At 64.5% G+C, this 112341-nt stretch carries 103 protein-coding genes, 1 tRNA gene and 3 riboswitches (2 of these 107 cut by a window edge); of the genes, 28 read left to right on the forward strand and 76 right to left on the reverse strand.

Annotated features, from left to right (window positions below):
* The 6 genes from adk to SDENCHOL_RS12750 all read right to left on the reverse strand — a co-directional run.
* On the reverse strand, window positions 1-166 hold the start of the coding sequence (gene adk, locus SDENCHOL_RS12725) for an adenylate kinase (protein WP_067170356.1). 488 nt of this gene lie to the left of the window's left edge; only the first 166 of its 654 coding nucleotides appear in the window; the start codon lies at window positions 164-166; its stop codon lies off the left edge, out of view.
* A gap of 133 nt (window positions 167-299) precedes the next feature.
* On the reverse strand, window positions 300-1067 hold the full coding sequence (kdsB, locus tag SDENCHOL_RS12730) for a 3-deoxy-manno-octulosonate cytidylyltransferase (RefSeq protein WP_067170758.1): 768 nt from the start codon (window positions 1065-1067) through the stop codon (window positions 300-302).
* A gap of 75 nt (window positions 1068-1142) precedes the next feature.
* Window positions 1143-1328 carry a Trm112 family protein gene (locus tag SDENCHOL_RS12735; protein ID WP_067170358.1) on the reverse strand — a complete coding sequence of 62 codons (186 nt, stop codon included), beginning with the start codon at window positions 1326-1328 and terminating at the stop codon, window positions 1143-1145.
* Entirely contained in the window at window positions 1309-2412 is a 1104-nt protein-coding gene (gene lpxK / locus SDENCHOL_RS12740; protein ID WP_067170361.1) for a tetraacyldisaccharide 4'-kinase, read from the reverse strand. Before lpxK ends, SDENCHOL_RS12735 begins: the two co-directional genes overlap by 20 nt.
* Window positions 2413-2449: 37 nt before the next feature.
* Window positions 2450-2875, reverse strand: coding sequence for an ExbD/TolR family protein (locus tag SDENCHOL_RS12745; RefSeq protein WP_067170364.1), 426 nt, complete (start codon window positions 2873-2875; stop codon window positions 2450-2452).
* An 18-nt stretch (window positions 2876-2893) separates the two neighbouring features.
* Window positions 2894-3499, reverse strand: a complete 606-nt coding sequence (locus SDENCHOL_RS12750; protein WP_067170367.1) for a MotA/TolQ/ExbB proton channel family protein — start codon at window positions 3497-3499, stop codon at window positions 2894-2896.
* A gap of 196 nt (window positions 3500-3695) precedes the next feature.
* Here SDENCHOL_RS12750 and SDENCHOL_RS12755 point away from each other — a divergent pair, with 196 nt between their 5' ends.
* Entirely contained in the window at window positions 3696-4139 is a 444-nt protein-coding gene (locus tag SDENCHOL_RS12755; RefSeq protein ID WP_067170369.1) for a DUF721 domain-containing protein, read from the forward strand.
* Window positions 4140-4208: 69 nt separating this feature from the next.
* Window positions 4209-5225, forward strand: a complete 1017-nt coding sequence (locus tag SDENCHOL_RS12760) for a TIGR03617 family F420-dependent LLM class oxidoreductase (protein WP_067170372.1) — start codon at window positions 4209-4211, stop codon at window positions 5223-5225.
* A gap of 29 nt (window positions 5226-5254) precedes the next feature.
* Here SDENCHOL_RS12760 and SDENCHOL_RS12765 read toward each other — a convergent pair whose 3' ends face one another.
* From SDENCHOL_RS12765 to metE, 8 genes are all read right to left on the reverse strand, one after another.
* A complete protein-coding gene (locus SDENCHOL_RS12765) occupies window positions 5255-6472 on the reverse strand; it encodes an ABC transporter permease (protein ID WP_231912985.1) in 1218 nt (405 codons plus the stop codon).
* A complete protein-coding gene (locus SDENCHOL_RS12770) occupies window positions 6472-7236 on the reverse strand; it encodes an ABC transporter ATP-binding protein (protein ID WP_067170762.1) in 765 nt (254 codons plus the stop codon). Before SDENCHOL_RS12770 ends, SDENCHOL_RS12765 begins: the two co-directional genes overlap by 1 nt.
* Window positions 7237-7238: 2 nt before the next feature.
* On the reverse strand, window positions 7239-8519 hold the full coding sequence (locus SDENCHOL_RS12775) for an efflux RND transporter periplasmic adaptor subunit (RefSeq protein WP_067170374.1): 1281 nt from the start codon (window positions 8517-8519) through the stop codon (window positions 7239-7241).
* Window positions 8520-8551: 32 nt separating this feature from the next.
* Window positions 8552-9991: an efflux transporter outer membrane subunit gene (locus SDENCHOL_RS12780; RefSeq protein WP_083522855.1), complete on the reverse strand. Its 1440-nt coding sequence runs from the start codon at window positions 9989-9991 to the stop codon at window positions 8552-8554.
* A gap of 196 nt (window positions 9992-10187) precedes the next feature.
* Window positions 10188-10784, reverse strand: a complete 597-nt coding sequence (locus SDENCHOL_RS12785; RefSeq protein WP_067170377.1) for an anaerobic ribonucleoside-triphosphate reductase activating protein — start codon at window positions 10782-10784, stop codon at window positions 10188-10190.
* Window positions 10777-10950 carry an anaerobic ribonucleoside-triphosphate reductase gene (gene nrdD, locus SDENCHOL_RS12790; RefSeq protein ID WP_067170379.1) on the reverse strand — a complete coding sequence of 58 codons (174 nt, stop codon included), beginning with the start codon at window positions 10948-10950 and terminating at the stop codon, window positions 10777-10779. The genes SDENCHOL_RS12785 and nrdD overlap by 8 nt, the downstream gene beginning before the upstream one ends.
* Window positions 10951-10978: 28 nt before the next feature.
* Window positions 10979-13054, reverse strand: a complete 2076-nt coding sequence (locus SDENCHOL_RS12795; protein WP_083522856.1) for a ribonucleoside triphosphate reductase — start codon at window positions 13052-13054, stop codon at window positions 10979-10981.
* 118 nt (window positions 13055-13172) lie between these two features.
* Window positions 13173-13372: riboswitch (cobalamin riboswitch) on the reverse strand.
* A 157-nt stretch (window positions 13373-13529) separates the two neighbouring features.
* Complete coding sequence (gene metE / locus SDENCHOL_RS12800; protein WP_154717253.1) at window positions 13530-15815, reverse strand: 5-methyltetrahydropteroyltriglutamate--homocysteine S-methyltransferase; 2286 nt, start codon at window positions 15813-15815, stop codon at window positions 13530-13532.
* A 100-nt stretch (window positions 15816-15915) separates the two neighbouring features.
* On the opposite strand from metE, the gene SDENCHOL_RS12805 reads away from it, so the two are divergent.
* Window positions 15916-16818: a LysR family transcriptional regulator gene (locus tag SDENCHOL_RS12805; RefSeq protein ID WP_067170383.1), complete on the forward strand. Its 903-nt coding sequence runs from the start codon at window positions 15916-15918 to the stop codon at window positions 16816-16818.
* On the opposite strand, the gene SDENCHOL_RS12810 is transcribed toward SDENCHOL_RS12805, so the two are convergent.
* From SDENCHOL_RS12810 to prpC, 8 genes are all read right to left on the reverse strand, one after another.
* Window positions 16800-17492 (reverse strand): GntR family transcriptional regulator, encoded by a 693-nt coding sequence (locus SDENCHOL_RS12810; protein WP_067170386.1) that lies wholly within the window; start codon window positions 17490-17492, stop codon window positions 16800-16802. The genes SDENCHOL_RS12805 and SDENCHOL_RS12810 overlap by 19 nt on opposite strands.
* Window positions 17489-20944 carry a pyruvate carboxylase gene (locus SDENCHOL_RS12815; protein ID WP_231912987.1) on the reverse strand — a complete coding sequence of 1152 codons (3456 nt, stop codon included), beginning with the start codon at window positions 20942-20944 and terminating at the stop codon, window positions 17489-17491. The genes SDENCHOL_RS12810 and SDENCHOL_RS12815 overlap by 4 nt, the downstream gene beginning before the upstream one ends.
* A gap of 202 nt (window positions 20945-21146) precedes the next feature.
* Window positions 21147-22007: an isocitrate lyase/PEP mutase family protein gene (locus SDENCHOL_RS12820; RefSeq protein WP_067170388.1), complete on the reverse strand. Its 861-nt coding sequence runs from the start codon at window positions 22005-22007 to the stop codon at window positions 21147-21149.
* Window positions 22008-22041: 34 nt separating this feature from the next.
* Window positions 22042-22422, reverse strand: coding sequence for an acyl-CoA thioesterase (locus tag SDENCHOL_RS12825; protein ID WP_067170774.1), 381 nt, complete (start codon window positions 22420-22422; stop codon window positions 22042-22044).
* Window positions 22423-22439: 17 nt separating this feature from the next.
* Entirely contained in the window at window positions 22440-23642 is a 1203-nt protein-coding gene (gene prpF, locus SDENCHOL_RS12830; RefSeq protein ID WP_067170390.1) for a 2-methylaconitate cis-trans isomerase PrpF, read from the reverse strand.
* Complete coding sequence (locus SDENCHOL_RS12835) at window positions 23639-24085, reverse strand: endonuclease domain-containing protein (RefSeq protein WP_083522881.1); 447 nt, start codon at window positions 24083-24085, stop codon at window positions 23639-23641. The genes prpF and SDENCHOL_RS12835 overlap by 4 nt, the downstream gene beginning before the upstream one ends.
* Before the next feature lie 164 nt (window positions 24086-24249).
* Entirely contained in the window at window positions 24250-26862 is a 2613-nt protein-coding gene (acnD, locus tag SDENCHOL_RS12840) for a Fe/S-dependent 2-methylisocitrate dehydratase AcnD (protein WP_067170393.1), read from the reverse strand.
* 13 nt (window positions 26863-26875) lie between these two features.
* Window positions 26876-28030 carry a bifunctional 2-methylcitrate synthase/citrate synthase gene (gene prpC / locus SDENCHOL_RS12845; RefSeq protein WP_067170394.1) on the reverse strand — a complete coding sequence of 385 codons (1155 nt, stop codon included), beginning with the start codon at window positions 28028-28030 and terminating at the stop codon, window positions 26876-26878.
* A 189-nt stretch (window positions 28031-28219) separates the two neighbouring features.
* Between prpC and SDENCHOL_RS12850 the strand changes: the two genes are divergently transcribed.
* Complete coding sequence (locus tag SDENCHOL_RS12850) at window positions 28220-29641, forward strand: short-chain fatty acyl-CoA regulator family protein (protein WP_154717254.1); 1422 nt, start codon at window positions 28220-28222, stop codon at window positions 29639-29641.
* Here the strand turns inward: SDENCHOL_RS12850 and SDENCHOL_RS12855 are convergent.
* On the reverse strand, window positions 29626-29967 hold the full coding sequence (locus tag SDENCHOL_RS12855) for a helix-turn-helix domain-containing protein (RefSeq protein WP_154717255.1): 342 nt from the start codon (window positions 29965-29967) through the stop codon (window positions 29626-29628). The two genes, SDENCHOL_RS12850 and SDENCHOL_RS12855, sit on opposite strands and share 16 nt — an antisense overlap.
* Before the next feature lie 193 nt (window positions 29968-30160).
* On the opposite strand from SDENCHOL_RS12855, the gene SDENCHOL_RS12860 reads away from it, so the two are divergent.
* Entirely contained in the window at window positions 30161-31735 is a 1575-nt protein-coding gene (locus SDENCHOL_RS12860) for a methyl-accepting chemotaxis protein (protein ID WP_231912988.1), read from the forward strand.
* A gap of 19 nt (window positions 31736-31754) precedes the next feature.
* On the opposite strand, the gene SDENCHOL_RS12865 is transcribed toward SDENCHOL_RS12860, so the two are convergent.
* From SDENCHOL_RS12865 to secA, 11 genes are all read right to left on the reverse strand, one after another.
* Complete coding sequence (locus tag SDENCHOL_RS12865; RefSeq protein ID WP_067170403.1) at window positions 31755-31994, reverse strand: glutaredoxin domain-containing protein; 240 nt, start codon at window positions 31992-31994, stop codon at window positions 31755-31757.
* Between the two features lie 37 nt (window positions 31995-32031).
* The gene (locus tag SDENCHOL_RS12870; protein WP_197706915.1) at window positions 32032-33138 is read right to left on the reverse strand and encodes a ribonucleotide-diphosphate reductase subunit beta; all 1107 of its coding nucleotides are present in this window, start codon (window positions 33136-33138) and stop codon (window positions 32032-32034) included.
* 19 nt (window positions 33139-33157) lie between these two features.
* Window positions 33158-35605, reverse strand: a complete 2448-nt coding sequence (locus SDENCHOL_RS12875) for a ribonucleoside-diphosphate reductase subunit alpha (protein ID WP_067170406.1) — start codon at window positions 35603-35605, stop codon at window positions 33158-33160.
* Window positions 35606-35800: 195 nt separating this feature from the next.
* Window positions 35801-36023, reverse strand: a riboswitch (cobalamin riboswitch).
* Window positions 36024-36127: 104 nt separating this feature from the next.
* Window positions 36128-36976: a methylenetetrahydrofolate reductase [NAD(P)H] gene (gene metF / locus SDENCHOL_RS12880; RefSeq protein ID WP_067170408.1), complete on the reverse strand. Its 849-nt coding sequence runs from the start codon at window positions 36974-36976 to the stop codon at window positions 36128-36130.
* 18 nt (window positions 36977-36994) lie between these two features.
* Window positions 36995-38401 (reverse strand): adenosylhomocysteinase, encoded by a 1407-nt coding sequence (gene ahcY, locus SDENCHOL_RS12885; RefSeq protein ID WP_197706916.1) that lies wholly within the window; start codon window positions 38399-38401, stop codon window positions 36995-36997.
* Between the two features lie 78 nt (window positions 38402-38479).
* Window positions 38480-38559, reverse strand: a riboswitch (S-adenosyl-L-homocysteine riboswitch).
* Between the two features lie 54 nt (window positions 38560-38613).
* A complete protein-coding gene (locus tag SDENCHOL_RS12890; RefSeq protein ID WP_160329883.1) occupies window positions 38614-39594 on the reverse strand; it encodes an adenylate/guanylate cyclase domain-containing protein in 981 nt (326 codons plus the stop codon).
* Window positions 39595-39622: 28 nt separating this feature from the next.
* Window positions 39623-40609 (reverse strand): tRNA 2-thiocytidine(32) synthetase TtcA, encoded by a 987-nt coding sequence (ttcA, locus tag SDENCHOL_RS12895; protein WP_067170778.1) that lies wholly within the window; start codon window positions 40607-40609, stop codon window positions 39623-39625.
* A 4-nt stretch (window positions 40610-40613) separates the two neighbouring features.
* On the reverse strand, window positions 40614-41366 hold the full coding sequence (locus SDENCHOL_RS12900) for a pteridine reductase (RefSeq protein ID WP_067170416.1): 753 nt from the start codon (window positions 41364-41366) through the stop codon (window positions 40614-40616).
* A gap of 32 nt (window positions 41367-41398) precedes the next feature.
* Entirely contained in the window at window positions 41399-42034 is a 636-nt protein-coding gene (locus tag SDENCHOL_RS12905; RefSeq protein ID WP_269084065.1) for a class II aldolase/adducin family protein, read from the reverse strand.
* The gene (mtnA, locus tag SDENCHOL_RS12910; RefSeq protein WP_067170419.1) at window positions 42031-43062 is read right to left on the reverse strand and encodes an S-methyl-5-thioribose-1-phosphate isomerase; all 1032 of its coding nucleotides are present in this window, start codon (window positions 43060-43062) and stop codon (window positions 42031-42033) included. The genes SDENCHOL_RS12905 and mtnA overlap by 4 nt, the downstream gene beginning before the upstream one ends.
* A gap of 33 nt (window positions 43063-43095) precedes the next feature.
* Complete coding sequence (gene secA, locus SDENCHOL_RS12915) at window positions 43096-45825, reverse strand: preprotein translocase subunit SecA (RefSeq protein ID WP_067170422.1); 2730 nt, start codon at window positions 45823-45825, stop codon at window positions 43096-43098.
* A gap of 127 nt (window positions 45826-45952) precedes the next feature.
* On the opposite strand from secA, the gene SDENCHOL_RS12920 reads away from it, so the two are divergent.
* Window positions 45953-47506 (forward strand): J domain-containing protein, encoded by a 1554-nt coding sequence (locus SDENCHOL_RS12920; RefSeq protein ID WP_067170425.1) that lies wholly within the window; start codon window positions 45953-45955, stop codon window positions 47504-47506.
* On the opposite strand, the gene pyrF is transcribed toward SDENCHOL_RS12920, so the two are convergent.
* The gene (gene pyrF, locus SDENCHOL_RS12925) at window positions 47497-48309 is read right to left on the reverse strand and encodes an orotidine-5'-phosphate decarboxylase (RefSeq protein WP_067170427.1); all 813 of its coding nucleotides are present in this window, start codon (window positions 48307-48309) and stop codon (window positions 47497-47499) included. The two genes, SDENCHOL_RS12920 and pyrF, sit on opposite strands and share 10 nt — an antisense overlap.
* Window positions 48310-48482: 173 nt before the next feature.
* Between pyrF and SDENCHOL_RS12930 the strand changes: the two genes are divergently transcribed.
* From SDENCHOL_RS12930 to SDENCHOL_RS12945, 4 genes are read left to right on the forward strand one after another with little or no spacing between them, the layout of a single operon-like run.
* Complete coding sequence (locus tag SDENCHOL_RS12930) at window positions 48483-49538, forward strand: efflux RND transporter periplasmic adaptor subunit (protein WP_083522882.1); 1056 nt, start codon at window positions 48483-48485, stop codon at window positions 49536-49538.
* 33 nt (window positions 49539-49571) lie between these two features.
* The gene (locus SDENCHOL_RS12935; RefSeq protein WP_154717256.1) at window positions 49572-52820 is read left to right on the forward strand and encodes an efflux RND transporter permease subunit; all 3249 of its coding nucleotides are present in this window, start codon (window positions 49572-49574) and stop codon (window positions 52818-52820) included.
* Window positions 52817-53047 carry a YgaP family membrane protein gene (locus tag SDENCHOL_RS12940; RefSeq protein ID WP_067170431.1) on the forward strand — a complete coding sequence of 77 codons (231 nt, stop codon included), beginning with the start codon at window positions 52817-52819 and terminating at the stop codon, window positions 53045-53047. The genes SDENCHOL_RS12935 and SDENCHOL_RS12940 overlap by 4 nt, the downstream gene beginning before the upstream one ends.
* Window positions 53048-53059: 12 nt before the next feature.
* The gene (locus SDENCHOL_RS12945; protein WP_067170434.1) at window positions 53060-53884 is read left to right on the forward strand and encodes a competence/damage-inducible protein A; all 825 of its coding nucleotides are present in this window, start codon (window positions 53060-53062) and stop codon (window positions 53882-53884) included.
* Between the two features lie 78 nt (window positions 53885-53962).
* Here SDENCHOL_RS12945 and SDENCHOL_RS14655 read toward each other — a convergent pair whose 3' ends face one another.
* Window positions 53963-54529: a phasin family protein gene (locus SDENCHOL_RS14655; protein WP_067170785.1), complete on the reverse strand. Its 567-nt coding sequence runs from the start codon at window positions 54527-54529 to the stop codon at window positions 53963-53965.
* A gap of 55 nt (window positions 54530-54584) precedes the next feature.
* On the opposite strand from SDENCHOL_RS14655, the gene SDENCHOL_RS12955 reads away from it, so the two are divergent.
* Window positions 54585-54989 carry a hypothetical protein gene (locus tag SDENCHOL_RS12955; protein ID WP_153011279.1) on the forward strand — a complete coding sequence of 135 codons (405 nt, stop codon included), beginning with the start codon at window positions 54585-54587 and terminating at the stop codon, window positions 54987-54989.
* A 110-nt stretch (window positions 54990-55099) separates the two neighbouring features.
* Here the strand turns inward: SDENCHOL_RS12955 and SDENCHOL_RS12960 are convergent, their stop codons facing one another.
* The 5 genes from SDENCHOL_RS12960 to SDENCHOL_RS12980 are packed head-to-tail and all read right to left on the reverse strand — an operon-like array spanning window position 55100 to window position 58698.
* Window positions 55100-55882: an enoyl-CoA hydratase gene (locus SDENCHOL_RS12960; protein ID WP_197706917.1), complete on the reverse strand. Its 783-nt coding sequence runs from the start codon at window positions 55880-55882 to the stop codon at window positions 55100-55102.
* Complete coding sequence (gene lptA / locus SDENCHOL_RS12965; protein WP_067170436.1) at window positions 55879-56517, reverse strand: lipopolysaccharide transport periplasmic protein LptA; 639 nt, start codon at window positions 56515-56517, stop codon at window positions 55879-55881. Before lptA ends, SDENCHOL_RS12960 begins: the two co-directional genes overlap by 4 nt.
* Window positions 56518-56531: 14 nt before the next feature.
* On the reverse strand, window positions 56532-57101 hold the full coding sequence (lptC, locus tag SDENCHOL_RS12970; protein ID WP_067170438.1) for an LPS export ABC transporter periplasmic protein LptC: 570 nt from the start codon (window positions 57099-57101) through the stop codon (window positions 56532-56534).
* On the reverse strand, window positions 57098-57652 hold the full coding sequence (locus SDENCHOL_RS12975; protein WP_067170790.1) for a KdsC family phosphatase: 555 nt from the start codon (window positions 57650-57652) through the stop codon (window positions 57098-57100). Before SDENCHOL_RS12975 ends, lptC begins: the two co-directional genes overlap by 4 nt.
* A 38-nt stretch (window positions 57653-57690) precedes the next feature.
* Window positions 57691-58698: a KpsF/GutQ family sugar-phosphate isomerase gene (locus SDENCHOL_RS12980; RefSeq protein WP_067170440.1), complete on the reverse strand. Its 1008-nt coding sequence runs from the start codon at window positions 58696-58698 to the stop codon at window positions 57691-57693.
* A gap of 121 nt (window positions 58699-58819) precedes the next feature.
* Here SDENCHOL_RS12980 and SDENCHOL_RS12985 point away from each other — a divergent pair, with 121 nt between their 5' ends.
* Window positions 58820-60793 carry a monovalent cation:proton antiporter family protein gene (locus SDENCHOL_RS12985; RefSeq protein ID WP_067170443.1) on the forward strand — a complete coding sequence of 658 codons (1974 nt, stop codon included), beginning with the start codon at window positions 58820-58822 and terminating at the stop codon, window positions 60791-60793.
* A 64-nt stretch (window positions 60794-60857) separates the two neighbouring features.
* On the opposite strand, the gene hisI is transcribed toward SDENCHOL_RS12985, so the two are convergent.
* The 5 genes from hisI to hisB all read right to left on the reverse strand — a co-directional run bounded on the left by hisI (window position 60858) and on the right by hisB (window position 64205).
* On the reverse strand, window positions 60858-61262 hold the full coding sequence (hisI, locus tag SDENCHOL_RS12990) for a phosphoribosyl-AMP cyclohydrolase (RefSeq protein WP_067170444.1): 405 nt from the start codon (window positions 61260-61262) through the stop codon (window positions 60858-60860).
* A complete protein-coding gene (gene hisF, locus SDENCHOL_RS12995) occupies window positions 61259-62017 on the reverse strand; it encodes an imidazole glycerol phosphate synthase subunit HisF (protein ID WP_067170454.1) in 759 nt (252 codons plus the stop codon). Before hisF ends, hisI begins: the two co-directional genes overlap by 4 nt.
* A 104-nt stretch (window positions 62018-62121) precedes the next feature.
* Entirely contained in the window at window positions 62122-62874 is a 753-nt protein-coding gene (gene hisA / locus SDENCHOL_RS13000) for a 1-(5-phosphoribosyl)-5-[(5-phosphoribosylamino)methylideneamino]imidazole-4-carboxamide isomerase (protein ID WP_067170456.1), read from the reverse strand.
* An 80-nt stretch (window positions 62875-62954) separates the two neighbouring features.
* Complete coding sequence (gene hisH, locus SDENCHOL_RS13005; protein ID WP_067170459.1) at window positions 62955-63596, reverse strand: imidazole glycerol phosphate synthase subunit HisH; 642 nt, start codon at window positions 63594-63596, stop codon at window positions 62955-62957.
* A gap of 21 nt (window positions 63597-63617) precedes the next feature.
* Window positions 63618-64205 carry an imidazoleglycerol-phosphate dehydratase HisB gene (hisB, locus tag SDENCHOL_RS13010; protein ID WP_067170461.1) on the reverse strand — a complete coding sequence of 196 codons (588 nt, stop codon included), beginning with the start codon at window positions 64203-64205 and terminating at the stop codon, window positions 63618-63620.
* Window positions 64206-64349: 144 nt separating this feature from the next.
* Between hisB and hisC the strand changes: the two genes are divergently transcribed.
* Entirely contained in the window at window positions 64350-65468 is a 1119-nt protein-coding gene (gene hisC, locus SDENCHOL_RS13015) for a histidinol-phosphate transaminase (protein WP_067170464.1), read from the forward strand.
* Window positions 65469-65478: 10 nt separating this feature from the next.
* On the opposite strand, the gene hisD is transcribed toward hisC, so the two are convergent.
* From hisD to SDENCHOL_RS13075, 12 genes are all read right to left on the reverse strand, one after another.
* The gene (hisD, locus tag SDENCHOL_RS13020; protein ID WP_067170792.1) at window positions 65479-66807 is read right to left on the reverse strand and encodes a histidinol dehydrogenase; all 1329 of its coding nucleotides are present in this window, start codon (window positions 66805-66807) and stop codon (window positions 65479-65481) included.
* Between the two features lie 14 nt (window positions 66808-66821).
* Window positions 66822-67475: an ATP phosphoribosyltransferase gene (hisG, locus tag SDENCHOL_RS13025; RefSeq protein WP_231912989.1), complete on the reverse strand. Its 654-nt coding sequence runs from the start codon at window positions 67473-67475 to the stop codon at window positions 66822-66824.
* A 51-nt stretch (window positions 67476-67526) separates the two neighbouring features.
* The gene (murA, locus tag SDENCHOL_RS13030; RefSeq protein ID WP_067170467.1) at window positions 67527-68798 is read right to left on the reverse strand and encodes a UDP-N-acetylglucosamine 1-carboxyvinyltransferase; all 1272 of its coding nucleotides are present in this window, start codon (window positions 68796-68798) and stop codon (window positions 67527-67529) included.
* Window positions 68791-69042, reverse strand: coding sequence for a BolA family protein (locus SDENCHOL_RS13035; RefSeq protein WP_067170469.1), 252 nt, complete (start codon window positions 69040-69042; stop codon window positions 68791-68793). The genes murA and SDENCHOL_RS13035 overlap by 8 nt, the downstream gene beginning before the upstream one ends.
* 26 nt (window positions 69043-69068) lie before the next feature.
* A complete protein-coding gene (locus SDENCHOL_RS13040) occupies window positions 69069-69824 on the reverse strand; it encodes an ABC transporter permease (RefSeq protein WP_231913044.1) in 756 nt (251 codons plus the stop codon).
* A gap of 50 nt (window positions 69825-69874) precedes the next feature.
* Window positions 69875-70813: an ABC transporter ATP-binding protein gene (locus tag SDENCHOL_RS13045; protein WP_067170798.1), complete on the reverse strand. Its 939-nt coding sequence runs from the start codon at window positions 70811-70813 to the stop codon at window positions 69875-69877.
* A gap of 57 nt (window positions 70814-70870) precedes the next feature.
* Window positions 70871-71176: an STAS domain-containing protein gene (locus SDENCHOL_RS13050; RefSeq protein ID WP_067170475.1), complete on the reverse strand. Its 306-nt coding sequence runs from the start codon at window positions 71174-71176 to the stop codon at window positions 70871-70873.
* Between the two features lie 7 nt (window positions 71177-71183).
* Window positions 71184-71822, reverse strand: coding sequence for an MlaC/ttg2D family ABC transporter substrate-binding protein (locus tag SDENCHOL_RS13055; protein ID WP_067170478.1), 639 nt, complete (start codon window positions 71820-71822; stop codon window positions 71184-71186).
* Window positions 71823-71898: 76 nt separating this feature from the next.
* The gene (locus tag SDENCHOL_RS13060) at window positions 71899-72861 is read right to left on the reverse strand and encodes a VacJ family lipoprotein (protein ID WP_172955082.1); all 963 of its coding nucleotides are present in this window, start codon (window positions 72859-72861) and stop codon (window positions 71899-71901) included.
* A 78-nt stretch (window positions 72862-72939) separates the two neighbouring features.
* Window positions 72940-73410, reverse strand: a complete 471-nt coding sequence (gene mlaD / locus SDENCHOL_RS13065; protein ID WP_067170481.1) for an outer membrane lipid asymmetry maintenance protein MlaD — start codon at window positions 73408-73410, stop codon at window positions 72940-72942.
* Window positions 73411-74184 (reverse strand): lipid asymmetry maintenance ABC transporter permease subunit MlaE, encoded by a 774-nt coding sequence (gene mlaE / locus SDENCHOL_RS13070; protein ID WP_231912990.1) that lies wholly within the window; start codon window positions 74182-74184, stop codon window positions 73411-73413. It lies immediately after the preceding gene.
* 13 nt (window positions 74185-74197) lie between these two features.
* Window positions 74198-75046: an ABC transporter ATP-binding protein gene (locus SDENCHOL_RS13075; protein WP_067170486.1), complete on the reverse strand. Its 849-nt coding sequence runs from the start codon at window positions 75044-75046 to the stop codon at window positions 74198-74200.
* Between the two features lie 194 nt (window positions 75047-75240).
* On the opposite strand from SDENCHOL_RS13075, the gene SDENCHOL_RS13080 reads away from it, so the two are divergent.
* The 9 genes from SDENCHOL_RS13080 (at window position 75241) to SDENCHOL_RS13120 (ending at window position 83781) form a co-directional block, all read left to right on the forward strand.
* Window positions 75241-75678, forward strand: a complete 438-nt coding sequence (locus tag SDENCHOL_RS13080) for an acyl-CoA thioesterase (protein ID WP_067170489.1) — start codon at window positions 75241-75243, stop codon at window positions 75676-75678.
* 122 nt (window positions 75679-75800) lie between these two features.
* Window positions 75801-76064 carry a hypothetical protein gene (locus SDENCHOL_RS13085; RefSeq protein WP_067170800.1) on the forward strand — a complete coding sequence of 88 codons (264 nt, stop codon included), beginning with the start codon at window positions 75801-75803 and terminating at the stop codon, window positions 76062-76064.
* A 155-nt stretch (window positions 76065-76219) separates the two neighbouring features.
* Window positions 76220-78856 (forward strand): leucine--tRNA ligase, encoded by a 2637-nt coding sequence (leuS, locus tag SDENCHOL_RS13090; protein WP_067170492.1) that lies wholly within the window; start codon window positions 76220-76222, stop codon window positions 78854-78856.
* Between the two features lie 45 nt (window positions 78857-78901).
* A complete protein-coding gene (gene lptE, locus SDENCHOL_RS13095; RefSeq protein WP_083522863.1) occupies window positions 78902-79459 on the forward strand; it encodes an LPS assembly lipoprotein LptE in 558 nt (185 codons plus the stop codon).
* A gap of 4 nt (window positions 79460-79463) precedes the next feature.
* The gene (gene holA / locus SDENCHOL_RS13100) at window positions 79464-80498 is read left to right on the forward strand and encodes a DNA polymerase III subunit delta (protein ID WP_154717257.1); all 1035 of its coding nucleotides are present in this window, start codon (window positions 79464-79466) and stop codon (window positions 80496-80498) included.
* The gene (locus SDENCHOL_RS13105) at window positions 80495-81763 is read left to right on the forward strand and encodes a glutamate-5-semialdehyde dehydrogenase (protein ID WP_067170494.1); all 1269 of its coding nucleotides are present in this window, start codon (window positions 80495-80497) and stop codon (window positions 81761-81763) included. The genes holA and SDENCHOL_RS13105 overlap by 4 nt, the downstream gene beginning before the upstream one ends.
* 52 nt (window positions 81764-81815) lie before the next feature.
* On the forward strand, window positions 81816-82388 hold the full coding sequence (locus SDENCHOL_RS13110) for a chalcone isomerase family protein (protein ID WP_067170497.1): 573 nt from the start codon (window positions 81816-81818) through the stop codon (window positions 82386-82388).
* Between the two features lie 86 nt (window positions 82389-82474).
* Entirely contained in the window at window positions 82475-82978 is a 504-nt protein-coding gene (locus tag SDENCHOL_RS13115; RefSeq protein ID WP_067170500.1) for a lytic transglycosylase domain-containing protein, read from the forward strand.
* Between the two features lie 104 nt (window positions 82979-83082).
* Entirely contained in the window at window positions 83083-83781 is a 699-nt protein-coding gene (locus SDENCHOL_RS13120; protein WP_067170503.1) for an outer membrane beta-barrel protein, read from the forward strand.
* A gap of 98 nt (window positions 83782-83879) precedes the next feature.
* Here SDENCHOL_RS13120 and SDENCHOL_RS13125 read toward each other — a convergent pair whose 3' ends face one another.
* The 7 genes from SDENCHOL_RS13125 to SDENCHOL_RS13155 form a co-directional block, all read right to left on the reverse strand.
* Window positions 83880-85073: a MalY/PatB family protein gene (locus SDENCHOL_RS13125; RefSeq protein WP_067170505.1), complete on the reverse strand. Its 1194-nt coding sequence runs from the start codon at window positions 85071-85073 to the stop codon at window positions 83880-83882.
* A 43-nt stretch (window positions 85074-85116) separates the two neighbouring features.
* Window positions 85117-86052, reverse strand: a complete 936-nt coding sequence (gene cysK / locus SDENCHOL_RS13130) for a cysteine synthase A (protein ID WP_408022501.1) — start codon at window positions 86050-86052, stop codon at window positions 85117-85119.
* Between the two features lie 139 nt (window positions 86053-86191).
* Window positions 86192-87118, reverse strand: coding sequence for a CysB family HTH-type transcriptional regulator (locus tag SDENCHOL_RS13135; protein ID WP_154717258.1), 927 nt, complete (start codon window positions 87116-87118; stop codon window positions 86192-86194).
* Complete coding sequence (locus SDENCHOL_RS13140; RefSeq protein WP_067170514.1) at window positions 87115-88263, reverse strand: sulfate/molybdate ABC transporter ATP-binding protein; 1149 nt, start codon at window positions 88261-88263, stop codon at window positions 87115-87117. Before SDENCHOL_RS13140 ends, SDENCHOL_RS13135 begins: the two co-directional genes overlap by 4 nt.
* On the reverse strand, window positions 88260-89162 hold the full coding sequence (gene cysW / locus SDENCHOL_RS13145) for a sulfate ABC transporter permease subunit CysW (RefSeq protein WP_067170517.1): 903 nt from the start codon (window positions 89160-89162) through the stop codon (window positions 88260-88262). The genes SDENCHOL_RS13140 and cysW overlap by 4 nt, the downstream gene beginning before the upstream one ends.
* Window positions 89159-90010 (reverse strand): sulfate ABC transporter permease subunit CysT, encoded by an 852-nt coding sequence (gene cysT, locus SDENCHOL_RS13150; protein WP_067170520.1) that lies wholly within the window; start codon window positions 90008-90010, stop codon window positions 89159-89161. Before cysT ends, cysW begins: the two co-directional genes overlap by 4 nt.
* A gap of 155 nt (window positions 90011-90165) precedes the next feature.
* Window positions 90166-91179, reverse strand: a complete 1014-nt coding sequence (locus SDENCHOL_RS13155) for a sulfate ABC transporter substrate-binding protein (protein ID WP_067170522.1) — start codon at window positions 91177-91179, stop codon at window positions 90166-90168.
* Between the two features lie 282 nt (window positions 91180-91461).
* On the opposite strand from SDENCHOL_RS13155, the gene SDENCHOL_RS13160 reads away from it, so the two are divergent.
* Both SDENCHOL_RS13160 and SDENCHOL_RS13165 read left to right on the forward strand, forming a co-directional pair.
* Entirely contained in the window at window positions 91462-92733 is a 1272-nt protein-coding gene (locus SDENCHOL_RS13160) for an O-acetylhomoserine aminocarboxypropyltransferase/cysteine synthase family protein (protein WP_154717259.1), read from the forward strand.
* 25 nt (window positions 92734-92758) lie between these two features.
* A complete protein-coding gene (locus SDENCHOL_RS13165) occupies window positions 92759-94183 on the forward strand; it encodes a DUF1329 domain-containing protein (protein ID WP_083522864.1) in 1425 nt (474 codons plus the stop codon).
* An 18-nt stretch (window positions 94184-94201) separates the two neighbouring features.
* Here SDENCHOL_RS13165 and SDENCHOL_RS13170 read toward each other — a convergent pair whose 3' ends face one another.
* Together SDENCHOL_RS13170 and SDENCHOL_RS13175 are read right to left on the reverse strand one after the other, a co-directional pair.
* Window positions 94202-95818: a methyl-accepting chemotaxis protein gene (locus tag SDENCHOL_RS13170; RefSeq protein WP_067170530.1), complete on the reverse strand. Its 1617-nt coding sequence runs from the start codon at window positions 95816-95818 to the stop codon at window positions 94202-94204.
* A gap of 142 nt (window positions 95819-95960) precedes the next feature.
* On the reverse strand, window positions 95961-97508 hold the full coding sequence (locus tag SDENCHOL_RS13175) for an alpha/beta hydrolase domain-containing protein (RefSeq protein WP_153011280.1): 1548 nt from the start codon (window positions 97506-97508) through the stop codon (window positions 95961-95963).
* Between the two features lie 172 nt (window positions 97509-97680).
* Here SDENCHOL_RS13175 and gdhA point away from each other — a divergent pair, with 172 nt between their 5' ends.
* Together gdhA and SDENCHOL_RS13185 are read left to right on the forward strand one after the other, a co-directional pair.
* Window positions 97681-99024 (forward strand): NADP-specific glutamate dehydrogenase, encoded by a 1344-nt coding sequence (gene gdhA, locus SDENCHOL_RS13180; RefSeq protein WP_067170536.1) that lies wholly within the window; start codon window positions 97681-97683, stop codon window positions 99022-99024.
* A gap of 71 nt (window positions 99025-99095) precedes the next feature.
* Window positions 99096-100361 (forward strand): OmpP1/FadL family transporter, encoded by a 1266-nt coding sequence (locus SDENCHOL_RS13185; protein ID WP_067170538.1) that lies wholly within the window; start codon window positions 99096-99098, stop codon window positions 100359-100361.
* 53 nt (window positions 100362-100414) lie between these two features.
* Here SDENCHOL_RS13185 and ilvA read toward each other — a convergent pair whose 3' ends face one another.
* The 7 genes from ilvA to SDENCHOL_RS13220 all read right to left on the reverse strand — a co-directional run bounded on the left by ilvA (window position 100415) and on the right by SDENCHOL_RS13220 (window position 108493).
* A complete protein-coding gene (gene ilvA, locus SDENCHOL_RS13190; RefSeq protein ID WP_067170540.1) occupies window positions 100415-101935 on the reverse strand; it encodes a threonine ammonia-lyase, biosynthetic in 1521 nt (506 codons plus the stop codon).
* Between the two features lie 107 nt (window positions 101936-102042).
* A complete protein-coding gene (locus SDENCHOL_RS13195) occupies window positions 102043-103665 on the reverse strand; it encodes a SulP family inorganic anion transporter (RefSeq protein ID WP_067170543.1) in 1623 nt (540 codons plus the stop codon).
* Window positions 103666-103748: 83 nt separating this feature from the next.
* Entirely contained in the window at window positions 103749-104924 is a 1176-nt protein-coding gene (locus SDENCHOL_RS13200) for a steroid 3-ketoacyl-CoA thiolase (RefSeq protein WP_067170546.1), read from the reverse strand.
* 45 nt (window positions 104925-104969) lie between these two features.
* Window positions 104970-105434 carry a MaoC family dehydratase gene (locus SDENCHOL_RS13205; RefSeq protein WP_067170548.1) on the reverse strand — a complete coding sequence of 155 codons (465 nt, stop codon included), beginning with the start codon at window positions 105432-105434 and terminating at the stop codon, window positions 104970-104972.
* 14 nt (window positions 105435-105448) lie between these two features.
* Window positions 105449-106354, reverse strand: coding sequence for an SDR family NAD(P)-dependent oxidoreductase (locus SDENCHOL_RS13210; protein ID WP_067170550.1), 906 nt, complete (start codon window positions 106352-106354; stop codon window positions 105449-105451).
* Between the two features lie 184 nt (window positions 106355-106538).
* Window positions 106539-108302, reverse strand: coding sequence for a cell envelope integrity protein TolA (gene tolA / locus SDENCHOL_RS13215; RefSeq protein WP_067170553.1), 1764 nt, complete (start codon window positions 108300-108302; stop codon window positions 106539-106541).
* A gap of 114 nt (window positions 108303-108416) precedes the next feature.
* A tRNA-Met gene (locus SDENCHOL_RS13220) sits at window positions 108417-108493 on the reverse strand.
* Between the two features lie 146 nt (window positions 108494-108639).
* Between SDENCHOL_RS13220 and SDENCHOL_RS13225 the strand changes: the two genes are divergently transcribed.
* Together SDENCHOL_RS13225 and SDENCHOL_RS13230 are read left to right on the forward strand one after the other, a co-directional pair.
* Window positions 108640-109806 (forward strand): UbiH/UbiF family hydroxylase, encoded by a 1167-nt coding sequence (locus SDENCHOL_RS13225; protein ID WP_331844123.1) that lies wholly within the window; start codon window positions 108640-108642, stop codon window positions 109804-109806.
* Window positions 109807-109851: 45 nt separating this feature from the next.
* Complete coding sequence (locus SDENCHOL_RS13230) at window positions 109852-110586, forward strand: DsbC family protein (protein WP_154717260.1); 735 nt, start codon at window positions 109852-109854, stop codon at window positions 110584-110586.
* A 149-nt stretch (window positions 110587-110735) separates the two neighbouring features.
* On the opposite strand, the gene SDENCHOL_RS13235 is transcribed toward SDENCHOL_RS13230, so the two are convergent.
* Window positions 110736-112274, reverse strand: coding sequence for a phytoene desaturase family protein (locus tag SDENCHOL_RS13235; RefSeq protein WP_067170561.1), 1539 nt, complete (start codon window positions 112272-112274; stop codon window positions 110736-110738).
* A 25-nt stretch (window positions 112275-112299) separates the two neighbouring features.
* On the reverse strand, window positions 112300-112341 hold the 3' end of the coding sequence (locus SDENCHOL_RS13240; protein WP_067170564.1) for a phytoene desaturase family protein. 1680 nt of this gene lie beyond the right edge of the window; 42 of the gene's 1722 nt are visible here — the last part of the coding sequence; the start codon falls outside the window, past its right edge; it ends in the stop codon at window positions 112300-112302.

A 112341-nucleotide genomic window follows, 5' to 3' on the forward strand; every position in this document is an offset into this window, starting at 1 on the left:
CGGCATCCATTACCTTCTTGGCCTCGAGGCCCAGCGGCGTGCCGGCGCGAATCGCGGCGCGCAGCATGTCGCCGGTGGAAATCTGTGGGATGCCGAAACGTTCGGTAATGAAGCCCGCCTGGGTGCCTTTGCCGGCCCCTGGCGGTCCAAGAAGAATCAAGCGCATGCTGGCTCCTGAGTAGAAATCGTTGTGCGCGGGTCAGATGCGGTCGGTCGATCGGTCCGTTCAGTGCATTCCCGCCACTGCCGGCATACCCTGCATGCGTGCCGGCAGGAAAAATCAAGGCGCCAAGATAGTCTCAAATGGCGCCCCGGTCAAACACTGCACGCACGCGCGCCAGGTCTTCCGGCGTATCGACGCCGGCCGGCGGCGCCTCGCTGCAACTGACGACGCGAATCGCATGGCCATGCCAGAGCGCGCGCAACTGTTCGAGCGCTTCATGCTGCTCCAGCGGCGCCGGCGCCAGCCGGCCGTAGCGGCGCAGAAAACCGACGCGGTAGGCATACAGGCCGATATGGCGCTGCGCGGCAAAACCCGCCGGCAGTCGCGTCCGATCCTGTCCATTGGCAAAGGCATCGCGCGCCCAGGGAATCGGCGCCCGGGAAAAATACAGGGCGCGGCCCGCCGCATCGCACACCACCTTGACGACATTGGGGTTGAAGAAATCGGCAGCCTCATGAATGGCATGCGCGGCGGTGGCAATCGCCGCCCCTTCGTCCTCACGCAAGGCGGCGGCGACGGCATCCACCAGTTGCGGATCGATCAGCGGTTCGTCGCCCTGGACATTGACGACGATCTCATCATCCTGCCAGCCCAGTTGTTCGGCCACTTCGGCGATGCGGTCGGTACCGCTGGGATGATCGGCGCGCGTCATCACCACCGCATGGCCGTGGCCGGCAACGGCGGCGCGGATGTCCTCATGATCGGTGGCAATCCAGATGCCGGCATGCCGGCAGGACTGCACGGCCTCCACCACGCGCACGATCATCGGCTTGCCGGCGATGTCCGCCAGCGGCTTGCCGGGCAGACGCAGCGAAGCATAGCGCGCCGGAATGACGATGCGCACGCCGTGTGCGCCATGTCCGCCGTGTACGCTATCTGCGCTATGCACGATCTGCGGCTTCACGCTGCGACGGCGCGATCAGCCCAGTTCCGGCGCGTCCTCGGCCAGGCTGCGCGCCTCGGCCTCCAGCATCACCGGGATGTCGTCCTTGACCGGATAGGCCAGGCGGCAGGGCCTGCAGACCAGCTCGGCCTGCGCCTTGCGGTGTTCGAGCGGTCCCTTGCAGAGCGGACAGACGAGAATTTCAAGCAGTCGGGGATCCACGGGACTTCTCCAGAAGACAATGCTCAACATGAGCCGCAAGATTGCCGTTGCCGCCGGCAGCGGGCGGCCCGGTCGGACCGATGCGCACCACCTGGGCCGTGACCGGCAGCACCCAGATCGGACATGGGCTCGGGCAATGGCTGTAAGCGCCGCATTTTACCGCATCCTTCTCGGTCATCAGCAGCGCATCGGCCCGGGTTGCCGACTGGATCGCCGTCAGCTCGGCCGCCGTGTAACGATGATGATCCGGGAAGACATGGCGGCTGAATTGCAGTCCGAGTCCGGCCAGATGATCGAAGAAACGTTCCGGCACGGCGATGCCAGCGATGGCGGCCAGTTTCAACCCTTGCAGGTCGGCTGCCGTACAGCGCGTTTCCGGCGCATCGAGGCGCTCGAAAGTCGCGCCGCTCAATTGCATGGCAAACGCCGGCACCTGCGTCGCCCCCGCCGGCACACGGGCACTGGCGCCGTTGAGCACCAGCGCGGCGACCTGCGCCAGGCGCCGGCCCGGTTCGCGCAGCGGCCCGGCCGGCAGCAGCCAGCCATTCATCAGGCCGCGGCCATCGACCAAGGCGATTTCCACGTCGCGCATCAGGCGGTAATGCTGCAAGCCGTCATCACTGAGCAGCAGATCGCAGTCGGGATACGCCGCCAGCAAGGCGCGGCCGGCCGCCACCCGGTCGCGGCCGACGAACACCGGCAGACCGCTGCGCCGCTTCAGCAGCAATGGCTCGTCACCCACCTCGCCGGCATGGCTGTCGGCATGCACCTCGCGGGCTTCGCCGGCCGCACGAGCAGCGCCCTCCGCCGCGTAGCCGCGACTGATGATGCCCGGTCGCCGGCCCGCGCGACGCAATTCATCCGCCAGCCAGAGCGTCAATGGCGTCTTGCCGCTGCCACCGACGATGATGTTGCCGATCACCACCACCGGCACCGGCAGGCGCTCGCGTTTCAGCCAGTCACGCCGGTAGGCGAGGCGCCGCAAACCGCCGAGCAGGGCGAACAGCAGACTGACCGGCAGCAGCAACGTGGCAGCCGGGCTGCGCCGCTGCCAGAGCTTGGGAAAGAAATGTGCAGGATCCATGGCCCGCGCCGAAGGGCGGATGCAGGCCCGGCGCTGCTCAGTTGCCGGCGTTCTGCGTGGCAAACGAAATATGCGCAAGACCGGCCTGCTGCGCGGCCTGCATCACGTCGATGACGCTCTGATGCGTCGCCTCGGCATCGGCGCTGATGATCACCACCGGCTCCTGGGCGCCGTTTGCCTCGGCCACGCGGCGCAGCGCCAGGCTGATCGCCTCCACATCCCGGCCGGCCACCACGTTGCGATTGACCATCACTTCACCCTGATGATTCACCACGACGTTGATCTCATTGGCCTGCTCGGTCTTCTGTTCGGCATCGGCCGTCGGCAGATTGATCTCCAGTCCCGTGTATTTCGAGTAGGTGGTGGTGACCATCAGGAAGATCAGGATCACCAGCAGGATGTCGATCATCGGAATCAGGTTGATTTCCGGTTCCTCACGCATCCGGCCGCGCTGGAAATTCATCGTCGCCTCCGTTTCGGCTTACTGCCGCTCACCGTGCACCAGCTCGACGAGTTTCACCGCCTGCTGTTCCATCTCGGCAAGGAAGCTGTCGACCAGGGCTCGGAAATGCCGGTAGAAAATCATCGCCGGAATGGCAATCAGCAAACCGAAACCCGTGTTGTAGAGCGCCACTGAAATCCCGTGAGCCAACTGCTGCGGATTGGTCCCCGCCGCCGTGGTCGAGCCGAAAATCTCGATCATGCCGACCACCGTGCCGAACAACCCCATCAGCGGACTGATCGAAGCGATGGTTCCCAGGGTGGTGAGGAAGCGCTCCAGCTCGTGCATCACCGCGCGACCGGCTTCCTCGATGGATTCCTTCATGATCTCGCGCGAGCTGTTGACGTTGCGCAGACCAGCGGAAAACACGCGGCCCAGCGGCGAATGCAGCTCGAGCCGGCGCAGCATCTGCTCATTTACCCCGCTCTGGCGAAAGTCGCCGATCACGCTTTCGAGCAGTCCGGGTGGCACGATGCGCGCGCGGCGCAAGGTCGAAAAACGCTCGATGATCAGCGCGACGGCAATGATGGAAGCCAGCAACAACGGATAGATCGGCCAACCGGCGGCTTGTATGATGGCAAACACGCAAGACTCCTTACGACGGCGAGAAGCGCGCACTTTAGCCTGATGAGTGGCCTTTCGGCAAGAAGGAATACAGCGAAAAAAATGCCAATCAAAACCTGCAAGGATTGCCAGCCCGCATCGGGACGGCGAGAATGACGGGCCCGGCCACCAATGCAACCCCTGCCAACCAACAGGCAAATGCCTTCCTTTGCTCCCCATGCGTAGCCGCCCTCTCGACGATTATCTGCGCACCGATGCGGCCATCGCCAACTTGCAGGCGCATGCCGATCATCTGCTGCAGTTGCAGCAGATCCTGGCGGCATCCCTGCCTCCCGCGCTCGCCCGCAGTTGCCGGGTGGCCAATCTCAAGCAGGGCGTATTGATCATCCACGCCGAAAACGGTGCCGCCGCCACCAAGCTGCGCCAGCTCACCACGACCTTGACGGAGCGCTACCGCGCCCACGGCGAGCCGCTGACGGAAGTCCGCATCAAGGTCCAGCCGCTCGACGAACACCCGCAACCCAAGCCGCCACCGCGCGCCGCCACGCTGGGCAGCGGCGGCCGCGCCAGCATCGAACGTCTGCTCGGCAGCTTGCCCGATGGCCCACTGCGTCAGGCGCTGACGGGGTTCGTCAACACAGCGACAACGAAAAAACCTTGAGTCGCGCTCCGCTCCCGACGCTTCACCACGGATCTGCCCTCTTTCCTGTTTCACACCTATCCTCACCATATGAAGATCGATGCTCCCCTGCTCTCTCCCAATCCCCTGGATGCCCGCGCCATTGCCCGGCAACTGGAAGCAGACGGCTACGCGGGCGCCTACACCTTTGACGGACCGGGCGAACCCTTTCTGCCCCTGGCCATCGCGGCCGAACATACCAGCCAGCTACAACTGATCACCGCCATTGCCGTGGCCTTTGCGCGCAACCCCATGCTCGTTGCCCAGTTGGGCAACGATCTGCAGCGCATGTCCCAGGGACGGTTTCTGCTCGGGCTGGGTTCGCAGATTCGTCCGCACATCGAAAAGCGCTTTTCCATGCCCTGGTCGGCACCCGCACCGCGCATGCGTGAATTCGTCCTGGCCGTGCGTGCCATCTGGGCGGCCTGGCAGGGTACGGCGCCGCTGGATTTCCGGGGAGAGTATTACACCCATACACTCATGCCCCCGCTGCTCACCCCGGCGCCCAATCCCTATGGCCCACCGCCCATCCTGCTGGCTGGCGTCGGCCCCGCCATGACGAGCGTGGCAAGCGAAGTGGCGGACGGCTTTCTCATCCATCCGTTCCACAGCCTGTCCTACCTCGACGACTGCACGATGCCGGCATTGCAGCGCGGCCTCGCCAAAAGTGGACGGTCACGCAAGGATTTCCAGATTTCCTGCCAGTTGCTGGTCGCCACCGGGCACACGCCGGCAGAAGTTGAACAGGCCGTGCGGGCACTGCGCGTGCAGATTGCCTTCTATGCTTCCACGCCCGCCTACCGGCCGGTACTCGAACACCTCGGACGCGGCGACTTGCAGGAAACACTCAGCACCTTGGCCAAGCAAGGTGCCTGGGGCGACATGGGCGCGCTGATCGACGATGAGCTGCTGCACAGCGTCGCCATCGTCGGCACCACGTCAGCCGCTGCCGACACCATCATCGAGCGCTATGCCGGCAAGGTCGACCGCATCAGCCCGACCGCCTACATCGGCGACCCGCTGGCAGCCAGCGCCCTGGTCAAGGCGTTGCAGACGGCCTTGCGCTGAACGCGCGCCGCGCCCCTGCCCCTCGGCCCTCACTCATAGCGCAACGCCTGGATCGGATCGAGCCGGGCGGCGCGGCGCGCCGGGAAGTAGCCGAAGACGATGCCGATGGCGCCGGAGAAGATGAAGGCCAGCAGATTGATGCCGGGATTGTAGGTGAACGGCAGGTGCATCAGCGCGCTCAGACCGAGGCAGGCGATGAAGGCCAGCAGGATGCCGATCAGGCCGCCCAGCGCCGAGAGCACCACGGATTCGATGAGGAATTGCAGCAGCACTTCGTGCTCCAGCGCGCCGATGGCCAGACGGATGCCGATCTCGCGGGTGCGCTCGGTGACCGAGACCAGCATGATGTTCATGATGCCGATGCCGCCCACCAGCAGGCTCACGGCCGCCACCGCGCCGAGCAGACCGGTCATGGTGCGGATGGTGCCGGTCAGCGTCTCGGCGATCTGCTTGGTGTCCATGATGGAAAAGTTGTCTTCCTCGCCATCGGCGAGCTTGCGCCGCTCGCGCATCAGGCGCTTGATCTGCTCCATCACCGGCTCGGCGGCGATGCCGTCGCGCACCGAGAGCATCAGGCTGCCGACGTCCTGATTGCCGGTCAGCCGCCGCTGCACGGTGCGGATCGGCATGACGACCATGTCGTCCTGGTCCTGACCCATCGCCCCCTGGCCCTTGGAAGCCAGCACGCCGATGATTTCGCAGGCGATGTTCTTCACCCGCAGCTCGGCGCCGAGTACCTGCTGATTGGCGAACAACTGCTGGCGGATGGTATGGCCGATGACGCACACCGAGCGGCCGGCCATTTCCTCGTCCGGCTCGAACAGGCGGCCCTCGGCCAAGGTCCAGTTGCCGGCGGAAAAATAGTCGTTCGTGCTGCCATTGATCGTCGACGACCAATTCTGCCCACCGGCCACCAGCGTGGCGCGGCTATTCACCACCGGAGCGACCACGCGCAGCGAGGCGATCTGGTTCTGCAGGGCGTCGGCATCGCTCAGACGAAAGCGCGGCACGCCGGCGCCGCCGCCACCGCCGGGGCCGAGCATCTGGCCGGGGCGCAGCAGCAGCAGGTTGCTGCCGAGGCTGGCAATCTGGCTGGCCACCATGCGCGTGGCGCCATCGCCCAGGGTGACCATGGTGATCACCGCCGCCACGCCGATGACGATGCCCAGAACGGTCAGAAAAGAGCGCATCAGATTGCGGCGGATGGCGCGCTCGGCCAGCAGCAGGGCGTTGATCAGCATCTGCATCAGTGGGGCTCCGGCGGCAGGCGATGGGAATGTGCGTCTTGAGCGTCGTGCGCATCGTGAGCATTGCGCTGATCGCTGTCGATGCGGCCATCGACGAAGCGGACGATGCGCTGGGCATAGGCGGCCATGTCGAGTTCATGGGTGACCATGATCACGGTGATGCCCTGTTCGCGGTTGAGGCTGCCCAGCAATTCCATGATCTCGCGGCTGCGCGTGGTGTCGAGGTTGCCGGTCGGCTCGTCGGCGAGCAGCACTAGCGGCCGGGTGGCGATGGCACGGGCGATGGCCACGCGCTGCTGCTGGCCGCCGGAGAGTTCGGCCGGGGTGTGATGCTCCCAGCCGGCCAGGCCGACCTGGGCCAGGGCGTCGGTCGCCTGGCGATGGCGGCTGGCGGCATCCTGGCCGCGATAGAGCAGCGGCAGTTCGACATTCTCCCGCGCCGAAGTGCGCGCCAGCAGGTTGAAGCCCTGGAAGACGAAACCCAGGTAATGCCGCCGCAGCAGCGCGCGCTGGTTGCGATCCAGTTGCTCCACCGGGATGTCGCGGAAGCGGTAGCTGCCCGCGCTCACCACATCCAGACAGCCGATGATGTTCAGCGCCGTGGACTTGCCCGAGCCGCTGGGCCCCATGATGGCGACGAACTCGCCGGCGTGGATGTCCAGATCGACCTGCCGCAGCGCCTGGAAGGCGGTCGCGCCGCTGCCGTAGATCTTGTCCACGCCGCGCAGGGCGATCAGCGCCTGCTGCGCTGGCGGCGTTGGCAGACTCACGTCGCCTCCAGCAGATAATCGGTGATCACCTGCATGCCGGGCTTCAGCTCGCCGCCGGTGATTTCAGTCTGGCGGCCGTTGCTGGCGCCCAGTTGCACGTCTATCCTGCGCGGCTGGCCCTGCTCCAGCACCCAGAGCTGCCCCGAACCGCCGGCACGCGGCGCCGTCTGGCCGGCCTTCTTGGCGCGGCGCGGCATGCGCGGCAACAGCTTGTCCACATAGCTGCCGCCATCGCCGGCTTTCTCATCGCTGCCATTCCCCGCCTGCTGCGGCACATAACGCAGGGCGGCGGTCGGCACCAGCAGGACATTCTCGCGATCGACGGTGATGATCTGGGCCGTGGCCGTCATGCCCGGGCGCAGGGCCAGATCGTCATTCGCCACGCTCAGCACGGTCTTGTAAGTCACCACGTTGTCGATGATGGTCGAGCCGAGGCCCACGCGCTTGATGGTCGCCGGAAAGCGCCGCCCCGACCAGGCCGCCACGCTGAAGCTGGCCGGCTGGCCGAGCTGCACGGTGCTGACGTCGGCTTCATCGACGCGCACTTCCAGTTCCATCTGCGTCAAGTCCTCGGCGATGGAAAACAGCACCGGCGTGGTCATGGCAGCGGCCACGGTCTGTCCCGGCTCGACCTTGCGCGCCAGCACCACGCCGTTGATCGGCGAGCGGATGACCGCCTTGTCGATGTTGGTCTGGTCGGTGGTGAGCACGGCCTTGGCCTGGATCACCGCCGCCTGCGCGCTCTGGCGGTTGGCCTCGGCGCGCGCCACGGCGGCCTGGGCGGTTTCCAGTTCGCTGGCGGCCGGCACCTTGCCGCCGGAAAGTTCATGCACTTCGCGCAGGCGTTTGAGATTGGCCTGCTGCTCCTTGAGCGTGGCCTCGGCCTGGGCGACGTTCGCTTCGGCCACCGTCACGGCGGCTTGCGAGCGGGTCACCGCATCGCGCAGCTTGGCGGTATCCAACCGCGCCATGATCTGGCCCTGGCTGACGCGGTCGTTGTCATCGGCCAGCACCGCCTCCAGCGTGCCGGACAGCTCGCTGCCGACGTCCACCGAGCGCGTCGGCGCCAGGGTGCCGCTGGCGGAAATGCTCACCACCAGATGGCCCAGGGCGGCTTCCTCGGTGAGATAACGCCCCTGCTGTTTCTTGCCGGAGAAGAAAGCCAGATACAGGCCGCCGGCCAAGATCAAGAGCAGGACGACCAGCAAGCCGCTGCGCCAGCCAGTAAGGCGGCCGCGGCCTGGTTGCAGCAAGGGATCGAGCGTTTTTGCGTTCATTGCGCTTCCTCGTTGGCATCGGTGTGTTCTGCTTACGTCATGTGTTCTGCGTGTTCCGCGCTGGCGCCCTGCCAGCCGCCACCCAGCGCCTTGTAAAGACGGATCAGCGCCGTGAGTTCATCGGCCCGCGCCGTCGCCTCGCTGTCCTCGCTGGACAGCCGCGTGCGTTCGGCATCCAGCGTGCGCTGAAAATCCACCATGCCGCTGCGATACATCTGCTGCGCCAGCGCCGCCGCCCGTGCCGCGGCCGCAGCCGCCTGGCTGCGCGCCTGGCTGCGCGTCTGCGCCGCCGCCTGTTCGGCCAGCGCGTTCTCGACGTCTTCGAGCGCGGTCAGGATGCTTTTTTCGTAAGCGATGAGCGCCTGCTCGGCGGCGGCATCCTGAGCGTCAATGCGCGCGCGGATGCGGCCGCCATCGAACAAGGTCGCCGCCAGGCTGGCCGCCAGCGAGGCGGCGACATTCGCCCCGCTGCCCAGGGCGCCGGTCGACGCCGCCCGCCAACCGAGCGAACCGGACAGTTTCAGGCTGGGCCAGGCGTCGGCGCGGCGTTGATCCAGCCGCGCCAGCTCCGCCGCCAGACCAAGCTCCGCCGCCCGCACATCGGGACGCTGGCGCAAGGTATCGGCAGGAATCGGCAAGCGGGTCAGCGCCTGCGCACCGGGCAGGGGCTGCGCTGGCGCCAGTCGATCGCGCAAGCTGGCCGGCGGCTGTCCGCTCAACACCGCCAGCCGATGCATGGCCGCGGCGATGCCGGACTCCAGCCCCGGCAGACTGGCGCGCGTGCTGGCCAGATTGGCGCTGGCCTGTTCCAGCTCCAACTCGCTGGCCAGGCCCGCCTGGTTGCGCCAGCTCACCAGTTGCCAGGTTTCCTCCTGCGCCACCAGATTGCTGCGGGCAATCTGCAGGCGCTGCTGCAAGCTGCGCAGGTTGACATAGTTCAGCGCCACCTCGGCCGCCAGGCTGACCCTGGCCGCATCCAGACTGGCCGCGCTGGCCTCCAAATCAAACTCGGCGGCGCTCACGGCATCGCGCTGGCCGCCAAAGATGGACGGCTCCCAACTGGCATCGAAGCCGGCCGTGTACTGAGTCTGCGGACTGGCATGGCCGCTGCGCGCACGATTCGCCCCCGCGCTGGCGCCTATGCTGGGCGCCAGCCCGGCTTCCGCCAGATCCAGCGCCGCCCGCGCCTGCTGCAAACGGGACTGTGCCGTGCGCAGATCATGCGCGGACTGCAGCGCCTGCGCCATCAACGTATCCAGCGTGGCATCGCCAAACTGCTGCCACCACTGCATTTGCACCGCCGCGCCCGCGGGTGCGAGCGCGGGTGCGAGCGCGGGTACGGCCGCGGACCATTGCGCGGGCAACTGTAATTGCGACGCATGCGGTGTCGCCGGTCGCAAGGCCTGCAAAGGCACGCAGCCAGCCAGGGCCAGCAGCAGGCCAAGTCGACAGAATGTGGAAATCACGGACATGGTCGGGCCATAAATAAAACAAGCCCGAATTGTAGACTGGGGAGTCCAATAAAACGTCCATTAGTTACGTTACTTACGAATGTTACGAATTCTCACCAAATACAGGATGACGCGAAGATCAAGAGCGGTTATGCCGCGCATGCCGGTCTGGCGCAGATTCGCCACGAATTCCGAGGGCGTCCGTGGGTCCGTCGTTTTACCGAGAAGCGCGCGGACGGCAGGTCTGTCGCGTGAGATGCGCGACGCCGAGGCCGGCCAGTTCGGCATCCATGCGGCCGAGCGCGGCGGCGGCGAGTTGCGGCGGCACGGTGCAGCGAATCTCGTGGGCCACGCCGGCGGCGAGCAGCAGTTCGAGCGAAGCACGCGCCGCCGTGCCGCCGTCGCAGCCGACGATGGGCGCGTAATCGGCGAACGGCGCCTTGACGTCGAAGCCGACCCAATCCACGAGCGGCAGCACGGCGGCCAGGCGTTCCGGGTAGATACCGGCGGTATGCAGCGCCGTGGCGAAGCCCAGGGCGCGCACGTCGGCGAGCGCGAACGGCAGGTCGCGTTGCAGCAGCGGCTCGCCGCCGCTGAAGACCACGCCGTCGAGCAGTCCGCGCCGCGTTTCCAGCCAGGCCAGCACCTCCGGCCACGACAGCGCGCCTGCGCCGCGCGGCAGCAAGTGCGGGTTGTGGCAGTAGGTGCAGCGCCACGGGCAGCCCTGGCAGAAGACGACGGCGGCCAGCCGGCCGGGGAAGTCGATGGTGGTGAACGGCACCAGGCCGCCCACCGCCAGCACGGGTTCAGGCATGCGCTGCCTGGCAGGGCTCGACGAAGTGCCGGCGCTCGCCGTGCTCGCCCTGCTTACCCGGGTTGAACTCGGACACCGGGCGGTGGTAGCCCATGACGCGCGTCCACACTTCGCAGCGCTGGCGCTCGTGGTCGGGGATGTCGTGGGAACGGTGCTTTTCGGACATGGCGTTTCCTTTCTTGGTCGGTGAAAAATCAGTTTGCGGCCGCGCGCCGGGCGAGGATTTCCTCGTCGCACGTCGGGCAGAACTCGTGCTCGCCGGCCAGATAGCCGTGCTTCGGGCAGATCGAGAAAGTCGGCGTGATGGTGATGTAGGGCAGGCGAAAGCGCGTCAGCGCCGTGCGCACCAGTTGACGGCAGGCGGCCGGCGAGGAGATGCGCTCGCGCATGTAGAGGTGCAGCACGGTGCCGCCGGTGTAGCGCGTCTGCAGCTCGTCCTGGCGCAGCAGCGCCTCGAACGGATCGTCGGTGAAGCCGACCGGCAGCTGCGAGGAGTTGGTGTAGTACGGCTTCTCCGCCGTGCCCGCCTGCAGGATGCCGGGCCAGCGCTTCCTGTCCTCCTTGGCGAAGCGGTAGGTGGTGCCCTCGGCCGGCGTCGCCTCCAGGTTGTAGAGGTTGCCGGTCTCTTCCTGATAGCTGCGCATCTTGTCGCGCAGGCGGTCGAGCAGGCGGATCGCCAGCGCGTGCCCTTCGTCGTCCGTGAGGTCGGCGGCGCCGGTGAAGTTCCTCACCATCTCGTTGATGCCGTTCACGCCGATGGTCGAGAAGTGGTTGCGCAGCGTGCCGAGGTAGCGCTTGGTGTACGGGAACAGGCCGTCGTCCATCAATCGCTGCACCACCTTGCGCTTGATCTCCAGGCTCTCCTTCGCCATGTCGGCGAGGCGGTCGACGCGCGCCATCAGCGCATCCTCGTCGCCGGCGTGGAGAAAGCCGAGGCGCGCGCAGTTGATCGTCACGACGCCGATCGAGCCGGTCTGCTCGGCCGAGCCGAACAGGCCGTTGCCGCGCTTCAAGAGCTCGCGCAGGTCGAGCTGCAGGCGGCAGCACATCGAGCGGATCTGGTTCGGCTTCATGTCCGAGTTGATGAAGTTCTGGAAGTACGGCAGGCCGTACTTCGCCGTCATCGCGAACAGACGTTCGGCGTTCTCGGACTCCCACGGGAAGTCCTCGGTCATGTTGTAGGTCGGGATCGGGAAGGTGAAGGCGCGGCCTCGCCGGTCACCGGCGCTCATCACCTCGATGTAGGCGCGGTTGATGAGATCCATCTCGGCCTGCAGCTCACCGTAGGCAAAGGGCATTTCGACGCCGCCGATCACCGGCACCTGCTCGCGCAGATCCTCCGGGCAGACCCAGTCGAAGGTGAGGTTGGTGAACGGCGTCTGCGTGCCCCAGCGCGACGGCACGTTGAGGTTGTAGATGAACTCCTGCATGCCCTGGCGCACGGCGTCATAGTCGAGCCTGTCCTTCCTGACGAAGGGCGCGAGATAGGTGTCGAAGGAACTGAACGCCTGCGCGCCGGCCCATTCGTTCTGCAGCGTGCCGAGGAAGTTCACCATCTGGCCGAGCGCGCTCGAAAAATGCTTCGGCGGATCGGCCTCGGGCTTGCCGGGCACGCCGTTGAAGCCTTCGAACAGCAGCTGGCGCAGCGACCAGCCGGCGCAGTAGCCGCAGAGCATGTCGAGGTCGTGGATGTGGATGTCGGCGTCGCGGTGCGCCTGGCCGATCTCCGGCGGATAGACGTGCGACAGCCAGTAGTTGGCGACCACCTTGCCGGAGACGTTGAGAATCAGCCCGCCGAGCGAGTAGCCCTGGTTGGCGTTGGCGCGCACGCGCCAGTCGGCGCGATCCACGTACTCGTCGATGGCCGCAGCCACGTCGACCAGCGTGCGCCGGTCCTCGCGCAGCCGGCGGTGCTGGTCGCGGTAGGCGACGTAGGCGCGGAAGGTGGCGATGTGGTTGGCGTCGACCAGCGTCTGCTCGACGATGTCCTGCACCTGCTCCACGGTCGGCGCGGCGCTTTGATAGCGGTCGTGGCGGTGGCGCAGCACCTTGAGCACGCGCGCGACCAGCAGTTGCGCCTCCTCCTCGTCATACTCGCCGCTGGCCGCGCCGGCGCGGGCGAGCGCCGAGGCGATGCGTGCGGACTCGAAGGGCTCGTCGCGGCCATCGCGCTTGACGATGCGCGTCGGCAGGGCGGGCGAGGCGGGCCGAACCGGCGATCCGGCGGCATTCAGCAAAGAAGCGGGTTGGCGTTCTGTTCGTACCGGCATCGGGCGTCTCCGCAAGAATGGGCGGGGACTTTCCGCATCGGTCGATGTACCGATGCACGAGCGGCAGCAACTGGCAGACTCATGCGCGACCTCACGTCAGGGACACCCCGCCCCAATTGAAAAAAGGACTCATCGAGGCAGGTCTCCTGACTCTCGGCTCAACGCGCTTCGCTCGCCTTCCCGGAAAAATCCAGTGGCATGTCGTGCCGAAGCGCTTGCCGATTACAGTTGCGGGGGCAGTTCCGGGTTTCAGGCCGACGGCCTGGCACCGGATTCCCTTTCAATCCCGACTTGGGAACCATCGACGGCAGCCAGTCTAGTGCCACAAGATTTCAGCTGTCAAGAAAAAAACACTACCGGTAGTAGAAAACTGGTGCAGTGCTACTAGATATAGTAGCCCACCGCGCCGCAGCAACTTTTACGTACAGGTTGCTGCGGCATGCCTTGGCAATATCCACGACGCGGCGATGAAAACTCAAACGGCGCGCAACGCCTTGGCCGCCGCCACCATGTGGCGCAGCGCGGCGACGGTTTCCGGCCAGCCGCGCGTCTTCAGGCCGCAGTCGGGATTGACCCACAGGTTGCCGGCCGGGATTGTCTCCCGCGCCTTTTGCAGCAGGCGCGCCATATCGTCGGCATTCGGCACGCGCGGCGAATGGATGTCATACACGCCGGGGCCGATTTCGTTCGGATATTTGAACTTGCCGAAGGCATCCAGCAGCTCCATGTCCGAACGGCTGGTCTCGATGGTGATCACGTCGGCGTCCATGGCCGCGATCTCGGGCAGGATGTCGTTGAATTCCGAGTAGCACATGTGGGTGTGGATCTGCGTTTCGTCGGCCACGCCCGAGGCCGACAGGCGGAAGGCGCGGGTCGCCCAGGCCAGGTACTCGCGCCAGGCGGCGCGGCGCAGCGGCAGGCCTTCGCGGATTGCCGGCTCGTCGATCTGGATGATGCCGATACCGGCCCTTTCCAGGTCGCAGACTTCGTCGCGGATGGCCAGGGCGATCTGCGCGGCGGTAGTCGAGCGCGGCTGGTCGTCGCGCACGAAGGACCATTGCAGGATGGTGATCGGCCCGGTCAGCATGCCCTTCATCGGTTTTGGCGTCAGGCTTTGCGCGTAGGCGCTCCAGTCCACGGTCATCGGCTGCGGACGCGAGACGTCGCCGTAGATGATCGGCGGCTTGACGCAGCGCGAGCCGTAGGACTGCACCCAGCCGTTGCCGGTGAAGCAGAAGCCGGCCAGTTGCTCGCCGAAATATTCGACCATGTCGTTGCGCTCGGCTTCGCCATGCACCAGCACGTCGAGGCCCAGTTCTTCCTGTACCGCGACGGCGTGGGCGATTTCCTTCTTCATCGCGGTTTCGTAGTCGGCCGCGGACAGTTCGCCGCGTTTGAAGGCAGCCCGGGCGGCGCGGATTTCGGCGGTCTGCGGGAAGGAGCCGATGGTCGTGGTGGGCAGCAGCGGCAGCTGCAAACGCTTGCGCTGCGCGGCCTGGCGGACGGGAAAGGCAGCATGGCGGCGGTCGGCGGCGGCGGGCAACGCAGCCAGACGCTCGGCGACGGCCGGATTATTGACCCGACGGCTGGCATGCCGCGCCCGTATGGCTTGTCGGGATTTCGCCAGTTCGCCATCGGCGGCGGCATCACCGGCCAGCGCCTGTTTCAAGACTTGCAGCTCGTCGAGTTTTTCGACCGCGAAGGCCAGCCAGCCGCGCAGTTCGCCGTCCAACTTCATTTCGCCGGCGACGCTGAACGGCACGTGCAGCAGCGAGCACGACGGCGCCAGCCACAGGCTCTGGCCACGCTTGTCGAACAACGGACGAATGCGGGTGAGCGCCGCATCCAGATCGGTGCGCCAGACATTGCGTCCATCGACGATGCCCAGCGACAGCACCTTGTGCGCCGGCAGCCAGTCGGCCACCGAGGTAATTTCCCCGGCGGCGCGAATGCCGTCGACATGCAGGCCGGCCACGGGCAAGCGGCAGGCCAGAACGAGATTCTCCTGCAAGGGCGAGAAATAAGTGGCGAGCAGCAACGGCACGCCATTCGTCGCCAGCCTGGCATAAGCCGGCTCGAAGGCCTGTTGCCAGGCTGCCGCCAGATCGAGGCCGAGGACAGGCTCGTCGATCTGCACCCATTGCACGCCCTGCGCCTTGAGGCGGGCGAGAATCTGGCCGTATACCGGCAGCAGCTTGTCCAGCAGGCCGAGGCGATCGAAGCCGGCCGCCTTTTCCTTGCCCAGCCAGAGAAAGCTCAAGGGCCCGAGCAGCACGGCCTTGACCGGATGGCCCAGTGCCTGCGCTTCCGCCACCTCGGCAAACAGGCGCTCATCGGCCAGCGAGAACGCCGTCTCCGGCGTGAATTCGGGGACCAGGTAGTGGTAATTGGTATCGAACCACTTGGTCATTTCCAGTGCCGGATGGCCGTCGCCCGATGCGCCGGCCTCGCGGGCGACGCCGCGCGCCAGCGTGAAATAGCGGGCCAACGCCGGCTCGTCGCCGGAAAAACCGAAGCGCGCCGGCTCGCAGCCGAGCAACTGGATGTGATTGGCGACGTGATCGTAATAGGCGAAATCGCCGACGCTGACGAAATCGAGGCCGGCATCGCGCTGCGCCTGCCAATGGCGGGCGCGCAATTGGCGGCCAACGGCTTCCAGTTCGGCGGCATCGATCTCGCCGCGCCAGTGGCCTTCGAGGGCGAACTTCAGTTCGCGTTGGGCGCCCATGCGCGGGAAGCCGAGGGTGTGGATGATGGTCATTGTCCGTTTCCTTTTCTGAAAAATGCAGGCGTCACTCTAGAGACCACTATTCATGAAGTAAAATGGTATTAATTCAAATAACGATTAAATCCGCTCATATATGCTCGAACGCATACATCTGGAAATCCTCCGCGAAGTCGATAAACAAGGCTCGCTGACCGCCGCCGCCGACGTGCTCTGTCTGACCCAGTCGGCGTTGAGCCACAGCATCAAGAAACTGGAACAGCAACTGGGCACGCCGCTCTGGCTGCGCGAAGGGCGCAGCCTGCGGCTGACCCAGGCCGGCCAGTACCTGCTCGGCATGGCCAACCGCGTCCTGCCGCAACTGTTGCTGGCCGAGGAGCGCTTGCAGCAATTCGCCCAGGGCGAACGCGGCACGCTGCGCATCGGCATGGAATGCCATCCCTGCTACCAATGGCTGCTCAAGGTGGTTGCGCCTTATCTCGCCGCCTGGCCGGATGTCGATGTCGACGTCAAGCAGAAATTCCAGTTCGGCGGCATCGGCGCGCTGTTCGCCTTTGAGATCGACCTGCTGGTGACCCCCGATCCGCTTTACAAATCCGGCCTCGCCTTCGAGCCGGTGTTCGATTACGAGCAGGTGCTGGTGGTCAGCCGCAGCCATGCGCTGGCCGGCGCGGCGTTCGTCGAACCGGCACAACTGAGCGGCGAAGTGCTGATCACTTATCCGGTGACCATCGAACGGCTGGATATCTACAACCAGTTCCTGCTGCCGGCCGGCGTCTCGCCGAAGCGCCACAAGACCATCGAAACCACCGACATCCTGCTGCAGATGGTCGCCAGCGGGCGCGGCGTCAGCGCGCTGCCGCGCTGGCTGGTCGAGGAATACGCGGATGCGCTCGACATCGTGCCGGTACGGCTCGGCAAGCGGGGCGTGGCCAAGCAGATTTTTCTCGGCATCCGCGAAAACGAGTCCGGCATCGACTACCTCGACGCTTTCGTCGAGCAGGCGCGGCGCTCCGGCGCTCAAACCGCGCCGGCGTAAAAGGCGTCTTCGGCGTTATCCGTACCCGTCGTACCCGTACCGGGCTGATGGATGGTTTTTGCCGGCGCAACCGAGCCAATCCGCCCCCATGCGGCCTGCCCAGCCTGGCGGCGCCGTTCGCTCCAGCCAGCCAGCAGATGCCGCGTTTCAGCGCAGTCGCCCGCCGCGATGGCGCTTTTCAGCGCCTCATGGAAATCGTGCGAAGCCTGCATTTCCGGGCTGTCGAAAACCGGCCCGAAGGCCAGGCGCAACCTGGCGATCAGGCGGTCTGCCAGATCCGGCAGACAGGCATTGCCGGCAACCTTGACCAGGCTGGCATGCAGCTTCTCCCGTGTGTCGATGCTCAAGCATGACTTCGCCCTGGCCGCCTCGTCGGCGGCAAAGTCTTCCAGCAGATCGAGCAAGTCCAGCAATTGAAGGACGTTGGACCAGCTCAGGCGCGTGACGAAGCAGCCCTGGCGGGCGCGCGATTCAACCAATCCTTCGCCAGCCAGCACCTTTAGCGCTTCACGCAGCGGGGCGCGGCTGACGCCATAGCCGGAAGCCAGCTTGAATTCGTCGAGCGGCGCGCCGGGCGCCAATTCATGGCTGAAGATCCGCTTGCGCAACGAATCGGCCAGCGCCTCGTAGAGCATGCGCGGGCGCAGGATTTCGGTATTGGACTCTTGGTTCATGACAACTCCAGCAATAGATCCTTGGCATCGACCCGGTCGCCCGGGGCGACATGCACGCGGACGACGGCGGCGTCGCGCTCGGCGGTGATCGCCGTTTCCATCTTCATCGCCTCGACCGAGAGCAGCGGGCTGCCCTTCGCCACCTTCTGCCCGGCCTTGACGGCGACGGTGGCGACCATGCCCGGCATCGGCGCGGCGACGTGGGCGGCGTTGCCCTCCTCGGCCTTCGGACGGGATTTCTTCGCCTGCTGGCCGGCGCGGGTAATCCGCATCGGGCGCGGCTGGCCGTTCAACTCGAAGAACAGCTTGACTTCGCCGTTCTCCGGCGCGGGCGTCTCGCCGAGCAGGCGCACGACCAGCGTTTTGCCTTGGTCGATCTCGACCGACATTTCGTCCCCTTCGACGCCCTGGCCCAGACCGTAGAAGAACACCGGCGTCGGCAGCACCGACACGTCGCCGTACTGGCGCTGGTGCGCGGCGTATTCGGTGAATACCTTGGGATACATCAGCCAGCTCGCCAGCGCCGCGTCGTCGATGTGGTGGCCGACGGCCTTCTCGGCCTTTTTCCGCTCGTTTTCCAGGTCGACCGGGGGAAGATGCGCGCCGACCCGGCCTTCGACCGGCGTCTGGCCCTTGAGGATGCGTTGCTGGATTGCCTTGGGGAAACCGTCGGCCGGGTAGCCGAGTTCGCCGCGCATCATCGAGACCACGGAATCCGGGAAGCTGATTTCCTTGTCCGGGTTGGTCACGTCTTCCGGCGTCAGTTCGTTGGCGACCATGAACAGCGCCAGATCGCCGACCACCTTGGACGAGGGCGTGACCTTGACGATGTCGCCGAACAGCCGATTGGCGTCGGCGTAGGCTTGCGCCACCTCGTTCCAGCGGTGGTCGAGGCCCATCGCCCGCGCCTGTTCGCGCAGGTTGGTGTATTGGCCGCCGGGCATTTCGTGGCGGTAGACGTCCGAGGTGCCGGAACGGATGTCGGCCTCGAACGGCGCGTAGTAGCGGCGCACGCCTTCCCAGTAGCGCGAGAAGGGGGCGATGCGGCCCGGGATCAGGCCGCTGTCGCGCTCGGTATGTTCGAGCGCGGCGACGATGGCGCCGAGGCTGGGTTGCGAGGTCAGGCCGCTCATCGCGTCCATCGCGCCGTCCACCGCGTCGACGCCGGCTTCGACCGCCGCCAGCACCGAGGCGACCGAGCCGCCGCTGGTGTCGTGGGTGTGGAAGTGGATGGGCAGGCCGGTCTCTTCCTTGAGCGCCTTGACCAGCGCCCGCGCCGCCGCCGGCCGGCAGACGCCGGCCATGTCCTTGATGCCGAGGATGTGGGCGCCGGCCTTTTCCAGTTGTCTGGCCATGTCCACGTAGTATTTCAGGTGGTACTTGCTGCGCGCCGGATCGAAGAGGTCGCCGGTGTAGCAGATCGTGCCTTCGCACAGCGCGCCGGCCTCGATCACCGCATCCATCGCGACGCGCATGTTGTCGACCCAGTTCAGCGAGTCGAAGACGCGAAAGACGTCCATACCGTGCGCCGCCGCCTGCCGCACGAACCAGCGGACGACGTTGTCGGCGTAATTGGTGTAGCCGACGGCGTTGGAGGCGCGCAGCAGCATCTGGAACAGCACGTTGGGAATGGCCTCGCGCAGCTTGTCGAGGCGTTGCCACGGGTCTTCCTTGAGGAAGCGCAGGACCACGTCGAAAGTCGCGCCGCCCCAGCATTCGAGCGAGAAGAGGTCGGGCAGCAGGCGGGCGTAATGCGGCGCCACGGCGAGCATGTCGGCGCTGCGCATGCGGGTGGCGAATAGCGACTGGTGCGCGTCGCGCATGGTCGTGTCGGTGAGCAGCACGCGCTTCTGGTCGAACATCCAGCACGAAAAACCCCGCGCGCCGAGTTCGCGCAGCCGGTCCCGGCTGCCCGGCAGCGGCGGCACGCCGAGTTCGGCCTTGGGCAGCGGCGGCTTGGGCAGAGGCAGGGTCGGCTTCGCCCGGCCGGCCATCTCCGGGTTGCCGTTGACCGTCACGTCGCCGACGAAGCGCAGCAGGCGCGTCGCCCGGTCGCGGCGCGGCTTGAAGTCGAACAGTTCCGGCGTGGTGTCGATGAAGCGCGTCGTGCACTCGCCGTTCCTGAACGACGGATGGCCGATGACGTTTTCCAGGAAGGCCAGATTGGTCGCCACGCCGCGGATGCGGAATTCGCGCAGCGCCCGGTCCATGCGACGGATCGCCTCGTCGGCGTCGTGGCCGCGGGCGGTGACCTTGACCAGCAGCGAGTCGTAGTAGGGCGTGATGATGGCGCCGGTGTAGGCGGTGCCGGCGTCGAGGCGGATGCCGGCCCCGGCGGCGCTGCGGTAGGCGGCGAGCTTGCCGTAGTCGGGGGTGAAGCCCTTTTCCGGGTCTTCGGTGGTGACCCGGCATTGCAGCGCGTGGCCGGCCAGGCGGATGTCTTTTTGCGCCGGCAGGAAGTCGCTGTCGCCGATCCGGCCGCCCTCGCTGACGACGATCTGCGCCTTGACCAGATCCATGCCGGTGACCTCCTCGGTCACCGTGTGCTCGACCTGGATGCGCGGGTTGACCTCGATGAAGTAGAAGGCGCCGGTGTCGGCGTCCATCAGAAATTCGACGGTGCCGGCGTGGGTGTAATCGACGCCGGCGGCGAGCTTCAAGGCGGCGGCGCACAGCGCCTCGCGTTGTTCGGCATTCAGGTAGGGCGCGGGAGCGCGCTCGACGACCTTCTGGTTGCGCCGCTGCACCGAGCAGTCGCGCTCGAACAGGTGCACGCGGTTGCCGTGCGTGTCGCCCAGCACCTGCACCTCGACGTGGCGGGCGCGCACCACCATCTTTTCCAGATAAACCTCGTCGTTGCCGAAGGCGGCGGCCGCCTCGCGGCGGGCGACCTCGATCGCCGGCAGCAGTTCGTGATCAAAGTTGATCGCCCGCATGCCGCGACCGCCGCCGCCCCAACTGGCTTTCAGCATGAGCGGGTAGCCGATGTCGGCGGCCAGCTTGCGGCATTCGTCAGCATCGTCCGGCAGCGCGCCGGTCGCCGGCACCACCGGCACGCCGACCTTTTCGGCCAGGGCGCGCGCCGCGACCTTGTTGCCGAGTTCGCGCATGACGGCCGGTTGCGGCCCGATGAAGACGATGCCGGCCTGGGCACAGGCTTCGGCAAAATCCGGGTTTTCCGACAGGAAGCCGTAGCCGGGGTGGATGGCGTCCACCTTGGCCTGTTTGGCGACGCGGATGATGTCGGCGATGTCGAGATAGGCGGCGATCGGCTTTCTGCCGTCGCCGACCAGGTAGCTCTCGTCGGCCTTGAAGCGGTGCAGCGCGAAGCGATCCTCGTTGGCGTAGATCGCCACCGTGCGCAGCCCCAGCTCGGCGGCGGCACGCATGATGCGGATGGCGATCTCGCTACGGTTGGCGACCAGGATGCTGCGGATTTTTTTCATGGACATGTTCTCGATGGACGATGGACTGCTCCCTCTCCCCTTGTGGGAGAGGGTTGGGGAGAGGGGGTACGGGGGGGAGTGCGGAGGAAATTCGGCCCCTCTCCCCCGGCCCCTCTCCCGCGAGGGGAGGGTACGGGGGGAGTGCGGAGGAAATTCGCCCCCTCTCCCCCGGCCCCTCTCCCGCGAGGGGAGAGGGGAAATCAGGGGCTCAGGTGTAGCGCTTGTCGAGGGCGTCCCACTCGGGCTTGCCGACCAAGCGCTGGCGTTCAGCGAAGGGCGTCACCAGCCCGCTCGATTCGAGCACCTGCCTCTCGTCGCGCAACACGGTCAGCGCCTTCTGCATGCCCATCACCGCGCCCTGCAAGGCGGCGTTGGCGTAGAGGACGATGCCGAAGCCGAGCTGGCCGAGTTCCTCGGCGTTGAAGATCGGCGTCTTGCCGCCGATGACCATGTTCATCAGTTGCGGCGTGGCCAGGCGCTGCGGCAGGGCGCGGATCTCGTCGGCGCTGGTCACGGCCTCGACGAAGAGAATGTCCGCGCCGGCCTCGGCAAACTTCTGCGCGCGCTCGACGGCGGCCTCGAAGCCATGCACGGCGGCGGCGTCGGTGCGGGCCATGATGAGGAAATCCGGGTCGCGGCGGGCGTCGACGGCGGCCTTGATCTTGCTGACGGCTTCCTCGGTGCCGATCACGTCCTTGCCGTTGAAGTGGCCGCAGCGCTTGGGCGCCACCTGGTCTTCCAACTGGATGCAGTCGGCGCCGGCGCGTTCCAGCGTGCGCACGGTGTGATGGACGTTGAGCGCGTTACCGAAGCCGGTGTCGGCATCGACGATCAGCGGCACGTCGACGGCGTCGCGGATGCGCGCCGTGTGGTCGGCGATTTCGGCCAGGCCCATGAAGCCCTGGTCGGGCATGCCGAACCACATGTTGGTAACGCCGGCGCCGGTGACGTAGATGGCCTCGAAGCCGAGGTCGGCGATGATTCTGGCCGACAGCGCGTTGAAGGCGCCAGGCACGATGACGCCGCGACGGGCGGCGACGAGTTCTTTCAGTTTCTTGCGGGTAGACATGATGGTTCCTTTATTGCTTGAAGTTCTGGCCGGGTCAGGACAGGTTGATGGCGGCCGGACGGCCATCGGCATCGATGGCCACCATTTCAAAAGTGCCGCCCAGCACGTCCTCGGCCGCTGAGCCGGCCTTTTCGGCCACGCCGCTCACTTGCACCGTCATAGAACTGCGCCCGACGCGCACGACCTGGCCGCGCAGGGTGAGCACGTGGCCAATGGGAATGGGCGAGAGGAAATTGATGCCGCTGGCAGCGGCCATGACGACTTCCAGCCTGGACAGGCTACGCGCCGCCATGAAGGCCACCTTGGCCATCAGTTGCAGGCCCTGGCCGGCAAACAGGGTGCCGTGGTGATTCGCCAGCATCGGCAGAACCAGTTCGCGAATCTCGACTGCCTGGGTGGCTGGAAGCGTGGTCATGATCGGCTGGCCGGCAATCAAAACGCATCGCCGGGCACGCGCACCCAGCCTTCCATCAGGATGCGGGCGCTGCGGCCCATGATGGCCTTGGTGACGGTCCATTGGCCGTTGTCGAATTTCGCCTCGGCGCCGACGCGCAGCGTGCCGGACGGATGTCCGAAGCGTACCGCGCTGCGCTCGCCGCCGCCGGCCGCCAGATTGACCAGCGTGCCGGGAATCGCCGCGGCCGTGCCGATGGCGACCGCCGCCGTGCCCATCATCGCGTGATGCAGCTTGCCCATGGACAGGGCGCGGACCAGCAGGTCGACGTCGCCGGCCTTGACCGTCTTGCCGCTGGAAGCAACGTAGTCGAGCGGCGGCGCGACGAAGGCGATCTTTGGCGTGTGCTGGCGCCTGGCGGCGTCTTCGAGCTTGGCGATCAGCCCCATCTTCAGCGCGCCGATGGCGCGCAACGTCTCGAAACCGGCCAGCGCCACGGCATCGTTGTTGATCGCGTCCTGCAGTTCGCTGCCGGTGTAGCCGATGTCCTCGGCGTTCACGAAGATGGTCGGAATGCCGGCGTTGATCAGCGTCGCCTTCAACCTGCCGCCGGCGACGAGCGATTCGGGCACGTCGAGTTCGTCGACGAGATTGCCGGTCGGGAACATCGAGCCGCCCTCGCCTTCGCCCTCGTCAGCGGGGTCGATGAATTCGAGCACGATCTCGGCGGCCGGGAAGGTCACGCCGTCGAGCTCGAAATCGCCGGTCTCCTGCACCCGGCCGTCGGCGACCGGCACGTGGGCGACGATGGTCTTGCCGATGTTGGCCTGCCAGATGCGCACGACGCAGACGCCGTTCCGTGGCACGCGCGCCGCATCGACGTAGCCGGCGTGGATGGCGAAGGCGCCGGCCGCCGTGGACAGGTTGCCGCAGTTACCGGACCAGTCGACGAAATCGCTGTCGATGGCGACCTGGCCGTAGAGGTAATCGACGTCATGACCGGGCCGTGCACTCTTTGACAGGATCACGCACTTGCTGGTGGAGGACGTCGCCCCGCCCATGCCGTCGATGTGCTTGGCGTAGGGATCGGGGCTACCGATCACGCGCTGGAACAGCTTGTTGCGCGCCTCGCCGGGCACGCGGCAGCTTTCCGGCAGGTCGTCGAGGCGGAAGAAGACGCCCTTGCTGGTGCCGCCGCGCATGTAGGTGGCGGGGATGCGGATTTGCGGTTTGTGGGTCATTGTGGTTTTTTCCTCGTGTTCGGATGCCCCCTCTCCCCCGGCCCCGCTCCCGCGAGGGGAGAGGGGGGAGTGGCGGATGCTCCCCTCTCCCTTGACGGGAGAGGGGCTGGGGGAGAGGGTGAAAGCTCACCCCAGATCACCGCCAGCACGGCCTCAGTACGCAACAGCACATCGTCGTTCCAGAAGCGCAGCACCTTGAACCCCTGCGCGTCCAGCCAGGCATCGCGCCGCCGGTCATGCCCGCTGCCGTTGTGCTGCCCGCCGTCGACCTCGATGACCAGCCGCGCACCGAAATGCACGAAGTCCGCGATATACGGGCCGAGCGGCTGTTGGCGGCGGAATTTCTCGCCGGCCAGGCGGTGGGCGCGCAGGTGGCGCCAGAGCAGGCGTTCGGCGTCGGTCATTTCCTGGCGCAGTTTTCTGGCGAATTGTTTGGGTTCCATCACCCCCTCTCCCCAACCCCTCTCCCGCAAGGGGAGAGGGGCTTGATCGGCCGAAAAATAATCGCTCAGCATATCAAACCCCCACACTCCCCTCTCCCCTTGCGGGAGAGGGGCCGGGGGAGAGGGGAAAAAGCCCCGGGCAAACATCATCCCCCCACCTTCCCCTAAGCCAGAAAGTCCTGCGCAAACCGCTGCAGCACCCCGCCGGCCTCATAGATCGACACTTCCTCGGCAGTATCCAACCGGCAGGTCACCAGTACCTCGACCGTCTCACTACTCCGACGATGGATCACCAGCGTCAAATCCGCACGCGGCCTACGCTCGCCGATCACGTCGTAGGTCTCGCTCCCATCCAGCCCCAGCGTCAGCCGCGTGGTGCCCGGTTTGAACTCCAGCGGCAGCACGCCCATGCCGATCAGGTTGGTGCGGTGGATGCGCTCGAAGCCCTCGGCGGCGATGGCTTCCACCCCGGCCAGCCGCACGCCCTTGGCCGCCCAGTCGCGGCTCGACCCCTGGCCGTAGTCGGCGCCGGCGACGATGATCAGCGGCTGCTTGCGGTCCAGATAGGTCTCGATCGCTTCCCACATGCGCAGCACCTTGCCGTCCGGCTCGATGCGGGTCAGCGAGCCCTTCTTCACGGCGCCGTCGACGACGGCCATTTCATTGACCAGTTGCGGGTTGGCGAAAGTGGCGCGCATGGCGGTCAGGTGATCGCCGCGGTGCGTCGCGTAGGAGTTGAAGTCTTCTTCCGGCAGGCCCATCTTCGCCAGATATTCGCCGGCCGCGCTATCGGGCAGGATGGCGTTGGACGGCGACAGGTGGTCGGTGGTGATGTTGTCCGGCAAAACCGCCAGCGGGCGCATGCCCTTCAGCGTGCGCGGGTTGGCCGCCAGCGCGCCGACGCCTTCCGTATCCCAGTACGGCGGACGGCGGATGTAGGTCGACTGCGGGCGCCAGTCGTAGAGCGGGCTGATCTTCTCGCCGCTGTCGCGGTGGATGGCGAACATCGGGTCGTACACCTGCCGAAACTGCTCCGGCTTGACGCAGGTGGCGACGATGGCGTCGATTTCCTCGTCGGACGGCCACAGATCCTTCAGGCGAATTTCCCTGCCGTCGACGGTGCCGAGCACATCCTGCTCGATGTCGAAGCGCATCGTGCCGGCGATGGCATAGGCGACGACGAGCGGCGGCGAAGCGAGGAAGGCCTGCTTGGCGTACGGATGGATGCGCCCATCGAAGTTGCGATTGCCGGAAAGCACGGCGGTCGCGTAAACGTCGCGGGCTATGATCTCCTGCTGGATCTGCGGGTCGAGCGCGCCGGACATGCCGTTGCAGGTGGTGCAGGCGTAGGCGACGATGCCGAAGCCGAGCTTTTCCAGTTCCAGCAGCAGGTCGGCTTCCTCCAGATACAGCCTGGCAACCCTGGAGCCGGGCGCGAAGGAAGTCTTGACCCAGGGCTTGCGCACGAGACCCAAAGCGTTCGCCTTCTTCGCCAACAGGCCGGCGGCGACGACGTTGCGCGGGTTCGAGGTATTGGTGCAACTGGTGATGGCGGCGATGATCACCGCGCCGTCGGGCAGCAGACCGTCCCTTTCTTCATCGATGGCCATGGCCAGCTTGATGGGGCCTGCGATACCGCGATCCTTGAGCGCGGCAGTGGGCAGGCGCCGGTGGGGATTCGACGGCCCTGCCATATTGCGCACCACGGAAGACAGATCGAATTCGAGCGTGCGTTCGTACTCGGCCGTCGCAAGCTGATCGCCCCACAGGCCGGCGGTCTTCGCGTAATTCTCGACCAGCGCCACCTGTTCCGCTTCACGGCCGGTCAGCCTCAGGTAGGCTATGGTCTGCCCGTCGATATGGAACATCGCGGCGGTGGCGCCGTATTCCGGACACATGTTGGAGATCGTCGCACGATCGCCGATGGTCAGGCTGTCCGCACCCTCACCGAAAAATTCCAGCCAAGCACCGACGACCTTTTCCTTCCTCAAGAACTCGGTCAGCGCGAGCACGATGTCGGTGGCGGTGATGCCGGGCTGGCGCCGGCCGGCGAGGCGCACGCCGACGATGTCCGGCAGGCGCATCATCGAAGCGCGGCCGAGCATCACGGTCTCGGCCTCCAGGCCGCCGACGCCGATGGCGATCACGCCCAGCGCGTCCACGTGCGGCGTGTGGCTGTCGGTGCCGACGCAGGTGTCGGGGAAGGCGACGCCATCCCGAACCTGAATGACCGGCGACATCTTCTCCAGATTGATCTGGTGCATGATGCCGTTGCCGGCCGGGATCACGTCCACGTTCTCGAAGGCGCGCCTGGTCCATTCGATGAAATGGAAGCGGTCTTCGTTGCGGCGGTCTTCCACCGCGCGGTTCTTCTCGAAGGCGTCCGGATCGCAGCCGCTGTATTCGACGGCGAGCGAATGGTCGACGATCAACTGCGTTGGCACCACCGGGTTCACCTTGGCCGGGTCGCCGCCCTGGTCGGCGATCGCGTCGCGCAAGCCGGCGAGGTCGACCAGCGCGGTCTGGCCGAGGATGTCGTGGCAGACGACGCGCGCCGGATACCACGGAAAGTCGAGGTCGCGCCGACGCTCGACCAATTGCTTCAGCGCGTCGGTCAGCAGCGCCGGATCGCAGCGGCGCACCAGTTGCTCGGCGAGCACGCGCGACACATAGGGCAGCCCGTTCCAGGCGCCGGGCCGGATGGCGTCGACCGCCGCGCGCGCGTCGAAGTAGTCGAGCGACGTGCCAGGCAGCGGCCTACGATAAGCGTTGTTCATGGCGTGTCCGATCTTACTGGCGATGCTCGATCGGCACGAAGCGGCGGTCTTCCGGCCCGACGTAATTGGCGCTCGGGCGGATGATCTTGTTGTCGAGGCGCTGCTCGATGATGTGCGCAGCCCAGCCCGAGGTACGGGCGATGACGAAGATCGGCGTGAACATCGCGGTCGGCACGCCCATCATGTGGTAGCTGACGGCGCTGAACCAGTCGAGGTTGGGGAACATCTTCTTCACTTCCCACATCACGCTTTCCAGGCGCTCGGCGATGTCGAACATCTTGGTCGAACCGGCCTCGTCGGACAACTGGCGGGCGACGCTCTTGATGACTTCGTTGCGCGGATCGGAGACGGTATAGACCGGGTGGCCGAAGCCGATCACCACTTCCTTGTTGTCCACACGGCGGCGGATGTCGGCTTCCGCCTCGTCGGGATGGTCGTAGCGCTTCTGTATCTCGAAAGCAATCTCGTTGGCGCCGCCGTGCTTCGGCCCGCGCAGCGCGCCGATGGCGCCGGTGATCGCCGAATACATGTCCGAGCCCGTGCCGGCGATGACGCGGCCGGTGAAGGTCGAGGCGTTGAACTCGTGTTCAGCGTAAAGGATCAGCGAGGTGTGCATGGCGCGCTCCCACAGCGCCGACGGCTTGTGGCCGTGCAAGAGATGCAGGAAATGGGCGCCGATCGAGTCGTCGTCGGTGGTGAGCTCGATGCGCTTGCCGTTGGTCGCCCAGTGATACCAGTAGAGCAGCATCGAGCCGAGCGAGGCCATCAGCCGGTCGGCGATGTCGCGGGCGCCGGGAATGTTGTGGTCGTCCTTCTCCGGCAGCGCGCAGCCCAAGGCGGAAACGCCGGTGCGCATCACGTCCATCGGGTGCGCCGAGGCCGGCAGCGATTCGAGCGCCTCCCGAACGCTGGTCGGCAGGCCGCGCATGGACTTCAGCTTCGCCTTGTAGGCCTTCAGCTCGGCGCCGGTGGGCAGCTTGCCATGCACCAGCAGATGCGCGACTTCCTCGAATTCGCAGCGCTCGGCGATGTCGAGGATGTCGTAGCCGCGGTAGTGCAGGTCGTTGCCGGTCTTGCCAACGGTGCACAAGGCGGTGTTGCCGGCAAGGATGCCGGACAGGGCAACGGATTTCTTGGTCTTGAAAGTGGCTTCCTGGGTCGCGCTCATGGCTCTCTCTGCGAATGGGAAAGTGAAGACGACCGCCGTTCTGCTTGCATGTCGCCGAATTTTTTCGCAATATACGCAGCGTAAAAAATGCGTAAAGACCTGAAATAGCGTAGTGTTGTGAATAGTTTCTTGCAAAGATGCAAATCTTGCGAATATTTTTGAATGCCATTGGCAATAAAGGGAACAAGAATGAAGAAAGCTTTCATGGGAGTGCGCCTGAAGCGTCTGCGGGAGGAGCGCGGACTGACGCAGATTGCCCTGGCGCGCGCACTGGAACTCTCGCCGAGTTATCTCAATCAGTTGGAGAAGAATCAGCGACCGCTCACTGTCCCGGTATTGCTCAAGCTGAACGCGGTCTTCGGCGTCAATGTGCAACTGTTTTCGGAAGACGACGAGGCCAGGCTGATTACGGATCTGCGTGAATTGTTCGAAACGCAATCCGGGCACGAGCGCGTCTCTCTGGCCGAAATTCGCGAGCTTGCCGCCAACATGCCGGCCGTCGCCCGCAGTTTGCTCAAACTCGCCAGAAGCCAGCGCGCCAACCAGGAACGCGAGGAAGCGCTCGTCACCCGCCTGGGCCTGGATCGCAGCGAGCTGCAGGCCAACCGGCTGATGTCATTCGAAGAGGTACGTGATTTTTTCTACGCGCGGCACAACCACATTGCCGAACTCGATGCGTTGGCCGAGTCCCTCTCCCAGGCCTGGCTGATTCGTCCCAGGGAAGCGGCTGAAACCCTGGCCATGCGTCTGGAGCAGACGCATGGCATCCGGGTGGTTCGCAACACCGCCCGGGATGCTGGCGCTGAAGTGCAACGTCACTTCGACCCCGGCCAGAAAATCCTGACCTTGTCACCCCATCTGACCAATGGGCAGGCAGCATTCCAGATGGCAACACAGCTGGCCTTTCTCGAAGCAGGCGCGCAAATCGACGCCATCACCGCACAGGCCGCTCTGTCCAGCGACGAAGCGCGGCGTCTGGCGCGCATCGGCCTGGCCAATTATTTCGCCAGCGCCCTGATTCTGCCCTACGGACACTTTCTGGATCAGGCCGAGCAACTGCGCTACGACATCGAGTTGCTTGGGCAGGCTTTTGGCGTCGAATTCGAAACCACCTGCCACCGCCTGTCCACCCTGCAGCGCCCGGAAGCGCGCGGGGTGCCGTTTTTCTTCATCCGCGTGGACCGAGCCGGCAACATCTCGAAACGTCAATCGGCCACCGCTTTTCACTTCTCACGCATCGGCGGCACCTGCCCGCTGTGGAACGTGTATGAAGCCTTCGCCCAGCCGGGACGCATCCTGACGCAGTTGGCGGTCATGCCGGACGAGCGCGCCTACCTGTGGATCGCGCGCACGGTATCCCGTGGCCATGGCGGATTCGGCGCCCCCGGCAAGACTTTTTCCGTGGGCCTGGGATGCGATTTGCAGCATGCCGAACGCCTGGTCTACAGCAAGGGGCTGGATCTCAAGGACAAGAGCGGCTTCACGCCGATCGGCGCCGGCTGCAAGGTCTGCCCGCGCGCCCATTGCCCCCAGCGCGCCTTCCCGGCCGTGGGCAGCACGCTCATCGTCGATGAAAACCAGAGCCGCTTCACGCCCTACCCCGCCAGTTGATGACGCAGTTCGGCCAGCAACCTGCCAACACGATCCTTGCGTTGTTTATTGCCAAGCGCATGCAGCGCCAGCAGTAACTGAGCGACGTCCTCGTCTTCGCAATAGAGATAGGGCAACGGTACCTGTAACGCCGTCGCCAGCAGTCTGGCCGTGGCGAGCGGCGGTTCGCTTACGCCAAGCTCATAGCGGCTGATCCGGGCGCGGGCGCTGGACTCATCCAGACCGATGGCCACGCCCAGCTTTTCCTGGGCCAGGTCCAAAGCCTCGCGGCGTTCGCGCAGGCGGCGACCAAGAATGGAAAACTTCTGACTGCTCTCATGTGCCATGTCACAAGTTTCGTGACACATGCTAAAGTTGTTGTCACTAAATACGTGACACGCGAGAAAGCATGGCTATTCCGGCAATCCCCCGTAGAATCAGCCCCCAAATCACTCCCACGCCATCAGGAGGCCTCCATTGAGCGCTGCAACAACAGGGTTTCTATCTAATTTGCGCATCGGCAGAAGAATGGCACTGGCCATGGGGGCGTTGCTGAGCTTCCTGGTCGCCATCACGCTCATAGGACATTTTTCCGCCATCAGGATCCAGTCTGAATACATCGACTATCTGGCGGGTGACAATGCCCGCCGCATCGGGTTTTATGAAATGTACGGCCAGGGCCTGCAGACAGGGCAGGCACTGCGCAACATCGTGCTTGACCCGGACAATCCCAAGGCCTACGAAAATCACCAAAGAGCCACGGCCCAATTCGACAAGGCGGCAGAAGACATGCAACAGCATGATGAAGAACGCGCGCATACCGGATTGCCGCAGAAAATTGTGCACCTGCGCACGGCTCACCGGAACGCTCAGGAACAGGTGATCGCGCTCGTCGCATCCGGGCAGATGGATTCCGCCAAGGCGTTGCTGAACAGCGAAGAAACGCCTAAATGGCGCGAAATGCGCCAGTTGATGCTGGATGAAATCAAGCGGCTTGATGACGCCGTTCCCGTCCTGATTGAGGGGCTCACGGCCCGCGCCGATGCCACACGCCGGCAAACGCTGACACTTTCCTGCATCGCCATCCTGCTGGGACTCGTGCTGGGCATTGCCATCACCCGTTCCATCACCCGACCTCTGGCACATCTGCAGGAGATACTGGAAAAGGTGGAGGCGTCAGGAGACTGCACATTGCGTGTGGGCGCCCACGCCAGCGATGAAGTCGGACGCACGGCGGCGGCCTTCGACCGCATGATGACGCGCATCGCTGAACTCATTGCCGAAACGAGCCGCTCTGCGCAGGCCATTACCGAAGCCGCACACGCCATGCTGACTACCGGCACCGACGTCGTCAAACACTCCGCAGCGCAGTCCACGGCAGCGGTCGATGTCGCCGCCGCCATCGAAGAAACCTCCGTCAGCATTTCCGAAACCGCGGGCAATGCGCGCTGCGTGGATGAAATGGCCGTGCGCACCTGCAGCCATATCCAGCGAACCCTGGAAGCCGTGCAGGGCACGACTTCCAATATTGGCAACCTTGCCACCATGATTTCCAGGACGAGCGCAGACATTTCCCTGCTGGCGGACAACTCGAAACAGATCGATGGCATCGTTCAGACCATCAAGGCCATTGCCGAGCAGACCAACCTGTTGGCCTTGAACGCAGCCATCGAAGCTGCGCGCGCCGGTGAACAGGGGCGTGGCTTTGCCGTCGTCGCAGATGAAGTCAGGAAGCTCGCCGAAAACACGGCACAGGCGACCCAGGAAATTTCCAGCCTGATCCATACTATCCAGAGCCGGATCGATGCTGCCGTCGAACAGATGACGCAAGCCAACGATCAGGCGGGTAACAGCCAGGAAATGGTTGCAGCTACCGCGACGGCGCTCAATGAAGTGGGCAGCGATACGGAAAAAATGATCGATGCGGTACGCAGCATCGCCCTGGCCATGCAGGAACAGGATACTGCCGTGCAGCAGGTTGCGCAGCGTATCGAATACATCGCCCAGATGAGTGAAGCCAACGACTCGGCCGCACGCCTGGCCGCAGAAACCGCACGCAGTCTGGACGAGCGTGCCAATCACCTGCACGCTGCGGTAGGCTGCTTCCGGGTTTGAGGCACTGGCAGCGCCAGCCCTACCCCGCCAATTGATTGCGCAGTTCGTCGTAACCGCCGACATGGGTCAGGCCGGCCGCCTGCTGGATGAAGATTTGCGGCAGGCTGCGCACCGGTTGGCCGACCTTGGCTTGCAGGGCGTCGATGCTGATGTCGGCGCCGACGGTGTGGTATTGAAAGGGGATGGACTGGATCTGGCAGAGCATGCGCGTCCTGTCGCAGTTCACGCAGCCGTCCTTGCCGTAGATGATGATTTCCATGGGGTCTCCCGATAATGGATGGCGGAAAAAAGAAGGATCAAAAATCGACGTCGAACACCTGATTCTCGTCGGTGCGGCGCATCACGCCGACCTTGTAGGCGGCGATGTCCTGCTCCTGCGGCGAGGCCTGGGTCTTGGAGATGTTGAGCCACTTCTCCATGAACTTGAGCGGGTTGTGCGTCGGCAATTGGTATTTGTCGGTGGTGAGACCAAAGAGCTGGTAGACGTCCTTGGCGCAGTACAGCGTCCAGGCCGACAGGCGCTCGGCGTTCATGCCGACCAGCTCGCGGCCTTCGGAGAAGAGATAATCGATCCAGCGCAGCTCGCTATCCACCACTTCCTCGATCATCTTCTCGATCTGGCTGCGGCACTGGGCAAAGGCCGTCTGGCCGCGCTCGGTGCTCAATTCATTCAGCAGCACGGCGCGGTCGAGTTCGACGTGGATTTCCAATTCGTCCTGGGCGATTTTCTGGATGGCCTTGCCGATGGGCTGAAACAGGCCGGTGTCGCAGATGGCGAAGGTGACGGCAAAGCTCGCCATGAACTGGATGCGCTCCATGCACAGCAGCGCCACGATGGTCATGAACACGGCGTTGTAGGTGTTCTGATCGTTGGGCAGCAGGCCGATGGCGTATTGGTGCGACGCCTCGTAACCGGCGGCGAAGGCGCGCGCGACCTCAGAGAGGCGCTCGTGCGCTTCCTGCACGCGCAGGATTTCGTCGAGGATGACGCCGGGGTCGTCGAAGGAGTTGCGCACGATCTCGGAATAGGTGGCGGCGTGCACCACTTCGTTGTCCGAGATGCGCTGCCAGGCGGCCCACAATTCGCTGGAGGTGATGAATGGGGCGAGCACCGGGGCGATGGCGCGCGAGGCGACCGAGTCGGCCTCCCACTGCCAGGCCAGGGTCTTGATCATCATGTCGTAGGTGGCGCGCGGGCAGGTCTTGAATTCAGAATTGCAGCTCGAATAGTCGAATTCGTTCTCGTCCCAGTCCAGCGATTTCTGCGCCTTGTAGAGCTTCCAGATTTCCGGGTAGTGGCGATTGACGGTGTCGAACAGGCCGGGGCGCTGGCCCAGCAGCAGCAAGGGCTTTTGATAGTCGGTCTTGTCGTAGTTGAATACGCTGTCGGTCATGGATGTCATGGTCTTGATCGCTTGAATGTCAGAGCGTGCAGGCTTCGCAGTCGCTGTCCTGGGTTGCGGTCTGAGCCAGCGACGCGGGCGCAGAGGCTTCCGCCTGGGCCACATCCGCTACGGCCTTCATGCCGTTGGAAGTCTTCTGGTTCATGTAGTACTTGGATTTCAGCCCCAGCTTGACGCGGTAGAGGTAGTCCTCGATCAGCTCGGAGGAAGCGATGGAGGCATCACCGATGACGCGGCGATAGAAGTCCGCCGAAATGCCCTGATCGGTCCATTTCTGCACGATGGCGTACATCTCGGTCATGTCCTTGGTCGGAATGTCCCAGGCCGATTGGTAGTGGTCGGCCAGGGTGTCGCCCTCGGGCGCGGCCCAGTAGTTCACGCGCTGGTTGTCGGTCTTGATGAGGGTCAGCTCGCGCACCGGGTAGAGGCCGTTGGTGGTGCCCGACGCATTCGCCGAGGTTTCGGTCGGCATGTGCGCCACCAGCACCGAGTTGCGGATGCCGCCGTTGGCCTTGATGTCACCACGCAGCGCTTCCCAGTCGTAGCGCGTCGTGAAGGGCGCGATCCTGTCGACGTGCGGATTGCAGGTGTCGATGGGCAGCCAGCCTTCCGGCCAGCACGTCTTGTGCATCCAGGGCGCGTTGCCCAGTTCCTTGCCGAGCCTCAGGCTGGCGCGCAGCAAGTGATAGTAGTGGCGCTCGGCCACCTCGTGGATGAACTGCTTGCCGGCCTCATCGGTGTAACGCTGGCCGTTTTTTGCCATCAGATGCGCCAGGCCCAGGATGCCGACACCGGCGTTGAGACGCTGGCGCGAAGTCACGCCCACCTGCGGCAGTTCGTAATGCGCCAGATGGATGCACTTGTCGATCATCAGCAGCGCGTAATAGGCGACTTCGGCGTACTGCTCCTCGGATTCGATGTTGGAGACGACGATGCCGGCGAGGTTGCAGGTCGCCACTTCGGGCGCGCTCTTGCGCAGGACGGCCTCGATGGGTAGATCATCGATAGCGTCGCCCGTCACCAGCTCATCCGGCCAGACCAGCCCGCGCTGGGTTGCCACCTGCGCCTTGCCCGGCAGCTCGCAGCGCGTGCCGTCGATGAACTGCACTTCGACGCAGGAAATGTCGTCCTCCGCGTACAGCTCGCTGATGTGGTTGTAGGGCCCGGTCGGCAGGGCAATTTCGGCGCAGAGGTTGGATGAATGAATCGTGTCCTTGAACGGCGTATGGCGATTCATCTCCGAGATGTTGTGCTCGTAGACACGGCCGGTCTCGTTCCACTCGTTGCTGGCGGTGATGAGCAGCTCGCGCGCGCTCACCCAGGTTTTCGGGAAGTTTTCATCGGCGGCATAGCGTGCGTAGATTTCCTCGAACCGCGTCTCATCGCCGCTATACAGCGCCGCGTACAGATCGGGCGCGGTGTAGCAGTTGAACAGGAATATCTCCTCGTTTTTTGCCACCTTGCGCGCGAAGAAACGGTTGCCGCCCCAGGAGTAATCCATGCCGCGTATCTTCCTGTCCTCGGTGGACATCGGGTTCTTCAGGCGCAGCAGCGTATCCACCTCGGGATCGAAGATCGGGAAGTAGGTGGTGCAGGCGCCGCCGCGGCCGTTCTGCAGATTGGATTTCACCTCCGCCACCAGCGCGCGGTAGTAGGGCAGCTTGCCCTGGTGGCGAATCACGCCGCCGCGCACCGGGTCGTTGAGCGAGCGTGTCGCCAGGTGCGCGCCGATGCCTGCGCTCATGTAAGTCATGGTGTTGGCGATGTGGTTGCCGACGGCGATGGAGCGCGCGTTGTCGGCCACGGTGTACAGGCAGCAACTGGCGTAGCCGCGCAGCGGCGTGCCCAGGTTGACGTGGTTGGGCGTGGGCGCATTGATGCGATTCTTCGACAGATGTTCGTAAAAGCGCTGCACGTCGCGCATGCGTCGCTCGCGCGGCTGATCGACGGCTAGCGCCATCGCCATGCGCATGTAGATGAACTGCGGCGACTCGTAGTACATACCCTGCACCCGGTCGGCAATGGCATATTTTGTGAGATGCGTATGCAACTGGTAGTGCGCGTACTCGAAGTCGCGCTCGTGGTCGATCCACTCCTGGATCACCGCGTATTCGGATTCGGAGTAGTCCAGCGTTTCCATCAGCCCCAGCGCCTGCAGCTTGCGCTGCAGGGCCAGTACCGTGGGACGCTGGTTGCGGTAGAGATCCTTGCGGATCAGCGTGGCGTACAGGCGCCCGGCCATGCGGTTGTACGACCAGGTATCGAAGTTCAGGCAGGTGCGGATGAGCTGCTGCTGCAACTCGCGCGAACTGGCCGTGGAAGACATGGCCGAGACGGTTTCCAGCACCGCCGTCGGCCAGTCCACCGCGTCGCCCAGCGTCTGCGCGGCCCATTGGCCCCATTGGTTGAGTTTATAGGGTGTGAACGGCTCGACGTGGCCGTCGCGTTTGATGATGAGTTCCAGCATGTGCGCATCCCCGCAGGGAAACCGTGTGGAGAGCACGGTTTCAGAACCAATACCTGCTCCCTCGCGCAGGGCTCTTGGGGACTGTTCGCAGTCGGTGCGTACGGGATGTGCATGAATTGCCGCTCTGAAGCGGCGCAACATTCACCCTCGCAACGCGCCTCCCCGCGGAAGCGTGCCACCCGCACGGCGCCTCATGAAGAAGCACCATGTGTCGGCAGGTCTTCGGACTCTGTGGACGCGGGTGGCGTCGTTCACGCCAGCCCACCTACTGCGCCTCGCTTCCCGGGTCGTACCCAGTGCATCTGAGGCGTGTCGTTTCCACTTACCGCTGCGGGGCAGTTCCGGATTCGCACCGGATTCCCTTTTCAATCTTTCTGCTGGTGCTCAGCAGAAAAATACCGACGGACGCAATATATAGTATTTTTTGCGCTTGCGTACACTAGATATAGTAGGTTGCGCCGTGCGACAGGCCGAGTGAATCTCTGCATCCCACCCAAAACAGTCTTTGGCGAAACGCCGGAATCAACCCAGCCGCCGACAGATTTCCGTCGTCAAGGCCGCCTGATTCAGGGTATAGAAATGCAGACCCGGCGCGCCGTTCTTCAGCAGGCGCTCGCACAGGGCGGTGACCACGTCCAGGCCGAAGGCGCGAATCGACTCCACGTCGTCGCCGCAGGAGTCCAGCCGTTTGGCCAGCCAGCGCGGAATCTCGGCACCGCAGTTGCCGGCAAAGCGCGCCAGATTGCTGTAGCTGGCGATCGGCATGATGCCCGGCACGATGGGAATGTCGATCCCCATCCTTTGCGCCACCTCGACGAAGTAGTCGTAGGCATCGGCGTTGTAGAAGAACTGGGTGATCGCCGCATCGGCGCCGGCATCGACCTTGCGCTTGAAGTTTTCCAGATCGGCGGCCGCCGACCTGGCCTGCGGATGCACTTCAGGATAGGCCGCCACCTCGATCTGGAACCAGTCGCCGGTTTCCCGACGGATGAACTCGACCAGCTCGTTGGCATAGGAAAACTCGCCGGCCACCGCCATGCCCGAAGGCAGATCGCCGCGCAGGGCGACGATGCGGCGGATGTCGGCGGCGCGATACTGCGCCAGAATGGCGCGCAGATTCTCCCGCGTCGAACCGATACAGGACAGATGCGGGGCCGCCTGATGGCCTTCGCCCTGCATTTCCAGCACCGTTTCCAGCGTGCGATCACGCGTCGAGCCACCGGCGCCGAAGGTGCAGGAGAAAAAAGCCGGCTTGAACTGCGCCAGTTGCGCACGCACGGCGCGCAGCTTGTCGACGCCCGCCGGCGTTTGCGGCGGGAAGAACTCGAAGCTGAAGCTGGGCGCCGGATGGCCTTGCGTTGAACTCGTCATGTCCCCGGTCTCCAGCCCTCAATAGCGGTAAGCGTCCGCCTTGTACGGCCCGTTCTTCGGCACGCCGATGTAGGCCGCCTGCTCATCCGTGAGTTCGGTGAGCTGGGCGTTGAGCTTCTTCAGTTGCAGACGGGCGACTTTTTCGTCGAGGTGCTTGGGCAGCACATAGACGCCGATCGGATAATCGGCATTCTTGGTAAACAACTCGATCTGAGCGATGGTCTGGTTGGCGAAGGACGAACTCATCACATAGCTGGGATGGCCGGTGGCGCAGCCCAGATTCACCAGGCGGCCCTTGGCCAGCAGGATGATGCGGTTGCCCGAGGGCATGCGGATGTGATCGACCTGGGGCTTGATTTCTTCCCACTCGTATTTCTCGATCGCGGCGACATCGATCTCGTTGTCGAAGTGGCCGATGTTGCAGACGATGGCCTGATCCTTCATCTTCACCATGTGCTCATGGGTGATGACGTGGTAGTTGCCGGTGCAGGTGACGAAAATATCGGCCTTGTCGGCAGCGTAATCCATGGTGACGACGCGATAGCCTTCCATCGCCGCCTGCAGGGCGCAGATCGGATCGATTTCGGTGATCCACACCTGGGCGGAGAGCGCGCGCAGCGCCTGGGCCGAGCCCTTGCCGACGTCGCCATAGCCGGCCACCACGGCGATCTTGCCGGCGATCATCACGTCGGTGGCGCGCTTGATGCCATCGACCAGCGACTCGCGGCAGCCGTAGAGGTTGTCGAACTTCGACTTGGTCACCGAATCATTGACGTTGATCGCCGGAAACTTGAGCTCGCCGCGCGCATGCATCTGATACAGGCGATGCACGCCGGTGGTGGTTTCCTCGGTCACGCCCTTGATCGCCGCGAGGCGCGTCGAATACCAGGTCTTGTCCGTCGCCAGCCTGGCCTTGATGGCGGCGAACAGCACCCGCTCTTCTTCGCTCGTCGGCCTGGCCAGCACGCCCGCATCCTGTTCGGCGCGGCTGCCCAGATGCAGCAGCAAGGTGGCATCGCCGCCGTCGTCGAGGATCATGTTCGACAACGCATTGCCCGGCCATTCGAAGATGCGATGGGTGTACTCCCAGTAATCTTCCAGCGACTCGCCCTTGACGGCGAACACCGGCACGCCGGTGGCGGCAATCGCCGCAGCGGCATGATCCTGGGTCGAGAAAATGTTGCAGGACGCCCAACGCACCTGGGCGCCCAGCGCCGTCAGCGTTTCGATCAGCACCGCCGTCTGGATGGTCATGTGCAGCGAGCCGGTGATGCGCGCGCCCTTGAGCGGCTGGCTGGCCGCGTATTCCTCGCGGATCGCCATGAGGCCCGGCATTTCGGTCTCGGCGATGCGGATTTCCTTGCGCCCCCAGTCGGCCAGCGATAGGTCGGCAATCTTGCAATCGGTGAAATTTTGAACAGCCACAGCAATCTCCTAGTCTGTAGCCGGGACGAGAAAGGCGGCAAGCCGATGCTCACCTGCGCGCTCCATGCCCGGCATGGGTTCAGGCGAGCGCCGTTCTCAGTCCATCTACCGAGCCTGGGGCGGACGGTGCATCCGGCCTCGCAGCGCTCCTCGGTAAGGGGACGAATTATACGTCAGCCCCGTCTTTCCGGGCAGCGGACGACAGCGCGCGCTTACAAAAGCTCGTAGGTAACGATGTCGCCCGCCTCGGCTTCGGCGAGCGGGCCGAAGGACAGGCAGCCCCGGCCGCGCAAGACGAATTCGGCATCCTGCAGGTGCAGGCCGGCCTCGGCAGCGGGCGTCACATGAGTGCCGTTGGTGCTCCGGTCGCTCAGGACATACAGGCGATGACGCAACTCGATGCGCCCGTGCTGGCGGGAAGCATGCGGACTCCGGATCACCAGGTCGCATTGCGCATCGCGCCCCATGGTCAGCATCGGCCGCTCGGGGCCCAGCACGATCTCGCGGCCATCGTGCCGCAAACGCAGCCGCGGCACGGTCATGCTGGGTGCAGATAACGAGGGTGGCGAGGATGGTGGTGCCGTCGGCTCGCCCATGTCCGAAGACGGCGTGCCGGATGCGATGTTCTGCCAGAGAACGGCGAACACCGGAATATCCTCGCCATGCAGGCTGACCGTCGCAGCACCGAGCGCCAGCGCGGCCTGGCTCAGGCTGGCCGGCAGCGCCGCGACGGTCGACGCGCTGGTCAGGACTTGCCCGCCCTTGGCCAGCCTGGCCAGACGCGCGGCAACCTTCACCGTATCGCCCGAGGAATCGTTCCCGCCCTCGACCATCGGCCCATGATGCAAGCCGATTCCCAGCGCCAGCTTGATGCCGGAAACGGCCGGCAGTTTTTCGACCCGCGACTGCATCTCGCAAGCGGCGCGCAATGCCTCTTCGGCGCCCTCGGTACCTTCGACACCTTCGGCGCCTTCAAATACGGCCATCAACCGCTCGCCGATATGCTTGACGATGCGGCCATTGAAGCTGCTGACGGCGCGCTCCATGCGGTTGAAGCAGCGCTCGAATGCCCGCGCGGCCTCAGCCTCGCCGATGCGCTCGGTCAGTCGTTTGCTGCCGGCGACATCCGCATACAGCACGCAGAGCCGCCGCTGCGCTGGCGAAACATCCTGTGCGGCGGCGTCTGCGGGCATGCTGGCGTTCATCCGTGATCGGGCGGCATCAGCGGGAGCGATGCAAGGTGATGATCTCGCCCGCATCCGCGTCATCCGACACATCCCCGGCGCATGCGCCGTCCGCGCCGGGCAATTCGTTGAACTCCTCCCGGTCGAAAGCCTTGTCGCCTTCCGGATCGGGCCGGCCCGTCGGCCGGAGACCAGCGAAGTCATACAGGCGGGGATCGGCCAGATGCGAGGGAATCACATTCTGCAGGCTGCGGAACATCGATTCGATGCGGCCGGGAAAACGCTTCTGCCACTCGGCCAGCATCTGCTTAACCTGCTTCCGCTGCAACTGCTCCTGGCTGCCGCACAGGTCGCAGGGAATGATGGGAAAGCCGCGCACCCCGGCCCAGGCGGCCAGATCCTTCTCGCTGCAATAGGCCATGGGGCGAATCACGACGTTGCGGCCATCGTCGGAGACCAGCTTGGGCGGCATGCCCTTCAGCTTGCCGCCGAAGAACATGTTGAGAAACAGCGTCTCCAGCATGTCCTCGCGATGATGGCCGAGCGCGATCTTGGTCGCGCCGAGCTCGCCGGCGACGCGATAGAGGATGCCGCGGCGCAGCCGCGAGCACAGCGAGCAGGTAGTCTTGCCTTCGGGCACCACGCGCTTGACGATGGAATAGGTGTCCTGGTTCTCGATGTGAAAGGGGATGCCCAGGCCGGTCAGGTAATCCGGCAGCACTTCGGCGGGAAAGCCCGGCTGCTTCTGATCGAGATTGACCGCCACGATGTCGAAATGAATGGGCGCATGCTCGCGCAGATAGAGCAGCACGTCGAGCATGCCGAAGGAGTCCTTGCCGCCGGACAGGCAGACCATGACCTTGTCGCCGGCTTCGATCATGTTGTAATCGGCGATCGCCTGCCCGGCATGGCGGCGCAGGCGCTTGGCCAGCTTGTTGGCTTCGAGGCGCTGTCTTTCCAGTTGGCGGACGCCGGGTGCCTGCGTGGCTTGTTTGGAAGCGGAGGTATGAAATTCTGCGGTCATGATTTCAGAGATGGATGCTGCGGCCGCCATCGACATTGATGACCTGGCCGGTGATGTAAGGCGCGTCGAACAGCAGGAAGCGCGCCGTGCGGGCAATGTCCTCGGGACTGCCCTGGCGCTGCAGCAGCGTCCGTTCGATGATGCCGGCGCGCGTATCCGCATCGAAATCCGCGCCCGCCCGGCCTTCGGGCCAGTCGATCGGGCCGGGGGCGATGGCATTCACCCGCACCTCGGGCGCCAGCTCCAGCGCCAGGGCGCGCGTCAGCCCCAGCAAACCGGCCTTGGCGGCGCAGTAGAGCGCATAGTTTTTCAGCGGCCGCTCGGCATGGATGTCGGTGAGATTGATGATCGCCCCATGACGCGCCCTGAGATGCGGCGCCGCCGCCTGGCTGAGAAACAGCGGGCCCTTGAGATTGCTGCCGACCAGCGCATCCCAGGCGGACTCGTCGATCCGTCCGAGCGGCGTGGCGTAGAAAGCCGAAGCATTATTCACCAGCGCGTCCAGGCGGCCATAGTGCTCCATCACCCCGGCGACCAAGTTCTCCAACTGCGCCGGCTGGCACAGATCCGCCGCCAGCGACAGCGCCGAACCCGCGCGCTGCCGATTGAATTCCTCGCTCAACTGCTCGGCAGCGCGGCGGGAGGTGTGATGATGGACGACGACACTCGCCCCCGCCGCATGCAGACAACGCGCGATGGCCGCACCGACGCGGCGGGCCGCGCCGGTGACGAGAATGACGGGGGTAGAGGCTTGCATAGGCGGTCAGTATACCGGCTACGGCCTGCCGGCTATTGCTGCCCGTAGCCGGCGAACCGCTCCAGCACCCGCGCCATTTCCTCGGCCGGGATCAATTTCGGCGTGCCGATCTGCAGCACGCGCCAGTATTGCTCACACAGGGTTTCGAATTCAATGGCCAGGGCCAGCGCCTGCTTCAGGTCGCGGCCGCAGACGATCATGCCGTGATGCGCCAGCAGGCAGGCGCTGCGCTCCGCCAGAGCGGCCAGCGCGGCATCCGAAAGCTCCTGGCTGCCGAACAAGGCATACGGCGCGCAGCGCACGTCGGCCCCGCCGAAGCGGGCGATCATGTAATGAAACGCCGGGATCTCCAGCGCCATGCAGGCCAGCGCCGTGGCGAAGGGGGAATGGGCATGGATGATGGCGCCGAATTCCGGCCGCGCCCGATAGATGTCGCGATGGAAACGCCATTCCGACGAAGGCTTGCGCCGGCCCTGCCACTGCCCGGCCAGGTTCATCGGCACGATGTCGTCAGGCTGCAGTTCGGCGTAGTCCATGCCGGTGGGGGTAATCAGGAAGCCGTCCTCAGCCGTATCGCTGCGCGCGCTGACGTTGCCGGCGGTGCCGCGGTTGAGGGCGGCGGCCGTCATGGCCTGCGCGGTGGCGAGTACCTGCGCGGCCAGCGTCACGCGCCTTGCTCCGAACTCGTCCGCAGCGCGTCCGGCGCATGGATGCCGGATTCAGTGATGATGCCGCTGATCAGCCCGGCCGGCGTGATGTCGAAGGCCGGATTGGCGGCGGGGCTGTCGAGCGACGCGGCCAGTTCCGCCGCGGCGCGTTCCTCGATGGGAATGTCCGCCCCGCTGGGGCAGGAAAAATCGATGGTGGATGCCGGCGCGGCGACGTAAAAAGGAATGCCGTGGGCGCGCGCGGCCAGCGCCTTGAGGTAAGTCCCGATCTTGTTGGCGGTGTCGCCATTCGCCGCGATGCGGTCGGCGCCGACGATGAGCAGGTCGACCTTGCCCTGCATCATCAGCAGCCCGGCGGCATTGTCGGCGATCAGGGTGTGGGCGATGCCGGCCTGCCGCAGTTCCCAGGCGGTGAGCCAGCCCTGGTTGCGCGGGCGCGTCTCGCTGACCCAGACATGCACCGGCAGGCCGGCCGCATGGGCGGCATGGATGGGCGCGAGCGCCGTGCCATGGGCGACGGTGGCCAGCCAGCCGGCGTTGCAGTGGGTCATCAGATCGATCCGGCCGCGCCGCCGGATCAGCGGCTCCAGCAGCGCCAGCCCATGCCGGCCGATGGCGGCATTCGCCGCGGCATCTTCGGCGGCGATGGCGCGCGCTTCCCGCCAGGCCGCCGCCCGCCGCCGATCCGGCGCCAAAGGTGCCAGCACGCGGCGCATGCGCGCCAAGGCCCAATGCAGGTTGACGGCGGTGGGACGGGTGGCGGCCAGGGTATCCAGGACATGGCCGAGCGTTGCGTCGTCGGCCGTGGCCGACAAGCCGAGCGCCACACCGTAGGCCGCCGTTGCGCCGATCAGCGGCGCACCGCGCACCTGCATGCTGCGGATGGCATGCGCCGCTTCTTCCAGCGTGGTCAGCCGAACCTGCTCGGCGCGCGCAGGCAGCCGCGTCTGGTCGAGGATCAGTACAGCTCGACGACCATTGCCGTCCTTATCCGCGCCCTCGTCCTCTTCGCTGATCGTCGGAAACATCGGCTATCTCCGGCCCGTCCAACTGGCGACCGATCAGTTGAGCCGGCCGTGACAGTGCTTGTATTTCTTGCCCGAGCCGCAGGGACAGGAATCATTGCGGCCGATCTTGTCGATCTGGCGCACCATGGGCTGCTGCGCCTGCGGCGGCTCATCGGCACCGCCGAGCGCTTCGTCGTAATCCGCATGGTGGTACTGGACATTCTCCAGTTGCGGCGGCGCCTCGACTTCCTCGATCTGTTCTTCGGAACGGATCTCGACCGTCATCAGCAGACGCGTCACCTCGGTGCGCACGGCCTGCAGCAGTCCCTCGAACAGTTCGAAGGCTTCGCGCTTGTACTCCTGCTTCGGATTCTTCTGCGCATAGCCGCGCAGATGGATGCCCTGGCGCAGGTGATCCAGCGCCGCCAGATGCTCGCGCCAGTGCGTATCCAGGTTCTGCAGCATCACGCTGCGCTCGAATCCCCGCCAGGCCTGCAGGTCGACCGTGGCCACCTTGGCGGCATAGGCCTCGTCGGCCGCCGTGAGGATGCGCGCGAGCAATGCGTCATCCTCCAGTTGCGGCTCGTTCCTGAGCCATTCGACCAGCGGCAGCTTGAGCTGCCATTCCGCGGCCAGCGTCGCTTCAAGACCGGGAATGTCCCACTGTTCCTCGACGCTCTCGGCCGGAACGTGGCTGCGGAAGACATCATGCAGCACGCCCTGGCGCATGGCGGTGATGGTTTCGGCGATATCCTCGCTGTCGAGCAGTTCGTTGCGCTGCTGATAGATCACCTTGCGCTGGTCATTGGCGACGTCGTCGTATTCCAGCAACTGCTTGCGGATGTCGAAGTTGCGCTGCTCGACCTTGCGTTGCGCCGATTCCAGCGAGCGCGTCACCAACGGATGCTCGATGGCTTCACCTTCGGGCATCTTCAGCCGCACCATGATGGTGTTCAGGCGCTCGCCGGCAAAGATCTTCAGCAGCGGATCTTCCAGCGACAGGTAGAAGCGCGAAGAGCCCCTGTCGCCCTGGCGGCCGGCGCGGCCGCGCAATTGGTTGTCGATGCGCCGCGACTCGTGACGCTCGGAGCCGATGATGTGCAGGCCGCCCGCATCGAGCACCTGCTGATGCAGCTTTTCCCAGTCGGCACGCAGCGCGGCGATCCGTTGCGCCTTCTCCTCCGCCGAAAGATTCGCCTCCTCCTCGACGGCCGCGCAGGCCCGCTCGATGTTGCCGCCCAGCACGATGTCGGTACCCCGGCCGGCCATGTTGGTGGCGATGGTGATCATGCCGGGACGACCGGCCTGGGCGACGATCTCCGCCTCGCTGGCATGCTGTTTGGCGTTCAGCACCTGATGCTTGAGTTTTTCCCTGTCGAGCAGCTTCGAGACCAGCTCGGAAGTCTCGATCGAGGTGGTGCCCACCAGCACCGGCTGGCCACGGTGCTGGCAATCCTTGATGTCATTGATGATCGCCGTGTATTTTTCCTGTGCCGTGCGGTAGATCTGATCCATGCGATCTTCGCGCACCATCGGCCGGTTGGTCGGAATGACCACGGTTTCCAGGCCATAGGTCTGGTGGAACTCGAAGGCTTCGGTATCCGCCGTGCCGGTCATGCCGGCCAGCTTCTGATACATGCGGAAGTAGTTCTGGAAAGTGATCGAGGCCAGCGTCTGATTCTCGTTCTGGATCGCCACGCCTTCCTTGGCTTCCACCGCCTGGTGCAGGCCGTCCGACCAGCGCCGGCCGGCCATCAGGCGGCCGGTGAACTCGTCGACGATGATCACCTCGCCGTCCTGCACCACATACTGCTGATCGCGGTGGAACAGGCTGTGAGCGCGCAGCGCCGCATAGAGATGATGGATCAGCAGGATGTTGGCCGGCTCGTAAAGGCTGCTGCCTTCGGCCAGCAGGCCCATGCGCGCCAGAATCTCCTCGGCATGCACATGGCCGGCTTCGGTCAGCAACACCTGATGCGCCTTCAGATCGACGGTGTAATCGCCGCTTTCCGGCTGGCCGTCCTTGGTCGCCGCCTCGCCCTGGGTGAGCAGCGGCGCCACGGTATTCATCTTCACGTAAAGATCGGTGTGGTCCTCGGCCTGGCCGGAGATGATCAGCGGAGTGCGCGCCTCATCGATGAGGATGGAATCGACTTCATCGACGATGGCGAAGTTCAGCCCGCGCTGTACCCGCTCGGCCGGGCTGTACACCATGTTGTCGCGCAGATAGTCGAAGCCGAATTCGTTGTTGGTGCCATAGGTGATGTCCGCCGCATAGGCCGCCTGCTTCTGCGCGTGGCTCATCTGCGCAAGGTTGATGCCGCAGGACAGGCCCAGAAAATTGAACAACCGCCCCATCCACTCGGCATCGCGCCGCGCCAGATAGTCATTCACCGTGATGACATGCACACCCTTGCCGGGCAGTGCATTCAGGTAACTGGCCAGCGTGGCGACCAGGGTCTTGCCCTCGCCGGTGCGCATTTCGGAAATCTTGCCCGCATGCTGGACCATGCCGCCGATCAGTTGAACGTCGAAATGGCGCATGCCGAGCACCCGCCGCCCGGCCTCGCGCACCACGGCAAACGCCTCCGGCAGCAGGGTGTCCAGCGGCTCGCCCTGCGCCAGGCGGCTGCGGAACTCGGCCGTCTTGCCCTGCAACTGCGCGTCCGTCAGCGCCTGCATGGCCGGCTCGAGCGCATTGATCTTCTTCACGGTCTGGCTGTACTGCTTTACCAGACGGTCGTTGCGGCTACCAAAAACCTTCTTGAAAAACCCGGAAATCATGAGGATGGCCCACGACGGAAAAGGGGCGATTTTAACACGCGCGGCCTGCCCGCTCCCCGTGTTTGAGCCGGGCCTTCTCCAGCCTTGCCGCATCTGGGCAAGTCCGGCCATCGGCTAAAATCACGCCATGCCCGCATCCGCCTCAGCCATCGACCCTGCCGCCGCTCATCTTGCCGGGCACTGGCGCTCCCGGCTGACCGAAGTCGGCGCTTCCGCCCATGGGACGCCAGCCAGCCTGTCGCTGCCGCGCGCGGACGAAGGCGGCATCCCGCTGGCCATCGCGGCACTGGCCGAGTTTGCCGGTGGCTGCATCCGGCGCCAGGAAACCTTGCTGCTGCTCGTGCCCGACGACGAATGGCTGCCGGAAATTTCCAACGCGCTCGATATCGAGTTACGGCCATTCTGCCTGGTCTTGCCGGATGCGGATTTTGCCGCGGCCATCACCCTGCGCGCCACGCTCTCGCTCCTGAAGAGCCGGCTGTCGCGCCCCGCGCCGGATGAACATCTTGCCTGCTGGGCAGCCCAGCGCCAGCGTCTGGAGGCGCACGCCGAACTCTGGCAGGCCACGCTGGGCTGGAGCGCGAGCGGGGTTCTGGGCGGCGCCTGGCCGGCGCGGATCGATGCGCTGTTTCCGGTACTGATCCTGCCCGTGGCCCAGGCCAGGGCGCTGCAACTGCACGAACCAGTGTCGCCTGAATCAGGCGAACCACGCGATGTGCTGCTGGCCATCCACGCCGAACGCATGCTGCACGAACTGCCACTGCTGCGAACCGCCGCGCGGCGCCTGTTGCTGTTGCGCGACCCACTGCGCGCGGCCGGCAGCACGCTGGCCCGGGTGGATCCCGGGCGCCGCCTGCGCGCCGAACTCGACATGCTGGTGCAGGAGCTTGGCGACATGGAACTGGAATTCGCCACCGCCCAGGCCGAGCTCGCCGAATTCACCCGCCGCTACCACGACCTGGTCGGCCGCCGGCTGGCCGAACTCGACCTGCTGCAGGCGCGGATCGCCCGTCATCTGGCGCGGCGCGCGCCCGCCGATGCCGCCGCCCGGCACCAGGCCCGGCGGGCGCAATCCCAGGCCGAACAATCCCGGCGCGAAAACGAACGCTTTGCCGAGCTCGACAGGGAAGCGGAAAAACCCTTCGCGCCTTCCCGCGATCTGAAGCGCCTGTTCCGCCAGCTCGCGCAGAAAATCCATCCCGATCGCGCCGAAAACGAGGCCGACCGCGCCTGGCGCACCGAACTGATGAGCGAAGCCAACCGGGCCTACCGCGCCAGCGACGAAATGGTGCTGCGCGACATCCTGGCGCAATGGCAGGCCGGCCCGGACACCCCGATCCCGCCCGGCGGCAGCGCGTCCGCACGCGGCGTCGCCGCGAATCCGCCCACCAGCGATGCGGCCACCGCCGCGCTGGAACGCGAAATCCAGCGCGTGCAGCGGCGCATCGCCGCCATCAGCGCGCAGCTCAACCGCCTGCTGGCATCGAAACTTTATGAACTGTTCGCCGCCGCCAACCTGGCGCGCAACCAGGGCCGCGATCTGCTGCAGGAAATGGCCGGCCAGTTGACGCTGCAACTGGAAGCCGCGCGCAGCCGGCTGGCGCAGCTCGCCGCAGAAACTGGCAGCACCGACTCGGGAGACGGCGCCGGCAACGCATGCGCCACGCCGCCTCAGCGATAAGCGTTGATCAGATCGCGCAGCTTGCGGGTTTCGTTGCGCGCCGCCTCGGCAAAATCCTCGCCACTGCTGGCGTACAGAATGGCGCGCGAAGAATTGATGACCAGCCCCGCGCCATCCGCGGTACGCCCGGCGCGCACCAGTTTTTCGACATCGCCGCCCTGGGCGCCGACACCCGGCACCAGGAACGGCAGGTCGCCAACCAGCGCGCGCACCCGGGCCACCTGCTCGGGCCAGGTCGCACCCAGCACCAGCATGCAGTTATTGTTGGCATTCCACTTGCGCGCCACGTTTTCGGCGACGATTTCATACAGCGGCCGGCCGTCGACGTCCAGATCCTGAAAGTCGGCCGCGCCCGGGTTCGAGGTGCGGCAAAGCACGACCACGCCCTTGTCGGCGCGACGCAGGAAGGGCTCGGCCGAGTCATGGCCCATGTATGGATTGATGGTCACCGCATCGGCGGCATAGCGATCGAAAGCCTCGACGGCGTACTGTTCGGCGGTGCTGCCGATGTCGCCGCGCTTGGCATCGAGGATGACCGGAATTGCCGGATAGTTGCAGCGAATGTAGGCAATGCTTTCCCGCAGCGCCTCTTCCGCCCCGCAGGCGGCAAAATAGGCGATCTGCGGCTTGTAGGCGCACACCAGGTCATGCGTGGCGTCGATGATGGCGCGGTTGAAGGCCAGGATGCCGGCCGCATCGCGGCTCAGGTGCGCCGGCAGACGCTGCGGATCCGGATCGAGGCCGACGCAGACCAGGGAATCGTTGGCCGCCCAGGCGGCGGCAAGTTTTTCAGCAAAACGCATGGCGGATTCCGTAACGAGGATCAGAATGCAGAATGCCGCCGATTTTACCGGCTCCGGCGCTCACAGCCGCACCGCCGGCCGTGGGCGGACGAAGAAAGACCCGTTCTGCCCTTTCATTTCTTTCGTTTCTTTACCCCCTTGAATTCCATGAATATTAGCATATACTAATGCTCATGAAGACACCCTACCGCCCTCATGCGCCCGGCCACTCGCTGCTCGTTGCCGCCGGTTTCGCGCTGACCGCCTGGCTTGCCGGCCCTGCCCTGGCGCAGACTGCTCCGGCCGCCGCGCCGGCATTGGCCACGATGACCGTCGAATTGCGCGAGGTTGCCCAGACCTATCCGGCCGAAGCCGTCGTCGAAGCCGTCAAGCAGGCCACCCTGGCCGCCCAGGTGACCGGGCGCATCCTGGAAGCGCGCGTCGATGCCGGCGACCGCGTCAAGGCCGGCGAAGTCCTGATGCGCATCGATGCCCGCGAGGCGGCTGAAGGGCTGGCCGCCGCCCGCGCCCAGCTCGGCAATGCCAAGGCCAATCTGGAGCGCGTGAAGAATCTCGTGGCGCAGAAGTTCGTCAGCCAGGCCGCGCTCGACAAGGCCGAAGCCGATTACAAGACCGCCGCCGCCAACGCCGCCCAGGCCGGCGCGACCAGCGGCCATGCCCTGATCGTCGCGCCGTTTGCCGGCGTCGTTGCCCAGCGTCTGGCCGAGGCGGGCGAAATGGCCAATCCGGGCCGCCCGCTGATCACGCTTTTCGAGCCCGGGGACATGCGCGTCGTCGCCAGCATTCCGCAATACCAGTTGGCGACCGTTCGTCAGGCGCAGCAGGGGCGGATCGAGTTTCCCGGCAGCGGCCAGTGGCTGGAAGCCAGCCGCATCGAAGTGCTGCCGACGGTGGATGCCGGCAGCCACACCGCGCGCGTGCGCCTGTATCTGGCGGAAGGCGCCGCCGCGGATGGCGGCATCGTGCCCGGCCTGTTCGCCCGCGCGCATTTCGTCACCGGCAGCGCCCGCAAGCTGCTGGTGCCCGCCGCCGCCGTGGTGCGGCGCGGCGAGCTGACCGCGCTGTATGTGGTCACGCCGCAAGGCCAGCCGCGCCTGCGTCAGGTGAGACTGGGAGAAGTGCAGGCGGGTGGCGACATCGAAGTCCTGGCCGGCCTTTCACCCGGCGAGAAGATCGCCCTCGATCCGCTCAAGGCCGGCTTCCAGGCTGCCCGGACGCAACCGCGTTGATCCCTGCAAATCCTCCAGACCTTCGTCCCTGAAATGAACATCTCCGGCCGCATCGCCGCCACCTTCCAGCGTCACTCGCTGACGCCGCTGATCGCGCTGGTCGCGCTCCTCTTCGGCGTCTTCGCCGTGCTGGTCACACCGCGCGAGGAAGAGCCGCAGATCAACGTGACCATGGCGAATGTCCTGATCCCCTTCCCCGGCGCGTCGGCCAAGGATGTCGAAGCGCTCGTCGCCCGCCCGGCGGAACAGGTGCTGGCGCGCATCTCCGGCATCGAGCACGTGTATTCCGTCTCGCGGCCGGGCATGGCGGTGATCACCGTGCAGTACGAGGTCGGCGAGGATCATACCCAGGCGCTGGTGCGCCTCTACGACACCATCCACTCGAATCGCGACTGGCTCTCGCCCCAGCTCGGCGTGCTGGAACCCATCGTCAAGCCGAAGAGCATCGACGACGTGCCCATCGTCAGCCTGACCTTGTGGAACAAGGATGCGCCGGGCGGCGCCTTCGAGCTGCAGCAGGTGGCGCGCGCCGCCGAAATCGAACTGAAGCGCATCGCCGGCACGCGCGACGTCGTCACCATCGGCGGGCCGGGCCATGTGATCCGCGTGGTCATCGACGCCGAACGGATGAATGCGCATGCCGTCACCGCCCAGGACATCCGCGCCGCGCTGCAGCTATCGAATGCGGCCCAGCCGTCCGGCACCCTGGTCAGCGGCAACCGCGAAATCCTCGTGGAGACCGGCACCTACATCGAGTCGGCCGCCGACGTGAAGCGTCTGGTCGTCGGCGTGCATGGGGATCGTCCGGTGTTCATGGCCGACGTCGCCGACATCCTCGACGGCCCGGATCAGCCTTCGCGCTACGTCTGGCACGCCGATCGCGAACATGGCGAGCTGCCGGCCGTGACCTTGTCGATTTCCAAGAAGCCCGGCGTGAATGCGGCCGACGTGGCGAATGCGGTGATTGCCCGCGCCGAGGCGCTGAAAGGCACGGTGATTCCCGACGGCGTCGAATTCACCGTCACCCGCAACTACGGCGCCACCGCCACCGAAAAGGCGGAAAAGCTGATCGGCAAGCTGATCTTCGCCACCGCCTTCGTCGTTCTGCTGGTGCTCTTCGCGCTGGGCCGCCGCGAAGCCGTCATCGTCGGCCTGGCGGTGACCCTGACCCTGGCGGCGACGCTGTTCGCTTCCTGGGCCTGGGGTTTCACCCTCAACCGCGTCTCGCTGTTCGCCCTGATCTTTTCCATCGGCATCCTCGTCGACGATGCCATCGTGGTGGTCGAGAACATCCATCGCCATCACGCCCTGGAACCCGGCAAGCCGCTCTGGCGGATCATTCCCGGCGCGGTCGATGAGGTCGGCGGACCGACCATCCTCGCCACCTTCACGGTGATTGCCGCGCTGCTGCCGATGGCCTTCGTCAGCGGCCTGATGGGGCCGTACATGAGCCCGATCCCGATCAATGCCTCGATGGGCATGTTCCTCTCGCTGCTGATCGCCTTCATCATCACGCCCTGGCTGGCCTTGAAGCTGATGAAGCCCCAGGCGGCCCGGCATGATCGCGAAGCCGAAGCCGGCACCGCCGGTACGCGTCTGGATCGCCTGTTCCGCCGCGTCCTGTCGCCCTTCCTCGACGAGCGCGATGCACGGCGCGGCAAGGCGGCGCGGCGCATGCTCTGGCTGGGCATCCTCGCAGCCATCGCCCTCTCGGTCTCGCTGACCGCAGTCAAGCTGGTGGTGCTGAAAATGCTGCCCTTCGACAACAAGAGCGAATTCCAGGTGGTGCTCGACATGCCGGTGGGCACGCCGGTCGAGGAAACCGCCCGCGTGCTGCGCGAAATCGGCGCCCATCTGGCGACGGTCGAGGAAGTCAGCGACTGGCAGGCTTACGCCGGCACCGCCAGCCCGATCAATTTCAACGGCCTGGTGCGTCAGTATTACCTGCGCAGCAATGCCGAAATGGGCGACCTCCAGGTGAATCTCGTCGACAAGCACTTGCGCAACCGGCAAAGCCACGAGATCGCCGTCGCCGTGCGCGACGAGGTGATGGCGATTGCCGCGCGCCACAACGGCAATGCCAAGGTGGTGGAAGTGCCGCCCGGCCCGCCGGTGCTCTCGCCCATCGTCGCCGAAGTCTACGGCCCCGACTACGCCGGACAGATCGCCCTGGCGAAGAAAATCCGCGCCGAGTTCGCCGCGACGGCCGGCATCATCGGCATCGACGACAGCAGCAGCGCGCCCACCGACAAACGCGTACTGCGCGTGAATCAGGCCAAGGCCGCCCTGCTGGGCGTGAGCCAGGCGGACATCGTCGATACCATGCGGATCGCCCTGGCCGGCGAGGACGTCACGCCGGTGCATGGCGGCGATGCGAAATACGAGATTCCGGTGCACATCACCTTGCCGGAAACCCAGAAGGACGCCATCGAAAATCTGCTGCGCCTGCGGGTGCGTGCCCGCGATGGCCGCCTGGTACCGATTGCCGAACTGGTCGAAACGCGTACGGCGCCCAGCGAGCAAGCCATCTTCCACAAGGATCTGCTGCCGGTGGTATATGTCACTGCCGACATGGGCGGCCGCCTGGATTCGCCGCTCTACGGCATGTTCGATATTCGCTCCCGGCTTGCCGGCATGACGCTGGACGACCTGCCCGGCGGCGGCGAACTGGCGGAATATTTCATCCGCCAGCCGGACGATCCCTATGCCGGCTACAGCCTGAAGTGGGACGGCGAATGGCAGATCACCTACGAAACCTTCCGCGACATGGGCGCGGCCTACGCCGTCGGCCTGATTCTCATCTATCTGCTGGTGGTGGCCCAGTTCAAGAGCTATCTGGCGCCGCTGATCATCATGGCGCCGATCCCGCTGACCGTCATCGGCGTGCTGCCGGGCCATGCCATCGCCGGCAGCCAGTTCACCGCCACGTCGATGATCGGCATGATCGCCCTGGCCGGCATCATCGTGCGCAACTCCATCCTGCTGGTCGATTTCATCAACCACCAGCTCGCCACCGGGGTGGAATTCACCGAAGCCGTCATCCAGGCGGCCGTCGTCCGCGCCAAGCCGATCGCGCTGACCGGCCTGGCCGCCATGCTCGGCGCCCTGTTCATCCTCGACGATCCCATCTTCAACGGCCTGGCACTGGCGCTGATCTTCGGCATTCTGGTCTCCACCCTGCTGACCCTGGTGGTGATCCCCGTCCTGTATTACGCCGCTTTCCGCAAGCGCGTCCAGCACCTTCGCGATTCACTCAATGCAGAAAAGGAGCAGACATCATGACCGTCAATCAACTGATCCGCATCTTCGCCGGCAGCTTCATCACGCTGTCGCTGGCGCTGGGCGTCGAAGCCAGCCCGCTGTTCGTCAGCCAGAACTGGCTGTGGTTCACCCTGTTCGTCGGCGCCAATCTGTTCCAGAGCGGCTTTTCCCGTTTCTGTCCGCTGGAAAGCCTGCTGCGCAAGCTGGGCGTGAAGGAAGAATCCAGTTGCGGCAGCGGCTGCGCCTGAACGCCCGGCAACATGAACGGCAAACCATCACGCAGCTTCGGCGCCCTCATCATCGGCGACGAAATCATCCGCGGCAAGCGTCAGGACAAGCATTTCCAGCGGCTCGTCGACACACTGGCCGCGCGCGGCCTGCATCTGACCTGGAGCCTGTACGTCGCCGATGAGCGTCCCCGCCTGATCGAAATCCTGCGGCGCACGCTGCAATCCGCCGACGTCGTCTTCAGCTTCGGCGGCATCGGCGTCACGCCGGACGACCACACGCGCCAGGCCGCTGCCGCCGCCGCTGGCGTGAGCCTGCAACTGCATCCCGATGCCGAAACGGAAATCCGCGCCTACTGCGCCCAACAGCACATCGAGGTGACGCCGCAGCGCCTGCTGCTTGGCGAACTGCCCGCCGGCAGTCGCATCGTGCCCAATCCGGTCAACCACATGCCGGGCTTTTCATTGGGCGATCACCATTTCTACCCCGGCTTTCCGCAAATGGCCTGGCCGATGCTGGAGTGGACGCTGGAGACCTACTACCAGGCCGAGTTTCACGCCGTGCCTGAAAGCGAGCAATCCATCTACATACAGGACGGCATGGAAGGTCCGCTGTTGCCACTGATGCAGATGATAGAAACGAAATACCGGCAGGCTCATCTGTTCAGCCTGCCGTCCCTCGGCGATACCGCACGTGGCCGCACGCTGGAGCTGGGCATGCGCGGCGAACCGGCGCAGGTGGCCGCCGCGATGATCGAAATCCGCGCTGAAGTGACGCGTCTGGGTTTCATCTGGAAAGAGGCGGCGGCAACGGCCTCCGCGCACCCTGCGCCCTCTCCTTCCGATTCCTCTGGATAAAAAAACCCGGCGTCTAGCGCCGGGCTGAAACCAGCCAAGACGGCTGGAGGAGGAGACGGTACAGATACAGCAGCGCGCTCAGGCGGCTTTGCGGCCTTTCGCGGCAGCGGTCGAAGCGGTGCCGACGGCCTTGACGGTGGCGTTGGTGGCGGCGGCAACGTTGGCTTCGGCGATTTCGGCAACCTGCTTGGCAGCCTTGCTGATGCTGTCGTAAGCGGAGTTGGCGGCGGCGATGGCCGACTTCACGGCAGCAACGGCAACGTCGGAACCGGCCGGGGCGTTCTTGCTCGCCTTGTCGAGGGCAGTGGCCACGGTCTTGTTGGCTTCGGTGAATTGCGCTTCGACGATCTTGGAAATTTCTTCCTGCGTCTGGGCAGCGATTTCATACAGGCTGCGCGAGTAGGCCACGGCCTTCTCGACGGACGGCTGGGCCAGCGTGGTCTGCAGGGCCACCAGTTCCTGGATGTCCTTCACACCGAGGATGGCCTTGGTGTTGGCGACGCTGTCTTCCAGCAGGCTGCGGGCGGTGTTCAGGTTCAGGGCGGCGAAACGCTCGGCGCTGGCAAAAGCGGTGTTGGCCAGGTTCAGCAGGGCTTCGACGTTGGCTTTGTTGGTGCTGGCAAATTGTTCGGTTGCGTTAAACATGTTCGTATCTCCCAGAATGTGAAGGTAGGTCGTCAAATGGCGGCGCTAAATTTCATTGCTGAGCCGCCTGAACTCTGCTGCCTTCCAGTCGGCTGTTACCGTAACCCTGCGAACTGCCTTGCCGGTCACGATTGCTGCACTGCATTACGATTCGGATTATAGGCGGGCGATTCACCTTGTCAAGCCTTTTTTGCGCACTGCACAAAAATATTTTGAAATCGGTGATTCGGTACTTGTGATTGTTTTTAAACGATTTTTGCACATCAAGCGCCAGATCATGGTCTTTATTTGTGGCAATGCACAAAATTATCCATCCGCTATTGCCCATGCTGGACGCGAGTTCGTCTTGCGGCACCGCACCAGAACGCCGGGCGGAATACAGGGCGCCTCGATGATGGGCCACCAGGGGGCAGCGGGTGATGTGGCTAGATGGGCAGCGCACTGGCGCATGATCCGCTGAAGCGTCTGCCCAGGACGCGCATGCGTCCGTGCAGGGAATCGACGACGAAGGAACGGCCCGTTATCCGCCTGAAACGGGGACGCCTCCTGGCATACGCTGGCGGCCGGCGTTCAGCGGTTACTGAATTCCGGCTTGCGCTTCTCGATGAAAGCGGCCATGCCTTCCTTTTGATCCTGCATGGCAAAGGTCGAATGGAAGCTGCGGCGCTCGAACAGCAGGCCTTCCTGCAGCGCCGACTCGTAGGCGCGATTGACCGATTCCTTGATCATCATCACCACCGGCAAGGAGTGGCTGGCGATCTTCCCGGCAGTGGCCAGTGCCTCCTCGACCAGCTTGTCCGCCGGCACGATGCGCGCAACCAGGCCGGCGCGCTCGGCTTCGGCGGCGTCCATGGTACGGCCCGTCAGGCACAGCTCCATGGCCTTGGCCTTGCCCACGGCGCGCGGCAGGCGCTGCGTGCCGCCGGCGCCGGGCAGGATGCCGAGCTTGACTTCGGGCTGGCCGAACTGGGCGGTATCGGCAGCGATGATGAAGTCGCACATCATCGCCAGCTCGCAACCGCCGCCCAGCGCGTAGCCGGCCACGGCGGCGATCATCGGCTTGCGGCAGCGCGCGACGCGATCCCAGTTGGCGCTGATGTAGTTGCCCTTGTAGACGTCCATGAAGCCGAAATCCTTCATGGCGCCGATGTCGGCGCCGGCAGCGAAAGCTTTCTCCGAGCCGGTGATGACGATGCAGCCGATCGCCTCGTCGGCCTCGAAACCGTCGAGCGCGCGGCCGATCTCGTCGATCAGCGCGTCGTTGAGCGCATTCAGCGCCTGCGGCCGGTTGAGCGTGATCAGGCCCACCTTGCCATGCGTCCTTGCGATGATGTTTTCGAAATTCATGGTCATGGGGTTTCGTCCTCGTTCTGATGGGTATTGGAAATCCGGGCGCCGCTCCTGAGCGCGGGCGCGCCTGCCGGCGTCTCGGCAGCAGAGGAAGCGGAGGAAGCAGCGGCGGCATTGTCGCGCGACTTCGGCTGGATCACGGCACGGACGCGCTGGCTGCTGCCGGCGGCGGCCCCCTCCGGATTGCTGCTCACCACGTAGTTCTCCGTGCGGCCGTCGTAGAGGATGTATTCGCCACGCACCTCGTCGTTACCGCTCCTGACGTAGGCTCTCACGAAAAACTCGGTCTTCTCGGCCTTGCCGTCATGCACGATGCGTTCCGCCTCGCCATCGACGTATTCGTCCTTGCCCTCGCGCTTCTGGCGAAAGTGCGCCAATCCTTTGGCGCCTCCGGTGGCAACGCCTCGCTGGAAGCCTTCGGCGTCCTGGGTAACGACGAGTCTTTCGCAGCGGATCAGCAGCGTTCCCTGCATCAACTGCACATTGCCTTCGAGGATGTGCTGCTTCTTTGCATCGTCGATGATGATACGGTCCGCTTCCAGATTGACCGGCTTGTCGCGATCCGCCTTTTCGGCGCAGGCCAGCCCGGGGAAAATGCCACTCAAGGCCAGCAAAGTCAGCAGAGTCAGAGGTTTCATGCGATGGCCTCGGTTCAGGGGGCGCGCTGCAAGCTGCCTTGCACACGGCCCAGCAGGGTAAATTTCTGCGTGCGGTTATTGGCTTCCAGGCCGCTGCCGTGCAACCGGCTGCGGCCATGAAGGACGGTCACCGGCGTCGCGGTACGGGCGATTTCATCGTCGGGATAGACGCGCAGTTCGGCTGTCTCCATGACCAGCGCCGGTTCGTCGATGCCGGCCGCGCGCACCATGCGCACATCATCCATCAGACGCACTTCCTTGCCCTCCGGGCTGATCCAGGCATGCCGCGCATCGATGTACAGCGGCGGCGTACTGCGCGCGTAGAAGACGGTCGGCGTCGTCACCTCGGTCGTGTCGTCGTCAGGGTAATGCAGCATCTTTGCCGCTCTCAGCGTGTGTTGCAGCTTGCCCTCGGGATCGAAGCGGCGCGTCGTGAAATTGTCGATCACGAAATCCGGATCATGGCGCTGCCGGCCATCGCCGACACCCTCTTCCATCCGGCTGGCGCGATCCAGCCAGAACGTGCCGCCCGCCAGCAAGGCCAGCAGCAACAGCGGCAGCAGCGGTGCTACCGAAAGTTTCACCGTCCGGCTCCAAACTCGGGCTCGGGCGGCAGATAGGCGGCCAGCGCGTCGTCCAGCCTGCCCTGGGCGGCCAGTATCAATTCGCAGACTTCACGCACGGCGCCGCGCCCGGCGGCGGCCGTCGTCACGTGATCGACGCGCTGGCGGACGGCCGCATGGCCATTCGGCACACTGGCGGAAAAGCCGCAGGCCAGCAGCAAGGGCAGGTCGACCACATCGTCGCCCATGTAACCGGCCTCGGCAAAATCCAGTCCGCGTTCGGCCAGCAACTGGCGCATGGCGCCACGCTTGTCCTCGACCCCCTGCAGCAGCAACTCGATGCCGAGATTGGCGGCGCGCAGCTCCACCGCGCGCGAACGCCGGCCGGTGATGATGGCGAGGATCACGCCGCTGTCGGCGAGCATCTTCAGGCCATGCCCATCGAGGGTGTTGAAACCCTTCATTTCGTCGCCCTGCGAAGTAAACCAGAGCGTGCCGTCGGTCATCACGCCATCGACATCGAAGCCCATCAGGCGGAGCTTCCCGGCCTTGGCCCGGACGCGCGGATCCATTGAATCCGGACTCGGGATCGGCGCATTCACGTCCATGCTCAAACCACCTTGGCGCGAAACAGGTCGTGCATGGTCAGCGCGCCGCAGAGCGTACCGGCCGCATCGACGACCGGCAACTGGGAAATCTTGTGCTCCTCCATCAACTGCACGGCCTCGACCGCCAGCTTCTCCGGCACGATGCTGCGCGGCGCGCGCGTCATCACCGTGCCGACCGCCGTATCGCGCAGATCGCCGAGCGTCTGCAGCGCACGGCGCAGGTCGCCGTCGGTGAAGATGCCGCTGAGCCGGCCGGCGGCATCCTGCACCAGCACCATGCCCATGCCACCACGCGAACTGGCGGCCAGCACGTCGACGATGCCCGCCGCCTCCGTTACCAGCGGCACCTGCGCCAGCGGCCGCATGACGTCGCGGACATGCGTCAGCAGACGGCGGCCGAGCGAGCCGCCGGGGTGCGAGCGGGCGAAATCCGCCGCGCCGAAACCGCGCGCATCGAGCAGGGCCACCGCCAGCGCATCGCCCAGCGCCAGCGCGGCCGTGGTGCTGGCCGTCGGCGCGAGATTGAGCGAGCAGGCTTCCTCCTTGACGCCGGCATCGAGATAGACATCGGCTTCACGCGCCAGGGAAGAGGCGGCATTGCCGCAAATGACGATCAACAGGCCGCCTTCGCGCTTGATCAGCGGCACGATGGTCAGCAGTTCGTCGCTCTCGCCGGAGTTGGAAATGGCAATGAGGATGTCGTTGCTGGTGATCATTCCCAGATCGCCATGCACTGCTTCGGCGGCATGGACGAAATAGGCGGGCGTGCCGGTGCTGGCCAGGGTGGCGGCGATCTTGCGCCCGACATGGCCGGACTTGCCCAGACCGCAGACGATCACCCGGCCACGGCAGGCAAGAATCAGGTCGATGGCCCGCAGAAAATCCGCCCCCAGCCTTTGCTGCAGAGCGGCAACCGCTTCGGCTTCGATCTGCAGGACGCGCTGCGCCATGGCGATCGAGCGGGAAGCGGAGGCGGTGAAATTTGCTTCGGGAGCGCCGGTTTGGCCCATGGGAATGTTACATTTGCGAAGTGGTGAATTATATCAAACCCCACCTCTCACTCTCGCGGCTCAGGCACGCGCCAGGCAGCTTCAGCCACTTCGGCACCCAGAATCCGACCCTGCGTCAATCATGAGCACCACCCTGGAACTTGTCCTGCTGCTGCTTGCCTCTTCCGTGGTGATCGTAGCGCTGTTCCGCTTCCTGCACCTGCCGCCCATCATCGGCTATCTGCTGGTCGGCGCCCTGATCGGCCCGAATGCGCTGAAGCTGATGCCGAACACCGAAGATGCGCGCCACTTGGCGGAGTTCGGCGTCGTGTTTCTGATGTTCACCATCGGCCTGGAGTTCTCCCTGCCGCACCTGTTCAGCATGAAGCGCATGGTGTTCGGCCTGGGCCTGGCCCAGGTCGGCCTCACCATGGCGACGATATTGCTGCTGGCGATTTTTTCCGGTCTCTCCTGGCAAGGCGCGCTCGCGCTCGGCGGCGTACTGGCGATGTCGTCAACCGCCGTGGCCAGCAAGCTGCTGGTCGAACGCAGCGAGCTCGACTCGCCACACGGCCGCCAGATCATGGGCGTGCTGCTGTTCCAGGATCTGGCCGTGGTTCCGCTGCTGATTCTGTTTCCCGCCCTTGCCGGCGAAGACGATGCGCTGTTCACCACGCTGCTGATGGCCCTGTTCAAGGCGGCGGTGGTGCTCACGATCGTGCTGTTTTTCGGCCAGCGCCTGATGCGGGCCTGGTTCACCATGGTGGCCAGGCGCAAGTCGACCGAGCTGTTCATGCTGAACGTGCTGTTCATTACCCTGGGGCTGTCCTGGCTGACGGAAAAGACCGGATTGTCGCTGGCGCTCGGCGCATTCCTCGCGGGCATGCTGATTTCGGAAACCGAATACCGCTTCAAGGTGGAAGAGGACATCAAGCCCTTTCGCGACGTGCTGCTGGGACTGTTCTTCATCACCGTCGGCATGTATCTCGACCCGCGACTGATCGCCCAGCATTTCCTCTTCGTCATCGCCTTGCTGGTGGCCCTGCTGTTGCTCAAGCTGCTGGTCGTCCTCGGCCTGGCCCGGCTGTTCGGTGCCACGCCCGGCACGGCCTTGCGTTCCGGCCTGTGGCTGTGTGCCGGCGGTGAGTTCGGTTTCGTGCTGCTGACCCTGGGACTGGAGCAGCATCTGCTCGATCCTTCGGTCACCCAGACCGTGCTGGCCGCAATGGTGCTCTCGCTGCTGGCCGCGCCACTGCTGATCCACTTCAGCGACCGCCTCGTGCTGCGCCTCGTCGCTTCGGAATGGATGCTGCGCTCGATGGCGCTGACGCAGATCGCGGCACGCAGCATCACCAACGACAAGCACGCGATTCTCTGCGGCTACGGACGTACCGGACAGCATCTGGCACGCTTCCTGGAAAGAGAGAACATTCCGCTGGTCGCACTCGATCTCGATCCCGAACGGGTGCGTGAAGCCGCTGCCGCCGGGGATTCCGTGGTGTTCGGCGATGCTTCGCAGCGTGAAACGCTGATTGCCGCCGGCATACACCGCGCCAACGTCATCGTCGTCACCTCCAACGATGCGCAACTGGCATTGCGCGTGCTGCACCACGCGCACGAACTGCGTCCCGATCTGCCCGTCGTGGTGCGCGCCATGGAGGAGCGCGACATCGCGCGCTTTGAAGCCGCCGGCGCGGCCGAAGTCGTGCCGGAAGCGCTCGAATCCAGCGTCATGCTGGCCACCCATGCGCTGGCCCTGCTCGGTGTGCCGATGCAGCGCGTCATCCGCCTGCTGCGTGAAGCGCGGCAACAACGCTATGCCTTGCTGCGCGGTTTCTTTCACGGCATGAGCGACAGCACCGAACATTTATCCGACGCTGCGCAAATCCGTCTGCGCAGCGTGGCGCTGCTTGCCGGCAGCCATGCCGCCGGCCGATCGCTGACCGAACTGGCGCTGGAAAAACTCGATGTCAGCGTGCTGTCCCTGCGCCGCCGGGGAACGCGCAGCATCGCCCCCAGCGCGGAAACCCGGCTCGACGACAGCGACATCCTGGTTCTGCAAGGTACGAGCAGCGCGCTGGCCGCCGCAGAAGAAAGACTGCTGCGCGGCAAGTAGGCATGCGCACGGTGCCGCAAGAACGCTGCCTGCCGCCAGGCAAGCGGACGGTTCCAACTATGCGCTATTCCCGATAAATCTTGCCGGGATCCTTCAGCACCGGCAGGACGTCCTGCCACTGCCCGTCATTCAGTTGGCGATAGAAACAGCTGCGCCGCCCGGTATGGCAGGCGATGCCGCCGGTCTGTTCGATCCGGAGCAGCAGGACATCGCCGTCACAATCGAGACGAAGCTCGACGAGCTTCTGCGTGTGGCCGGACTCCTCACCCTTGTGCCAGAGCTTGCGCCGCGAGCGCGACCAGTAGACCGCCTCGCCACGCTCGACGGTAAGTTGCAGCGCTTCGCGGTTCATCCAGGCAAACATCAGCACTTCACCGCTGGCCGCATCCTGGGCGATGACCGGAATGAGGCCCTGCTCGTTCCAGGCCACCTCCTTCAGCCAATCCGTTTCGTGACGTGTGCGGCTCACAGACGCACCTCGATTCCCCGCGCCTGCAGGTATTCCTTGGCCTGCCGCACGGTATATTCGCCGTAGTGGAAAATGCTGGCGGCAAGCACCGCATCGGCCTTGCCCTCCAATATTCCGTCGGCCAGATGCTGCAGATTGCCGACACCGCCGCTGGCAATCAGCGGAAGATCCACGGCTTCGGCCACCGCACGGGTCAGCGCCAGGTCGAAACCGTTCCTGGTGCCATCACGATCCATGCTGGTGAGCAGGATTTCGCCGGCACCCAATGCCTGCACCTGGCGCGCCCATTCGACGGCATCGCGCCCGGTGCCGCGCCGGCCGCCGTGCGTGAACACCTCCCAGCACCCCGGCGCGATCTGCTTGGCGTCGATGGCGACGACGATGCACTGGCTGCCGACCTTGCCCGCCGCATCGGCGATGAGTCGGGGATTCTCGACGGCCGCGGTATTCATGCCGACCTTATCGGCGCCGGCGTTGAGCAGGCGGCGCACGTCGGCCACGGCGCGCACGCCGCCGCCGACGGTCAACGGAATGAAAACCTGCTCGGCCACCTGCTCGACCACGGAAAGTATGGTGTCGCGCTGTTCAGAGCTGGCGGTGATGTCGAGAAAGGTGAGTTCGTCGGCACCCTGTTCGCCATAGCGCCGGGCAATTTCGACCGGATCGCCAGCATCGCGCAGTTCGACGAAATTGACGCCCTTGACGACGCGCCCGGCATTGACATCCAGACAGGGAATGATGCGTTTGGCTAGCATGGCGTGGGCAATGGAGTGATGAGGAATGAAAGGTAAAGGGCGCGACCCGGCTTGGCATCAGCCCGCCACAGCCATCCGCCTCGAACCAGCAGCCGGGAACAGGATCAGGGCCTGTCCGTCTCCGTGAGTCTGTCGGCTTCGGCCTGCGCTCGCTGGAAGTCCAGTTTGCCTTCGTAGATGGCACGACCCGTGATGGCGCCGCTGATGCCCTCGGCCTGCACGGCACACAGCGCCTTGACGTCCTTGAGGCTGCCGATGCCGCCGCTGGCGATGACGGGTATCGTCAGCGCCTGGGCAAGCTTGACGGTCGCCTCGACATTCACGCCCGAAAGCATGCCGTCGCGGCCGATGTCGGTGTAGATGATGGCTTCGACGCCATAGCCTTCGAATTTCCTTGCCAGATCGATGACGTCGTGGCCGGTCAGTTTGGACCAGCCGTCGACGGCCACCTTGCCGTCCCGGGCATCGAGACCGACGATGATGTGGCCGGGAAAGGCGCTGCAGGCATCATGCAGAAAACCCGGATTCTTCACGGCGGCAGTGCCAATGATGACGTAACCGATGCCGTCATCGAGACAGCGCTCGATGGTATCCAGATCGCGGATGCCGCCACCAAGCTGGACAGGAATCTCGTCGCCGACTTCACCCAGAATGGATTTGATTGCCGCTTCGTTCTTCGGCTTGCCGGCGAAGGCGCCATTCAGGTCGACCAGATGCAGGCGGCGCGCGCCTTGCTCGATCCAGTGGCGGGCCATGGCGGCCGGATCTTCGGAAAATACGGTGGCATCATCCATGTCGCCCTGTTTCAGACGTACACAGTGACCGTCCTTGAGGTCGATCGCGGGTATCAGCAGCATAGGTGTGAAGCGTAAGGAGTGAAAATGAAAAGTGGGATGGAGGGCAGGAAGCGTGCAGGGAGCGCAGCGCGAAGCAGTGCTCAGGGCGTCCAGCGCATGAAGTTGGCGAGCAGCTGCAAGCCGTCGCGGGCGCTTTTTTCCGGGTGAAACTGCACGGCGAAGATATTATCGCGCGCCACGGCACTGGTAAAGGGGATGCCATAGTGGGTCGTGCCCGCGCACAATCCGGCGTCATCCGGTACGACGCAATAGCTGTGCACGAAGTAGAAGCGCGCGCCGTCGGCGATGTCATGCCACAGGGGATGCGCGATGCGCTGATGCACTTCGTTCCAGCCCATGTGCGGCACCTTGAGGCGGCTGCCGTCGGCGGCAATCATCCTGGCCGACGGAAAGCGCGGCACCCGGCCGGGCAGAATGTCCAGCCCCATCACGTCGCCCTCCTCGGCATGGCCGAACAGCAGTTGCAAGCCGACGCAGATACCGAGAAAGGGTTTCTCCGCCGCCGCCTTGACGACGGCCGCACGCAGGCCGCGGCTCTCCAGCTCGCGCATGCAATCGGGCATCGCGCCCTGGCCGGGCACGACGACGCGATCGGCAGCCGCGATGTCGGCTGCACACGCGGCCAGAACGACCCGATCGCCGCTGGCGACATGCTCGATCGCCTTGACGACCGAACGCAGATTTCCCATGCCGTAATCGACAACGGCGACCGTACCACCCATGATCGGTTATCCGTTTACAGGTTACAGGCTGCCCTTGGTGGAGGGAATGCTGCCGGCCGTACGCGCGTCGGGTTCGGCCGCCATGCGCAAGGCCCGACCAAAAGCCTTGAAGATCGTTTCGGCCTGATGGTGGGCGTTGTCTCCGCTCAGATTGTCGATGTGCAGCGTGATGCCGGCGTGATTCACCAGTCCCTGAAAGAACTCACGCACCAGATCCACATCGAACTCGCCAATGGTCGCGCGGGCAAACGTCGCGTTGAACGCCAGGCCCGGCCGCCCGGAAAGATCGACGACCACCCGCGTCAGCGCCTCGTCGAGTGGCACATAGACATGGCCGTAGCGACGCAGGCCCTTCTTGTCGCCAATCGCCTGGGCCAGCGCCTGGCCCAGCGTGATACCGACGTCCTCGACGGTGTGATGCGCGTCGATGTGCAGATCGCCACTGGCGGAAACCTCCAGATCCATCAAGCCATGGCGGGCGATCTGCTCCAGCATGTGGTCGAAGAAGCCGACGCCGGATGAGAGCTGGCTCTTGCCCGTGCCATCGAGATCGAGCCTGACGCGAACCTGGGTTTCCAGAGTGTTGCGGGTAATGTCGCCCTGCCGCATGGTGTGAATCGCTGCAAAGTTGGAAAAGACGAACCTTACGCAAAGGCGCGCGAAAAAACAATGGGTGGGCGATAATTGCTCTTCCCGGCCTGCCCGCTTTCACGCTTTCGTACTTTCGCGCTTTCCCATTCTCATTGCCGCCCCATGAACACCAAGTACTGGAGTGCCACCGCCCGCAGCCTGACGCCCTACGTTCCCGGCGAGCAGCCCAGGCTCGCCAATCTCGTCAAGCTCAACACCAACGAGAATCCCTATCCCCCGTCGCCGCACGTGCTCGCTGCCATGCGCGAGGAAATCGGCAGCAACGGCGAGACGCTGCGGCTCTATCCCGACCCGACGGCGGCCAGCCTCAGACAGGCCATCGCCCGCCATCACGGGCTGCTGCCCGAGCAGATTTTCGTCGGCAACGGCTCGGACGAGGTGCTGGCCCACGTCTTTCTCGGCCTGCTCAAGCACGACCAGCCACTGCTCTTTCCCGACATCACCTACAGCTTCTACCCGGTTTACTGCGGGCTGTATGATATCGATTACGCCACCGTGCCGCTGGCGGCGGATTTCAGCATCGACATCGCCGATTACCCGCGCGAAAACGGCGGCATCATTTTCCCCAATCCCAATGCGCCGACCGGATGTCTGCTGCCGCGCAGCGCCGTCGAGCGGCTGTTGCAGACGCACACCGAATCGGTGGTGGTGGTCGATGAAGCCTATGTCGATTTTGCCGGCGAGGATGCCTCGATGATCCCGCTGATCGACCGGTATCCCAACCTGCTGGTGGTGCATACCCTGTCGAAGTCGCGCTCGCTGGCCGGCCTGCGGGTCGGCTTTGCCGCCGGCCATGCCGACCTGATCGAGGCACTGAATCGCGTCAAGGACAGTTTCAATTCCTATCCGCTGGACCGTCTCGCCCTCGCCGGTGCCCGTGCCGCGTATGAGGATCATGCCTGGTTCACCCAGACCTGCCAGGCGGTCGTGCGCAGCCGGGAGCAACTGAACGAGGGACTGCGCGCGCTGGGCTTCGTCGTCCTGCCGTCGGCAGCGAACTTCGTCTTCGCCCGCCATCCGGCACGCGATGCCGCCGCATTGACCGCCGCATTGCGCGCGCGCGGCATCATCGTGCGTCATTTCAAACAGCCGCGTATCGAACAGTTCCTGCGCATCACCATCGGCACCGACAGCCAGTGCGCGCTGCTACTCGAAGCCTTGCGCGAAATACTCGCCACGCCGGCCACATCATCCGCACCGTCCGCGCCCGCGGCAACCTGAGTTACTGCTTTCAGCCGTTGCCTTCCTCTTCCGTGCGCAGTTCGGCAGAACGCGCATGGGCGGTCAGCGCCTCGCCATGGGCCAGCGTGGCGGCAATCGCGCCCAGGCTGCGCGCAGCCGCCGCCGAAATCTCGATCAGGCTGCTGCGCTTCTGAAAATCATAGACGCCCAGCGGACTGGAGAAGCGCGCGCTGCGCGAGGTGGGCAACACATGGTTCGGGCCGGCGCAATAATCGCCGATGGACTCGCTGCTGTAATGGCCGAGGAAAATGGCCCCGGCATGACGTATCTTCCCCACCAAACCGCGCGGTTCGGCCACGGCCAGTTCGAGGTGCTCCGGCGCGATGTGATTGGCGATGTCGCAGGCTTCATCCAGGCTGCGCGTCAGGATCAGCGCGCCGCGTCCGGCCAGCGACGCCTCGATGACGCTGCGGCGCGGCATCTCCGGCAACTGCCGCCCTATGCTGGCGGCAACGCGCTCGATGAACGCGACATCCGGACAGAGCAGAATGGACTGCGCCAACTCGTCGTGTTCGGCCTGGGCGAACAGGTCCATCGCCACCCAGTCGGGGTTGGCGCTGCTGTCGGCAATGATCAGCACTTCCGACGGACCGGCCACCATGTCGATGCCGACCACGCCGAACACGCGGCGCTTGGCGGCGGCAACGTAGGCATTGCCCGGACCGACGATCTTGTCGACCTGCGGAATGCTCTGCGTGCCGTAAGCCAGCGCGGCAACCGCCTGGGCGCCGCCGATGGTGAACACCCGGTCGACACCCGCCAGATGCGCAGCGGCAAGCACCAGTGGATTCTGCTCGCCACGCGGCGTCGGCGTCACCATGATGAGTTCGCGCACGCCGGCAACCTTGGCCGGCAGCGCATTCATCAGCACCGAGGAGGGATAACTGGCCTTGCCGCCCGGCACATACAGGCCGACGCGATCCAGCGGCGTCACCTTCTGGCCCAACCGCGTGCCGGCAAGCTGCGGCGAGGTTTCCTCGTACTCCCAGGAATCGGCTTTCTGCCGTTCGTGAAAACGGCGGATGCGTTCCGCCGCCTGCTCCAGCGCTTCGCGCTGTCCGGCCGGCAGTGCCTGCAGGGCGGCAGCACACACTGCCGCCGGCAGTTCCAGCGCAGCCATGTCGGCAACGGCCAGTTGATCGAAGCGGCGCGTATAGTCGAGCACGGCGCTATCACCCTGCGCGCGCACGTTCTTGAGTATCTCGGCAACGCTGCGCTCGATGTTGTCATCGGTCGCCGCTTCGAACGCGAGCAAGGCATCCAGCTTCCGCAAAAAATCCGGCTCGCTGGTGCTCAGACGGCGAATGCTTGCGCCCATCTTGTTGGCCTCATTCACCCGATCGCCCCCGCAAAAGCATCGATGACGGGCTGCAGGATTTCGCGCTTCATTTTCAGCGCCGCCTGATTGACCACCAGGCGCGAGGAAATCGGCATGATCTCCTCGACTTCGACGAGGTTGTTGGCGCGCAGGGTACCGCCCGTCGACACCAGGTCGACGATGGCATCGGCCAGGCCAACCAGCGGCGCCAGTTCCATCGAACCGTACAGCTTGATGAGATCGACATGCACCCCCTTGGCGGCAAAGTGCTCACGCGCCGTGTTCAGGTATTTGGTGGCGATGCGCAGACGCGCGCCGCTCTTCACCGCCCGCGCATAGTCGAAGCCGACCGGCGCAGCCACGCTCATGCGGCATTTGGCGATGCCCAGGTCGAGCGGCTGATAGAGCCCCGTGCCGCTGTGTTCGATCAGCACGTCCTTGCCGGCAATGCCCAGATCGGCCGCGCCGTACTGCACATAAGTCGGCGTATCGGAAGCGCGCACGATGACCACGCGCACATCGGGCCGGTTGGTGCCGATGATCAGCTTGCGCGACCGTTCGGGATTTTCGTCCGGCACGATGCCGGCCGCCGCCAGCAGCGGCAAGGTTTCCTCGAAGATGCGGCCCTTGGAAAGGGCGATGGTGATGCCGTCGTTCACTGCATTCACTGGATGGTTCCGAATTCAAATTCCGAAGTTTCCGATTTTACTTGATTCGGCTTACTTGACGCGCCGCACCCTGGCGCCCAGCGCACTGAGTTTCCGGTCGAGATGTTCATAGCCGCGATCGAGATGGTAGATGCGCTCGATCAGCGTCTCGCCCTGCGCCACCAGGCCGGCGATGACCAGGCTGGCCGAGGCGCGCAGGTCGGTGGCCATCACCGTCGCGCCTTCGAGGCGCTCGACGCCCTTGACCACGGCGGTGTTGCCATCGATCCGGATGTCGGCGCCGAGGCGGATCAGTTCGACGGCGTGCATGTAGCGGTTTTCAAAAATGGTTTCGCGGATGATCGCCGTGCCGTCGGCCACGCAGTTGATGGCCATGAACTGCGCCTGCATGTCGGTGGGAAAGGCCGGATAGGGCGAAGTGCGCAGGCTCACCGCGGTCAGGCGCGGCGGCGCCTTGAGCACGATGGCGTCGCGCTCGCTCTTGATGTCGCAGCCGGCGTCCATCAGCTTGTCGACGACGGCGTCGAGGTAGGACGACGAGGTGCCGGTCAGGCGGATGCTGCCGCCGGTGGCCGCCGCCGCGCATAGATACGTGCCGGTCTCGATGCGGTCGGGCATGATGCGGTGCGTGGCGCCGTGCAGCGAGGCCACGCCGCGGATGCGGATGACGTCCGAGCCGGCACCGGAGATTTGCGCGCCCATGGCGACCAGGCAGTTCGCCAGATCGACGACTTCCGGCTCGCGCGCGGCATTTTCGATGACGGTTTCGCCCTCGGCGAGGCAGGCCGCCATCATCAGGTTTTCGGTTCCCGTGACCGTCACCATGTCGGTGAACAGCCGCGCGCCCCTGAGATGCGGCGCGCGCGCATGCACATAGCCATGCTCGACCGTCACCTCCGCGCCCATCGCCGTGAGCCCCTTGATGTGCTGGTCGACCGGACGCGCGCCAATGGCACAGCCGCCGGGCAGCGACACCTTGGCTTCGCCGCAGCGGGCGACCAGCGGCCCCAGCACCAGGATGGAAGCGCGCATGGTCTTGACCAGCTCGTAGGGCGCGACCGGGTTGTCGAGACCGCCGGCGTCGAGCGTGACGGTCAGGCCTTCCGCGCCGTTGCGCGACGCCTCGCGGCCGACCTTGACCCCCATCTGCTCGAGCAAGGTCAACATGGTGCCGACATCGTTGAGATCCGGCACGTTGGTCAGCGTCAGCGGTTCGCGCGTCAGCAACGCGGCGCAGAGCAGCGGCAAGGCGGCGTTCTTGGCGCCGGAAATGGCGGTTTCTCCTTCCAGGCGCACCCCGCCTTCGATCAGCAGCTTATCCATTGCTTTGCGCGTCTTGCCATTCTTCGGGCGTAAAGGTCTGCATCGACAGGGCGTGCAGTTCGCCGGAGTCCAGCTTGTCGCGTATCGTCTGATATACGCGCTGCTGGCGCTTGACGCGATTGAGGCCGGCGAATTCGGCGCTGACGATGATGGCGCCGAAATGATGGCCGTCGCCATCCACCGTGAGGTATGCGCAAGGCAGGGCATCGGCAATCCAGGATTGAATCTGTTTGGGGTCCAGCATGGTGTTGCTCCTTGTTCGGGTCGCCGTCAGGCGCGCAGCTTGTAGCCGCGCTTCAACAGCGTCAGAGTGAATATTGCAAGTGTGAGAAAGCAGCCGCCGACGATGCCGAGGCTCTGCCACGGCGAAACGTCGGAGATGCCGAAAAAACCGTGGCGGAAACCGTCGATCATATAGAACACCGGGTTCCAGCGGGAAACCGTTTGCCAGAACGGCGGCAGCGTATGTATCGAGTAGAACACGCCGGAGAGGAAGGTCAGCGGCATGATGAGGAAATTCTGGAAGGTGGCGAGCTGATCGAACTTGTCCGCCCAGATGCCGGCAATGACGCCGAGGTTGGCGAAAACCGCCCCGCTCAACAGCGCGAAGAGCAGCACCCACTGCGGTGCGACCATCTGCGGCGGCGCAAACCACCAGGTTGCCAGCAACACGCCGATCGCTACCGCGACGCCGCGCAGCAGCGAAGCCAGCACGTAGGCGAGAAAAAAGGAGGGGTAGGAAATCGGCGGCAGCAGGACGAACACGATGCTGCCCGTCACCTTGGACTGAATCAGCGACGAGGAACTGTTGGCGAACGTGTTCTGCAGCATCGACATCATCACCAGACCCGGGATCAGGAAAACCGTGTAGGGAATGCTGCCATAGACATGCATCCTGCCTTCCAGCACATGGGAGAAGATCAGCAGATAGAGCAGCGCGGTCACCACCGGCGCGGCGATGGTCTGGAAACCGACTTTCCAGAAGCGCAGCACCTCCTTGTAGAACAGCGTCGCGAAGCCGGTCAGCTCCGCCCGATCGGCCCTGCCCACCCTATCCTCCTTATCCGGAACGTCCGTCATGCAGCACGCTCGACAGGTTTCTTTTCCGCACCCTCGCTCATGAGGCGCACGAAGACTTCCTCGAGATCGGGCTTGCCGATTTCCAGATCCTGCAGCACGCAGCCGTGGCTGCGCAGTTCGGCCAGCAGGGGTTCGATGGCCCGAAAATCGTCGAAAGTCATGTGCCACGTCTCATCGCGATACTCCGCGCGCGAGGCCAACACCGCCGGAAGCGGCGCGTTCGCCGCCAGTTTGAAGCGCAGCGCATGAGCAGAGAAGCGCTGCAACAGGTTGCGGGTGCTGTCGAGCGCCAGGATGCGCCCGCCCTTGAGCATGGCGATGCGCCCGCACAGCGATTCGGCTTCTTCGAGATAGTGCGTGGTCAGCACGATGGTATGGCCATCGCGGTTCAGGCGCCGGATGAATTGCCACAGCGTCTGGCGCAGCTCGACATCGACGCCGGCGGTCGGCTCGTCGAGCACGATCACCGGCGGCCGATGCACCAGCGCCTGGGCGACCAGCACACGGCGCTTCATGCCGCCCGACAGCATGCGCATGTTGGCATCGGCCTTGGCCGTGAGATCGAGATTTTCGAGAATCTCGTCGATCCAGGCATCCCGTTGCCGGCTCGCGCCAATGCCGAAATATCCGCACTGGATTTTGAGCGTTTCACGCACGCTGAAGAAAGGGTCGAACACCAGTTCCTGCGGCACCACGCCCAGTTGGCGGCGGGCATTGCGGTAGTCGCCGACCACATCGCAACCCATCACCGCGATATTGCCGCTGTCCACGCGCACCAGCCCGGCCAGTGCCGAAATCAGCGTGGTCTTGCCCGCGCCATTGGGGCCCAGCAGGCCAAAGAACTCGCCGGGCTGCACGCTCAGGTCGATGCCGTCGAGCGCAGTCAGACGGCCGAAGCGCTTGACGACCCGATGAATTTCAATGGCAGGCTGCATGGTGGCTGGAATGGGCATCGAAAGCAGTGCAGAGCCTCGATCCTCACGCCTTGCGTCTCACGTCTCGCTCTTGCTGTTGCAAAGCGGCAGCAGTTCGGTCACGCCGTAGAGGGCGGCAAGACTGAGGAGATCACGCGGAGGATGAGCGATGCGTATGGTTTTTCCCTGCGCCTGGGCCTGACGCAGCCAACCAAAAATCACTGCAATCGAGGAGGAATCGACCATTTCGACGGCAGACAGGTCGAATACTGTCTCGGTCTCAGTACCGGTCAGCGCGTTCCCGCCATTGGCAAGCAGCGCGCTGGCCTCAGCCAGGGTCATCGCCCCGCCGACTTCGATGCGATCACCGGCCTGGCGCATCATCGACGCATCACTTCCGACTGTCGGCCGGGCTGCTGGCCTTTTCACTGCTGGCATTTTTCTCCTGCAGCGACTGGATCAGGCCATCGACGCCACCCTTGCGGATTTCGCTGGTGAAGAAATCGCGGTAATTGATCACCAGGCTGATGCCGCCCACCTCGATGTCATACACCTTCCATCCGGTATCCTGTTTTTCCAGGTAGTAATCGAGGGTGATCGGCTTGACGCTGCCCGTCTGGTTGATCCGCGTAGAGACCTTGACATCGGTATCGCCCGGCTTGGCCTTGAGCGGCCTGAAGTCGATGGTCTGCGTCTTGTATTCGTTGAGCGCCTTCGAGTAGGTGCGCACCAGCAAGGTGCGGAATTCGTCCGTCAGCGCCTTCTGCTGGGCAGCGCTGGCCTTGCTCCAGTTGCGCGCCATCGCCAGACGCGTCATGTGCGAGAAATTGAAGTGCGGCAACACCTTGCTCTCGACCAGCGCGATGGTTTTCCTGGAGTCTCCGGACTGGATATCCTTATCGTTGCGCACCACCTCCAGTACTTCATTGGTCACCGTTTTGACCAGGACATCGGGGGCGACTTCCTGCGCGCCGGCAAGCGCGGGGGAAAGGAACAGCAAACCGGCAAGAAACAGACTGGCGAACTTCATGAAATTTCCAAATACTTAAAAGTTGGACGACAGAACATGGAACAGGAAAACCGAAGGTAGCTGAAAGTAGCGGCGCTCAGTGCCCGTGCTGCCCGGCCGCCGGCAACAACAGCGGGTTTGCCGCATTCGCCCAGGCCATGGTCACCAGCGCCGGACGCAGCGGCTCCGGAATCAGCACCGACGGCGCCGTGGCGGCAGATGACTCTTCGCCGTCATAGCGTTCGACGACGAGATTTGCCGATCCGATCACCGGCTCCAGCCGCATCCTGATGACGGCAGGCTCGGTTGCGGCACCGAACTGGAAATCCGCCGAATAGTCCTTCTCGCGCGGGGGATCGCCGTCATAAATCAGGCTGCGCCGCCGCTGCAGATAGGCATCGCGCATGTACGAATAACGATCCAGTGCCGCCTCCTCGACGATCTTGTCGGCGGAAAGCAGGCCGGCGCGATTGTCAATGGCGCGAGTCGCCAGCAGCAGGTTGCGCGACGGAACGTCATCGACCCAGACCACCGGATCGGCATGCGTATCGGCAACCAGGCCAACGGCATCACGCAGCGTGCTGGGACCGAACAGCGGCAATACCAGGTAGGGGCCGTCCTCGACGCCCCAGCGCCCGAAGGTCTGGCCGAAGTCCTCCTCGTGCTTCTCCAGGCCGAGGTCGCTGGCGACGTCGATCACCCCGAGCAGGCCAAAGGTCGTATTGACGGCAACGCGGCTGACGTCGCTCAGGGCCTCGGGCACCTTGCCCTGCAGCAGGTTGTTGATGGCAATGAAGACATCGCCGATATTGGCGAAGAAGTTGGTCACACCCTTGCGTACCGGCGCCGGCAGCGCGGCTTCATAGCCTTGGGCGATCGGTCTGACGATGGCCTTGTCGAGACCGTCGTTGATGTCGAACATCGCCCGGTTGAAGCCCTCGATGGGATCGCGCGGATTGCCCGAAGTGGCACACCCGGCCAACATCCCGGCAGCCAGCGCCAGAACCAGCATTCCCCTGCGCTGTCCGGCAAACCACTTATTCACGAAATTGTCATCCATGTTGTTGTTCCGACGCTGCATTATTGTGGTTATTGGTGCATTGATACCCTGTGCGTCGATCGACGCCATTGCCGCTCGTTACCGCCCGCCGTCGTCTTCGGCCGCTTTGTTGAACATGAACTGGCTGATCAACTTCTCCAGCACGACCGCCGACTGGGTCTTTCTGATCGTCTCACCCGCCTTCATCATGTCGGGAGAACCGCCGACTTCCAGTCCGACGTATTGCTCGCCAAGTAGGCCCGAGGTGTTGATGGTGGCGGTGGTTTCCTTGTCAAACTGGTAGCGCTTGTCGATCTGCAGGCCGACGACGGCTTCATAATCTTCGGCGTCGAGCCGTATGTCCGTGACGCGCCCGATCACGACACCTGCCGTCTTGATCGCCCCGCGCACCTTCAGGCCGCCGATATTATCAAATTTGGCTTCCAGACGGTATGTCTCGCCCATATTGGATGAGGCCAGATTGCCCACCTTGAGGGCGAGGAACAGCAACGAGCCCAGGCCAATAGCGACGAAGATGCCGACCCACAGGTCGATGGTTGCGCGGTTCATTCAAGCCCCCCGGAACATGAGTGCAGTAAGGATGAAATCGGCGGCCAGCACCGCCAGTGACGAGGTGACGACGGTGCGCGTGGTGGCGCCCGAGACGCCTTCGGCCGTCGGTTCGGCGTCGTAGCCTTCGAAGACGGCGATCCAGCTGATGATGGTGCCGAACACGCAGCTCTTGATGAAGCCGTTGAGGATGTCCTCGCGGAAATCGACGGAAGCCTGCATCTGCGACCAGAACGACCCCTCATCGACGCCGATCAGCTGCACGCCGACCAGATAGCCGCCGAAGATCCCCATCGCCGAGAACAGCGCGGCCAGCAGCGGCATGGAGATCACTCCGGCCCAGTAGCGCGGCGCGACGACGCGGGCGATGGGATTGACCGCCATCATCTCCATGGCCGAAATCTGCTCGGTGGCCTTCATCAAACCGATTTCGGCCGTGATCGCCGAGCCGGCGCGGCTGGCAAACAGCAAGGCCGCCACCACCGGGCCGAGCTCGCGCACCAGCGACAATGCCACCAGCACGCCGAGCGCCTCGCTGGAGCCGTAACGTTGCAGGGTGTCGTAACCCTGCAGGCCGAGCACCATGCCGACGAACAAACCCGACACCAGGATGATGATCAGGCTCAGCACGCCGGTGAAATAGATTTCACGGATGGTCAGGTGAAAGCGGCGCAGCGCCGTACCCGAATGCAGCAGGATCGCCATGAAGAAACGGGCGGCGAAACCCAGGCGCCAGATGCGGCGGGTGACGTTGCCGCCCAGATGAATCAGCATGGCTTTCAACCGCTCAAGCATGGCGGCCTCCCGCGGCGCGCATGGGCTGATTCATGATTTCATCGGCATAGGCGTGCGCCGGATAATGAAACGCCACCGGACCGTCGGCCTCGCCCCAGATGAACTGATGCACATAGGGCGTGGTCGAGGCCTTGATCTGGGCCGGCGTGCCTTCGGCAACGATCTTGCCGGCCGAGACGAAATAGACGTAATCGACGATCTTCAGCGATTCCTGCACATCGTGGGTGACGATGATGGAGCTGGCGCCGAGCGCATCGTTCAGGCGGCGAATCAGATCGCCGACCACCGCCAGCGAAATCGGATCGAGGCCGGCAAAGGGTTCATCGTACATGATCAGCAGCGGATCGAGGGCGATCGCCCGCGCCAGCGCCACGCGCCGCGCCATGCCGCCGGAAAGCTCGGCAGGCATCAGATCATGCGCCCCGCGCAGGCCGACGGAATGCAGCTTCATCATCACCAGATCGCGGATCAGGTCTTCCGGCAGATCGGTATGCTCGCGCATCTGGAAAGCCACGTTCTCATACACCGACATGTCGGTAAACAGCGCGCCGAACTGGAACAGCATGCCCATGCGCCGCCGCAATGCATAGAGGGCATCTGCGCCGAGGTCGTTCACCAGCTGGCCATTCACCCACACCTCGCCGCTGACAGGCTTGAGCTGGCCGCCAATCAGGCGCAGCGTCGTGGTCTTGCCGCAACCGCTGCTGCCCATGATGGCGACGACCTTGCCGCGCGGAATCTCCATGTTGATGCCGGAGAGCACCGGGCGTCGGTCGTAGGCGAAATTTACGTTGCTGAGTCGTACCAGGCAGTCGTCAGCAGCGTGTGATGCAGTAGCCACGCGAACGTCTCGTACAAAAATTAAAGCGGCGATTCTAGCATCCGACGCCAGATTGGCGGCACCGCCGCCGGATCCGGCCGAAAAACCGCCGCCGCCTCGGCGCGCAGGCTTGCTCCCGCATGGAATGATCCACGACAATCCGGGTTTCACGATTCCACTGTTTCACATCCACATCCACCAGGACAGGACATCCCATGCCGCGCATCAGGATCGAACTACCCGAAGAGCTGCCCTTCAGCACCGAATTGGCCATCTACCAGAGTCACATCAATTACGGCGGCCATCTCGACAATGCCCTGCTGCTGACGCTGGTATCGGAAGCGCGCTCGCGCTTCTTCAAGTCGCTGGGCTATCACGAAGGCAATGTCGAAGGCGTGGGCATCATCGTGGCCGACGCCGCGCTGCAATACCGGTCGGAAGCCTTCCAGGGCGAAACCATGGTCGTGCGCATGACGGCCAACGACTTCGGCAAGAACGGCTGCGACCTCGTCTGGCAGATGTGCGAAAAGGAAACGGGACGCGAAGTGGCCCGCGGCAAGGCGGGCATCGTTTTCATGGATTATGCGGCACGCAAGGTCGCCCCCGTCCCCGAGGAATTTCAACGTCGCACGAACCCGTCCGGCAAGGCGTGACCCCGCTCCCGGCATTCCCATACTGGGCAATACCCACACGCGCACGTTTCCATGATGCCAAGTGCAAAGTACAATACCCGGCCCTTATATTTCCGTCCGGCCATGCCGGGATGCTCGCCGCCATGAAAAAATCAGCCAGCAAGCCGCAGCGCGGTTCGATCCGCTATCACCTCCAGGGTAACGACGGCCTGTACACGCCGATTCCGTTCCTTTTCGTCACCGATCGGATGTCCCAGGAAATCACCGCCGAACGCCAGCAGATACTCGAAGCGCTGCCGGCCGCCCAGCGCGAGCGCCAGCTCAAGCTCTTCGAGCGCTACGACCCGCAGCACAGTTCTGCCGCCTTCAATGCCATGCTGCATCTGTTCACGCCGGGCCGGAAATGACGTAATACACGCAACGCACACGACGCATGGCGCGCGGAACCTGAAGTACGGCGCCTGTGGATACGGCGCTTCCCTGCGCCGCGAGCCCTGCTGCCGACGGGTATAATCGCCGGTCTTTCCAGACTCATCCGAAACCCGAGAAACTCAAGCCCGTCATGCAGGAAAAGTACAGCCCCAGCCAACTCGAACAGGCCGCCCAGGCGTATTGGGAAACGCAGTCCGCCTTCCGCGTCAGCGCCGACCCATCGCTGCCCAAATATTACTGCCTGTCGATGTTCCCCTATCCTTCGGGCAAGCTGCACATGGGGCATGTGCGCAACTACACCATCGGCGACGTGCTCTCGCGCTACCACCGCATGCGCGGATTCAACGTGCTGCAGCCGATGGGCTGGGATGCCTTCGGCCTGCCGGCGGAAAACGCCGCCATCAAGAACAACGTGCCGCCGGCCCGCTGGACGCGCGAGAACATCGCCACCATGAAGCAGCAGCTCCAGGCGCTGGGCTTTGCCATCGACTGGAGCCGCGAGTTGGCGACCTGCGACGCCGACTACTACAAGTGGAACCAGTGGCTGTTCCTGCGCATGCTGGAAAAGGGCATCGCCTACAAGAAAACCCAGGTAGTGAATTGGGATCCGGTCGACCAGACCGTGCTGGCCAACGAGCAGGTCATCGACGGCCGTGGCTGGCGCACCGGCGCCCTGGTGGAAAAACGCGAAATTCCCGGCTATTACCTGGGCATCACCCAGTACGCCGAAGAACTGCTGAATGACCTCGACACGCTGGACGGCTGGCCCGAGCGGGTCAAGTTGATGCAGGCCAACTGGATCGGCAAGTCGGTCGGCGTGCGTTTCGCCTTCACGCACGGCATCCGCGACGAAAGCGGCCAACTGATCGACGACGGCAAGCTGTGGGTATTCACCACCCGCGCCGACACCATCATGGGCGTGACCTTCTGCGCCGTGGCCGCCGAGCATCCGCTGGCCAGCTTCGCCGCGCGCAACGACCCGGAACTCGCCGCCTTCATCGAGGAGTGCAAGCAAGGCTCGGTGATGGAAGCCGACATGGCGACGATGGAAAAGGCCGGCCGTCCGACGGGCCTGTCCGTCACCCACCCGCTCACCGGCGAAGAAATTCCGGTGTGGGTCGGCAACTACGTGCTGATGAGCTACGGCGACGGCGCGGTGATGGCCGTGCCGGCGCACGATGAGCGCGACTTTGCCTTCGCGAAGAAGTATCAGTTGCCGATCAGGCAGGTCATCGACGTCGCCGGCCAGAACTTCTCGGCCGATGCCTGGCAGGACTGGTATGCCGACAAGGAAAACGGCGTCTGCGTGAATTCCGGAACATTGAACGGGTTGAACGTGCTGGATGGTCTCGCCTACGCTGCGGCCGTCGACAAGGTCGCCGAACTGCTCGCCGCCAAGGGACTGGGCGACAAGAAAGTGCAATGGCGCCTGCGCGACTGGGGCATCTCGCGCCAGCGCTATTGGGGCTGCCCGATCCCGATCATCCACTGCGCCAAATGCGGCGACGTGCCGGTGCCCGACAGCCAGTTGCCCGTCGTGCTGCCCGAAGACTGCGTGCCGGACGGTTCCGGCAATCCGCTCAACAGGCTGACCAGCTTCATCGACTGCGCCTGTCCGCAGTGCGGTAGCGCGGCAAAGCGCGAAACCGACACCATGGATACCTTCGTCGATTCGTCCTGGTACTACGCCCGCTATGCCAGCGGCCAGACCGAACGGGCGATGGTCGATGAGGAAACGAATTACTGGATGACCGTCGACCAGTACATCGGCGGCATCGAGCACGCCATCCTGCACCTGCTCTACTCGCGCTTCTGGACCAAGGTGATGCGCGACATGGGACTGGTGAATTACCGCGAGCCTTTCGCCCGCCTGCTCACCCAGGGCATGGTGCTGAAGACCGCCTTCTTCCACAAACCCGAAAACGGCGGCAAGAACTACTACTGGGAAGAAGACATCACGATCGCTCGCGGGCCGCAAGGCCAGATCACCGGCGCATCCCTCAAGGACGGAACAAAGCTGGAATTCGAGATGACGACCATGTCGAAATCGAAGAACAACGGCGTCGATCCGCAGGCCATCATCGACCAGTACGGCGCCGACACGGCGCGGCTGTTCATGATGTTCGCCGCCCCGCCCGAACAGACGCTGGAGTGGTCGGATGCCGGCGTCGAAGGCGCGTATCGCTTCCTGCGCCGGCTGTGGAGCTTCGCCCATGCCGCACAGGCGCGGATACGCCCCCTCGGCAGCGCCGCCGTCCCGGACAAGCTGGCGGCCGATGCGCTGGCCGGCGTGCGCCGCGAAATCCACCTCAACCTCAAGCAGGCCAACTACGACCTGGGCAAGCAGCAGTTCAACACCGTCGTCTCGGCGGCGATGAAAATGCTGAACGCCCTGGAAAAAGCCCCGCAGGAAGATGCGGAAACCGCGTTCGTCATCCATGAAGGCCTGTCCATCCTGCTGCGCCTGCTCTCGCCGATCACCCCGCACATCAGCCACGCCCTCTGGCGCGAACTGGGCTATGGTGAGGACATCCTGCAAGCCCGCTGGCCGGAACCCCTGGAAGCCGCGCTGGCCCAGGACGAACTGGAACTGGTGCTGCAGGTGAACGGCAAGCATCGCGGCAACCTGCGGGTGCCCGCCAGCGCCGACAAGGCCGCCATCGAAGCCGCCGCGCTCGCCGCCGAGACGGCGCAGAAATACATGGAAGGCAAACCGGCGAAGAAAGTCGTCGTCGTGCCGGGGCGCCTGGTTAACATCGTCGTCTGATCGCTTCACACCTCACTTCACGCCTCACTTTCACTCACCCCCGCCATGCGCCTCTCCTGGACCCGCCTCTGTCTCCTCGCCGCCGCCACGTTGCTGCTGGCCGCCTGCGGCTTCCAGTTGCGCGGCGCCTATCCGCTGGCCTTCGACAGCATCTACCTCGGCATGCCCGAAACCGGGGAAATGCACGCCCGCCTCAAGCGCTCCATCATGGCCGGCAGCAAAGTGGACGTCGCCAACAGCCGGGAAGCGGCACAGGTGATGCTGCAAGTACTCACCGACCGTCAGGCCAAGAACATACTCAGTCTTTCCGCCGCCGGGCGCGTCAGCGAATATCAGTTGGTGCGCACTTTCAGCTTTCGTCTCGTCGGTACCGACAATCGCGAATGGCTATCGCCCGGCCAGATCACCGTGCGCCGCGACATCAGCTACAACGACGACCAGGTGCTGTCCAAGGAATCCGAAGAAACCCTGCTCTGGCGCGACATGCAGAACGATCTGATACAGCAGATCCTGCGCCGTCTTTCCGCCGCCAAAGTGCCGCCGCCACCGTCACCGGCTGCCGCAGCCGCCGGCGGCGATGGCGCCGGTCAGCCACAAAACTGAAGCCATGCAACTGCGCCCGGATCAGCTCGATACGCATCTGGCCAGGCCGCTCGCCTCCCTGTACCTGCTGCATGGCGACGAGCCGCTGCTGGTGCTGGAAGCGGCCGACGCCATCCGCAAGGCGGCGCGCGCGCAGGGCTACGAAGAACGCGAAGTGCTGGTCGCCGGGCCGGGTTTTCGCTGGGATCAGCTCCAGCTTGCCGGCGGCAACATGTCGCTGTTCGGCGGCAACAAACTGATCGACCTGCGCATACCCAACGGCAAGCCGGGGCGCGAGGGCGGCGAGGCACTGCAGCGCCATGCCGCGCAACCGATGGACGGCGTCGTCACGCTGATCACCCTGCCGCAACTCGACTGGCAGGCGAAAAAGGCGGCGTGGTTCACCGTACTCAGCGCGGGCAGCAGCAACGTCGCCATCGAACTCAACGCGCCGGCGCTGCGCCAGCTACCCGACTGGATCGCCGCGCGCCTGGCCCGCCAGCAGCAATCGGCCGTGCCCGAAGCGCTCGAATTCATCGCCGCCCATGTCGAAGGCAATCTGCTCGCCGCGCACCAGGAAATCCAGAAGCTCGGCCTGCTCTATCCGGCAGGTCAGCTCACGTTGGCGCAAGTCGAGGAAGCGGTACTCGACGTCGCCCGCTTCGACGTCGACAAGCTGCGCACGGCGCTGCTCGCCGGCGACGGTGCACGCTGCGCGCGCCTGCTCGACGGACTGCGCGCCGAAGACACCGCGCCGACCTTGATCCTCTGGGCGCTGGCGCAGGAAGCCCGCACCCTGGCCCAGTTGCGCGCCCAGCTCGATCGGGGGGCGAGCTTCGATGTGGCCTGCAGTACCGCCAGAATTTTCGGCGCGCGCCAAAGCGCCTATCGTCAGGCCGTCCAGCGCTGCCCGACGCCGCTGTTGCGCAATGCGCTCTTGCAAGCCGCGCGCATCGACCGCATGATCAAGGGTCTGACGCGCGGCGATCTGTGGGATGAATTCCTGCAACTGACGCTGCGCCTGACCCAAACCAGACTGACGCCCAGGGCAAGTTCATGAAACCGATCGACGACATCACCGCCTACATGGAAAATCTCGGCCGGGCGGCGCGCGCCGCTTCGCGCCTGACCGCTGCCGCCTCGACCGCCGCGAAGAATGCCGCGCTGCTCGAAATGGCGCGGCAGATCCGCGCACAGCAGGACGCGCTGCTCGCCGCCAACGCCGCCGACCTCGCGGAGGCCAGGACCAACGGTCTCGACGCCGCGCTGATCGACCGCCTGACGCTGACCGCCAAGAGCGTCGAAGCGATGGCGCAGGGACTCGAACAGGTCGCTCAGCTTCCCGATCCGGTCGGCGAAATCACCGACCTCAAGCGCCGGCCGAGCGGCATCCAGGTCGGCAAGATGCGCGTGCCGCTGGGGGTGATCGGCATCATCTACGAAGCCCGCCCCAACGTCACCGCCGATGCCGCGGCGCTGTGCCTGAAGTCGGGCAACGCCGCCATCCTGCGCGGCGGCAAGGAAGCGTTGCGCGCCAACCAGGCCATCGCCGCCTGCGTGCGCACCGGACTCAAGGCGGCCGGCCTGCCGGAAACCGCCGTGCAGGTGATCGAGACCACCGACCGCGCCGCCGTCGGCAGCCTCATCACCATGCCCGAATACGTCGATGTGATCGTGCCACGCGGCGGCAAGGGCCTGATCGAGCGCATCTCGAAGGAGGCGCGCGTGCCGGTGATCAAGCATCTCGACGGCAACTGCCATGTCTATGTCGATGAAGCGGCCGATCCCGAGAAGGCGCTGAATATCGTCGACAACGCCAAGACCCAGCGTTACGGCACCTGCAACACCGCCGAATCGCTGCTGGTGGCGCGCGCCGTCGCCACCACGCTGCTGCCGCGCATCGCGGCGATGCTGACGGCCAAGGGCGTCGAAATCCGCGGCTGCGCCGAGACGCGCGCGCTGCTGCCGAACGCCAAAGAGGCAACGGAACAGGACTGGTACGAGGAATATCTGGCACCCATCATTGCCGTGAAAGTCGTCGCCGGCCTCGACGAAGCCATCGAGCACATCAACCGCTATTCGTCACAGCACACCGAGGCCATCGTCAGCGAGAATTACACGCACGCCATGCGCTTCCTGCGCGAGGTGGATTCGAGCAGCGTGATGGTGAATGCCTCGACGCGCTTCGCCGACGGCTTCGAGTATGGCCTGGGCGCCGAAATCGGCATTTCCACCGACAAGATCCACGCGCGCGGCCCGGTCGGCCTCGACGGCCTCACGAGCCAGAAATGGATCGTGCTCGGCAATGGCGAAGTTCGCTCATGACCGTTTCGACGTCCATCATCCTTTTTTTCCACACGACTCCCAAGGAGGCTCCATGAACAAGCTGCTCGTCACCCTGCTGTTCTGCATCGCCGGCCTGGCCCATGCCGCTGCCGACATCGCCGGCGTCAAATACGAAGACAAGACGAAACTCGACGCCGCCGAGCTGCAATTCAACGGCGCCGGCCTGCGTTCGAAGCTGTTCCTCAAGGTGTATGCGATCGGCCTGTACCTGCCGGAAAAGAAGACGGCGGCCGCCGACGTGCTCGCGCTGAGCGGCCCGAAGCGCCTGCACATCGTCACCTTGCGCGAACTGACCGCCGAACAATTTGCCGATGCGCTGGTCGGCGGCATCCGCAAGAACCATACGGATGCCGAAATGGCGGCGCTGAAGGATCGCATCGAGGAATTTCGCCTGGCGATCCTCTCCGTCAAAACCACCGCCAAGGGCACGCTCGTCACCATCGACTGGCTGCCGGAAAGCGGCACGCGCCTGAGCATCGACGGCAAGCCGCAGGGCAAGGACATCGCCGGCGCGGATTTTTACCGCGCCCTGCTGCAAATCTGGCTCGGCCAGAAACCGGCGCAGGATGACCTGAAGGATGCGCTGCTCGGCAAACCGCAGTAAGGTCGCCAGGGACGACCACCCACGGCAATACCGGAAGACGACATAATCACCAAACCGTCCCTTCGCCAAACAATCGAGCGCTTCCCATGCTTCCCGGCCTTGAGCAACTGATCCTGCAATGCGCGCCCAACGTCGCGCCGACGACGATGATGGCCATCATCAAGGTCGAATCCGGCGGCAATCCGCTGGCGATCAACGTCAATGGCAAGAAACGCCTGGCTCGCCAGCCCGCCACGGCAGCAGAAGCATTGGCCTGGGCCGACTGGCTGATCGCCAAAGGCCACTCGGTGGACATGGGGCTGGCCCAGGTCAATTCACGTCATCTGCAACGTTTCGGCCTGACGCCGCAGCAACTGTTCGAGCCCTGCTACAACGTTGCTGCCGGCGCGCAGATCCTCAGCGAGAACTATGCCGACGCCAGCAGGAAATATGGCCTCGGACAACAAGCCCTGCGCGCCGCGATTTCCGCCTACAACACCGGCAACCATACGCGCGGCTTTACCAATGGCTATGTCCGCAAAGTCTCTGCCGCCGCCAGATCGTCCGCTTCCACCCGCCCCGAAGCCGTGCCGCGCCTGGTCAGCCGCTGACCGGGCCGGAGAGTCGAGAAGTCGAGAAGCAGGCGCATCAATGCATCGAGTCGGTTTTTGCTAACTTTGCTAACATTACGGTTTCATCGTACCTGGAGCAGCACATGAAACGCACCCAACGCCTTGCCGCCAGCCTGATCGTGGTTTTTGCCGCCACCGCCGCCAGTTCGGCGCAGGCGCTGGAACTCAGCGAAGACATGTACCTGGTCGTCACCGTCGGCAAATCGATCAAGAAGCATACGCCGATGCAGCTCGACAACAACGCCACCATGGTGAAGAGCGGCGTACCGGCCAGTGCCATCAGTTCCACACAAACTTCCGGCAAGAACGGCTACAAACTGCAGCTCGGCTATCAGCTCCACGAGAACTTTGCCGTCGAGGGCGGTTACGTCAATCTCGGCAAGACCGACTACCACGCCGACTACAGCTACAAGGGCCCCGGCCTGCTTCCCCCGACATATACCGGCACGGCCAGCCGCACCACCAAGATCAGCGGCTTCAACATCGTCGGCATCGCCAGCAACCCGATCAGCGAAGATCTCTCGGTCTTTGCCAAGGCCGGCGGCTTTTACGCCCAGGTCAAGACCGACAGCAGCAGCACCGGCGCCCATGCCGGCCTCGGCAACGGCGGCCTCGACAAGACCCGCTGGAGAGGGCTGATGGGGGTTGGCGCCAACTATCGCATCGATGAAGATTTCGGCATCCGCGCCGAATTCGAGCGCTACAACAAGCTGGGCGACAAAGCCAGCGTCGGCACCATCGACATCAACCTGATGTCACTGGGTCTGATCGGCAAGTTCTGAATTCTGAACCCGGAATCCGGCGGCCTCTCCTTTCTTCTGGCCCCTGGTTCTTCTCCCCAGCAAACCCGGTGCGGCAGATTGCCCACCGGGTTTTGTTTTCAGGCAAGACTCGCTACCGCCGCCCGCATGCGCTCCAGCGCGATTGCCAGTTGCGCGCGCGGACAGGCGAAATTCAGCCGCACGAAATGTCTGGCCGGATTTTCCGGATGCGCCCTCCCGCCTGCCTGCGGCAGGGCAAAATCGGCCCCCGCCGACAGACCCACGCCAGCCGCCTCGAAGAAGCGCTGCGGCTCCGCGATGCCATGCCGGGTACACAGCTCGCCGGCATCGATCCATGCCAGGTAGGTCGCTTCGACAGGCGTCATGACCAGGCCGGGCATCCGGCTCACCGCCGCCTCGACCCGCTCGCGATTGCCGCGCAGATACTCGAGCAGGGCGGCATGCCAGTCGCCTGACGCGCCGTAGGCCGCTTCGCAGGCCGCCAACCCCAGCGCATTCACATGCGGCACGATGCCGCGCATGGCGGCGACAAAAGCCCGCCGCAGGCCGGCATCGGGAATCACCGCGAAAGCGCAGCCCAGCCCGGCGATGTTGTAGGCTTTCGACGGCGCCATCAAGGTGATGCTGCGGCGCGCGGCGGATTCGGACAGCATGGCGAACGGCCGATGCCGCCGCGCAGGATCGAGTATCAGATTGCAATGAATTTCGTCGGAGCAGACGACGAGATCATGCCGTTCGGCGAGCGCGGCGATCTCCCGCAGTTCCGCGTCATGCCAGGCACGGCCGACCGGATTGTGCGGATGGCAGAGCAAAAACAGCCGGGTGGCTGAATGCGCCGCCAGCGCCGCCGCGACTGCCGGAAAATCCCAGCGCCAGCCCCCAGCCTGCCGCACCAGCGGCACCGTCGCCAGTTCGCGTCCGGCCAGCCGCGGCGCACTGAGAAACGGCGGATAGACCGGCGTGGCGCTGAACACGTCGCCGTCCACCGCGCGGCAGGCCAGATTGAGCCCGCTCACCAGTCCCGGCAGCCAGATCAGCCACTCGGGCTCGATCATCCAGTCGTATTCGCGCTGCAGATAATCCCGCAGCGTCGCGACCAGCCGGTCCGGCGCTTCGGCATAACCGAAACTCGCCCGCGCCACCCGCGCCTGCAGCGCCGCCACCACCGCCGGCGGCGCGGCGAAATCCATATCCGCCACCCACAGCGGCAGCACCTCGCGGCCGGCATAGCGATTCCATTTGAGCGAATCGCCCGCCCCCAGATCGGGCAACCGATCGAAATCGAACGTCATGGATACAAGAGGCGAGGCCGGGCCGGCCGACGCTTCTGCGCAATCACACCTCGAGATGCTGGAACAGCGCCGTCGACAAATAGCGCTCGCCGCTCGAAGGCAGGACGACGACGATCAGCTTGCCCTTGCTCTCCGGGCGCCTGGCGACTTCGAGCGCGGCCCAGACCGCGGCCCCCGAGGAAATGCCGACCAGCAGCCCTTCCTCGGTGGCCATGCGGCGCGCCGTCTCGAACGCATGCTCGTTGGTCACGCGCACGACCTCGTCATACACCCCGGTATTCAGCACCGCCGGCACAAAACCGGCGCCCAGCCCCTGGAGCAGGTGCGGCCCGCGCTCACCGCCCGACAGAACCGGGCTGCTGTCCGGCTCGACGGCAATCACCCGCACGCCCGGCTTGCGTTCCTTGAACAAGGCGCCCGCGCCGGTAATGGTGCCGCCGGTGCCGATGCCGGAAACGAAGATATCGACCTGGCCGTCGGTGTCGTTCCAGACTTCCTCGCCGGTGGTGCGGCGGTGGATCTCGGGATTGGCCGGGTTGTCGAACTGCTGCATGATGACGTAGCGGGAATCGCTGGCGAGCAGTTCCTGCGCCTTCCTGATCGCACCCGGCATGCCTTCGGCCCCCGGCGTCTGGATCAGTTCGGCACCATAGGCCTTCAGCAGCAGCTTGCGCTCGCGGCTCATGGTATCGGGCATCACCACGGCGCACTTGTAGCCGCGGGCGGCGGCGACCATCGCCAGACCGATGCCGGTATTGCCGGAGGTGGCTTCGAGGATGATGCTGCCGGGCTTGAGCTGGCCGGATTTCTCGGCCGCATCGATCATCGCCAGGGCAATCCGGTCCTTGACGCTGCTGCCCGGATTGGCGAATTCGAGTTTGCAGACCACCGTCGCATCGATGCCGTCCGTGAGGCGGTTGAGTTTGACCAGCGGCGTGTTGCCGATCAGGTCGGTGACATTGTTGGCGATATTCATGATGAAGGTTCCTTTTGCCCGGAAATGACTGTTCGAGGCGCTCCTCGAAGCGCCATGCCGCTGCATTGCTGCGCGGCCCACGATTGTAACCGTGTAACCGCGCGAGGGCATTGCGCAGCCATGGGCCGCAGGCTACTACCCGCTACAGAAAATCGGCCAGCGCCTCCTTCAGGCCTTCCTCGCTCACGCCCGGCGCCAGCATGGTAATGAAACGCCGGACATAATCGCGCAAGAACACGCCGCGATGCACCGCGAGCAGCGTGGTATTGCTGGCAAACAGCGCATCGGCATCGAGCAGGCGCAGGCCGGCGTCCTTCGCCGGGTCGAAGGCCATCGAAGCAACGATGCCGACACCCAGCCCGATCTCGACATAGGTCTTGATGACGTCGGCATCGATGGCGGAAAGCACGACATCCACCTCCAGCCCAGCCGCCGCGAAGGCGCTGTCGATGTGCGAGCGCCCGGTGAAGCCTGCGTGGTAGGTAACGATCGGATGGGCCGCAAGCGCTTCCAGCGTCAGCGCGGGCAACTGCGTCAGGGGATGGCCCTGGGGCACGATCACGCCGTGGTGCCATGCATAGCAGGGCAGCGTGACGAGGCCGGGCACGTCGCCGAGGCCCTCGGTGGCGATGCCGATGTCGGCTTCGCCTGCCACCAGCATCTCGGCGATCTCGCGCGGGCTCGACTGATGCAGCGTCAGATGCACCTTGGGATAGCACGCCCTGAACTGCTTGATCACCGCAGGCAGCGCATAGCGCGCCTGCGTATGCGTGGTGGCGACGATCAGGTTGCCCTGCTCGCTGCTGGCAAACTGGTCGGCGATGCTGCGCAGGTTCTGCGCGCCGCGCAGGATGCCCTCGACCGTGGCGATCAGCTCCTCGCCTGGCCTGGTCAGGCCGATCAGGCGCTTGCCGCGCCGCACGAACAACTCGACGCCGAGCTCGTCTTCCAGATCCTTGATGTTCTTGCTGACGCCCGGCTGCGAGGTGTACAGCACATTGGCCACCTCGGTCAGGTTGAAGTTGCGCCGCACGGTCTCGCGGACGATGCGCAATTGCTGGAAGTTCATGCCGCCTCCCTAGCCCCTTCCGGCGCCGCGAACACGCGCGCGTTGCGCGGCCGCGCCAACACGCGGTCGCCCTCGGCCAGGCCGAGCTCGCGCAGACGCTCGCGGCCGATCTCGGCGGTCAGCACGGCGCCGGGCGTGCCGTCGGCAGTCTCGCGCTCCAGCTCGACGCGCACGCTGCCGCCGAAGGCGAGAATGCGCCGGACGACGGCTGGCAGACCCGCCTGGTCGAGCGCGTCCGGCGAGGGCACGATAAGGTCGATCTCGTGCGGCCGGGCATAGGCGACCGCCGCACTGCCCGGCGACAGCGTGTGCGGGGCATGCGAAACCTGTGAAGCGTGTGAAGAATGCGAAGCGTCGGCATCGAGCGCCAGCAGATGCTCGTCCACCTCCAGATGATCGCCGCTCACCCGCCCATGGAACAGGTTCACCGAGCCGAGGAAGCCATACACGAACGGGCTCGCCGGCTGCTCATAGACCGCGTTGGGCGTGCCGACCTGCTCGACCCGACCGCGATTCATCAGCACCACGCGGTCGGAGACTTCGAGCGCCTCCTCCTGGTCGTGGGTGACGAAAATGCTGGTGATGTGCAGCTCGTCGTGCAGCCGGCGCAGCCAGCGGCGCAAGTCCTTGCGCACCTGGGCATCGAGCGCGCCGAACGGTTCGTCGAGCAGCAGCACCTGAGGCTCGACGGCCAGCGCGCGGGCGAGCGCGATGCGCTGGCGCTGGCCGCCGGAGAGTTCGGCCGGATAGCGCCTGGCCAGCCAGTCGAGCTGCACCAGTTCGAGCAGTTCATGCACGCGACGGCTGATCTCCGCCTCGCTCGGGCGCGTCTTGCGCGGCCGCACGCGCAGGCCGAAGGCGATGTTCTCGAACACCGTCATGTGGCGGAACAAGGCGTAATGCTGGAAGACGAAGCCGACCTGGCGCTCGCGCACGTCGCGCGCCGAAGCGTCCTCGCCATGAAACAGCACTTGGCCGCGGTCGGCGTTTTCCAGCCCGGCGATGATGCGCAGCAGCGTCGTCTTGCCGCAGCCGCTGGGCCCGAGCAGCGCGACGAGTTCGCCGGAGGGAAACTCCAGGCTGATGTCGTCGAGCGCGATAAAATTGCCGAATGCCTTGTGAAGTCCCTGGACGGCGATGCTCATGGTCTTTCTTCCTGTGCTGTGTTGCGGGAATGCTCGCCAAAGCGCCATTCGACGAACTGCTTGGCCGCCAGCGTCACCAGCGCCAGCACGGCCAGCAGCGAAGCGACGGCGAAGGCGGCGGCGAAGTTGTATTCGTTGTAGAGAATCTCGACGTGCAGCGGCATGGTGTTGGTCTGGCCGCGGATGTGGCCGGACACCACCGACACCGCGCCGAACTCGCCCATGGCGCGGGCATTACAGAGAATCACGCCGTAGAGCAGGCCCCACTTGACGTTGGGCAGCGTGACGCGCCACCAGGTCTGCCAGGCCGACGCGCCGAGCACGATGGCGGCCTCCTCTTCCTCGGTGCCCTGCGCCTGCATCAGCGGAATCAGCTCGCGGGCGACGAAGGGAAAGGTGACGAAGATCGTCGCCAGCACGATGCCCGGCACGGCGAACAGAATCTGGATGTCATGCATCTGCAGCCACGGCCCGAACCAGCCCTGGGCGCCAAACAGCAGCACGTAGATCAACCCCGAGATCACCGGCGAAACGGCGAAGGGCAGATCGATCAAGGTCAACAGCACGCTCTTGCCGCGAAACTCGAACTTGGCGATGGCCCAGGCCGCCGCCACGCCGAACACCAGATTCGCCGGCACACTGATCGCCGCCGCGATCAGCGTCAGCTTGATCGCAGCCAGCGCATCCTCCTCGCGCAGCGCCTGCCAATACACGTCGACACCCTTGCGCAAGGCTTCGTGGAATACCGTCGCCAGCGGCAGGAACAGGAACAGGCCGAGAAACGCCAGCGCCGTGGCGATCAGCAGCCAGCGCACCAGCCGCGGCTCCTCGGTGGCATGGCGCAACGCCCGGGTGCCTGCGGCGGGCGCTGCGGATAAAGAAAGTGCGGCGGCGCTCATGCGTCCTCCCGGGTGCGGCTGCCGCTCCACCATTGCAGCAGGTTGATGGCGAGCAGCAGCGCGAATGAAATCACCAGCATCACCACGGCAATCGCGGTGGCGCCGGCGTAATCGTATTGTTCGAGCTTGGTGATGATCAGCAACGGCGCGATCTCCGAGACCAGCGGCATGTTGCCGGCGATGAACACCACCGAGCCGTATTCGCCGATGGCGCGCGCGAACGCCAGTGCGAAACCGGTCAGCAGCGCCGGGGCGAGCGTCGGCAGGATCACGCGCCAGAAGGTCTGCCGCCGATTCGCGCCGAGGCTGGCGGCGGCTTCCTCCTGCTCCGCTTCGAGATCGTCGAGCACCGGCTGCACCGTGCGCACCACGTACGGCAGCCCGATGAAGATCAGCGCCAGCGTGATGCCCAGCGGCGTGAAGGCGATCTTGATGTCGTATGGCGCGAACAGCTTGCCGATCACACCGTTGCCGGCGTAGATCGCCGTCAACGCGATACCGGCGACCGCCGTCGGCAAGGCGAACGGCAGATCGACGAAGGCGTCGACCAGCTTCTTGCCGAAGAAGTCGTAACGCGCGAGCACCCAGGCCACCAGCAGGCCGAACACGGCATTGACCAGCGCGGCAATCAGGGAAGCGCCGAAGGTCAGGCGCAGCGCGGCGAGCACGCGCGGCGTCGTCACCGCGGCGATGAAGCCGTCCCAGCCGAGTACCGCCGAATTGAAAAAAGCCGCCGACAGCGGGATCAGCACGATCAGGCCAAGATACAGCAGGGTGTAGCCCAGCGTCAGGCCGAAGCCGGGCAGCACGCTGTGGCGGGTGAGTAATGCTCGACGAATGGCGCTCATGAAGAAGACGAAGCCTGTATATGAATTCGATTCGTTATGAATCGCGGCGAAGTATGTGGCGGCACGTCACAAGAGGGAAATACCGATTTCCCATTTGCTCATAACGGATCCGTATAAGACCTGCCGCGCCGGTATCTTGCGCTGCGCACGCCGCTTCATCTGCTCGGCGTGTAAATCTGGTCGAAGGTGCCGCCGTCCTCGAAGTGGGCCTTCTGCGCCTTCTGCCAGCCGCCGAACACCTCGTCGATGCGGACGAGCTTGACATTGACGAACTGCCTGGCGAACCTGGCCGCGACCTTCGGATCGTTCGGACGGTAGTAGTGCTTCGCGGCGATCTCCTGGCCTTCGGGCGAGTAGAGATGCTCGAGATAGGCTTGCGCGACGGCGCGCGTGCCGTGCTTGTCGACGTTCTTGTCAACGAGGGTCACGGGCGGCTCGGCGAGGATGGAGAGCGAGGGCACGACGATCTCCAGCCTGTCCGGACCGAGCTCCCTGAGCGCGAGGAAGGCTTCGTTTTCCCACGAGATGAACACGTCGCCGATGCCGCGTTCGACGAAGGTGGTCGTCGAGCCGCGCGCGCCGGAATCGAGTACCGACACGTTAGCGTAGATTTTCCTGACGAAGTCCCTGGCCTTCTCGTCGTTGCCGCCGGGCTGCTTGAGCGCATAGGCCCAGGCGGCGAGGTAGTTCCAGCGCGCGCCGCCGGAGGTCTTGGGATTCGGCGTAACGACGCCGATGCCGGGCCTGGCCAGATCGTTCCAGTCCTTGATGTTCTTCGGGTTGCCCTTCCTGACGAGGAAGACGATGGTCGAGGTATAGGGCGAGGAGTTGTATGGCAGACGCTTTTGCCAGTCGGGCGGGAAGAGCTTGGCTTTTTCGGCGATGGCGTCGATATCGTAGGCCAGCGCCAGCGTGACGACGTCGGCTTCGAGGCCGTCGATCACCGCGCGCGCCTGCTTGCCGGCGCCGCCGTGCGATTGCCTGACATTCACCTTGCCGCCGGTCTTGTCCTGCCAGTGCTTGGCGAAAGCTGCGTTGAACTCCTTGTACAGCTCGCGGGTCGGGTCGTAGGAAACGTTGAGCAGCGTGGTCTGCGCAGCCACGGGAGCGCTCAAGGTCAGGAACAGGCCTGCGGTAACCAGCAAGCGGGAGAGGGCATTGCGAAACATGAGACGCTCCTTCGAAAGTGATTGAAAACGGGCCCAGTGTATGAAAGGAGATTGCGCGTGAGAACGAAGCAATTCTTGGATGGATATATCGCATGGTGTATATCCTCCCCGCGCCAGCGGCAAGGCGGAGCGGGACGTTTCCCGAAGCACCCGGCGGTGGCGCAGGCGCAGAGATGCCGGCAGCGCCCAACCCCATGCAAAGCCGCTAGAATTCCCGATCCATACAGCCACAGGCTACAGGCCACCGGCCGGCCGACCGCACCCAGCAACCCAGGAGACCGCATGAAGCTCGAAACCCTCGCCGTGCATGGCGGCTACAGCCCCGACCCGACCACCAAGGCGGTGGCCGTACCCATCTACCAGACGACCTCCTACGCCTTCGACGACACCCAGCATGGCGCGGATCTGTTCGACCTGAAGGTTGCCGGCAACATCTACACGCGCATCATGAACCCGACCACCGACGTGCTGGAAAAGCGCGTCGCCGCGATGGAAGGCGGCATCGCCGCGCTGGCCTTCGCTTCCGGCATGGCGGCAATCACCGCGGCCATCCAGACGCTGGCCGCGGCCGGCGACAACATCGTCGCCACCAGCCAGGTGTATGGCGGCACCTATACGCTGTTCCGTCACAGCCTCAAGGCCATGGGCATCGAAGCCCGCCTGGTGGATGGCCGCGATCCGGCCGCCTTTGCCGCCGCCATCGACGACCGCACCAGGCTGATCTATTGCGAATCCGTCGGCAACCCGGCCGGCAACGTCGTGGACCTGCAGGCGCTAGCCAGGGTCGCCCACGATCACGGCCTGCCGCTGGTGGTGGACAACACCGTGCCCACCCCCATGCTCTGCCGCCCTTTCGAGCATGGCGCCGACATCGTGGTGCACGCGCTCACCAAATACATGGGAGGCCATGGCAACAGCATCGGCGGCATCATCGTCGATTCCGGCAAATTCGACTGGCAGGGGAATCCGCGCTTTCCGCAGTTCTCCACCCCCGAGCCGGCCTATCACGGTGTGGTGTATACCGAAGCCTTCGGCCCGGCGGCGTTCGTCGCGCGCGCCCGGACCGTGGCCTTGCGCAATACCGGCGCGGCGATTTCGCCGTTCAACGCCTTTCTCATCCTGCAAGGCATCGAAACCCTGCCGCTGCGCATGGAACGCCATTGCAGCAATGCCCTGGCGCTGGCGCAATATCTGAAGAATCATCCCAAGGTCAGCTGGGTGAACTTCGGCGGCCTGGCAGACGACAGCCAGTTCGCGCTGGCGCAAAAGTACATGCGCGGCGGCATTCCGGCTTCCCTGTTCACTTTCGGCATCAAGGGCGATCTGGCGGCCTGCGCGCGCTTCATGGACAAGCTCGAAATCGTCAAGCGGCTGGTGAATATCGGCGATGCCAAGAGCCTCGCCTGCCATCCGGCCAGCACCACCCATCGCCAGCTCGACGATGAGGAGCTGAAGAGCGCCGGCGTCAGCCGGGATCTGGTGCGCATCTGCGTCGGCATCGAACACATCGACGACCTGATCGCCGACATCGAGCAGGCCCTGGCGGCCGTCTGAGCCTGAATCCCGACAGGAGACCTCCATGTCCTTGCAGCTTTCGTCGCCTCACCCATCCCTTCGGCTTCGTTCGTTGCTGACGGCGCTGCTGAGCGGTCTGCTCTGTTTGCCGGCCGGCCCGCTCCAGGCCAAGGCCAACCCGGAAGAGATCGGTCAACTGGGCAGGCAGTTGACCTGCATGGGCGCCGAGAAAGCCGGCAGCCCGGGCGGCGTTGCCGAATACACCGGCAAATGGCTGGGCGCCGCGCCCGGCATGAAGCAGGAAACCAACCGCCTGCCCAGCGATCCCTATGCCGATGAAAAACCGCTGTACACCATCACGGCGACCAACTTTCCGCAATACGCCGACAAGCTCAGCGAAGGGCAAAAGGCGATGTTCCGGAAATTTCCGAACAGCTTCCGCATGACGGTCTATCCTTCGCATCGCGATTTTCGCTATGACAACTCCATCTGCCAGGTCATCGCGAAGAACGCCACGGAAGCCGAGCTCGCCGCCGATGGCCTGTCGGTGATCAACGGCTACATGGGCGCCAGTCCCTTCCCCTTGCCGAAGAACGGGCTGGAGCTGCTCTGGAACGCCGTCCTGCCGGCCATGACGCATGTCGAATACCGCGATACCGACCTTGCCATCGTCTATCCGAACGGCAACATCACCTGGGGCGCCCAACTGGTCTGGGTTCTGGCGCGCGCCAACGATCCGCAACTGCGCGGCAGGAAGCATGAGGGACTGTCCGCGCTGGCGCGCGGCGTGACGCTGCTGCCGGAACGTGAAAAAGGCATGATGACGCGCGTCATCGACAAGTTTTCCATGGAGAAGGAATCCCGCCTGGCCTGGCAGTACATTCCCGCCTCGCGCCGTGTCCGCCAGGCACCGGGCTTCGGCTTCGACATGCCCATGGCCTCGTCGGCGAACACGCTGACCATCGACGATGCGCGCATCTTCAACGGCTCCGGCGAACGCTACGACTGGAAGCTGCTCGGCAAGCGCGAGCTCCACATTCCCTACAACAACTATCGTCTCGAATCCCGTACCGTCGGCGAAAACAAGTACGCCGGGTTATTGACGCCGAACCACGAAAATCCCGACCTGGTGCGCTGGGAGCTACATCGCGTCTGGGTGCTGGAAGCGCGTCTCAAGGAAGGTTTCCGCCACCTCTACCCGCACCGGGTGTTCTACATCGACGAGGACAGCTGGCTATTCACCATGGCCGACACCTACGATGCCCAGGGCCGCATCTGGAAATACAACTGGATCAACAACGTCTACCAGCCGGGATCGAATGTCTTCAACCAGTTCTCGGCCTTCTATCACGACCTGAACTCGGGCGCCTATACGGTCTACGACCTGACCCAGGGCAAACCGCAGGGCGTGATCGTCGATGCGCCGAAGGCCGAATACGGCAAGCCGTCGTTCTATTCGATCGACAACCTCAAGACCTCCGGCTATTGAGAAGCCAGGAGGCGCGGCTCAAATCTGGTACTGGCGTGCGGACTCCAGCATCCGCACGCTGATGCTTTCCAGACGATCGGCCACCGCCTTGGTCTGGGCCGCTGCCGTGACGTTGGTCTGAGTCATGATCGAAACCTGCTCCACATCGTTCGCCAGCAGCGTCATGGCCGCCCGCTGCTCGCTGGTGGCATGGGAAATGCCAACCACCATGTCGATGGCGGCCTGCATGCTGCCGCTGATTTTCCTGAGGGCCTCACCCACCTTGCTCACCACGGCGACACCGGAATTGACGCGATCCACACCGTTTGCCATGGTCTCGACCGCACTGGCCGCTTCATCGCGGATCGCCCCGGTCATGCCGCTGATCTCCTGGGTCGCCTGGGAAGTGCGCTCGGCCAGCTTGCGCACCTCGTCGGCCACCACGGCAAAGCCCCGGCCCTGCTCGCCCGCCCGCGCCGCCTCGATGGCGGCATTCAGCGCCAGCAGATTGGTCTGATCGGCAATCTCCCGGATCAGCCCGACGATGCGATTGATTTCATCGGAACGCTGGCCGAGCGATTCGATCTGCCGCGCCGAAGTCTGGATGAACTCGGCAAGCGCCTGAATCCGCTGGGCCGCCTCATCGCTGACGGCCAGCGCCGCTTGCGCCTCCTCGCCGGCACGCAGCGAAGCTTCCCGGGACATTTCGGCCTGCGCAGCCACCTCGCTGATCGAAACCGTCATCTGCTCCACGGCTGCCGCCGAGGAGGCCGTCGCATCGCTCTGCACGCGGCTGGCCTCATACACGTTGGCCACCCCGGTCTTGGCTTCCTGCGTCGCATTGGCCACCTGTTGCGCAATGTCCTCCACACCCCGGACCGTGGCACGCATGGCGCAAACGAAATCGAAAACACGCATGCTGATCGGGCCGATATAACGATGCGCCGTCATGGATGACGGCAGGGACTGGCGCAGATTGCCGGAAACCAGCAGTTGATCGATCCAGGCATTCAGCCCTTCGAGCGCCCGCCTGTTGCGCCAGGCAAACAGACCGATGAAGCCAAGCACGAACAGCATGGAAAATACCGCCAGCGGCAGGCTTTGAATTCCCAGCAGCATACTGACCGACGGTACCAGCGCGACCAGTGCCAATGGCGCCCACAAAACCCAGTCCGAGCGCCAGATACGCTTGAGCGACCAGCCCTGCTCGACAACCTTGCCGTGCTTGACGCCGATCGAGGTATCTCCCTTGAGGATCCGCCGATAGGCCTGCTCTGCGGCCTGGATTTCCTCCCGCGTCGGAGCGAAGCGCACCGACTGATAGCCGACCACCTTGCCGCCCGCGCCGCGCACGGGCGAGGCATTGGCCACCACCCAATAGTAGCCGCCATCCTTGCGCCAGTTCTTGACCACTCCGCGCCAGGGACGGCCCTGCTGCAGATCATCCCAAAGATCCTTGAAAGCCGCCGGCGGCATGTCGGGATGGCGCACGACGTTGTGCGCCTTGCCGACCAGCTCCTCGCGCGTAAAACCGCTCATCTCGACGAAGTTATCGTTGATCTCCTCGATCTGCCCCTTCAGGTTGGTGCGCGAATACAGCGAATCGCCTTCAGCAAAGCGTTTTTCGACATTGGTAACAGGAGCATTGATCTTCATCTTTTTGCCTGACCCAGGTAGGGATTTATAACTTTTGGGATATTACCCGAGTAATATCATCCCATGTCAAAATCCGGCAACGGGCCAGACTGCACCCGTCTCCAGGCCGCTGCGGCCAGTCGTTTCCGACCCCCGGCTCGGCTCAATATCCCACCGTCGATGCCTCTGCCGCCTTGACGATCAGCCGCACGTCGGCCGGCAGCAGGAAGCCCTGTGCCGCTGCGGCGTTGGCGGAGGCTTTCACGGCATTCACATAGGCCGTATGCGTCTGATAGGACGGCGTATCCGGCAGCGTTGCAAAGAGTGCCGTCGTGCCGAACAGGAAGCAGAAACTCTGCGCGTCGTTCCCCATCTCCTCCATGCTGCCCGGCTGGCCGTAGGCGGATATCGTTGCCGTCGGCACATCGACATAGGGCGTGCGGATCCCACCCAGCACATTGCCATGCGCATCGCGCACATAATCCGTGCCTGCCGGATTCACCGTCAGACGCGGCGCGATGGCCGGGCGCACACCCGCGGTGACCCAATTGTTCAGCGCGGCATAGGCGGCACTGGCGATGAAGTGCTGCGGCCCGGAGTTGACCGGCTTCGCACAGGTGACGATGCCCGGCATCGGCTCCTTGTTCTCCGTGACCTGCGCATTCTTGATGTCGTTGCCGTAGATGTCGAACAGGCCCGTCAGGGTATACAGATCGGCATGCGAAGTGCCGGCCATCTCCCAAAGACGGAAATTGTCGTCATCATCCTGCCGGCTGGAGTAGTAATTGAGCAGAAAGTTCTCGCTCTCGGTCTGCAACAGCATTACCGGCGCCTGGTCGGTGCGCACTTTCATCGCCAGATCCATACTGGCCGTCGGGTCCACCCCTGCCTTGTCCAGCGATCCCATGCCAAAAGGCCGGCTGTGGATCATGAAACCGTCAAACAGCCTGGTCAGCGGCGAAATCCCGTTGATATAGGTGGTCATGTACATGGCCGATTGCGACTGGCCGCTGGCGATCATTTTCTTGATCGTCAGGCCATCCAGCGGATTGAGGCCCTGCGGATGACGGATGGCCTGGGCCGCCTGCGAGAAGATGTCGAAGGAATAGGGATTGCCGGGATGCCGCAATGAACCATAGCGGAACCAGTCGAATGTCTTCAGCGGCAAGTCCATCATGCTGATGGCCCCGCCCCCGTCGATACCTTCCTTCTGCGCCGATACGCCCACCCAGGCATAACCGCTGCGGATCAGCTCGGTATGCGCATTGATCCAGCCCGGCGCCGCATCCAGGCCGCCGCTGACATTCAACCATTCGACGACCACCGTACCATTGAATTTCGCCGGATTCTTCGGCCGGTAAACGACGATGCGCGTCTTGTAGGGCTTGCTGTCGGGGACCGGATGCAGATTCCACCGGCCATCTTCCGGCAAACCCTGCTCATCGGGCGCATAGCGCACGGCATTGCCGGAAATGAAATATTCATCCGCCGTATAGCCGACCAGACCCAGCGGAAACATCGTCGAACTCACCGAGATCATGCCCAGACCGTTGCTGCTCGGCGGCGCCACCAATGGATTGGCGACAGACCCTTGCTGTGGAGATGTGCCACTCCCCGCTTCCGGCGGCGCGCCGTCATTCGACGAATCGCCGTTGCAGCCGGTCAGCAACACGCTTGCAAACAAGCCCACTACCAATGCAGCCTTGATCATCACCTTCACATTGCCCCCCCTGTCCAACCGTTATCGTTATCGACTTGTGCCGGGAAAATAGCATGGAACGGCGGCTACATCTGCCGAAATGAACAAAAATCCACGAATACGCAAAAAAGGCAGTAGAATCCCCGTCCCTTTCAATCACGCGTACGGAACCGGGATTTCATCCATGAAACTCAATTCGCTCGAGAATTTCCTGCTTTATGTCGCCGACCGCAATCCCGGCCAACCTGAATTCCTGCAGGCCGTCACCGAGGTCATGGAGAGCCTCTGGCCCTTCATCTCACAACATCCGCGCTATGCCGAGCAGGGCCTGCTCGAACGCCTGGTCGAACCGGAGCGCGTGATCAGCTTCCGCGTTTCCTGGGTCAATGACCATGGCGATGTCCAGGTCAATCGCGGCTACCGCATCCAGCACAGTTCGGCCATCGGCCCCTATAAGGGCGGCCTGCGCTTCCACCCCTCGGTGAATCTGTCCATCCTCAAGTTCCTCGGCTTCGAGCAAACCTTCAAGAATGCGCTGACCACCCTGCCCATGGGTGGCGGCAAGGGCGGTTCCGACTTCGACCCCAAGGGCAAGAGCCCCGGTGAAGTGATGCGTTTCTGCCAGGCCTTCATGACGGAACTCTTCCGCCACGTCGGCGCGGATACCGATGTGCCGGCCGGCGACATCGGTGTGGGCGGACGCGAGGTCGGCTATATGGCCGGGATGATGAAGAAACTCAGCAACCGCGCCGATTGCGTGTTCACCGGCAAGGGCCTGAGCTTCGGCGGCTCGCTGATCCGCCCGGAAGCCACCGGCTACGGCACGGTGTATTTCGCCGAGGAAATGCTCAAGCAGAAGGGCCGCAGCTTCGAAGGCGCCAGGGTCAGCGTGTCGGGCTCGGGCAACGTCGCCCAGTATTCCATCGAAAAGGCCATGGCGCTGGGCGCCAAGGTGGTGACGGTATCCGACTCCAGCGGCACCATCGTCGATGAAGACGGCTTCACCACCGAGAAGCTCGCCGAGCTGATGGAAGTCAAGAACCACCTGTATGGCCGCGTCAGCGACTATGCCAAGCGCATCAAGGTGAATTTCATTGCCGGCGCCACTCCCTGGCATGTGCCGGTGGACATCGCCCTGCCCTGCGCGACGCAGAACGAACTCAACGGCAAGGATGCCGAGACCCTGATCAAGAATGGCGTCGTCTGCGTCGCCGAGGGTGCCAACATGCCGTCCACCATCGAAGCCTACAAGATCTTCGAAGCCAACGGCGTACTGTACGCGCCGGGCAAGGCCAGCAATGCCGGCGGGGTTGCCACGTCGGGCCTGGAAATGAGCCAGAACGCCGTGCGCCTGTGCTGGACGCGCGAGGAAGTCGATCAGCGCCTGCACGGCATCATGCGCAACATTCACGAAGCCTGTCTGGAACATGGCCGCCGCGCCGATGGCACGGTGAGCTATGTGAATGGCGCGAACATCGCCGGCTTCGTCAAGGTGGCCGACGCGATGCTTGCGCAGGGCATCGTCTGAACCTGGAGTAAAATCTGCGGTCACTGCCTGCCAGGCGCTCGAATTTCCGCCATTCGTCTATCGGAGCCTCCATGTCCATCGATATTTCTGCCAAAGCCGCGGCCACTGCCGCCGCGCTCTCGCTGGCAGTGCTGTTGCCGTTGCCGGCTTTCGCCACCAATGGCTATTTCCAGCACGGCTACGGCATCAAGTCGCAGGGCATGGCAGGCGTGGGCATCGCCCTGCCGCAGGACGCGCTGGCCGCGGCCAACAATCCGGCAGGACAGGCTTTCCTCGGCAATCGCGCCGACCTCGGGCTGACCTGGTTCGTGCCCAAGCGCGGCGCCGAAGTCGTCGGCAGTCCCATGATCAGCGGCAACTATGACGGCAATGGCACCAGCAACTTTTTCATGCCCGAATTCGGCTACGTCACCCAGCTCTCGCCGAACCTGGCCGCCGGGGTGGCGGTGTATGGCAACGGTGGCATGAATACCGACTACGCGATCAACCCCTTTGCCGGTTTTGGCTCGACGGGGCCGCTGTACATGAACCTCGAACAGCTCTTCGTCTCGCCGGCGCTGTCCTGGAAACTCAACCCGCAGCATGCCTTCGGCGTTGCCGCGAACCTGGGCTATCAGCGTTTCTCGCTCAAGGGCGCGGATGCCTTTGCCGGCTCTTCCAGCGACCCGCTCAATCTGACCAATCGCGGCACCGACAGCAGCACCGGCTTCGGCGTGCGCCTGGGCTGGACCGGCCAGGTGTCGCCGTCGCTGACGCTGGGCGCGACCTGGGCCTCCAAAGTGCGCATGGGCCGTTTCGACAAGTATCAGGGCCTGTTCGCCGGACAAGGCGACTTCGACGTGCCGGCCAACTATGGTCTGGGCGCGGCCTGGCGGGCGACCGACGATCTGACCCTGGCGCTGGATGTGCAACGCATCGAATACAGCGACGTGAAGTCGGTCGGCAACCCGCTCGCCAATCTGCTTGCCGGCAATCCGCTCGGCTCCGGCAATGGCGGCGGCTTCGGCTGGCGCGACGTCACCGCCACCAAGCTGGGCATGAGCTATGTCTATAGCCGCGACCTGACGCTGCGCGCCGGCTACAGCCACAATACCCAGCCGATTCCCGCCGACCAGACGCTGTTCAACATCATTGCTCCCGGCGTCATCAAGCAGCACCTGAGCCTGGGCGGCTCCTGGCGGCTGGGCAGCAGCGAAGTGAGCGTGGCCTATACCCGCGCCTTCAAGAACACGGTATTCGGCGCCGGCTCGATCCCCGCCGTTCCCTTCGGCGGCGGCGAAGCCAACCTGCGCCTGGAAGAAGACATCCTCGGCGTCTCCTGGGGCTGGGATATGTGATGTGTAATGTGTGATGTGATGCCTGACAGGCATCACATCACAACATCAACGCATCAACCGAGGAACAGCCGGTACGCCGGATTGGCGCTCTCGTCCTGGTGACGGTAGCCGAGTTCCCTGAGGAAAGTCCGAAACTCCCGCATCTCGCCGGCCGGCACCTGCATGCCGACCAGCACCCGGGCCGTATCGGCGCCGTGGTTGCGATAGTGGAACAGCGAGATGTTCCAGCCTGCACTCATGTTTTCGAGAAAGCGCATCAACGCGCCAGGGCGCTCCGGAAACTCGAAGCGGTAAAGCAGCTCGTCGCCCACCTGCGGCGCCCGGCCGCCGACCATATGGCGGATATGCAGCTTGGCCATCTCGTTGTCCGACAGATCCAGGCTGGCCAGTCCCTTCTTCTCCAGTTGCGCGACCAGACGCGCGGTCTCCTCGCGATTGGCCACCTGTATGCCGACGAACACCTGCGCCACGCCGGGGCTGTCGTAACGGTAGTTGAACTCGGTGATATTGCGCGCGCCGAGCAGCGCGCAGAACTTGCGGAAGCTGCCGGGACGTTCCGGAATGCTCACGGCCAGGATCGCCTCGCGATGCTCGCCGACCTCGGCGCGTTCGGTGACGAAGCCGAGGCGGTCGAAATTCATGTTGGCGCCGGAAGCCACCGCTGCCAGGGTTTTGCCCTTCAGGCCATGGCGGTCGGCATATTCCTTGAGGCCGGCCAGTGCCAGCGCCCCCGCCGGTTCGAGGATGGCGCGCGTATCCTCGAAGACATCCTTGATCGCCGCGCAGATGGCATCGGTATCGACCAGTACCATCTCATCGACATGCGCTCGGCACAGACGGAAAGTCTCGCGGCCGACCTGCTTGACCGCCGTGCCATCGGCAAACAGGCCCACCTCATGCAGCATCACGCGGCGGCCTTCGCTGAGCGAACGCTGCATGGCGGCGGCGTCGACGGCTTCCACGCCGATGATTCTCGTCGCCGGACGCAGGCGCTTGACGTAGGCAGCCACGCCGGCAATCAGTCCGCCACCGCCCACCGGACAAAAAATCGCCTCGATCGGATCGGCATGCTGACGCAGGATTTCCATGCCGATGGTGCCCTGGCCGGCGATCACCTCGGGATCATCGTAGGGATGAACGAAGGTCAGTTGCTGCGCGGCTTCCAGCTCGCGGGCATGGTCGTAGGCTTCCTTGAAGGACTCGCCGGCCAGCAGCACCTCGCCGCCACGTCCGCGCACCGCGGCGATCTTGATCCGCGGCGTCGTCACCGGCATCACGATGACCGCCCGGCAGCCGAGCCGATGCGCCGCCAGCGCCACGCCCTGGGCATGATTGCCCGCCGAAGCGGTAATGACGCCGCGCTGCCGCTGCGCCGCCGGCAAATGCACCATCTTGTTGTAGGCGCCACGCAGCTTGAAGGAAAACACCGGCTGCATGTCCTCGCGCTTGAGCAGGATGCGGTTCTCGCTGCGCGCCGAAAGCTGCGGCAGGACATCCAGCGGCGTCTCGATGGCGACATCATAAACGCGGGCGTTGAGGATCTTTTCCAGGTAATCGATCTTGGCTGAACTCATGGTACGGAGAAAAAAGGAGAAACAGAAGCGGCAAGCCTATTCGGAAGCGGACGGCACGACAAGCAGGCGCAGGATGTACTGCGAGCTGTGTGTTGTGTACTGCGCGACTAGGACTCTGCCAGCCTGGCCAGACAGTCATCCACGCGCTCGAAGACATTGTCCGCCCCAACCTCGGCAATGAGGCCGGTGCGTTGCAGCTTGCCGAAGACATTGGCGCGCATTTCCGTCAGGATCAGGCGCGTGCCGCGCTTGCGGCAGTTGTTCTGCAGTTCGGTGAGCACGCGCAAGCCGGTGGCATCGATGAAAGGCACGTTGCCCAGATGCAGCACCAGCACCTGCATCCGGCTTTGGATCGACTGCAGTATGCCTTCCAGCTTCTCCACGGCGCCGAAGAAGAACGGCCCATCGATGCGATAGACCACCACGCCGGGCGGCAACTGTTTGCTGTCGCCCGCCTCATCGGCCAGCGGATGTTCCACCACTTCCACACTCTGCGCCATGCGCCGCATGAACAGCAGCGAGGACAGGATCACGCCGACATTCACCGCGATGACCAGATCGCCGAAGACCGTCAGGCCGAAGGTGATCAGCAGGATCAGCACATCCGAACGCGGCGCCGTGCGCAGCAGACGCAGAAAATGCGGCAGCTCGCTCATGTTCCACGCCACCACGAACAGGATCGCCGCCAGCGCGCACAGCGGGATATACGTCGCCAGCGGCGCCAGCAAGACGATGATCAGCACCAGCGTAAGCGCATGCGTGATGCCGGTCAGCGGACTGGTGGCGCCATTGCGGATGCCGGTCGCCGTGCGGGCGATGGCGCCGGTAGCGGCGAAACCGCCGAAGAGCGGCGCCAGGACGTTCGCCACGCCCTGGCCGATCAGTTCCTGATTCGGATCGTGACGGGTACCGGCCATGCCGTCGGCCACCACCGCCGAGAGCAGCGATTCGATGGCGCCCAGCAAGGCGATGGTGAACGCCGGGCCGACCAGCCGCATGATGTCGGCAAAACTCAGATCGGGCGGCGAGAAGCTCGGCAGGCTTTGCGGAATGCCGCCAAAAGCGCTGCCGATGGTCGCCACGCCGTCGAAGTCGAAGAACGCCTGCAGGGCCGTGGCCAGGCTCATGGCCACCAGCGGCGCGGGAATGCGCTTGAAAATGCGCGGCGAGATCAGCAGCACGGCCAGGCTGAAGCAAGCCAGCGCGGTCGTCGTCAGATGCAGGCCGGGAAAGGCGAGGATCAACTGTTGCAGCTTTTCATGGAAATGCTCGCCGCCGGCCACAGGATGCAGGCCGAAGAAATCCCGCCACTGGCCAATGAAAATGATCAGTGCGATGCCGCTGGTGAAGCCGGTGATCACCGGATAGGGAATGTACTTGATCACCGTGCCCAGCCGCGCCAGGCCCAGCGCCAGCAGGATGCATCCGGCCATCAGCGTGGCCACCTGCAAGCCGGCAAAACCATACTTCGCCGTGACGCCGGCCAGGATGACGACGAAAGCCCCGGTCGGTCCGGCGATCTGCAGCCGCGTGCCGCCGAACAGCGACACCGCCAGACTGGCGACGATGGCGGTGTACAGCCCATGCTCCGGCTTTACCCCGCTGGCGATGGCGAAGGCCAGCGCCAGCGGCAGAGCGACCACGCCGACGATCAGCCCGGCCACCAGATTGCGCGCCCAGTGCGCCCGTCCCCACAGGCCGGCCTGGCGTGCTTCAAGCAAGGCGATCATCGCGGCTCCTCTCCAAAAGCCCAGAAAGACAAAAGGCCGGTGCCATCATTGACGGCACCGGCCCGGGACTGCCCACGTCCGGCCTACAGACGCTCGATGATGGTGCCGGTGCCGACTGCCGCGCCGCAACACATGGTGATGAAGGCGGTCTGCTTGCCGGTGCGCTCGAGTTCGTGCAGGGCGGTGACGATCAGGCGGGTGCCGGTCGAGCCGACCGGATGGCCCAGCGCGATGGCGCCGCCATTCACGTTCACCTTGCTCATGTCGGGGTTGTACACGCTGGCCCACGACAGGACGACGGTGGCGAAGGCTTCGTTGATTTCGATGATGTCGAAATCCTTCATCGACATCTTCGACTTCTTCAGGATCAGCTCGGTGGCATCCACCGGGCCGTCGAGCAGATAGTACGGATCGGTACCGACGCAGACATCGGAGATGATGCGCGCGCGCGGCTTCAGACCCAGGGCCTGGGCTTTCTCCTTGCTCATCCAGAGGATGGCGGCCGCGCCGTCGGAAATCTGCGAGGCGTTGCCGGCGGTGGTGGTGCCGCCTTCCTGCAGGGACTTCAGCCCCGCCAGACCTTCCAGCGTGGTCGGACGCGGCCCCTGATCCTTCGTGACGAGCCGGGTTTCACCCGTCGGCTCGCCGTCCGCGCCGAGAATGGGCGCTTCGATCGGCAGCACTTCGCGGTCGAAGTGACCGGCCGCCCAGGCCGCCGCCGCCTTGCGCTGCGACTCGAAGGCGAACTGGTCGATGTCCTCGCGCTTCAGGCCGCGCTTCTTGACCATGCGCTCGACGCTGGTGAACTGTTCGCGCGTCATGTCATAGGGCCAGCCTTCCGGATGGAAGTAGCCGGGGCCGTTCATCACGTTCATGCCCAGGCCGACGCGGCTCATCGACTCGACGCCGCAGGCGATGCCGATATCCAGCGAACCGCCCTGGATCATGGCGGAAATCATGGCGTTGGCCTGCTGGGCCGAACCGCACTGCGAATCGACGGTGGTCGCGCCGGTCTTCCAGGTCTTGTTGAGCCACAACCAGGCATTGCGCGCCAGGTTGTTCGACTGTTCGCCGGCTTGCGTCACACAACCGGCGATGACCTGTTCGATGTCCTCGTGCTTCAGGCCGTTACGGGTGACCAGGCTGTCGAGCAGCTTGGAAAGCAGGATGACCGGATGGACGCCGGACAGATCGCCCACGATGGGTTTGCCACGACCAATCGGCGAACGAATGGCATCGACGATGACGGCTTCACGCATGTTGCATTCCTTTCAATTGAATTTGTTCGAGCGGCCGATTGCCGATTACATGTAGCGGACGATCATTTCATACAAAACGGCCGGCTTTTCCGAACCGACGACGTGAATGGCGAATTCGCGCGTCAGCTCCATGCCGCCCTTGGCGCCCGCCTCGGCCTTGACCACGCGGGCGCGCATGTGGATCTTGCTGCCCGAGGGCACGGCGCCGACGAAGCGCAGCTTGTTCGAGCCGTAGTTCACCATGAAGTTGGAGCCGGTGATTTCGAAGGTTTCCGGAATGCGCATCTGCGTCATCAGCGAGAGCGTCAGGAAACCATGGGCGATGGTCGTGCCGAAGGGGCCGCTCTTGGCCGCTTCCGGGTCGACGTGGAGGAAATATTTGTCGCCGGTGAGATCAGCAAACTTGTTGATGGTGTCCTGGGTGACTTCAAACTGATTGCTGTAGTCGCCCCACTCTTCGCTGACCAGGCCCTGCAGGGCGGCGATGTCGTCGAACTGAATCTTCTGCATGTGGATCTTCCTTCTTACATGGCCGGGACGGCGAAACCGTCCTTGACCGGCGTCCGCTTGGCGAAGTAGTCGCCCAGATGCCGGGCCACGCCATCGACGCTCCAGGCTTCATCGCTGTCGAAGTTCGGGCCGACGGTCGGACGCTGGACGACGGAAATCTGCTTGCCCCAGACGACGAAGACTTCGCCGGAGACATTGGCGGCGCGCGGGCTGGCGAGATAGCCGACCAGCGGGCTGATGTGCTCGGGCGCGAAGTAGTCGAAGCCGCTCTCGGGCTTCTCGAACATCGCGGCGATCGGGCCGGTGGAAGTCATCGCGGTGCGCGCACGCGGGCAGATGACGTTGGCGGTCACGCCCGACTTGAACAGCGCCTGGGCAGCGCCCATGGTCATGGCGACGATGCCGGCCTTGGCGGCGGCATAGTTGGGCTGGCCGACGGAACCGAACAGGAAGGCTTCCGAGGAGGTGCTGATCATGCGGCCATACACCGGCGCATTCTCGGCCTTGGACTTGTCGCGCCAGTACTTGGCGGCATGGCGCATGTTGCAGAAATGGCCCTTGAGATGCACGCGCACCACGGCGTCGAAATCCTGCTCGCTCATGTTGAAGAGCATGGCATCCTTGCAGAAGCCGGCGTTATTCACCAGGATGTTGAGGTCGCCGTAGGTGTCGACGGCGGTCTTGAACAGGGCCTCGGTCGCACCCCAGTCGGCACAATCGCCGAAGTGGGCGACGGCTTCGCCACCGGCGCTCTTGATTTCCTCGACCGTCTTGCGCGCCGGCTCTTCACCCGCCGCCGAACCGCCCAGATCGTTGATGACCACGCGGGCGCCCATCTTCGCCAGCAGCAGGGCATGTTCACGCCCCAGGCCAGCGCCGCCGCCGGTGATGATGGCAACCTTGCCGTCCAATTCGCTCATGGTTTCTCCTCAGTTCGATGTTAATGGTTAACGCGGGGACTCTAGCACAGGCGATGCCGCAAACTCATCATCCAGACGGACTACAGGACACCAACCCACCCCCGTTTCCGCCTGCCGCAGTGAGCATGCACTCTGCGCAAAACCGCGCCGACACATGAATCGCGCCTTGCGGGGCGCGCCAGACTCAATGACTGATGAAAAGCGGCGGACGTTCCGGAAAACTCAGGGTGCGGCGAATTTCGACGACATCGTAGCCACGCCGCAAGTCCGGCGGAAAAGCCGCGAAGGGAGCGCACATTTCTATGATGCGCCGCGCCGCCTCGTCGAGTTCCTGACTGCCGCTGCTCTTGGCGACGCGCACATTCTCCAGGCTGCCGTCGCTGCGGATGCGGACGATCACGACCACCGGCCCATGCACCAGGTTGCGCGACAAGCGCGGATAATTGACATTGCCGATGCGGCGGATTTTCTCCTCCCAGCTATCGCCGTAAAAGGAAAGCTGCAGCTCGCTCGGATTGCGGCCGAGGATACTGCCACGCGAGGCAGGCGCTGGCGGCAATGCGCTCTCCTGCGTGCCCGACGCGCGCAATGGCAGATCGGACAAGCCGCCCGCGCCATGTCGCGCCATCTCCATGGCCCGGCGGGCGAGATCCTGACCCAGCCCTTGCTTCGCTGCGCCTTCCGTTGCCGTTTTCGTTTCTTTCCCGGTCTCTGCCGGCCCGCTGCTGGCAACCGCCGCAGCTTCAAGACGGGCGCGCTCGGCGGCCAGCGCCTGCTCGCGCTGGCGAAGCGCATCCTCGGCCGCCCTCGCCTGGGCTTCGGCCCGCGCTTGCGCCTCGGCTTCCGCCCTTGCCTGTGCCTCTGCGCGTGCTTTGGCTTCGGCCTCAGCCTGGGCCCGCACCAGGGCAGCGGCCTTTGCTTCCTCTTTTTCTCTTTCGGCCTGCTCCCGGCGGCGTTTTTCCTCAAGCAGCCGGACGGCATGCTCGGCCTGGCGCCGTTCTTCCGCCGCCAGCGCGGCAAGCCGCTGACGTTCCTGCGCTTCGGCTGCGGCGAGGCGACGCAGGCGTTCAGCTTCGGCCTCGGCGGCAGCGGCTTCCTCGGCCGCTTGTCTGGCCAGAGCCTGCTGTTCGGCCTTGCGTCGCGCTTCATCTGCCTGGGCCTGGGCCAGCGCCTGCTGCGCTTCAAGTTGCCGTTGCCGCTCCAGCGCGGCGATACGTTCGGCTTCGGCGCGTTCCCGTTCTACATCTGCACGTTCACGCGCCAGTCGCGCCGCCTCAGCCTCTGCCTCAACGCGGGCCGCTTCGGCGATCTGCGCCAGACGCTGCTGCTCGCGCAGTTCGGCCTCACGCCTGGCCTCGATTTCGGGATCGGGCTCAGGCTCGGCCACTTCAGGTTCGAGTCTGGCCTCGGCGGCTATTTCGCTTTCGGTATCGTCCGCCACGCGCATCTCGGCGGCCGGCTTCTCGATCTCCGGCTCGACTTCCGTCCTGGCCTCGATGCGCCAACTTTCTTCCTGCGCATCGGCTTCCAGGCTGAGCACCGGCGGACCATCGCTGGCCTTCTCATGCACCTTGGCCGCGGCTACTCTGGCCCTGGTCTTCGCCCTGGCCGGAGGAGAGGCCGATTCCTGCGCCACGACAGGCGGCGGACTTGCCTTCTTCGGCCGCAAGCTGCTCTGGATAACGCCCCTGGCCGGCGGCGCCGTGACGGTTACGGGAGGCAATTCCAGCGGCAAGGCCGAGGCAGGAGCAAGCGCCACATCCTTTCTTGCCGCGCGCAATTCGATATGCAGCGTTGGCGGCGGCACCCTGGCCTGACGCGCACCCCAGGTCCAGCCCATTGCCGGCAGCCCCTTGCCGGGTGCGCCAAACTGCAGGGACAGGATGGCCAGATGCAGAATGATGCTGAATACCAGGGAAGGCCCCAGGTAATGTTCACCGCGCTGCATCGTCAGCCGTCGGAGTAAGTGTGGAACATGCGTGGCAAACGAACGAACTGTTCAAACGGACAAGCGGACAAACGAAAAAGGCCCCTGATGAAACAACATTCAGGGGCCTGGATCTGGTGGTGATGGGTGGACTTGAACCACCGACCCCCGGATTATGAATCCGGTGCTCTAACCGGCTGAGCTACATCACCGTCGCCTGCAAACCGCAAACTGCGCGCAGGGGCGCCGCTGGCGAAAGGCGGAATTATCCTTGTTCGCTCCAAACCTTGTCAAGCCGGCGGCAGTTCGCGACAATGCCGGGATGTCCAGAAGTCCTGTCTCATCTGAACCATACGACGTGATCATCGTCGGCGCTGGCCTCGCCGGCCTCGCCCTTGCCGTGGCATTGCGCGGCAGCCGGCTGTCGATTGCCCTGGTCGAAGGCCGCGCGCCCCAGCCGTCCCGCGCTACACAGACCGACTGGGATACGCGCGTCTATGCCATCAGCCCGTCGAACGCGCGCTTTCTCGACGGCATCGGCGTCTGGCGCCACCTCGATCCGGACAGCCCGCAAACGCGCCTCGTCCCGGTGCAGCAGATGAGCGTGCATGGCGACCAGGGCGGAAGCCTCGATTTCTCCGCCTATGCCAGCGGCGCGGATGAGCTGGCCTGGATCGCCGAATCCTCGCTGCTGCAGCATGAACTCTGGGAAACGGCCAAACGCCAGGCCAATCTCGACCTGTACTGCCCGGCGCGGCCGCAGGCACTCGATATCGACGCGCCGGCTGCTCGATTGAGGCTGGAAGATGGCCGCACGCTGCGCGCCAGACTGATCGTCGCCGCCGACGGTGCGGACTCCTGGACGCGCCAGGCAGCCGGCATCGAGGTGCATTTCCAGCCTTACGAACAAATGGGCGTCGTCGCCAACTTCAACTGCAGCCGGCCGCATCGCGCCACGGCATTCCAGTGGTTTCGCCGCGATGGCATTCTGGCCTGGCTGCCGCTGCCCGGCGAGCGGATTTCCATGGTCTGGTCGACGCCCGAACGCCATGCTCGCGAACTGCTTGCACTACCTGCCGAGGAGCTGTCCCAGCGCGTTGCCGCGGCGGGCAACGACCACCTGGGCGCACTCGATCTGCTCACGCCGCCGGCGGCCTTCCCCTTGCGCCTGATGCGCGCGCCGCAGGTGGTCGCGCCGCGTCTGGCCCTGATCGGCGATGCCGCGCATACCATCCACCCGCTCTCGGGGCATGGCATCAATCTGGGTTTCAAGGATGCGCAGGCGCTGGCGGCCGTGCTCACCGCCAAGCCGGAACATGTGGATTGCGGCGAGCTACCGCTGCTGCGCGCCTACGAACGCACGCGCAGCGAGGAAGTGCGCGCATTACAATTCGCCACGCACGCCCTGCAACGCCTGTTCCAGCCGGATCTCGCACCACTGGCCTGGCTGCGCAATACCGGACTGAACCTGACCAATGCGTTGCCGGTCATAAAGAACGCACTGGTGCGCTACGCGCTGGGTTGATCCACTTTTCCCGTTGCATCCCCTTCCCCCGTTTCCGGAGTCCTCATGTCGAAGAAAAGCCTCTATTGCCTGCTGTCCGCATTCCCATTCCTGCTCACGACCGTTCTGGCGCATGCCGGCGAGGCGGAGGTCCGCAAGGCAGCCAACGGCCTGTTCCGTCCCGGCACCCAGATCGATGAAATCCGCAAGGCCGAAATTGCCGGTATCTATGAAGTACGCGTCGGCAGCAATCTTTTTTATTTCGATGAGAAAGGCAAGTACGCCATCATGGGCGACATCATCGATACCGGATCGAAGCGCAACCTGACCGAGGAAAAACGCGACAAGCTGTCGGCCATCAAGTTTTCCGACCTGCCGCTGGATCAGGCCATCAAGACCGTGCGCGGCAACGGCAAGCGCGTCTTCGCCACGTTCGAGGATCCGAACTGCGGCTATTGCAAGAAGCTGGCGCGCGACATCGTGACCCTGACCGACTTCACGATGTACACCTTCCTCTATCCCATACTCAGCCCGGATTCGGCCGAAAAATCCCGCAACATCTGGTGCGCCGCCGACCAATCGAAAGCCTGGATCGGCTACATGACGGCGGGCGCCAATCCGGCACCGGCCAACTGCGACACCCCGATCGAAAAGAATCTCGAGCTCGGGCAAAGGTACAACATCCAGGGCACCCCCAACATCATCCTCACCAATGGCACGCGTCTTCCCGGCTATGTTTCCGCAGCACAGCTCGACCAGATGCTGAACCAGATCGCCACGGGCAAGGGCACGGGCAAGTAGACCGCTGCGTAGTGTGTAGGGCGTTGCACGCGCGGTACACCTAGCGCGCCCGCAGCGGGCACGGCACGTCTATCTGAAAAGCAGAAGCCGCACGACCAGGCTACGGCGTGCGGCTTCTGCTTTTCAGCGACCTTTTCAACAACCGGAAATTACTTCTTCACCGGCTCGCCCAGATAATCGTTGGTCACCTGCGCGGCCAGATAGCCCGGCCCGCCGAGGATCATGCCGCCCGGATACATCGAAGCGCCGCCGAGGAACAGGCCGTCGATCGGCGTCTCGCTGCAGGAACACAGGTCGTTCGGCCGCAGATAGCCGAGTTGCAGCGTCGAGTAGGCGCCGTGCTTGTAGGAGCCGCGGTGCATGGTGGTGAGCTTTTCCTCGATGTCGATCGGCGAGACGGTGCGTTGCTGCACCACCTTGTCCACCGTGGCGTACTGCTTGATGAGATCGAGGCAGCCGGCGGCGAACGCCGGCGTGCGGGCGCGCCACTCGGGATCGTAGGCGACCACGGCTTCGGCGCGGATCACGCTGTGGTTGGGTGGCGCCATGGTCTTGTCGAAAGTCGTCGGCTGGGCGATGTGCAGCCATTCGGGGCCATTCGTGGTTTTGCCGTCGACGCGGTCGAGGTGATCGAGCAGTTCGTCCTCGGTCTCCAGGCCGATGAATACCGTCATCGCTTCATTCACCCGCGGATCCTGGGCGTTGTAGCGCACGCCGCCGTCGATGCCCAGATGCAGGCCGAAGAAGGAGCGTTCTTCCCAGCGCCAGTTGTCGACCGCCTGATGCAGGGCGTAAGGCACGTCGTCCTTGGGCAGCAGTTGCTTGAAGGTCTGCACCGGATTCAGGGTAGACACCACCGCATCGGCCATGAAGCGCCGGCCGTCCTGCAGCTCGACGCCGGTAACACGGTTGTCCTCGACCAGAATGCGGGTGACTTCATTCTCGTCGATCACCGTGCCGCCATTCTTCACGAAGACGCGATACATCCCGGACGAGAGCCGGTGCGAACCGCCCTTGACGAAGGCAGCATCCAGCATGCGGCCCAGATACAGCGGATAGAGAAAACCCAGCGGGTCGGCCAGATGGATGCCCCACATTGCCGGGAAACTCAGCAACGCCATGCGCACGCGCGGGTGGGTGAAGCCGTAGTGGTCGATGACTTCGAGGCAACTCAGTTCGGAAATCTCGGCCAGTTTGGCGCCGACTTCGGTCTCACCGAATTCGGCGAGCTGGTCGAGCGCGGGCTTGGGCAGCTCGTAGGTCATGGGGATCAGGTAGTCGTCCAGCATGGGCTGGAATTCGTCCCACATGGCGAGGTAGGCCGCCGCATCTTCCTTGCTGAACTGGGCGATGGACTCGGCGGTTTCCTTGACATCACGGGTGAAGATCAGCGAGCTGCCGTCCTTGAACGGAAAAGCCGCAACCACGTGAGGATAAAGATAGCGCACGCCGAAGTTCGCCAGATCGAGATCCTTCCAGGCCGGCATCTTCTCGGCCATCAGGTGATAGATGGCGTGCAGGTTGAAACGGAAGCCGAAGTATTCATCGGTATTCAGGCCGCCGCCGGTTTCGTGACGGCGCTCGAAGAGCACCACCTTGTGGCCGGTCTTGGCCAGATAGGCGCCGGCGAGCAGGCCATTGGGGCCGCCACCGATGACGATGGCGTCAAACTTGGTTTCATTGCTCATGTTCTGTTCCTGTCCTCTGCGTTGTTCAGACTTTCCATTTATCCGCCACGCCCGCATTCAGCGGAAT

The sequence above is a fragment of the Sterolibacterium denitrificans genome, assembly GCF_900174485.1.
Taxonomy (GTDB): Bacteria; Pseudomonadota; Gammaproteobacteria; order Burkholderiales; family Rhodocyclaceae; genus Sterolibacterium; species Sterolibacterium denitrificans.

What these genes read in the sequence shown, in the direction of transcription:
- lpxK (WP_067170361.1), bottom strand. Translation starts at nt 2,412, where the DNA reads ATGGATCCTGCACATTTCTTTCCCAAGCTCTGGCAGCGGCGCAGCCCG.
- SDENCHOL_RS12745 (WP_067170364.1), bottom strand. Translation starts at nt 2,875, where the DNA reads ATGAATTTCCAGCGCGGCCGGATGCGTGAGGAACCGGAAATCAACCTG.
- SDENCHOL_RS12755 (WP_067170369.1), top strand. Translation starts at nt 3,696, where the DNA reads ATGCGTAGCCGCCCTCTCGACGATTATCTGCGCACCGATGCGGCCATC.
- SDENCHOL_RS12760 (WP_067170372.1), top strand. Translation starts at nt 4,209, where the DNA reads ATGAAGATCGATGCTCCCCTGCTCTCTCCCAATCCCCTGGATGCCCGC.
- SDENCHOL_RS12765 (WP_231912985.1), bottom strand. Translation starts at nt 6,472, where the DNA reads ATGCAGATGCTGATCAACGCCCTGCTGCTGGCCGAGCGCGCCATCCGC.
- SDENCHOL_RS12775 (WP_067170374.1), bottom strand. Translation starts at nt 8,519, where the DNA reads ATGAACGCAAAAACGCTCGATCCCTTGCTGCAACCAGGCCGCGGCCGC.
- SDENCHOL_RS12780 (WP_083522855.1), bottom strand. Translation starts at nt 9,991, where the DNA reads ATGTCCGTGATTTCCACATTCTGTCGACTTGGCCTGCTGCTGGCCCTG.
- SDENCHOL_RS12785 (WP_067170377.1), bottom strand. Translation starts at nt 10,784, where the DNA reads ATGCCTGAACCCGTGCTGGCGGTGGGCGGCCTGGTGCCGTTCACCACC.
- nrdD (WP_067170379.1), bottom strand. Translation starts at nt 10,950, where the DNA reads ATGTCCGAAAAGCACCGTTCCCACGACATCCCCGACCACGAGCGCCAG.
- SDENCHOL_RS12795 (WP_083522856.1), bottom strand. Translation starts at nt 13,054, where the DNA reads ATGCCGGTACGAACAGAACGCCAACCCGCTTCTTTGCTGAATGCCGCC.
- metE (WP_154717253.1), bottom strand. Translation starts at nt 15,815, where the DNA reads ATGACCATCATCCACACCCTCGGCTTCCCGCGCATGGGCGCCCAACGC.
- SDENCHOL_RS12805 (WP_067170383.1), top strand. Translation starts at nt 15,916, where the DNA reads ATGCTCGAACGCATACATCTGGAAATCCTCCGCGAAGTCGATAAACAA.
- SDENCHOL_RS12810 (WP_067170386.1), bottom strand. Translation starts at nt 17,492, where the DNA reads ATGAACCAAGAGTCCAATACCGAAATCCTGCGCCCGCGCATGCTCTAC.
- SDENCHOL_RS12815 (WP_231912987.1), bottom strand. Translation starts at nt 20,944, where the DNA reads ATGTCCATGAAAAAAATCCGCAGCATCCTGGTCGCCAACCGTAGCGAG.
- SDENCHOL_RS12820 (WP_067170388.1), bottom strand. Translation starts at nt 22,007, where the DNA reads ATGTCTACCCGCAAGAAACTGAAAGAACTCGTCGCCGCCCGTCGCGGC.
- SDENCHOL_RS12825 (WP_067170774.1), bottom strand. Translation starts at nt 22,422, where the DNA reads ATGACCACGCTTCCAGCCACCCAGGCAGTCGAGATTCGCGAACTGGTT.
- prpF (WP_067170390.1), bottom strand. Translation starts at nt 23,642, where the DNA reads ATGACCCACAAACCGCAAATCCGCATCCCCGCCACCTACATGCGCGGC.
- SDENCHOL_RS12835 (WP_083522881.1), bottom strand. Translation starts at nt 24,085, where the DNA reads ATGGAACCCAAACAATTCGCCAGAAAACTGCGCCAGGAAATGACCGAC.
- acnD (WP_067170393.1), bottom strand. Translation starts at nt 26,862, where the DNA reads ATGAACAACGCTTATCGTAGGCCGCTGCCTGGCACGTCGCTCGACTAC.
- prpC (WP_067170394.1), bottom strand. Translation starts at nt 28,030, where the DNA reads ATGAGCGCGACCCAGGAAGCCACTTTCAAGACCAAGAAATCCGTTGCC.
- SDENCHOL_RS12850 (WP_154717254.1), top strand. Translation starts at nt 28,220, where the DNA reads ATGAAGAAAGCTTTCATGGGAGTGCGCCTGAAGCGTCTGCGGGAGGAG.
- SDENCHOL_RS12855 (WP_154717255.1), bottom strand. Translation starts at nt 29,967, where the DNA reads ATGGCACATGAGAGCAGTCAGAAGTTTTCCATTCTTGGTCGCCGCCTG.
- SDENCHOL_RS12860 (WP_231912988.1), top strand. Translation starts at nt 30,161, where the DNA reads ATGGGGGCGTTGCTGAGCTTCCTGGTCGCCATCACGCTCATAGGACAT.
- SDENCHOL_RS12865 (WP_067170403.1), bottom strand. Translation starts at nt 31,994, where the DNA reads ATGGAAATCATCATCTACGGCAAGGACGGCTGCGTGAACTGCGACAGG.
- SDENCHOL_RS12870 (WP_197706915.1), bottom strand. Translation starts at nt 33,138, where the DNA reads ATGACATCCATGACCGACAGCGTATTCAACTACGACAAGACCGACTAT.
- SDENCHOL_RS12875 (WP_067170406.1), bottom strand. Translation starts at nt 35,605, where the DNA reads ATGCTGGAACTCATCATCAAACGCGACGGCCACGTCGAGCCGTTCACA.
- metF (WP_067170408.1), bottom strand. Translation starts at nt 36,976, where the DNA reads ATGACGAGTTCAACGCAAGGCCATCCGGCGCCCAGCTTCAGCTTCGAG.
- SDENCHOL_RS12890 (WP_160329883.1), bottom strand. Translation starts at nt 39,594, where the DNA reads ATGCCCGCAGACGCCGCCGCACAGGATGTTTCGCCAGCGCAGCGGCGG.
- ttcA (WP_067170778.1), bottom strand. Translation starts at nt 40,609, where the DNA reads ATGACCGCAGAATTTCATACCTCCGCTTCCAAACAAGCCACGCAGGCA.
- SDENCHOL_RS12900 (WP_067170416.1), bottom strand. Translation starts at nt 41,366, where the DNA reads ATGCAAGCCTCTACCCCCGTCATTCTCGTCACCGGCGCGGCCCGCCGC.
- mtnA (WP_067170419.1), bottom strand. Translation starts at nt 43,062, where the DNA reads ATGTTTCCGACGATCAGCGAAGAGGACGAGGGCGCGGATAAGGACGGC.
- secA (WP_067170422.1), bottom strand. Translation starts at nt 45,825, where the DNA reads ATGATTTCCGGGTTTTTCAAGAAGGTTTTTGGTAGCCGCAACGACCGT.
- SDENCHOL_RS12920 (WP_067170425.1), top strand. Translation starts at nt 45,953, where the DNA reads ATGCCCGCATCCGCCTCAGCCATCGACCCTGCCGCCGCTCATCTTGCC.
- pyrF (WP_067170427.1), bottom strand. Translation starts at nt 48,309, where the DNA reads ATGCGTTTTGCTGAAAAACTTGCCGCCGCCTGGGCGGCCAACGATTCC.
- SDENCHOL_RS12930 (WP_083522882.1), top strand. Translation starts at nt 48,483, where the DNA reads ATGAAGACACCCTACCGCCCTCATGCGCCCGGCCACTCGCTGCTCGTT.
- SDENCHOL_RS12935 (WP_154717256.1), top strand. Translation starts at nt 49,572, where the DNA reads ATGAACATCTCCGGCCGCATCGCCGCCACCTTCCAGCGTCACTCGCTG.
- SDENCHOL_RS12940 (WP_067170431.1), top strand. Translation starts at nt 52,817, where the DNA reads ATGACCGTCAATCAACTGATCCGCATCTTCGCCGGCAGCTTCATCACG.
- SDENCHOL_RS12945 (WP_067170434.1), top strand. Translation starts at nt 53,060, where the DNA reads ATGAACGGCAAACCATCACGCAGCTTCGGCGCCCTCATCATCGGCGAC.
- SDENCHOL_RS14655 (WP_067170785.1), bottom strand. Translation starts at nt 54,529, where the DNA reads ATGTTTAACGCAACCGAACAATTTGCCAGCACCAACAAAGCCAACGTC.
- SDENCHOL_RS12960 (WP_197706917.1), bottom strand. Translation starts at nt 55,882, where the DNA reads ATGACCATGAATTTCGAAAACATCATCGCAAGGACGCATGGCAAGGTG.
- lptA (WP_067170436.1), bottom strand. Translation starts at nt 56,517, where the DNA reads ATGAAACCTCTGACTCTGCTGACTTTGCTGGCCTTGAGTGGCATTTTC.
- SDENCHOL_RS12975 (WP_067170790.1), bottom strand. Translation starts at nt 57,652, where the DNA reads ATGGATCCGCGCGTCCGGGCCAAGGCCGGGAAGCTCCGCCTGATGGGC.
- SDENCHOL_RS12980 (WP_067170440.1), bottom strand. Translation starts at nt 58,698, where the DNA reads ATGGGCCAAACCGGCGCTCCCGAAGCAAATTTCACCGCCTCCGCTTCC.
- SDENCHOL_RS12985 (WP_067170443.1), top strand. Translation starts at nt 58,820, where the DNA reads ATGAGCACCACCCTGGAACTTGTCCTGCTGCTGCTTGCCTCTTCCGTG.
- hisF (WP_067170454.1), bottom strand. Translation starts at nt 62,017, where the DNA reads ATGCTAGCCAAACGCATCATTCCCTGTCTGGATGTCAATGCCGGGCGC.
- hisA (WP_067170456.1), bottom strand. Translation starts at nt 62,874, where the DNA reads ATGCTGCTGATACCCGCGATCGACCTCAAGGACGGTCACTGTGTACGT.
- hisH (WP_067170459.1), bottom strand. Translation starts at nt 63,596, where the DNA reads ATGGGTGGTACGGTCGCCGTTGTCGATTACGGCATGGGAAATCTGCGT.
- hisB (WP_067170461.1), bottom strand. Translation starts at nt 64,205, where the DNA reads ATGCGGCAGGGCGACATTACCCGCAACACTCTGGAAACCCAGGTTCGC.
- hisC (WP_067170464.1), top strand. Translation starts at nt 64,350, where the DNA reads ATGAACACCAAGTACTGGAGTGCCACCGCCCGCAGCCTGACGCCCTAC.
- hisD (WP_067170792.1), bottom strand. Translation starts at nt 66,807, where the DNA reads ATGGGCGCAAGCATTCGCCGTCTGAGCACCAGCGAGCCGGATTTTTTG.
- murA (WP_067170467.1), bottom strand. Translation starts at nt 68,798, where the DNA reads ATGGATAAGCTGCTGATCGAAGGCGGGGTGCGCCTGGAAGGAGAAACC.
- SDENCHOL_RS13035 (WP_067170469.1), bottom strand. Translation starts at nt 69,042, where the DNA reads ATGCTGGACCCCAAACAGATTCAATCCTGGATTGCCGATGCCCTGCCT.
- SDENCHOL_RS13045 (WP_067170798.1), bottom strand. Translation starts at nt 70,813, where the DNA reads ATGCAGCCTGCCATTGAAATTCATCGGGTCGTCAAGCGCTTCGGCCGT.
- SDENCHOL_RS13050 (WP_067170475.1), bottom strand. Translation starts at nt 71,176, where the DNA reads ATGATGCGCCAGGCCGGTGATCGCATCGAAGTCGGCGGGGCGATGACC.
- SDENCHOL_RS13055 (WP_067170478.1), bottom strand. Translation starts at nt 71,822, where the DNA reads ATGAAGTTCGCCAGTCTGTTTCTTGCCGGTTTGCTGTTCCTTTCCCCC.
- SDENCHOL_RS13060 (WP_172955082.1), bottom strand. Translation starts at nt 72,861, where the DNA reads ATGGATGACAATTTCGTGAATAAGTGGTTTGCCGGACAGCGCAGGGGA.
- mlaD (WP_067170481.1), bottom strand. Translation starts at nt 73,410, where the DNA reads ATGAACCGCGCAACCATCGACCTGTGGGTCGGCATCTTCGTCGCTATT.
- mlaE (WP_231912990.1), bottom strand. Translation starts at nt 74,184, where the DNA reads ATGCTGATTCATCTGGGCGGCAACGTCACCCGCCGCATCTGGCGCCTG.
- SDENCHOL_RS13080 (WP_067170489.1), top strand. Translation starts at nt 75,241, where the DNA reads ATGCCGCGCATCAGGATCGAACTACCCGAAGAGCTGCCCTTCAGCACC.
- SDENCHOL_RS13085 (WP_067170800.1), top strand. Translation starts at nt 75,801, where the DNA reads ATGAAAAAATCAGCCAGCAAGCCGCAGCGCGGTTCGATCCGCTATCAC.
- leuS (WP_067170492.1), top strand. Translation starts at nt 76,220, where the DNA reads ATGCAGGAAAAGTACAGCCCCAGCCAACTCGAACAGGCCGCCCAGGCG.
- lptE (WP_083522863.1), top strand. Translation starts at nt 78,902, where the DNA reads ATGCGCCTCTCCTGGACCCGCCTCTGTCTCCTCGCCGCCGCCACGTTG.
- holA (WP_154717257.1), top strand. Translation starts at nt 79,464, where the DNA reads ATGCAACTGCGCCCGGATCAGCTCGATACGCATCTGGCCAGGCCGCTC.
- SDENCHOL_RS13105 (WP_067170494.1), top strand. Translation starts at nt 80,495, where the DNA reads ATGAAACCGATCGACGACATCACCGCCTACATGGAAAATCTCGGCCGG.
- SDENCHOL_RS13110 (WP_067170497.1), top strand. Translation starts at nt 81,816, where the DNA reads ATGAACAAGCTGCTCGTCACCCTGCTGTTCTGCATCGCCGGCCTGGCC.
- SDENCHOL_RS13115 (WP_067170500.1), top strand. Translation starts at nt 82,475, where the DNA reads ATGCTTCCCGGCCTTGAGCAACTGATCCTGCAATGCGCGCCCAACGTC.
- SDENCHOL_RS13120 (WP_067170503.1), top strand. Translation starts at nt 83,083, where the DNA reads ATGAAACGCACCCAACGCCTTGCCGCCAGCCTGATCGTGGTTTTTGCC.
- SDENCHOL_RS13125 (WP_067170505.1), bottom strand. Translation starts at nt 85,073, where the DNA reads ATGACGTTCGATTTCGATCGGTTGCCCGATCTGGGGGCGGGCGATTCG.
- SDENCHOL_RS13135 (WP_154717258.1), bottom strand. Translation starts at nt 87,118, where the DNA reads ATGAACTTCCAGCAATTGCGCATCGTCCGCGAGACCGTGCGGCGCAAC.
- SDENCHOL_RS13140 (WP_067170514.1), bottom strand. Translation starts at nt 88,263, where the DNA reads ATGAGCATCGCCGTCCAGGGACTTCACAAGGCATTCGGCAATTTTATC.
- cysW (WP_067170517.1), bottom strand. Translation starts at nt 89,162, where the DNA reads ATGAGCGCCGCCGCACTTTCTTTATCCGCAGCGCCCGCCGCAGGCACC.
- cysT (WP_067170520.1), bottom strand. Translation starts at nt 90,010, where the DNA reads ATGAGCGCCATTCGTCGAGCATTACTCACCCGCCACAGCGTGCTGCCC.
- SDENCHOL_RS13155 (WP_067170522.1), bottom strand. Translation starts at nt 91,179, where the DNA reads ATGTTTCGCAATGCCCTCTCCCGCTTGCTGGTTACCGCAGGCCTGTTC.
- SDENCHOL_RS13160 (WP_154717259.1), top strand. Translation starts at nt 91,462, where the DNA reads ATGAAGCTCGAAACCCTCGCCGTGCATGGCGGCTACAGCCCCGACCCG.
- SDENCHOL_RS13165 (WP_083522864.1), top strand. Translation starts at nt 92,759, where the DNA reads ATGTCCTTGCAGCTTTCGTCGCCTCACCCATCCCTTCGGCTTCGTTCG.
- SDENCHOL_RS13170 (WP_067170530.1), bottom strand. Translation starts at nt 95,818, where the DNA reads ATGAAGATCAATGCTCCTGTTACCAATGTCGAAAAACGCTTTGCTGAA.
- SDENCHOL_RS13175 (WP_153011280.1), bottom strand. Translation starts at nt 97,508, where the DNA reads ATGATCAAGGCTGCATTGGTAGTGGGCTTGTTTGCAAGCGTGTTGCTG.
- gdhA (WP_067170536.1), top strand. Translation starts at nt 97,681, where the DNA reads ATGAAACTCAATTCGCTCGAGAATTTCCTGCTTTATGTCGCCGACCGC.
- SDENCHOL_RS13185 (WP_067170538.1), top strand. Translation starts at nt 99,096, where the DNA reads ATGTCCATCGATATTTCTGCCAAAGCCGCGGCCACTGCCGCCGCGCTC.
- ilvA (WP_067170540.1), bottom strand. Translation starts at nt 101,935, where the DNA reads ATGAGTTCAGCCAAGATCGATTACCTGGAAAAGATCCTCAACGCCCGC.
- SDENCHOL_RS13195 (WP_067170543.1), bottom strand. Translation starts at nt 103,665, where the DNA reads ATGATCGCCTTGCTTGAAGCACGCCAGGCCGGCCTGTGGGGACGGGCG.
- SDENCHOL_RS13200 (WP_067170546.1), bottom strand. Translation starts at nt 104,924, where the DNA reads ATGCGTGAAGCCGTCATCGTCGATGCCATTCGTTCGCCGATTGGTCGT.
- SDENCHOL_RS13205 (WP_067170548.1), bottom strand. Translation starts at nt 105,434, where the DNA reads ATGCAGAAGATTCAGTTCGACGACATCGCCGCCCTGCAGGGCCTGGTC.
- SDENCHOL_RS13210 (WP_067170550.1), bottom strand. Translation starts at nt 106,354, where the DNA reads ATGAGCGAATTGGACGGCAAGGTTGCCATCATCACCGGCGGCGGCGCT.
- tolA (WP_067170553.1), bottom strand. Translation starts at nt 108,302, where the DNA reads ATGCAGCGCGGTGAACATTACCTGGGGCCTTCCCTGGTATTCAGCATC.
- SDENCHOL_RS13230 (WP_154717260.1), top strand. Translation starts at nt 109,852, where the DNA reads ATGTCGAAGAAAAGCCTCTATTGCCTGCTGTCCGCATTCCCATTCCTG.
- SDENCHOL_RS13235 (WP_067170561.1), bottom strand. Translation starts at nt 112,274, where the DNA reads ATGAGCAATGAAACCAAGTTTGACGCCATCGTCATCGGTGGCGGCCCC.